101 protein-coding genes, 3 tRNA genes and 1 pseudogene (2 of these 105 running past the window's edge) are annotated in these 115,343 nt (G+C 65.6%); 49 read left to right on the top strand and 56 right to left on the bottom strand.

Annotation, left to right across the window (positions count from 1 at the left end; all coding sequences use genetic code 11):
* The 3 genes in view from LH407_RS07140 to LH407_RS07150 are tightly spaced (at most 17 nt apart) and all read right to left on the bottom strand, a layout consistent with a single transcriptional unit that may run on beyond the window.
* Positions 1-427, bottom strand: partial view of an alpha-ketoacid dehydrogenase subunit beta gene (locus LH407_RS07140; protein WP_322134956.1) — the beginning only. It extends 533 nt beyond the left edge of the window; the window shows 427 of its 960 coding nt (coding positions 1-427); it begins with the start codon at positions 425-427; its stop codon lies off the left edge, out of view.
* Between the two features lie 17 nt (positions 428-444).
* Positions 445-1,563, bottom strand: coding sequence for a thiamine pyrophosphate-dependent dehydrogenase E1 component subunit alpha (locus tag LH407_RS07145; protein WP_322134678.1), 1,119 nt, complete (start codon positions 1,561-1,563; stop codon positions 445-447).
* A gap of 4 nt (positions 1,564-1,567) precedes the next feature.
* A complete protein-coding gene (locus LH407_RS07150) occupies positions 1,568-2,659 on the bottom strand; it encodes a histidinol-phosphate transaminase (protein WP_322134677.1) in 1,092 nt (363 codons plus the stop codon).
* Positions 2,660-2,730: 71 nt separating this feature from the next.
* Here LH407_RS07150 and LH407_RS07155 point away from each other — a divergent pair, with 71 nt between their 5' ends.
* Positions 2,731-3,123: a phage holin family protein gene (locus tag LH407_RS07155; protein WP_322134676.1), complete on the top strand. Its 393-nt coding sequence runs from the start codon at positions 2,731-2,733 to the stop codon at positions 3,121-3,123.
* On the opposite strand, the gene LH407_RS07160 is transcribed toward LH407_RS07155, so the two are convergent.
* Both LH407_RS07160 and LH407_RS07165 read right to left on the bottom strand, forming a co-directional pair.
* Positions 3,107-4,501 (bottom strand): hypothetical protein, encoded by a 1,395-nt coding sequence (locus LH407_RS07160; protein ID WP_322134675.1) that lies wholly within the window; start codon positions 4,499-4,501, stop codon positions 3,107-3,109. The genes LH407_RS07155 and LH407_RS07160 overlap by 17 nt on opposite strands.
* Positions 4,494-4,754, bottom strand: coding sequence for a hypothetical protein (locus LH407_RS07165; RefSeq protein WP_322134674.1), 261 nt, complete (start codon positions 4,752-4,754; stop codon positions 4,494-4,496). The genes LH407_RS07160 and LH407_RS07165 overlap by 8 nt, the downstream gene beginning before the upstream one ends.
* Before the next feature lie 112 nt (positions 4,755-4,866).
* Between LH407_RS07165 and LH407_RS07170 the strand changes: the two genes are divergently transcribed.
* Together LH407_RS07170 and purB are read left to right on the top strand one after the other, a co-directional pair.
* Entirely contained in the window at positions 4,867-5,391 is a 525-nt protein-coding gene (locus LH407_RS07170; protein ID WP_322134673.1) for a low molecular weight protein-tyrosine-phosphatase, read from the top strand.
* Positions 5,388-6,770 carry an adenylosuccinate lyase gene (gene purB, locus LH407_RS07175; protein ID WP_322134672.1) on the top strand — a complete coding sequence of 461 codons (1,383 nt, stop codon included), beginning with the start codon at positions 5,388-5,390 and terminating at the stop codon, positions 6,768-6,770. The genes LH407_RS07170 and purB overlap by 4 nt, the downstream gene beginning before the upstream one ends.
* A gap of 101 nt (positions 6,771-6,871) precedes the next feature.
* Here purB and LH407_RS07180 read toward each other — a convergent pair whose 3' ends face one another.
* Both LH407_RS07180 and LH407_RS07185 read right to left on the bottom strand, forming a co-directional pair.
* Positions 6,872-7,132 carry a hypothetical protein gene (locus tag LH407_RS07180; protein ID WP_322135040.1) on the bottom strand — a complete coding sequence of 87 codons (261 nt, stop codon included), beginning with the start codon at positions 7,130-7,132 and terminating at the stop codon, positions 6,872-6,874.
* Complete coding sequence (locus LH407_RS07185) at positions 7,129-7,713, bottom strand: DUF308 domain-containing protein (RefSeq protein WP_322134670.1); 585 nt, start codon at positions 7,711-7,713, stop codon at positions 7,129-7,131. Before LH407_RS07185 ends, LH407_RS07180 begins: the two co-directional genes overlap by 4 nt.
* A 58-nt stretch (positions 7,714-7,771) precedes the next feature.
* Between LH407_RS07185 and LH407_RS07190 the strand changes: the two genes are divergently transcribed.
* Positions 7,772-8,680, top strand: coding sequence for a hypothetical protein (locus LH407_RS07190; protein ID WP_322134669.1), 909 nt, complete (start codon positions 7,772-7,774; stop codon positions 8,678-8,680).
* Here the strand turns inward: LH407_RS07190 and LH407_RS07195 are convergent.
* Genes LH407_RS07195 through LH407_RS07205 form a run of 3 tightly spaced genes read right to left on the bottom strand, consistent with a single transcriptional unit; the run spans position 8,677 to position 11,435 of the window.
* Positions 8,677-9,678, bottom strand: coding sequence for a MerR family transcriptional regulator (locus tag LH407_RS07195; RefSeq protein WP_322134668.1), 1,002 nt, complete (start codon positions 9,676-9,678; stop codon positions 8,677-8,679). The genes LH407_RS07190 and LH407_RS07195 overlap by 4 nt on opposite strands.
* Positions 9,665-10,339, bottom strand: a complete 675-nt coding sequence (locus LH407_RS07200; RefSeq protein ID WP_322134667.1) for a HEAT repeat domain-containing protein — start codon at positions 10,337-10,339, stop codon at positions 9,665-9,667. The genes LH407_RS07195 and LH407_RS07200 overlap by 14 nt, the downstream gene beginning before the upstream one ends.
* A 58-nt stretch (positions 10,340-10,397) precedes the next feature.
* Positions 10,398-11,435: a DNA glycosylase AlkZ-like family protein gene (locus tag LH407_RS07205; RefSeq protein WP_322134666.1), complete on the bottom strand. Its 1,038-nt coding sequence runs from the start codon at positions 11,433-11,435 to the stop codon at positions 10,398-10,400.
* Positions 11,436-11,680: 245 nt separating this feature from the next.
* On the opposite strand from LH407_RS07205, the gene erm reads away from it, so the two are divergent.
* Entirely contained in the window at positions 11,681-12,457 is a 777-nt protein-coding gene (gene erm, locus LH407_RS07210) for a 23S ribosomal RNA methyltransferase Erm (protein ID WP_322134665.1), read from the top strand.
* A gap of 109 nt (positions 12,458-12,566) precedes the next feature.
* Here erm and LH407_RS07215 read toward each other — a convergent pair whose 3' ends face one another.
* The 7 genes and pseudogenes from LH407_RS07215 to LH407_RS07245 form a co-directional block, all read right to left on the bottom strand.
* Positions 12,567-13,031: a VOC family protein gene (locus LH407_RS07215; RefSeq protein ID WP_322134664.1), complete on the bottom strand. Its 465-nt coding sequence runs from the start codon at positions 13,029-13,031 to the stop codon at positions 12,567-12,569.
* 180 nt (positions 13,032-13,211) lie between these two features.
* Positions 13,212-14,594, bottom strand: coding sequence for a replicative DNA helicase (gene dnaB, locus LH407_RS07220; RefSeq protein WP_322134663.1), 1,383 nt, complete (start codon positions 14,592-14,594; stop codon positions 13,212-13,214).
* A 463-nt stretch (positions 14,595-15,057) separates the two neighbouring features.
* Complete coding sequence (gene rplI, locus LH407_RS07225) at positions 15,058-15,510, bottom strand: 50S ribosomal protein L9 (protein WP_322134662.1); 453 nt, start codon at positions 15,508-15,510, stop codon at positions 15,058-15,060.
* Between the two features lie 11 nt (positions 15,511-15,521).
* Positions 15,522-15,785: a 30S ribosomal protein S18 gene (gene rpsR / locus LH407_RS07230; RefSeq protein WP_322134661.1), complete on the bottom strand. Its 264-nt coding sequence runs from the start codon at positions 15,783-15,785 to the stop codon at positions 15,522-15,524.
* Between the two features lie 48 nt (positions 15,786-15,833).
* Positions 15,834-16,328: a single-stranded DNA-binding protein gene (locus LH407_RS07235; protein ID WP_322134660.1), complete on the bottom strand. Its 495-nt coding sequence runs from the start codon at positions 16,326-16,328 to the stop codon at positions 15,834-15,836.
* 111 nt (positions 16,329-16,439) lie between these two features.
* Positions 16,440-16,772 (bottom strand): annotated as a pseudogene (rpsF, locus tag LH407_RS07240) (30S ribosomal protein S6); the annotation flags it as partial.
* Positions 16,773-16,915: 143 nt separating this feature from the next.
* A complete protein-coding gene (locus LH407_RS07245; RefSeq protein WP_322134659.1) occupies positions 16,916-18,346 on the bottom strand; it encodes a CCA tRNA nucleotidyltransferase in 1,431 nt (476 codons plus the stop codon).
* A gap of 81 nt (positions 18,347-18,427) precedes the next feature.
* Between LH407_RS07245 and LH407_RS07250 the strand changes: the two genes are divergently transcribed.
* The 6 genes from LH407_RS07250 to LH407_RS07275 all read left to right on the top strand — a co-directional run bounded on the left by LH407_RS07250 (position 18,428) and on the right by LH407_RS07275 (position 25,467).
* Positions 18,428-20,092, top strand: a complete 1,665-nt coding sequence (locus LH407_RS07250; RefSeq protein ID WP_322134658.1) for a DUF6049 family protein — start codon at positions 18,428-18,430, stop codon at positions 20,090-20,092.
* Complete coding sequence (murJ, locus tag LH407_RS07255) at positions 20,085-21,725, top strand: murein biosynthesis integral membrane protein MurJ (RefSeq protein WP_322134657.1); 1,641 nt, start codon at positions 20,085-20,087, stop codon at positions 21,723-21,725. The genes LH407_RS07250 and murJ overlap by 8 nt, the downstream gene beginning before the upstream one ends.
* Positions 21,726-21,777: 52 nt before the next feature.
* Positions 21,778-22,728 (top strand): thioredoxin-disulfide reductase, encoded by a 951-nt coding sequence (gene trxB, locus LH407_RS07260; protein WP_322134656.1) that lies wholly within the window; start codon positions 21,778-21,780, stop codon positions 22,726-22,728.
* A gap of 37 nt (positions 22,729-22,765) precedes the next feature.
* Positions 22,766-23,092, top strand: a complete 327-nt coding sequence (trxA, locus tag LH407_RS07265) for a thioredoxin (RefSeq protein WP_322134655.1) — start codon at positions 22,766-22,768, stop codon at positions 23,090-23,092.
* A 113-nt stretch (positions 23,093-23,205) separates the two neighbouring features.
* The gene (locus LH407_RS07270) at positions 23,206-24,510 is read left to right on the top strand and encodes an aminotransferase-like domain-containing protein (protein WP_322134654.1); all 1,305 of its coding nucleotides are present in this window, start codon (positions 23,206-23,208) and stop codon (positions 24,508-24,510) included.
* 6 nt (positions 24,511-24,516) lie between these two features.
* The gene (locus LH407_RS07275) at positions 24,517-25,467 is read left to right on the top strand and encodes a D-alanine--D-alanine ligase family protein (RefSeq protein ID WP_322134653.1); all 951 of its coding nucleotides are present in this window, start codon (positions 24,517-24,519) and stop codon (positions 25,465-25,467) included.
* On the opposite strand, the gene LH407_RS07280 is transcribed toward LH407_RS07275, so the two are convergent.
* The 9 genes from LH407_RS07280 to rpmH all read right to left on the bottom strand — a co-directional run bounded on the left by LH407_RS07280 (position 25,464) and on the right by rpmH (position 30,787).
* The gene (locus LH407_RS07280; RefSeq protein WP_407650543.1) at positions 25,464-25,919 is read right to left on the bottom strand and encodes a GNAT family N-acetyltransferase; all 456 of its coding nucleotides are present in this window, start codon (positions 25,917-25,919) and stop codon (positions 25,464-25,466) included. The two genes, LH407_RS07275 and LH407_RS07280, sit on opposite strands and share 4 nt — an antisense overlap.
* 3 nt (positions 25,920-25,922) lie before the next feature.
* A complete protein-coding gene (locus LH407_RS07285) occupies positions 25,923-26,858 on the bottom strand; it encodes a ParB/RepB/Spo0J family partition protein (RefSeq protein WP_322134652.1) in 936 nt (311 codons plus the stop codon).
* Positions 26,858-27,766 carry a ParA family protein gene (locus LH407_RS07290; protein ID WP_322134651.1) on the bottom strand — a complete coding sequence of 303 codons (909 nt, stop codon included), beginning with the start codon at positions 27,764-27,766 and terminating at the stop codon, positions 26,858-26,860. The genes LH407_RS07285 and LH407_RS07290 overlap by 1 nt, the downstream gene beginning before the upstream one ends.
* Before the next feature lie 50 nt (positions 27,767-27,816).
* Positions 27,817-28,443 carry a 16S rRNA (guanine(527)-N(7))-methyltransferase RsmG gene (rsmG, locus tag LH407_RS07295; RefSeq protein ID WP_322134650.1) on the bottom strand — a complete coding sequence of 209 codons (627 nt, stop codon included), beginning with the start codon at positions 28,441-28,443 and terminating at the stop codon, positions 27,817-27,819.
* A 65-nt stretch (positions 28,444-28,508) separates the two neighbouring features.
* A complete protein-coding gene (locus LH407_RS07300; RefSeq protein ID WP_322134649.1) occupies positions 28,509-29,027 on the bottom strand; it encodes a Jag family protein in 519 nt (172 codons plus the stop codon).
* Between the two features lie 2 nt (positions 29,028-29,029).
* Positions 29,030-29,986: a membrane protein insertase YidC gene (gene yidC / locus LH407_RS07305; RefSeq protein WP_322134648.1), complete on the bottom strand. Its 957-nt coding sequence runs from the start codon at positions 29,984-29,986 to the stop codon at positions 29,030-29,032.
* A gap of 7 nt (positions 29,987-29,993) precedes the next feature.
* Positions 29,994-30,305 (bottom strand): membrane protein insertion efficiency factor YidD, encoded by a 312-nt coding sequence (yidD, locus tag LH407_RS07310; RefSeq protein WP_322134647.1) that lies wholly within the window; start codon positions 30,303-30,305, stop codon positions 29,994-29,996.
* On the bottom strand, positions 30,302-30,640 hold the full coding sequence (gene rnpA, locus LH407_RS07315; RefSeq protein WP_322135009.1) for a ribonuclease P protein component: 339 nt from the start codon (positions 30,638-30,640) through the stop codon (positions 30,302-30,304). Before rnpA ends, yidD begins: the two co-directional genes overlap by 4 nt.
* Positions 30,641-30,649: 9 nt before the next feature.
* On the bottom strand, positions 30,650-30,787 hold the full coding sequence (gene rpmH / locus LH407_RS07320) for a 50S ribosomal protein L34 (RefSeq protein WP_096382907.1): 138 nt from the start codon (positions 30,785-30,787) through the stop codon (positions 30,650-30,652).
* A gap of 271 nt (positions 30,788-31,058) precedes the next feature.
* Here rpmH and dnaA point away from each other — a divergent pair, with 271 nt between their 5' ends.
* The 14 genes from dnaA to LH407_RS07390 all read left to right on the top strand — a co-directional run bounded on the left by dnaA (position 31,059) and on the right by LH407_RS07390 (position 50,383).
* Complete coding sequence (gene dnaA / locus LH407_RS07325; protein WP_322134645.1) at positions 31,059-32,462, top strand: chromosomal replication initiator protein DnaA; 1,404 nt, start codon at positions 31,059-31,061, stop codon at positions 32,460-32,462.
* 328 nt (positions 32,463-32,790) lie between these two features.
* Complete coding sequence (dnaN, locus tag LH407_RS07330; RefSeq protein WP_322134644.1) at positions 32,791-33,936, top strand: DNA polymerase III subunit beta; 1,146 nt, start codon at positions 32,791-32,793, stop codon at positions 33,934-33,936.
* Positions 33,937-33,956: 20 nt separating this feature from the next.
* Complete coding sequence (gene gnd / locus LH407_RS07335; protein ID WP_322134643.1) at positions 33,957-34,841, top strand: phosphogluconate dehydrogenase (NAD(+)-dependent, decarboxylating); 885 nt, start codon at positions 33,957-33,959, stop codon at positions 34,839-34,841.
* Positions 34,842-34,846: 5 nt separating this feature from the next.
* On the top strand, positions 34,847-36,007 hold the full coding sequence (gene recF / locus LH407_RS07340) for a DNA replication/repair protein RecF (protein ID WP_322134642.1): 1,161 nt from the start codon (positions 34,847-34,849) through the stop codon (positions 36,005-36,007).
* Positions 36,004-36,498 carry a DUF721 domain-containing protein gene (locus LH407_RS07345; protein ID WP_322134641.1) on the top strand — a complete coding sequence of 165 codons (495 nt, stop codon included), beginning with the start codon at positions 36,004-36,006 and terminating at the stop codon, positions 36,496-36,498. Before recF ends, LH407_RS07345 begins: the two co-directional genes overlap by 4 nt.
* Before the next feature lie 166 nt (positions 36,499-36,664).
* Complete coding sequence (gyrB, locus tag LH407_RS07350) at positions 36,665-38,653, top strand: DNA topoisomerase (ATP-hydrolyzing) subunit B (RefSeq protein ID WP_322134640.1); 1,989 nt, start codon at positions 36,665-36,667, stop codon at positions 38,651-38,653.
* A gap of 9 nt (positions 38,654-38,662) precedes the next feature.
* A complete protein-coding gene (gene gyrA / locus LH407_RS07355; protein WP_322134639.1) occupies positions 38,663-41,233 on the top strand; it encodes a DNA gyrase subunit A in 2,571 nt (856 codons plus the stop codon).
* Positions 41,226-41,633, top strand: coding sequence for a DUF3566 domain-containing protein (locus LH407_RS07360; protein ID WP_322134638.1), 408 nt, complete (start codon positions 41,226-41,228; stop codon positions 41,631-41,633). The genes gyrA and LH407_RS07360 overlap by 8 nt, the downstream gene beginning before the upstream one ends.
* A gap of 59 nt (positions 41,634-41,692) precedes the next feature.
* Positions 41,693-41,766 (top strand) — tRNA-Ile (locus LH407_RS07365).
* Between the two features lie 170 nt (positions 41,767-41,936).
* Positions 41,937-42,009 (top strand) — tRNA-Ala (locus LH407_RS07370).
* A 288-nt stretch (positions 42,010-42,297) separates the two neighbouring features.
* Positions 42,298-43,125: a hypothetical protein gene (locus LH407_RS07375; RefSeq protein WP_322134637.1), complete on the top strand. Its 828-nt coding sequence runs from the start codon at positions 42,298-42,300 to the stop codon at positions 43,123-43,125.
* 157 nt (positions 43,126-43,282) lie between these two features.
* The gene (locus LH407_RS07380) at positions 43,283-48,304 is read left to right on the top strand and encodes a glycosyl hydrolase family 95 catalytic domain-containing protein (protein ID WP_322134636.1); all 5,022 of its coding nucleotides are present in this window, start codon (positions 43,283-43,285) and stop codon (positions 48,302-48,304) included.
* Between the two features lie 108 nt (positions 48,305-48,412).
* Complete coding sequence (locus LH407_RS07385) at positions 48,413-49,651, top strand: alpha-hydroxy acid oxidase (RefSeq protein WP_322134635.1); 1,239 nt, start codon at positions 48,413-48,415, stop codon at positions 49,649-49,651.
* A 33-nt stretch (positions 49,652-49,684) separates the two neighbouring features.
* A complete protein-coding gene (locus LH407_RS07390) occupies positions 49,685-50,383 on the top strand; it encodes a FadR/GntR family transcriptional regulator (RefSeq protein ID WP_322134634.1) in 699 nt (232 codons plus the stop codon).
* A 34-nt stretch (positions 50,384-50,417) separates the two neighbouring features.
* Here the strand turns inward: LH407_RS07390 and LH407_RS07395 are convergent, their stop codons facing one another.
* From LH407_RS07395 to LH407_RS07420, 6 genes are all read right to left on the bottom strand, one after another.
* Entirely contained in the window at positions 50,418-51,398 is a 981-nt protein-coding gene (locus LH407_RS07395; protein WP_322134633.1) for an ABC transporter substrate-binding protein, read from the bottom strand.
* A gap of 88 nt (positions 51,399-51,486) precedes the next feature.
* The gene (locus tag LH407_RS07400) at positions 51,487-52,473 is read right to left on the bottom strand and encodes an ABC transporter permease (RefSeq protein ID WP_322134632.1); all 987 of its coding nucleotides are present in this window, start codon (positions 52,471-52,473) and stop codon (positions 51,487-51,489) included.
* A complete protein-coding gene (locus tag LH407_RS07405) occupies positions 52,470-54,008 on the bottom strand; it encodes a sugar ABC transporter ATP-binding protein (protein ID WP_322134631.1) in 1,539 nt (512 codons plus the stop codon). Before LH407_RS07405 ends, LH407_RS07400 begins: the two co-directional genes overlap by 4 nt.
* On the bottom strand, positions 54,005-54,859 hold the full coding sequence (locus LH407_RS07410) for an amidohydrolase family protein (RefSeq protein ID WP_322134630.1): 855 nt from the start codon (positions 54,857-54,859) through the stop codon (positions 54,005-54,007). Before LH407_RS07410 ends, LH407_RS07405 begins: the two co-directional genes overlap by 4 nt.
* Positions 54,856-55,812, bottom strand: a complete 957-nt coding sequence (locus LH407_RS07415; protein ID WP_322134629.1) for an aldo/keto reductase — start codon at positions 55,810-55,812, stop codon at positions 54,856-54,858. The genes LH407_RS07410 and LH407_RS07415 overlap by 4 nt, the downstream gene beginning before the upstream one ends.
* Positions 55,805-57,088 (bottom strand): enolase C-terminal domain-like protein, encoded by a 1,284-nt coding sequence (locus tag LH407_RS07420; protein WP_322134628.1) that lies wholly within the window; start codon positions 57,086-57,088, stop codon positions 55,805-55,807. The genes LH407_RS07415 and LH407_RS07420 overlap by 8 nt, the downstream gene beginning before the upstream one ends.
* Before the next feature lie 153 nt (positions 57,089-57,241).
* Between LH407_RS07420 and LH407_RS07425 the strand changes: the two genes are divergently transcribed.
* The 7 genes from LH407_RS07425 (at position 57,242) to LH407_RS07455 (ending at position 75,253) form a co-directional block, all read left to right on the top strand.
* Entirely contained in the window at positions 57,242-58,090 is an 849-nt protein-coding gene (locus LH407_RS07425) for a fumarylacetoacetate hydrolase family protein (protein WP_322134627.1), read from the top strand.
* Positions 58,083-58,841: an SDR family NAD(P)-dependent oxidoreductase gene (locus LH407_RS07430; RefSeq protein ID WP_322134626.1), complete on the top strand. Its 759-nt coding sequence runs from the start codon at positions 58,083-58,085 to the stop codon at positions 58,839-58,841. Before LH407_RS07425 ends, LH407_RS07430 begins: the two co-directional genes overlap by 8 nt.
* 94 nt (positions 58,842-58,935) lie before the next feature.
* Positions 58,936-59,922 carry an ROK family protein gene (locus LH407_RS07435; protein ID WP_322134625.1) on the top strand — a complete coding sequence of 329 codons (987 nt, stop codon included), beginning with the start codon at positions 58,936-58,938 and terminating at the stop codon, positions 59,920-59,922.
* The gene (locus tag LH407_RS07440; RefSeq protein WP_322134624.1) at positions 59,900-60,226 is read left to right on the top strand and encodes an acetate and sugar kinases/Hsc70/actin family protein; all 327 of its coding nucleotides are present in this window, start codon (positions 59,900-59,902) and stop codon (positions 60,224-60,226) included. Before LH407_RS07435 ends, LH407_RS07440 begins: the two co-directional genes overlap by 23 nt.
* Positions 60,227-60,528: 302 nt before the next feature.
* Positions 60,529-66,384, top strand: a complete 5,856-nt coding sequence (locus LH407_RS07445) for a ThuA domain-containing protein (RefSeq protein ID WP_322134623.1) — start codon at positions 60,529-60,531, stop codon at positions 66,382-66,384.
* 244 nt (positions 66,385-66,628) lie between these two features.
* Positions 66,629-70,393, top strand: a complete 3,765-nt coding sequence (locus LH407_RS07450) for a cell wall-binding repeat-containing protein (RefSeq protein ID WP_322134622.1) — start codon at positions 66,629-66,631, stop codon at positions 70,391-70,393.
* A gap of 333 nt (positions 70,394-70,726) precedes the next feature.
* Positions 70,727-75,253: a cell wall-binding repeat-containing protein gene (locus LH407_RS07455; protein WP_322134621.1), complete on the top strand. Its 4,527-nt coding sequence runs from the start codon at positions 70,727-70,729 to the stop codon at positions 75,251-75,253.
* Between the two features lie 81 nt (positions 75,254-75,334).
* On the opposite strand, the gene LH407_RS07460 is transcribed toward LH407_RS07455, so the two are convergent.
* Positions 75,335-75,811, bottom strand: coding sequence for a cupin domain-containing protein (locus tag LH407_RS07460; RefSeq protein ID WP_322134620.1), 477 nt, complete (start codon positions 75,809-75,811; stop codon positions 75,335-75,337).
* Between the two features lie 68 nt (positions 75,812-75,879).
* Between LH407_RS07460 and cofD the strand changes: the two genes are divergently transcribed.
* The gene (gene cofD, locus LH407_RS07465) at positions 75,880-76,848 is read left to right on the top strand and encodes a 2-phospho-L-lactate transferase (RefSeq protein ID WP_322134619.1); all 969 of its coding nucleotides are present in this window, start codon (positions 75,880-75,882) and stop codon (positions 76,846-76,848) included.
* Here the strand turns inward: cofD and LH407_RS07470 are convergent.
* The 4 genes from LH407_RS07470 to LH407_RS07485 form a co-directional block, all read right to left on the bottom strand.
* Complete coding sequence (locus tag LH407_RS07470) at positions 76,845-77,336, bottom strand: MarR family winged helix-turn-helix transcriptional regulator (protein WP_322134618.1); 492 nt, start codon at positions 77,334-77,336, stop codon at positions 76,845-76,847. The two genes, cofD and LH407_RS07470, sit on opposite strands and share 4 nt — an antisense overlap.
* 101 nt (positions 77,337-77,437) lie before the next feature.
* Entirely contained in the window at positions 77,438-79,228 is a 1,791-nt protein-coding gene (locus tag LH407_RS07475; protein ID WP_322134617.1) for a hypothetical protein, read from the bottom strand.
* A complete protein-coding gene (locus LH407_RS07480; protein WP_322134616.1) occupies positions 79,225-81,042 on the bottom strand; it encodes an outer membrane protein assembly factor BamB family protein in 1,818 nt (605 codons plus the stop codon). The genes LH407_RS07475 and LH407_RS07480 overlap by 4 nt, the downstream gene beginning before the upstream one ends.
* Before the next feature lie 7 nt (positions 81,043-81,049).
* Positions 81,050-81,607: a hypothetical protein gene (locus LH407_RS07485; protein ID WP_322134615.1), complete on the bottom strand. Its 558-nt coding sequence runs from the start codon at positions 81,605-81,607 to the stop codon at positions 81,050-81,052.
* Between the two features lie 67 nt (positions 81,608-81,674).
* Between LH407_RS07485 and LH407_RS07490 the strand changes: the two genes are divergently transcribed.
* Both LH407_RS07490 and LH407_RS07495 read left to right on the top strand, forming a co-directional pair.
* Positions 81,675-82,214: a peptidylprolyl isomerase gene (locus tag LH407_RS07490; RefSeq protein ID WP_322134614.1), complete on the top strand. Its 540-nt coding sequence runs from the start codon at positions 81,675-81,677 to the stop codon at positions 82,212-82,214.
* Between the two features lie 60 nt (positions 82,215-82,274).
* Positions 82,275-83,114 (top strand): rhomboid family intramembrane serine protease, encoded by an 840-nt coding sequence (locus LH407_RS07495; protein WP_322134613.1) that lies wholly within the window; start codon positions 82,275-82,277, stop codon positions 83,112-83,114.
* A gap of 85 nt (positions 83,115-83,199) precedes the next feature.
* On the opposite strand, the gene LH407_RS07500 is transcribed toward LH407_RS07495, so the two are convergent.
* The gene (locus LH407_RS07500) at positions 83,200-83,439 is read right to left on the bottom strand and encodes a cell division protein CrgA (protein WP_322134612.1); all 240 of its coding nucleotides are present in this window, start codon (positions 83,437-83,439) and stop codon (positions 83,200-83,202) included.
* Positions 83,440-83,527: 88 nt separating this feature from the next.
* Here LH407_RS07500 and LH407_RS07505 point away from each other — a divergent pair, with 88 nt between their 5' ends.
* The 3 genes from LH407_RS07505 to LH407_RS07515 are packed head-to-tail and all read left to right on the top strand — an operon-like array spanning position 83,528 to position 85,097.
* Positions 83,528-84,301 carry a class E sortase gene (locus LH407_RS07505; RefSeq protein WP_322134611.1) on the top strand — a complete coding sequence of 258 codons (774 nt, stop codon included), beginning with the start codon at positions 83,528-83,530 and terminating at the stop codon, positions 84,299-84,301.
* The gene (locus LH407_RS07510) at positions 84,301-84,465 is read left to right on the top strand and encodes a hypothetical protein (RefSeq protein ID WP_322134610.1); all 165 of its coding nucleotides are present in this window, start codon (positions 84,301-84,303) and stop codon (positions 84,463-84,465) included. The genes LH407_RS07505 and LH407_RS07510 overlap by 1 nt, the downstream gene beginning before the upstream one ends.
* Positions 84,462-85,097 (top strand): anthranilate synthase component II, encoded by a 636-nt coding sequence (locus LH407_RS07515; protein ID WP_322134609.1) that lies wholly within the window; start codon positions 84,462-84,464, stop codon positions 85,095-85,097. Before LH407_RS07510 ends, LH407_RS07515 begins: the two co-directional genes overlap by 4 nt.
* A 52-nt stretch (positions 85,098-85,149) precedes the next feature.
* On the opposite strand, the gene pknB is transcribed toward LH407_RS07515, so the two are convergent.
* The 7 genes from pknB to LH407_RS07550 all read right to left on the bottom strand — a co-directional run bounded on the left by pknB (position 85,150) and on the right by LH407_RS07550 (position 93,928).
* Positions 85,150-86,877, bottom strand: coding sequence for a Stk1 family PASTA domain-containing Ser/Thr kinase (gene pknB, locus LH407_RS07520; protein WP_322134608.1), 1,728 nt, complete (start codon positions 86,875-86,877; stop codon positions 85,150-85,152).
* A 66-nt stretch (positions 86,878-86,943) separates the two neighbouring features.
* Complete coding sequence (locus LH407_RS07525; protein ID WP_322134607.1) at positions 86,944-88,611, bottom strand: protein kinase domain-containing protein; 1,668 nt, start codon at positions 88,609-88,611, stop codon at positions 86,944-86,946.
* Entirely contained in the window at positions 88,608-90,062 is a 1,455-nt protein-coding gene (locus tag LH407_RS07530; RefSeq protein ID WP_322134606.1) for a peptidoglycan D,D-transpeptidase FtsI family protein, read from the bottom strand. Before LH407_RS07530 ends, LH407_RS07525 begins: the two co-directional genes overlap by 4 nt.
* Complete coding sequence (locus LH407_RS07535; RefSeq protein ID WP_322134605.1) at positions 90,059-91,483, bottom strand: FtsW/RodA/SpoVE family cell cycle protein; 1,425 nt, start codon at positions 91,481-91,483, stop codon at positions 90,059-90,061. The genes LH407_RS07530 and LH407_RS07535 overlap by 4 nt, the downstream gene beginning before the upstream one ends.
* Positions 91,464-92,702, bottom strand: a complete 1,239-nt coding sequence (locus LH407_RS07540; protein WP_322134604.1) for a PP2C family protein-serine/threonine phosphatase — start codon at positions 92,700-92,702, stop codon at positions 91,464-91,466. Before LH407_RS07540 ends, LH407_RS07535 begins: the two co-directional genes overlap by 20 nt.
* Before the next feature lie 3 nt (positions 92,703-92,705).
* Complete coding sequence (locus LH407_RS07545) at positions 92,706-93,191, bottom strand: FHA domain-containing protein FhaB/FipA (RefSeq protein ID WP_322134954.1); 486 nt, start codon at positions 93,189-93,191, stop codon at positions 92,706-92,708.
* A gap of 5 nt (positions 93,192-93,196) precedes the next feature.
* Positions 93,197-93,928, bottom strand: a complete 732-nt coding sequence (locus LH407_RS07550) for an FhaA domain-containing protein (protein WP_322134603.1) — start codon at positions 93,926-93,928, stop codon at positions 93,197-93,199.
* A gap of 158 nt (positions 93,929-94,086) precedes the next feature.
* Between LH407_RS07550 and LH407_RS07555 the strand changes: the two genes are divergently transcribed.
* Positions 94,087-94,173, top strand: a tRNA-Leu gene (locus tag LH407_RS07555).
* Between the two features lie 204 nt (positions 94,174-94,377).
* Here the strand turns inward: LH407_RS07555 and LH407_RS07560 are convergent.
* Together LH407_RS07560 and LH407_RS07565 are read right to left on the bottom strand one after the other, a co-directional pair.
* The gene (locus tag LH407_RS07560; RefSeq protein ID WP_322134602.1) at positions 94,378-95,130 is read right to left on the bottom strand and encodes a MerR family transcriptional regulator; all 753 of its coding nucleotides are present in this window, start codon (positions 95,128-95,130) and stop codon (positions 94,378-94,380) included.
* Positions 95,123-96,379 carry an MFS transporter gene (locus LH407_RS07565; protein ID WP_322134601.1) on the bottom strand — a complete coding sequence of 419 codons (1,257 nt, stop codon included), beginning with the start codon at positions 96,377-96,379 and terminating at the stop codon, positions 95,123-95,125. Before LH407_RS07565 ends, LH407_RS07560 begins: the two co-directional genes overlap by 8 nt.
* Positions 96,380-96,536: 157 nt before the next feature.
* Between LH407_RS07565 and LH407_RS07570 the strand changes: the two genes are divergently transcribed.
* Positions 96,537-97,619, top strand: a complete 1,083-nt coding sequence (locus LH407_RS07570) for a hypothetical protein (protein ID WP_322134600.1) — start codon at positions 96,537-96,539, stop codon at positions 97,617-97,619.
* Between the two features lie 91 nt (positions 97,620-97,710).
* Here the strand turns inward: LH407_RS07570 and LH407_RS07575 are convergent, their stop codons facing one another.
* Positions 97,711-98,577: an AraC family transcriptional regulator gene (locus tag LH407_RS07575; RefSeq protein ID WP_322134599.1), complete on the bottom strand. Its 867-nt coding sequence runs from the start codon at positions 98,575-98,577 to the stop codon at positions 97,711-97,713.
* Between the two features lie 112 nt (positions 98,578-98,689).
* Here LH407_RS07575 and LH407_RS07580 point away from each other — a divergent pair, with 112 nt between their 5' ends.
* Positions 98,690-98,914 carry a DUF1232 domain-containing protein gene (locus tag LH407_RS07580; RefSeq protein ID WP_322134598.1) on the top strand — a complete coding sequence of 75 codons (225 nt, stop codon included), beginning with the start codon at positions 98,690-98,692 and terminating at the stop codon, positions 98,912-98,914.
* Positions 98,915-98,928: 14 nt separating this feature from the next.
* Here LH407_RS07580 and LH407_RS07585 read toward each other — a convergent pair whose 3' ends face one another.
* Complete coding sequence (locus LH407_RS07585) at positions 98,929-99,435, bottom strand: septum formation family protein (protein WP_322134597.1); 507 nt, start codon at positions 99,433-99,435, stop codon at positions 98,929-98,931.
* A 91-nt stretch (positions 99,436-99,526) separates the two neighbouring features.
* Between LH407_RS07585 and LH407_RS07590 the strand changes: the two genes are divergently transcribed.
* From LH407_RS07590 to LH407_RS07600, 3 genes are read left to right on the top strand one after another with little or no spacing between them, the layout of a single operon-like run.
* On the top strand, positions 99,527-101,275 hold the full coding sequence (locus LH407_RS07590; protein ID WP_322134596.1) for a dynamin family protein: 1,749 nt from the start codon (positions 99,527-99,529) through the stop codon (positions 101,273-101,275).
* On the top strand, positions 101,272-102,870 hold the full coding sequence (locus tag LH407_RS07595; protein ID WP_322134595.1) for a GTPase: 1,599 nt from the start codon (positions 101,272-101,274) through the stop codon (positions 102,868-102,870). The genes LH407_RS07590 and LH407_RS07595 overlap by 4 nt, the downstream gene beginning before the upstream one ends.
* On the top strand, positions 102,867-105,017 hold the full coding sequence (locus tag LH407_RS07600; RefSeq protein ID WP_322134594.1) for a transglycosylase domain-containing protein: 2,151 nt from the start codon (positions 102,867-102,869) through the stop codon (positions 105,015-105,017). The genes LH407_RS07595 and LH407_RS07600 overlap by 4 nt, the downstream gene beginning before the upstream one ends.
* Before the next feature lie 4 nt (positions 105,018-105,021).
* Here LH407_RS07600 and LH407_RS07605 read toward each other — a convergent pair whose 3' ends face one another.
* Positions 105,022-106,647, bottom strand: coding sequence for a cell wall-binding repeat-containing protein (locus tag LH407_RS07605; RefSeq protein ID WP_322134593.1), 1,626 nt, complete (start codon positions 106,645-106,647; stop codon positions 105,022-105,024).
* A gap of 159 nt (positions 106,648-106,806) precedes the next feature.
* Between LH407_RS07605 and LH407_RS07610 the strand changes: the two genes are divergently transcribed.
* From LH407_RS07610 to LH407_RS07625, 4 genes are read left to right on the top strand one after another with little or no spacing between them, the layout of a single operon-like run.
* Positions 106,807-107,196 carry a hypothetical protein gene (locus LH407_RS07610; protein ID WP_322134592.1) on the top strand — a complete coding sequence of 130 codons (390 nt, stop codon included), beginning with the start codon at positions 106,807-106,809 and terminating at the stop codon, positions 107,194-107,196.
* An 8-nt stretch (positions 107,197-107,204) separates the two neighbouring features.
* Positions 107,205-108,251 carry a type III polyketide synthase gene (locus LH407_RS07615; RefSeq protein ID WP_322134591.1) on the top strand — a complete coding sequence of 349 codons (1,047 nt, stop codon included), beginning with the start codon at positions 107,205-107,207 and terminating at the stop codon, positions 108,249-108,251.
* Entirely contained in the window at positions 108,248-108,769 is a 522-nt protein-coding gene (locus tag LH407_RS07620) for an isoprenylcysteine carboxyl methyltransferase family protein (protein WP_322134590.1), read from the top strand. The genes LH407_RS07615 and LH407_RS07620 overlap by 4 nt, the downstream gene beginning before the upstream one ends.
* Entirely contained in the window at positions 108,766-109,791 is a 1,026-nt protein-coding gene (locus tag LH407_RS07625) for an NAD(P)/FAD-dependent oxidoreductase (protein ID WP_322134589.1), read from the top strand. Before LH407_RS07620 ends, LH407_RS07625 begins: the two co-directional genes overlap by 4 nt.
* A gap of 38 nt (positions 109,792-109,829) precedes the next feature.
* Here LH407_RS07625 and LH407_RS07630 read toward each other — a convergent pair whose 3' ends face one another.
* Both LH407_RS07630 and LH407_RS07635 read right to left on the bottom strand, forming a co-directional pair.
* Positions 109,830-110,729 carry a bile acid:sodium symporter family protein gene (locus tag LH407_RS07630; protein WP_322134588.1) on the bottom strand — a complete coding sequence of 300 codons (900 nt, stop codon included), beginning with the start codon at positions 110,727-110,729 and terminating at the stop codon, positions 109,830-109,832.
* A gap of 33 nt (positions 110,730-110,762) precedes the next feature.
* Positions 110,763-111,200 carry a MarR family winged helix-turn-helix transcriptional regulator gene (locus LH407_RS07635; RefSeq protein ID WP_322134587.1) on the bottom strand — a complete coding sequence of 146 codons (438 nt, stop codon included), beginning with the start codon at positions 111,198-111,200 and terminating at the stop codon, positions 110,763-110,765.
* A gap of 22 nt (positions 111,201-111,222) precedes the next feature.
* Between LH407_RS07635 and LH407_RS07640 the strand changes: the two genes are divergently transcribed.
* Positions 111,223-111,453, top strand: a complete 231-nt coding sequence (locus LH407_RS07640; RefSeq protein ID WP_322134586.1) for a hypothetical protein — start codon at positions 111,223-111,225, stop codon at positions 111,451-111,453.
* A gap of 3 nt (positions 111,454-111,456) precedes the next feature.
* Here LH407_RS07640 and LH407_RS07645 read toward each other — a convergent pair whose 3' ends face one another.
* The 4 genes in view from LH407_RS07645 to LH407_RS07660 are tightly spaced (at most 26 nt apart) and all read right to left on the bottom strand, a layout consistent with a single transcriptional unit that may run on beyond the window.
* Entirely contained in the window at positions 111,457-112,113 is a 657-nt protein-coding gene (locus LH407_RS07645; protein ID WP_322134585.1) for an HAD hydrolase-like protein, read from the bottom strand.
* A 26-nt stretch (positions 112,114-112,139) separates the two neighbouring features.
* Entirely contained in the window at positions 112,140-112,976 is an 837-nt protein-coding gene (locus tag LH407_RS07650; protein ID WP_322134584.1) for a type II secretion system F family protein, read from the bottom strand.
* Positions 112,977-112,978: 2 nt separating this feature from the next.
* Positions 112,979-113,902, bottom strand: coding sequence for a type II secretion system F family protein (locus LH407_RS07655; RefSeq protein WP_322134583.1), 924 nt, complete (start codon positions 113,900-113,902; stop codon positions 112,979-112,981).
* Positions 113,902-115,343: the 3' portion of a CpaF family protein gene (locus tag LH407_RS07660; RefSeq protein ID WP_322134582.1), read on the bottom strand. It continues 229 nt past the right edge of the window; 1,442 of the gene's 1,671 nt are visible here — the last part of the coding sequence; its start codon lies off the right edge, out of view — the gene reads right to left on this strand; the stop codon is at positions 113,902-113,904. The genes LH407_RS07655 and LH407_RS07660 overlap by 1 nt, the downstream gene beginning before the upstream one ends.

The raw sequence follows: 115,343 nt of genomic DNA on the forward strand, positions 1-115,343 counted from the left end.
GGCTCACCACCCGAAGGCCGGGGGTGTGTGCGAAGTACGCCTCCGGGCTTTCCTGGTGGTGCTCGACGGCACCGATGTGCCCGCCGTAGGGAACCCGGATCACGACGGGGAAGCTCTGGCTGCCCTCGTGACGGTAGGTGAGCTTCGCGAGCTGGGAGGTGATCTGGTCGAAGCCGGGGAAGATGAACCCGTCGAACTGGATCTCGCACACCGGGCGGTAGCCGCGCATGGCCATGCCGATGGCCGTACCGACGATGCCCGACTCCGCGAGAGGGGTGTCGAGCACGCGCTTGTCACCGAACTTCGCTTTGAGGCCCTCGGTCACACGGAACACGCCGCCGAGCTCACCGATGTCCTCCCCCATGAGGATGACGTGGGGGTCGTCGGCCATGGCCTTCTCGAGCCCGAGGTTCAGGGCCTTGGCCATGGTCAGAGTTTCGACGCTCACTCGCCGCCCTCCTCGAAGGATGCTTCGTACTGTTCCAACCAGCGCGACTGGGCGTCCATGACGGGGTGCGGGTCGCTGTACACGTTCTCGAAGATCTTGGCGTTCCCGGGTGTGCCGAGCTCGGTCGTGCGGCGGCGCGCGTCGGCGGCGAGGTCCTCGCCCTCCTGGGCGACATCGGCGAAGAACGCCTCACCCTCGCCGCGCGAGCGCAGGTAGAGCTCGTACCGCGAGATCGGGTCGTTGGCCACCCAGAACTCGAGTTCCTTCTCGTCCCGGTACTTCGTCGGGTCGTCGCTCGTCGTGTGCGCACCGATGCGGTAGGTGAGCGCCTCGATGAAGCGCGGCCCCTCTCCCGCTCGAGCGGCGTCGAGGGATGCCCGGGTCACCGCGTAGCTCGCGAGCACATCGTTGCCGTCGACCTGGTAGCCGGGGATACCGAACCCCGAGGAGCGCAGGTACAGCGGCGAGCGCGACTGGCGCTCGACGGGCACCGAAATGGCCCAGCGGTTGTTCTGCAGGAAAAACACCTGCGGCGTCTGGTAGCTCGCCGCGAACACGAGCGCCTCGCTCACGTCACCCTGACTCGACGCGCCATCACCAAAGTAGACGACGACCGCTTCATCCTTCTCCGGGTCGCCCGTAGCGGTCGCGCCGTCGAACTGGATGCCCATCGCGTAGCCCGTGGCGTGCAGCGACTGCGAGCCGATGACCAGTGTGTAGAGGTGGAAGTTGCCGTGATCCTTCGGATCCCAGCCGCCGTGGCTGAGTCCGCGGAGAAGCTCGATGATGCGCATGGGGTCGACACCCCGGATGCGCGCGACAACGTGCTCGCGGTAGGCCGGAAAGATGTGGTCCTGGGCGCGGGCAGCGTAGCCGGAACCCACCTGAGCACCCTCCTGGCCGATGCTCGGGATCCAGAGGGCGAGTTGACCCTGCCGCTGCAGGTTGCCGGCCTCGACATCGAAGCGACGGATGACCGCCATCTGGCGATAGAAATTCTGCAGCTGTTCATCGCTCAGCTGCTCGATGAGGGGAAGGTACTGCTCGGTCACATCGTTCTTGACGATGGTGCCTTCCGCGGACAGGAGTTGGATCGTCGCCGGGGTGTAGGCCATTGCTCTAACCTAACCCGCTGCCGGAACCGTCAGTTCGTTGCATAGAGACAACCTCTTCGGCAGCCTTTAGGAGATTCGCCACAGCCTCGTCCTCCCCGATCGTGACGCGGACCCCCCCACCCAGGGGACGCACAATGATACCGTGCCGCTCAAAAGCGCCGACCGCGTCCATGGTGTGCTCCCCCGTCTCGAGCCACACGAAGTTGCCTTGCGGGGCCGGGATGCTCCACCCCTGAGCGGTGAGACCTGCAACCACTTCGTCGCGAAGAGCAGCCAGCCGCGCCACACGATCGAGCAGATCCGGTTCGTTCTCGAGGGACACCATGGCGGCACGCTGGGCGGGCTCGGTGACCGAGAGGGGAATCGCGACGGCGCGCGCGGCATCCATGATGTACTCCGCGCCGATCGCGTAGCCGATGCGGAGTCCCGCGAGGCCGTACGCCTTGGAGAAGGTGCGCAGAACAACGAGATTCGGGTAGCGGTCGAGAAGCTCCTCACCCCGAACCGCATCCGGATCGGTCACGAACTCCGCGTACGCCTCGTCGAGGAGAACGAGGACCGTGGACGGGACCGCAGCCATGAATCGTTCGAACTCGTCACGCGTGACCGCCGTGCCCGTCGGGTTGTTGGGGCTGCACACGATCGCAACTCGGGTGCGATCCGTCACGGCCGCAGCCATGGCGTCGAGGTCGTGACGGCCGTCGCTCGTGAGCGGCACCTGCACACTCGTGGAGCCCGCGGTCGCCACGAGCAGCGGGTAGGCCTCGAAGCTGCGCCACGCGTAGAGCACCTCGTCCCCCGGCGCGCTCGCGGCCGAGATGAGTTGTGCCAGCACGGCGACCGACCCCGCGCCCACCTGAACCTGCTCGGGTGAGATCCCGAACTTGGCGCCGATCATCCCGCGAACACCCGCAGCCGAGGCCTCGGGATAGCGATTGATGCTGCTCTGGGAGAGTGCAGCCGTGACCGCCGGGAGGGGCGGGTAGGGGTTCTCGTTGGAGGAGAGCTTGAAGGCATCCTCAGCGGCCGTTCTGCCCTGGCGGTACGGCACGATCGATTCGATCTCGGGCCTCAGTCGCACGCGGTGGCTCGTCATCCGACCAGCCTATTCGCGGCGCACCCACCAGCCCGTTGCCACCGGGTGCTCACACGGGCATAGTGGTGGCCATGACCTTCCTGGTGCGCATCCTCATCAACGCCATCGCCCTGTGGCTCACAACCCTCCTTGTCGCGGGGGTCGCGGTGCTGCCCTACGCTCCCAACGACACTCTCGCGACTGTGCTCACGTACCTGCTCGTCGCCCTCATCTTCGGCATCGTCAATGGCGTCGTCGGCAACTTCATCCGTATCGTCGCCTTCCCGATTTACATCCTCACGCTCGGCCTCATCTCCTTCATCGTCAACGGTCTACTCCTCCTCCTTGTCGCGTGGATCTCCTCCCTCCTCGGCTTCGGTCTGGTCGTTGATGGCTTCTGGTGGGGTGTGCTCGGAGCACTCGTGCTCGGTCTCATCAGCTGGCTCATCGGCATCCTGCTCCGTCCGCTCACGAAGGACCGCTGACCTTCTGCTTGAGTTCGGGTGCATCGACCCGAGCCGTCACATAGTCGACCGACGAGACGAGTCGGCCCCCAGCGCTGAACGCCGTAAGGGATGCCGCTGCATCCGTGAGTCGCGTCTGCGTGCTGCCGTCCATGAGCCCCGCCGTCTCCACGTATCCGGGTCGCTGATGCCCTGGCAGGATCGGCGCGTCTGAGAAGTCCGTCTCCGCGGATGCCCAGCGCTCCACAATGACGGCGTGCGTGTTCTCCTGGGCTCCGCCGAGCGCCGCCACGGGATCGTCGGTGTGCTCGACGATCACCGCGTTGACCGTGTCGGGAATGGGGATCTGCCCCGTTGCACCGCCGAAGGTCACGAGACCTTGGGTGTTGAACCCACCAGAGGTCGCGAGATGCGCGGCCGTTGCAGCGCCCTGCGAGTACCCGGTGAACTGCACCTCATCGTCGGGCCGGATGCCCGCCTCCGCCATCGCCGCGAGCACGGCGTCGTACGAGCCACTCCCCGCGCCCATCGCGTTGCTGATGTTGCTCGCCATGTCGAACGGCTCCCCGACCGCGGCCGGATCGAAGTCGACGGTGGCACCGACGTATACCTCGTAGCGCCTCGTGCCGTCGGGCATCTCGTAGGTTTCGATGCGCACCTGTGCACCGTCGTCCTCGCTGGAGATGGGGATGCGCGAGAAGCGATCGGAGAACGTGGCGGGGGTCGCGAGGGGGACGCGCGGGGAGGGTCGGGCATCCGTCACCCGTACCGGACTCTCCTGGAGCAACCCGAGCGGTCTGCCGAACGCGGCGACGGCGGACGCGGCGAACGGAACACCCGTGATGCCGAGACCCTGATCACCGAGGAGCGCGACAAGCCCGGGTGGCACACCGAGTCGCGCCAGGATCGCGTCGTCGGCCCCCATCGTGATCGCGCGGATCGCACGGATGACCGTGGGATTGCTCAGGACGGCATTGCGCTGCTCGGGGCTCGCGAGCAGCAGGGCTCCACCCGCGACGAGAAACGGCCCGGCGATGAGGGGTGCGAGGAGCCCCAACGAGTAGGCCCACCCGTCGACGGCGGCACCGACGGTCCACCGCGCCGCGTCTTCGGCCACCGTGTAGCCGCGGGCCGCGGCCGAAAGCCCGAGGGAGAGAAACCGCGCCTCGGCCTCAACGAGGTGCAGCGCGATTCTTGCGCGCTCGAGCTCCTGCGCGGCGCGCATCGCCGCTGCTGGCGCTCCACTGGGCGAGGTGTCGATCACGGTGGTCGCGAAATCCAGATCGACCCGGATCGCCACGGCCTCATCGGCGAGCACCCACAGTCGGTCGGCGAGCGCGACAAGACTTTCGGTTTCGACCGCGGCGGTGCCACCCGACACGTGCACGACGTCACTCACGAGCGGCCACGATTCGTGAGGCGCTCGCGATGAGGCCCACCGCCGAGTTCATGGCGTCACACGCGGTGCTCGCACTCGAGTGCAACGCGAGCGACGCGGAGTTGTACGCGCCCCGCGCCGGCCCGATCCAGTCCAGCGGCGGTGCAGCAACGAGATCGGCGGTGAGTCGCTCGACTCGGGCCCGGAGCGGGCCGATCGCGCCGAGCTGGAGCTCGAGGGAAGCGAGGAGGAGGGCATCCCGTTCGTTTGTCATCCGTTGAGCATCCCCACCGTGCCGCGGACGCCGGGTTGTACGCCGACATTCGGGGGACAACGAGGGGAAATCGACCCTGGTGGGGAGGGGAGGTCGCGGGGACAATGGGGGGATGTCGTTTGAGCGCGCACTGAGTCAGCCCGCGCTTTTTCGTATCTGCTTCGTCTGCACCGGCAATATCTGCCGGTCTCCGATGGCTGAAACCGTCTTCACCGACCTCGTGCGCAGGGCGGGCCTCGAACGCAGCATCGCCGTGATGTCCGCAGGAACGGGCGATTGGCATGTTGGCGAACCCTCGGATGACCGCACGCTGACGGCCCTCGCGGCGCAGGGTTACAACGGCTCAGGCCACCGTGCCCGCCAGTTCGACCCGGCCTGGTTCGCCGATCTCGACCTCGTGGTGGTCTTCGATCGAAGCCAGGAGCGCATCCTCAAAGCCTGGGCGGGCAACGAGCAGGACCGGTCGAAAGTACAGTTGTTGCTGAGCTTCGACGGCGAGCAGGCCGAGTTGGGTGATGTGCCCGACCCGTACTACTCCGACGCCGCGATGTTCGACAGGGTCCTCGGGATGACCGTGCGAGCCTGTACAGCACTCTTCCGGCAGATCACGCCGGCAATCCGACAGGGAGTTACATGAGCCTGCCCCCCCAGCCCTTGAGTCCTCTCGACGGACGCTACCGCGCCGCGGTCGCCACCCTCGGGGATCACCTGTCGGAGGCCGGGCTGAACCGGGCACGAGTCCGTGTCGAGGTCGAGTGGTTGCTCTACCTCACCGACCATGAGCTCTTCGGTAGTCAGCGTCTCGACCACGAGCAGGCTCGTGTGCTTCGCGAGTTCGCCGCCGAGTTCGGACAGCGGGAGATCGATCGCCTCGCCGAACTCGAGGCAACGACCCGCCACGACGTGAAGGCCGTCGAGTACCTCGTTCGCGAGAAGCTCGCCGAGCTGGGGCTCAACTCGGTGGCCGAGCTCACCCACTTCGCCGCGACGAGCGAAGACATCAACAACCTGTCCTACGCGCTCACCATCGGTGCGGCCGTTCGGGAGGTCTGGCTGCCCGCGTACCGAACCGTCATCGACACCCTTCGCGGTCTCGCCGTCGAGCACCGTGACGCCCCCATGCTCTCGCGCACCCACGGGCAGCCCGCGACCCCCACGACGATGGGCAAGGAACTCGCGGTTGTCGTCTACCGCTTGGAGCGCATCCTCGCGCAAGTCGAGGCGACCGAGTATCTCGGCAAGTTCAGCGGAGCGAGCGGCACGTTCTCGGCGCACCTGTCGGCGGGGCCCGAGTTGGACTGGCCCGCGATCTCACAGGAGTTCGTGACATCCCTCGGCCTCACCTGGAACCCGCTCACCACGCAGATCGAGTCACACGACTGGCAGGCCGAGCTCTACGCGCGCATCTCCCACGCCAATCGTGTGCTGCACAATCTGTGCACGGATGTGTGGACCTACATCTCTCTCGGATACTTCCGGCAGATCCCGCAGGCTGGCGCCACGGGTTCCTCCACGATGCCGCACAAGATCAACCCGATCCGTTTCGAGAACGCCGAGGCCAACCTCGAACTCTCGAGTGCGCTCCTCGACTCGCTCGGAGCGACACTCGTCACAAGCCGCCTGCAGCGCGACCTCACCGACTCGACGACCCAACGCAATGTCGGTGTCGCGCTCGGCCACTCGCTCCTCGCCCTTGACAACATCGCGCGAGGGCTTGGGGAGATCAGCCTCGACCAGGCGGCTCTGGATGCCGACCTCGACTCGAACTGGGAGGTGCTCGCCGAGGCCATCCAGACGGTCATCCGCGCGGAGGTAACGGCGGGGCGCAGCTCGATCGCCGACCCCTACGCGGTGCTCAAGGAGCTCACGCGCGGCCGTCGGGTCGGGCAACCCGAGCTCGTGGAGTTCATCGACGGTCTCGACATCGGGGACGAGGCCAAGGCGCGGCTGCGCGGCCTGACCCCCGCGACCTACGCGGGCCTCGCGTCATCCCTCGTCACCTACATCGAGCACTGATCTCGGTGGACGTCGCTCAGCGTCGTCCCGCTCGCTGAGGTTTGGTTCACGCGGCCCGTAACCTCAGCGGCTAGTGACCGCGGCGGGGCCAGTCAGCGCGGCTAGTGACCGCGGCGGCCGCCCTGCTCGTTGTCTTGCTCGCGGATGTCGAGCTTCTCGTCACCCGTCGGCTGCACGGCGAGCGACAGCATCGCCAACCCGACGAGGGCCACGATGAACGCGATGCCGAGAAAAACGAGCGAGAGGCTCACGTCGCGCGTCGACATGAGCACCACGAGTCCCGCGAAGATGCCAAGAACGGCGGAGAGCCCAACGAGCTCAGCGGGTCGCGTGCGATCACGGCGGGAAGGGGCGGACATCATGCGCTCGTTTCAACGGGTTCTGGGGTGGTGGCGAACTTGAGGGAGAGCCCCGCAATCACGAGGAACACACCGACGATCGCACCGTAGGCCCCCAACAATCCCACGATGATGACGGATGCCGTGAGCTGATACCCGTTGTCGTCGACCGTGTATTCCTGCACAAAGTCCGGGGGCACCACGAGCACCACGATGGCGAGCACAACGGTGAGCGCTCCGAGAAACAGGCGGTCCCGGGATACCGCGCTCCCCCGCGACCGGATGCCGAGGTAAATCTCGAGGAATCCGGTCGTGACCGCCCACGCGCTCACGAGGAACACGAGATACGGGAGACCGCCACCCGGCACGATGAGCGCCGCTGCTCCGAGCAGCACTCCGAGGGCTGCCTGCACGAGGCTCAGGCTGCGCGTTGATCCGGTCTCGTCGCGCAGTGCGAAGGCGCCGATCGCGATTCCGGTGACGACTCCGAAGATGCCGAACACGATGAGTCCGAGTGTTGCGGAGTGGTCGGCCGAGAAGGTGATGGCGATACCGAGGGCGATCGCCGGGACCGCCCTGGCAAGCGGAGCGATCCAGGACTTCACCCCTCCAGTCTAGGTTCCGTGCGGCTGGGCACCGCCCGCGAGCGCCTAGGCTGTCGTGATGCCGTTCGACGCCTCCGCCTACCCGTCCGATCTGCCCGATCTCGGCCTTCTCCTCGATGTCGACGGGCCCATCGCGAGCCCCGTCTCACGGAGCATCGCGATCCCGTCGATCCTCGACGATCTCGTCGCGCTCACGGCCGCGGGTGTGCCCGTCGCGTTCATCACCGGCCGCTCGGATGCCTTCATCCGCGACAACGTTGTCGCGCCCCTCCTCGAGCGCGGACTGGCCGATGCCCTCTCGACTCCCGGCGCCCGCATGTACGGCGTCTTCGAGAAGGGTGGCTCGTGGGCGACGATCGACGCGCACGGCATGGGCGAGGTCGAGGTCGATAGCGCGCTCGCGTTCGGCCCCGACGCCATCGGCGGTGTGCGCGAACTCGTGGAGCACGAGTACTCCGACTCGATGTTCTTCGATGAGACCAAACGCGCCATGATCTCGATCGAACAGCGCACGGATGTTGAGAACGCCGACTACCTCGAGGTGCAGCCGCACTTCGAGCGCGCGGCGTTCGACCTCGTCTCAGGCCTGGGTTACGGGCTCCGCTACCGCGACCGCGAGGCTCCCGACCGTGACGGCGAGCTCCCGTTCCGCATCGACCCCACCATCATCTCGACCGACATCGAGTCCGTACTCCTCGACAAGGACCGGGGAGCCCGCCGTGCGCTCGAGCGCTTCGCCTCGCTCGGCCCACTCCCCCGCCGCTGGGTGAGTATGGGCGACTCGCGCAGCGACTACCTCATGGCCGACTACGTGCACTCCGAAGGCTACGAGGCCACCCATGTCGATGTGCGGCCCTCCGACGGGATGCTCGACCGCCCCTACTCCGTGGTCACCGTCGACGACCTCATCCACGACGAGGCGGGCGCCGCCTACCTCGCGCGCTGCCGCGAACAGCTCGGGGTCTAGCGAGGCTGCGTCGTCTCGGGGGGCTGGGTTACGCGCAGGATGTAGCGCGCGGTGATCGCGACGCGCTCGTCCGGGTCACCGGCGAGCGCCACCGCGAGCGAGCGCGCCGTCTCCGGGGGTAGCTCAGCAAGCGCCTGGGTGAGACGCGTTCGGGAGGAGGCATCCGGTGTCTCGAGGGCGGCGGACACCGCGGCCACAACCTCGGCGCCCCGCTCTTCGTCGTTCGCGAGCAGCCCCAGCATCTCAGCGGCTGGCACATCGTCACGGCCGGCGACGATCATCTCGACGAGAGCGGGCAGCGCGTCAAACCCTCCGCTCCCACCGACGGCGAGCGCGCTCTTGTCGCGCACGACGGAGTCGACGTGGGTGAGCGCGCGTTGCAGGGCATCGATCGCCCCGAGTTTGACGAGTGACTCAACGGCACGTCGGCGCACGGAATCCAACGGGCTCCCCAGCGCCTCCTCGAGCGCCGGCACCGGGTCGCCCTTCGATCGAGCCATCGCCCACGTGAGAGCGCCGGCGACATTCGGATCCTCCTCGGCGAGCGCCGCATCGACGAGGGGCGCGACGGTCGCCCCACCGTGCGAAAGTGCGGCTCGCTGACGGGACGACGGATGCGACGACCCCAACCCCCGCAAGAGTGCAACAAGCCGCGGCACCTCCGTCCACTCCTCCGGCCGAGTGGACCGCACGGCCTCCAGCCGCCGCACGAGCTCCCGGTCCAGTTCGATGCGCTCGCGTGTGCGCGCGATCACCTCGTCGACGATCTGCTGCGGCGAGAGCGCGCCCGGATCGTCGATTGCCGAACGCACCTCGGCGAGCGAGAGCCCGAGCGACCGCAGCGACTCGATCTCGAGGAGGCGCCGAAGGTCCGCGTCGTCGTAGTGCCGGTACCCCGACGACGTTCGGCCGCTCGGCGTGAGGAGTCCGATGTCGTTGTAGTGCCGCAGCATCCGGGCGCTCACGCCAGAGAGGCGCGCGACTTCACCGATGCGCATCGTCGTCCGGTGGCAGGGCCGGTGCAGCCTGCAGCGAGACGGCACGAACCGCCTCGCGGATGAGGTCGTCGAACGTGGCGTCGGGGTCAAGCACAAGCCTCGCGGAGGCGATGGCGTGGGCGCGAGCATCCGCCGTTCCGTGCTTCGCGTGTCGCTCGAGGGTGGGAAGTGATGCGTCGCCGAGGGCGGCGAAGGCACGACTGAGGCTCAAACGCATGGTCGCATCACCGCGCCCGAGCTGGGAGGCGAGCGACTCGGCGAGCACAGCCTCCTCCCCTGGCGGCACGAGAATGGCCGCTGCCCGCCACGCGCTCCGCGCCACTTCGTCGTTTTTGTCGCGCAGAAGTTCGGAGGTGATCGCCCGCCAGCCGCGCTCGTCACCGATCTTGGAGAGTGTGTGGAGCGACTGGCTCCGTGCCTGATCGCCGCCCTCGGCTACTTCGCGCAAAAGGAGCGGCACCGAGACGGATGCGTCGTGCCGCACGATCGCCCACGTGAGCATGTCGCGCACAAAGAAGTCCGGCTCGACGGCGCTCCGGGCCACCAGCACGGTGAGGTACTCGGGCCGCGGGGCTGTGCCGGCGGTCAATGCAGCCTGCAGGCGGTCGGACGATGACTCGCGCTCGAGCGCGGCGGCGAGGGCGGTGGTGTTGGTCGTCATGATGTTCCTCCGACTATCCACCCAAGACCTTCACACCGTGTCAAGGTCAAGTGCAGATTCAGCCGTGCGGCCAAGCGTCGATCGCTGCGGCAACCGCGCGCCGGTCGCGGGGCGACAGATCGCGCACGAGATCCAGCACGGGTTCTGTTGGCTTACCGCGCACGATCGGCACACGCCACGTTCCCACAACAACCCCGTCGGCAAGAACCACGGGTCGGAAGATGCCGTTGCCACCCGGAATCATGGTGGTCATCGCGGCTTCGTCGGCGACAAGCGACCTGTCGGCGTAGCCGAGAATCCACTCGTCGAAACCGGGCAACAGATCGACGCCGGCCGGCCCGGATTCCTCAGCGGGATGCCCGATCATCAGCATCTCCGCACCCTCGACCACCACCCGCTCGAGATCTGGCACCTCCGCGAGCGCGGGACGCAGCACCCCGAGCGGCAGCTTCGTCCACCAGGCGAGATCGGCTTCGCTCATCGGGGCACGCGCGAGGATGACCGACCGCACGACCTCGGGGAGGGCATCCGTCACCGGCTGCCGAGCATTGGTCGCGACGAGCAACTGCTCCTCGCCGTCGAACGGACCCCAGTGGATGAGCCCCGCGAGGGCAAGGTGAACGATGAGGTGGTACCCGCGACCGGCGCTCGTGTCGATACCCGCCGCCTGCCACACCGTCATGGCGTCTGCCCTGCTCTGCGGGCGTTCGGCGAGGGCGGCGAGGAGCAAGCCTCGAGCACGCTCGATCACGGCATCGTCGAGACCGAGGTCGCCTCGCCGCTTGATCATCGATCGGTGCATCCGTTCGCCCGTGTGGGAGAGGAGGAACGCCAGGTGCTCGGGGGTTGTGGCGAAGAGTGTGCCGCGCAGCGGCCAGGAACGCACGAGACGTCCCTCGTCGAAGGCGGCGACAACATCGGCGACCGTGGTGCCCGGCGCCGACCGGATCGCGATCGCTCGCAGAACCGCGCGGAGGTCCTGACCCTGGAAAGCAACGGCGCGATCGACCACCTCGGTCGGTGTGAGCGTGGACCCGTCGAGGAGCTGAGACTGCCGCCGGAGGCGCCGAGCCTGGGGGCCCGCAAGGTGCTGCATCGGGAGAACGTATCGTTTCCGCGGCGCCGGCGCGAGCATCCGTTACCCTGAACGCATGGGAACTTTGTGCGCCGCACCCATGACGGGGTGCTTCTTCTTCCGCGACCGCCGCTCCTGACGGCGCGATCGCTCTAGCGCGTAGCGCGCCGTCCTCGAGATGTCCTCGGCACCTCGGGCGGGTACCTTCCCTTTTCGCGAGCCTTCGTCGCGCCCGGGGTGCTCCCTTCTCTCATCGGAGCGCACCCATGCCTCGTTCATCCCACATGCCTCGTTCCTCCCACGGGGGCCGTCACGAGCTCGGCCAGAACTTCCTGCACCACCAGCCGACCATTCGGCACCTCGTCTCCCTCGTCGACCCGGCACTCGGGCCGATCCTCGAGATCGGCGCCGGCTCCGGCGCGATCACCCGGATGCTCGCCACCCTCGGCCCGCCCGTCACCGCCCTCGAACTCGACGAGCATCGTGCCCGCGCCCTGCGTCACGCCCTGCCGTCGGTGACGGTGCTCCATGCGGACGCGATGCGACACCCCCTCCACGCGGCCACCCTCGTGAGCAACGTGCCCTTCCACCTCACGACTCCCTTGCTGCGGAGGGTCCTCACCTCACGAGGATGGTCGCGCTGCGTGCTGCTCACCCAGTGGGAGGTGGCGCGCAAACGCGCGAGTGTTGGCGGCGGAACCCTCCTGTCCGCGCAAAGCGCGCCCTGGTACGAGTTCGAGCTGCATGGTCGGGTGCCGTCGCGACACTTCGCACCCGCGCCGAGCGTGGATGGCGGCATCCTGAGCATCAGCCGCCGCGCGAAGCCGCTCGTGCCAGTCGCCCAACGTGCCTCCTACGAGGCGTTCGCGCGGGAGGTCTTCGTCGGTGGCCGTTCCCTCGCGCACGCCGTCGGTAGTGGCGCGCGCCGCGACACGGGTGCGGCGGCTCGGGCACTGCGTGAGGTTGGCATCGCCCGGGATGCTCGCGCCCGCGACATCCGCCCCGAACAGTGGTCGGCGCTGTGGAGCGCGCTCCGCCGCTGACCGCGCGCCCCATCCCAAATGCAGGAGATGCTGCTTGGGAGAGCTCGGGTCACGCATGAACCGGGCATCCCGGGGTGAATCTCCTGTATTTGGGATGCCCGGCGCGGGGTTACGGTGCGCGCTGGTCGTCCGTGGTGAAACCGTCGCGAGCTTGCCGTTGCTCGAGAGTCTCGAGCTCCTGGAAGAAGGTGACCTGCCATCCGGCAGGTCCCTGAACGCGCGCGTTGATGGTGCGGAACGGGGTTTCGACGGGTGGCGCGATGAGCTCAGCGCCGGCATCCGTGCTGGCCTCGACCGCCGCTGCCGTGTCGTCGACTTCGAGGGCGATGCGAAGGGTTGGACCCGTCGAAGCCGGTGCGCCTTCGATGGTGTCGATGTTGCGCGCGTGGGTGGGCGAGGCGATCTCGATGCTCGCCGAGTCGACTCGAAGGATGGCAACCCGGTCGTCACCCTCGGTGGCGAAGGCCGCCTGTTCCGGCATGCCGAGCACATCGCGGAAGTAGTGGACGGCGGCGGCGAAGTCACTCGCTTCGATGATGAGTCGCAGCTGACGTGGCGGTGTGGTGAGGGTCATGGCGTCACGCTACCTCGCCTAACCGAAATGCAGGAGTCAGCGTCGAATCCCGCGCTGCTTCGGCCTGGGAACTCAACAGAATCCGAAATCTCCTGCATTTGGGATCCAGCTCGGAGCGCTTCTGATCCGGCAGCTCGTCACTCTAGCTCGGAGCGCTTTTGATCCGGCAGCCAGTAACTTCTAGCTCGGAGCCATGTCCCCGAACCGCGAGAAGTGTCCCGTGAACGCCACGGTAATGGTGCGGGTCGGTCCGTTGCGGTGCTTGGCGACGATGAGGTCCGCTTCTCCGGCGCGCGCATTGTCGGCCTCGTACGCGCTCTCACGGTGGAGCAGGATCACCATGTCGGCGTCCTGCTCGATCGAGCCGGACTCGCGGAGGTCGGAGAGTGCGGGCTTCTTGTCGGCTCGCTGTTCCGGTCCACGATTCAGCTGCGAGATCGCGATGACGGGCACCTCGAGCTCCTTCGCGAGCAGCTTGAGCGCACGCGAGAACTCGGACACCTCTTGCTGGCGCGATTCGACTTTCTTGCCGCTCGTCATGAGCTGCAGGTAGTCGATGATGACCATCTTGAGCCCGATGCGCTGCTTGAGGCGGCGGCACTTCGCGCGGATCTCGACGAGGGTCATGTTGGGGCTGTCGTCGATGTACAGGGGCGCGTCGTTGATGCGCCCACGCGTCTGGGCGATGGTCGTCCAGTCGTTCTGGTGCACGGTTCCTTTACGCATGTGCTGCAGGGGAACGGATGCCTCGGCCGACAGCAGTCGCATGGCGATCTCACTGCGACCCATCTCGAGGGAGAACACGATCGTCGGCATGTTGTGCTTGATCGCGGCGGCGCGGGCAATGTCGAGGCCGAGGGTCGACTTACCGATGGCGGGACGTGCCGCGATGATGATCATCTGCCCGGGGTGGAGTCCGTTGGTGAGCTCGTCGAGTTCACTGAATCCGGTCGGCACACCGATCATCTGGCCGTCGCGACCGCGCGCAGCCTCGATCTCGTCGATGGCGCTCGTGACGGCGTCGGTAAGCGGAACGTAGTCTTCGCTCTCGACCCCGCCGGTGACGCCGTAGATTTCGGCTTGGGCATTGTTGACGAGGTCGACGACCTCGCCTTCGCTCGCGTAGCCCATCTGCACGATGCGGGTGCCCGCCTCGACGAGTCGGCGCAGCACGGCCTTCTCGGCAACGATCGACGCGTAGAAGCCGGCGTTGGCCGCCGTAGGGACGAGGGCGGTGAGGGTGTGAAGGTACTCAGCGCCGCCCGCACGACCGAGGAGACCGGTCTTGGTGAGTTCGTCGGTGACCGCGATGACGTCGGTCGGTTCACCGTGCGAGTACAGGGTGAGGATCGCGTCGAAGATCGTCTCGTGCTTGGGAAGGTAGAAGTCTGCTCCGCGCACGGACTCGACGGCGTCGGCCACGGCATCCTTGCTGAGAAGCATTCCGCCGATGGTGCTCTGTTCGGCAAGGAGATCGTGGGGTGGAACACGGTCGGTGCGAGCGCCGGGAGCATCCTGCGCAGGACGCTGATCCCCCGCCAGACCCAAGTGCGCGATCGACAATGTCGCCCCTTTCTGTTCTCGACGGTACCCGTCAGTTGTAGCCCCGGCCGCTGACACTCCGGACCCGTCGAACGATGAGGTTCTGACTTCCGGTGGGAGCGACTGCACCACGATAGGGAGGGCGCGCTGGGCCAACAACAGCCCCTGTGGACGACGCTGTGGAGAAAGTGCGAGAAACGCCGCGCGCGGTGTGGGGAAGATGTGGAAACTGGTGGGGATAAGCTACGTTTTCTGCACCAGATTCATCGTCTAACCAGCACTTTTCTTATCCACGGGATGTGTGTAGAAACATGTTTAGACTGCCGGTTGAGGGTTGCTCTAAAAACATTCGTCCTGTGCATAGTTCGGGGGAAAACTGCCTCTCGAATGGGGTACACCAACCCGTCTACGTGTCTTGACACGACCCCTTAACTGCGACAGGGCGGCAGGCCATCTGGCCCACCGCCCTGTCGGCGAAATGCTGCTACTTGGCAGCGACCACCTGGAGGGTGATCGTTGCGACGATGTCGTCACGGAGACGAACGGTCGCCTCGTGCTCACCGACCGACTTGATCGCGCTCGTGATCTCGATCTTGCGCTTGTCGATCTCGCCGAGACCGGCAGCGGCAACGGCCTCTGCCACGTCGACGGGCTTGACCGAACCGAACAGGCGGCCACCGGTTCCCACGCGAACGGGGAGGGTGATGGCGGCAGCCTGGATGCGCGCCTTGAGGTCCTGGGCCTCTTCGAGCGTTGCGTGCTCGCGAGCGGCACGAGCCGACTTGATCTGCTCGATCTGCTTCTCGCCACCACGGGTCCACGCCACGGCGAAGCCCTGCGGGATGAGGTAGTTGCGTGCGTAGCCGTTCTTGACGTCGACGACGTCGCCGGGGGCACCGAGGCCGGTGACCTCGTGCGTGAGGATCAACTTAGACATATCGGTACTCCTTAACGGCCCGAGCCGGCGTACGGGAGAAGGGCCATCTCGCGGGCGTTCTTGACGGCCGTCGCGATGAGGCGCTGCTCCTGCACGGAGACACCGGTGATGCGGCGAGCGCGGATCTTTCCACGCTCGGAGATGAACTTACGAAGTGTCGCGACATCCTTGTAGTCGATGACGCCGACCTTGATCGCCTTGGCCGGGGCGGCGTTCTTGCCGTCCTTGCCCTTGCGGATGGGCTTGCGGCGGTCGCCGCTGCTCTTTCCTGCCATGAGTTGTGCGTTTCCTTTAGAAGTTGTCGGCCCGGGGGCCGAGAAGTATTAGAACGGAGTCTCGTCGGGGTAGTTGCCCGGGGTGTTCCACGAATCGCTCGACGATCCGGGGGCACTGGCTGCCCACGGCTCTTCGGCGACCTGGCCACCACCGCGCGGAGCACCACCGTCACGAGATGACGCGGCGCGAGTGACCTGTGCGGTCGCGTAGCGCAGGCTCGGGCCGATTTCGTCGACCTCGAGCTCGATGCTCGTACGCTTCTCGCCTTCCTTCGTCTCGTAGGAGCGCTGCTTCAGGCGACCGGTCGCGATGACGCGGCTGCCCTTCGTGAGCGATCCGGCGACGTGCTCGGCGAACTCACGCCAGCAGGACGCGCGGAGGAACAGTGCCTCGCCGTCCTTCCAGTCGTTGCTCGCGCGATCGAACGTGCGCGGGGTCGAGGCGATGGTGAAGTTGGCGACCGCAAGCCCGGACTGCGTGTACCGCAGCTCGGGGTCAGCCGTGAGGTTACCCACAACGGTGATGATGGTCTCGCCGGCCATGGGTTACTCGGCGTCCGCAGCGGCCGCGGGCTCCGCGGCATCCGTCGACTCGGCCTTGGGAGCCTCGACCTTGGCGGGTGCCTCGGCCTTGGCGGGTGGCTCGGCGGCAGGCTTGGCGCTCTTGCGCGCAGCCTTCTCGTCGGCGAGCTTCTTGGCGGCGGCGACCTGGGCGAAGCCCTCCTCGGCGCGCAGCACCTTGGTGCGCATGACGGCCTCGGACAGCTTCAGCTGACGGTCGAGCTCGACCGATGCAGCCGACGTCGACGTGTAGTTGACGACGGCGTAGATGCCTTCGCTCTTCTTGTTGATCTCGTAGGCCAGGCGACGACGGCCCCAGATGTCGACGTTGTCGATGGATCCCCCATCGGTACGAATGACATTGAGGAACTTGTCGAGGCTCGGGGCCACGGTGCGCTCATCGATCTCGGGATCGAGGATCACCATGAGTTCATACTGGTGCGTCACAAACCCACCTCCTTCGGACTAGAACGGCTACAGACGGTCTGTAGCAGGAGGGTGTAGACGGATGCCCGCACGCATGTGACGGCGGACAACCTGTCTAGTGTACGCACCCCGTCGACTTGGCGCTAGTTTCCGCGGGTTCGGTACCACTCCACGAGGCGTCGTTCGGCTTCGTCCGGCCCGAGCGGCCCCTCGTCGAGCCGCAGGTCGAGAAGGAACTTGTACGCCTCCCCCACCTCGCGCCCGGGCGTGAGCCCCAGGATGCGCATGATCTCGTCACCGTTGAGATCTGGCCGCACGGCGGCGATACCTTCGGCCTCCTGAATGGCGGCGATGCGCTCTTCGAGGTCGTCGTAGGCGAAGGAGAGCCGGTCGGCCTTGCGCACGTTGCGTGTGGTGACGTCGGCGCGCGTGAGGATGTGGAGTCGTTCGAGCTGGTCGCCGGCGTCGCGGACGTAGCGACGCACGGCAGAGTCGGTCCATGCGCCGTCGGTGTACCCGAAGAATCGCAGGTGGAGTTCGACGAGGCGAGCGACCGAGGAGATCGTGTCGCTCGGCATCCTGAGTGCCTTGAGTCGCTTCGATGCGAGTTTGGCGCCAACGACGTCGTGGTGGTGGAAGGTCACGACGCCGCCGGATTCGATGCGCCGGGTTGCGGGCTTCCCGATGTCGTGCAGGAGCGCCGCCCACCGCAGCACGAGGTCGGGGGACTCGATGCCCGGCCGAGCTTTCTCGAGCTCGATCGCCTGACGCACCACGGTGAGGGTGTGCTCGTAGACGTCTTTGTGGTGTGCATGCTCGTCGCGTTCGAGCCGCAGGGCAGGAACTTCGGGCAGCACGAGCTGGGCGAGCCCCGTGTCGACAAGCAACCGGATGCCCGGCACCGGGTCATCGGTGAGCATGAGCTTCGACAGCTCATCGCTCACACGCTCCACACTCACGATCTCGATGCGCGGAGCGAGCTCCGCCATCGCACGCTGCGTGTCCGGGGCTACCGTGAAACCGAGCTGCGACGTGAATCGGGCTGCGCGCATCATGCGCAGCGGGTCATCGCCGAAGGAGATCTCGGGTGCTCCGGGTGTGGCGATGGTGCCCTCGAGTAGGTGCTCGACTCCACCCCACGGGTCAACGAGTTTGCGCGCCGGGAGGGCCAGAGCCATCGCGTTGACGGTGAAGTCGCGTCGTTCGAGGTCGGCCTCGAGGCTGTCGCCGAACTCGACACTGGGTTTGCGGGTTGTTCCGTCGTAGGAGTCCGCCCGGTAAGTGGTGATCTCGACGGACTGACCGTGCACACGCGCCGCGATGGTGCCGAAGTCGCGGCCGACGTCCCATACGGCGTCGGCGAGCGGGGCGACGATCGCGAGGATGTCGTCGGGGCGGGCATCCGTTGTGAAGTCGAGATCCCCGGAGCTTCGGCCGAGGAACGCGTCGCGCACCGAACCGCCCACGAGAGCGAGCTCGTGACCTGCGGCGGAGAACGCCTCGGCCAGACGCGCTACCGGGGTCGAGTCGGCGATCGCGTCGAGGCGCTGGATCGCGGCGGCGACACTCTGCATGATGCTCAAGCTTGGCACACACGCTGCGCGGGCGAACGGTGATCCCGGGCCTCTCAGAATGGAACGAATAGACTTTCCGCCATGGTGGGCGCGCGGATCATCCGGGGTGCCGCGGTTCTTCTCCTCGCCCTCGGGGTCAGTGCCGTGGGCCTGCCCGCGACGACGGCGCACGCAGCGGAAGGTGATCCGGTTCCGCTCGCGGTCATCGTTCCGATCGTGGCACCCGCGAGCGAAACCGGACTCATCGATGCCGAACGCCTCGAGGAGTACACGAGCGTCGGCGGTGAGCTTTCCCGTCAGCTCGATGCGGCGATTGGCCGCCCGGTGACCTTGGCGATCGACCCGCGTGTTCTCGTGTCGATCCGCGTGCTCGGAACATCGGCACCGGCGTCGGCCACCCAATGGCTCGACCGTCTCCGAGGTGCCGTCAACGAGAGCTTCCTCCTCACCTACGCGGACTCCGACGTGACACTCGGCACCCAGTCCGGCAGCCCCGTTGTGCTCGAGCCGCAGAACTTCGACTTCGCCATCGACTCCGCGCTGTTCGGCCCGGCGAATCCATCGCCGACCGGCACACCGACACCCGAACCCACGGACGCGCCGACTCCCGCGCTGCCCACCACCGCCGAACTGCTCGCGTGGGACAGCGACTTCCCCGGTCTGATCTGGCCACGCGCCGGAACGGTCGCCGCCTCAGACCTCGCTGCCTTCACCGCGAGCGGATACAACACCGCAATGCTGTCGTCGGGTCAGGTCGCCCGGCCCGAGGCGACGGGGCCCTCGGTCCTCGTCGGGGACCTCCCCGCGATCGTCACCGACGACGCCGTGAGCGCGGCACTGGCCACCGCCGCCAACACGTCCACCCCGGCGGGACTGCAGCCCGCGATATCCAGCCTCGACGCGGCCATCGCCGCGGCGGGAAGCCCCAGCACGGGCCCCGTGAGTGTTGTCGCCTCGTTCGAGCGGAGTGTGCCGAGAGCGGGGACGAACACGTCGAGCACCCTCGCGGCACTCCAGTCGGCGGCATCCGTGCGGCTTGTTCCGCTCAGTGTCGCTCTCGAGGGCGAGCCCCGGCAGGCCGATCTCATCGAGGGAGCTCAGGATGCCGAGCGTCTCGCCGAGGGAGAGCGACTGTTGCTCGCCGAGGGTGCGGAGGCGCGCTTCGCGACCATCGTCGAGGACTCGACGTCGGTCACCGCACCCCGGCGGCTCCGTGTGCTCGCGCTCATGTCGAACGCGTGGATCACGAACACCCCGGAGTGGTCGGATGCCGTACTGAACTACCTGTCGAGCTCGGAGGATCTTCGCGCCGCCGTCGGGATCGTCACGACGAGTCCGTTCACGCTCGTCGCCGATAACGGGGCGCTCCCCATCCCCGTGAGCAATTCGCTGAGCGTGCCCGTTCGTGTGTTTCTCACCGTCAGGCCACTCACGGCGCAGCTCGCCGTCTCGGAGTCTCTCGTCGAGGTGGTCATCGAGCCCAATGCCCAGGGCCTCGCGCGGGTGCCCGTCCAGGCGATCTCGAACGGGAGCGTGCAGGTCGTCATGACGCTGAGCAGTGCATCCGGCGCACAGATCGGCCAGCCCGCGACCACGGAGATCAACGTTCAGGCGGGTTGGGAGACCCCGATCGTGATTGTCATCGCGGTCATCGTTGTGCTCGTGTTCGCCGGCGGCATTGTGCGCAACATCGTGCGCCGGCGTCGCGGTCACACCTCGACGGACGAAACCGCTACCGATGACTGAGGCTGGGCGCGGAGGCATCGGTAGGGCGAGTGCTCTACTCGCGTCGGGCACGATCGTCTCCAGGATCCTCGGCTTCGTCAACGCCATCGTGCTCGCGGGGGCGATCGGGTACATCGGCGCAGCAGCCGACGGCTTCACGCTGGCCACCCAAATCCCCAACAGCATCTACGCCCTCATCGCCGGTGGTCTCCTGAGTGCTGTGCTCGTGCCGCAAGTGGTGCGCGCGGCGACCCACGAAGATGGCGGGCAACTCTTCATCAACCGACTCGTCACCCTCGGTGTTGTCGTTTTTCTCCTGGTCACCATCGCGGCAACCCTGTCAGCGCCGCTCCTCGTGAGCCTGTACGCGCAGTCCGGCGAACGCGGATTCAGCGGCGCCGGGATGCAGTTGGCCATCGCTCTCGCGTACTGGTGTCTGCCGCAGATCTTCTTCTATTCGCTCTACAGCCTGCTCGGGCAGGTACTCAACGCTCGGGGAATCTTCGGGCCGTTCACGTGGGCGCCCGCCCTCAACAACGTCATCGCGATCGCGGGCATCGCACTGTTCATCGTGCTGTTCGGACCGGACCCAGCCCATCGCGACGCCTCCGTGTGGACACCGACAATGATCGCGGTGCTCGGTGGTACGGCGACCCTCGGCATCGCAGCCCAAGCGCTCGTGTTGACCCTGTTCTGGCGCAGGGCCGGCCTACGCTACCGCCCCAACTTCCGTTGGCGGGGGGTGGGGCTGGGTCGCACGGGCGCGGCCGCGGCGTGGGTCTTCGGCATGATCCTCATCACACAGCTCGCGGCGATCGTCGAAACCCGAGTGGCCACGCTTGCCACCGGCAGCGCATCCCTCGGCGCGCTCAAATACGCGTGGCTGATCTTTATGCTCCCGCATTCGATCGTGACCGTCTCCATCGCCACCGCCTACTTCACACGCATGAGCGGTCACGCGCGCGACGGGCGGATCGACGAGGTCCGCAGCGACCTGTCCTCTGCGCTGCGCGTCATCCTGCTCATCATGGTGTTCGCGGCCGTGGCACTGGCCGCCGTCTCGGTGCCGTTCGCGGCCGTCTTCGGCGGAGACTTCGAGGATGTCAGCGCTCTCGGCCTCGTCATCGTGGCCTACCTCGTTGGGCTGATCCCCTTCACCGTGCTTTTCCTCCTCCAGCGCGTCTATTACTCGCTCGACGACACCCGCACCGTGTTTTTCCTCCAGGTGCTGCAGTCCGCTCTGTTTGTTGTTGGCGTGCTGGCCGTTGCCGCCGCACCGACCTCGCTCATCGCCATCGGTATCGCCCTCGTCATGAGCGGCGCGAACGCGATTCAGACCGTCGTCGCATGGATGCTGCTGCGCAAGCGACTCGGAGGCCTCGACGGTCGTCGCATCATCCTGCGTGGGCTCCAGTACCTCGTCGCCGCCCTCGTGTCCGGCGGAATCGGCGCCCTCCTGGTACTCGCGCTCGGCGGCTACACGGAGGGTGGGTTCGGATCGTCGAGTCGGCTCGGTGGCATCCTCACCATGGCCGGCGCCGGCGCCGCGATGGCGTTGGTGTACCTCGGCATCCTGTGGGTGATCCGCAATCCCGAGCTGAGGTCTCTCGTGCAACCCATCCGTTCCCGTTTCGGTCGCGAATCCCAGGAATAGCCAGTCACTACGATGTGTTGTACCGGTCGAACCAACTGAGGAGTCGCACGTCATGCGCCAACTGATCATCATCGGATCGGGCCCCGCCGGGTACACCGCGGCGATCTACGCTGCCCGCGCAAACATGAACCCGCTCGTCATCGCGAGCTCGGTCGAGGCCGGCGGCGAACTGATGAAGACGACCGAGGTCGAGAACTTCCCCGGCTTCCCCGAGGGTATCCAGGGCCCCGAGCTCATGTCCAAGATGCTTGCTCAGGCCGAGAAGTTCGGCACAGACGTCATCTACGACGACGTGGTGAAGCTCGAGCTGGATGGCGAGGTCAAGCGTGTTCACCTCGGCAACGGCGACGTGGTCGAGGCGTTGGCCGTGATCTTCGCGACCGGCTCGGCCTACCGCAAGCTCGGAATCGAGGACGAAGCGCGACTGAGCGGCCTCGGAGTCTCGTGGTGCGCCACGTGTGACGGATTCTTCTTCCGCCAGAAGACGATCGCGGTCGTCGGCGGCGGTGACTCGGCGATGGAGGAGGCGACCTTCCTCACCAAGTTCGCCGACAAGGTCTACGTCGTCCACCGTAAGGACACCCTGCGCGCCTCCAAGACGATGCAGGACCGTGCCTTCGCCAACCCGAAGATCGAGTTCCTCTGGAACAAGGAGGTCAAGCACATCTACGGTGACCAGCTCGTCACCGGTGTTGGCCTCGTCGACACGCAGGATGGCTCGGAGACCACCATCGACCTGAGCGGACTGTTCGTCGCCATCGGCGCCGACCCGCGCACGCACCTCGTGCACGGCCAGCTCGATCTCAACCCGGACGGAACGATCGCGGTGCACGGGCGCTCGTCGCGCACGAACATCCCGGGCGTCTTCGCTGCGGGGGATGTGATCGACCCGACGTACCGCCAGGCGGTCACCGCCGCGGCATCCGGAACGGTCGCCGCCCTCGATGCCGAGCACTACATCGCCGCTCTGCCCACCGACAAGCTCGCCCTCGCTGCCGTCTAGGCCGAGCCAGAAACCTCTCAAGAAAAGGAAGAACACAATGTCCAACGCCAAGGATGTCACCGACGCGACTTTCGCGGACGAGGTGCTCAACTCATCCGACACGATCATGGTCGACTTCTGGGCTGAGTGGTGTGGCCCGTGTCGCGCCGTCTCGCCGATCCTCGACCAGATCGCCGCGGAGAACCCCGACAAGCTCAAGATCGTCAAGCTCAACGTCGACGACAACCCGCAGATGGCGATGAAGTACCAGATCACCTCGATTCCCGCGATGAAGGTCTTCCGCGGTGGAGAGGTCGTCAAGACCGTCATCGGCGCAAAGCCGAAGCCGGCCCTCGAGGCCGACCTCGCGGAGTTCCTGGCGTAAGCCTCCGTTTCTCGCGAGCCAATCTTCAAGCACTGGCCCCGTCTCTCCCCGGAGAGGCGGGGTTTTGTGTTTTCCCTGGATATCCTTGAATCTTCGCGACTGAAGGACAGCGCATGAGCACTCAGGGCAACAACCTCGACCCGTGGTACACCCACTACGCGGACCGCACAGCCGGCCTCGCCGCCTCCGAGGTCCGTGCACTGTTTGCCGTCGCCTCGCGCCCCGAGGTCGTCTCCCTCGCGGGAGGTATGCCGTTCGTCTCGGCACTTCCACAAGAGCTCATCGCCGGCGCGTTCGAGCGCACGATGCGCGACTATGGCCCAACTGCACTCCAGTACGGATCAGGCCAGGGGATGCCCGCCCTCCGCGAGCACATCCTCGAGGTCATGGCACTCGAAGGCATCCGCGGTGGCGTCGACGACGTCGTTGTGACCACCGGCTCGCAGCACGCGCTCGAGCTGGTCACCAAACTTTTCATCAACCCGGGTGATGTCGTCATCGCCGAAGCGCCGAGTTATGTGACGGCGCTGACGGTCTTTAAATCGTTCCAGGCGCACGTGAATCATGTGGTGACCGACGAGCACGGACTCATCCCCGAGGCACTTGAGGAGGCCATCGCCGCGCTTCGCGCCGAGGGTCGCACCATCAAGTTCCTGTACACGGTTCCCACCTTCGGCAACCCGTCCGGTGTCACGATGTCGTGGGAGCGCCGCCTCCGGGTGCTCGAGATCTGCCGGGCCAACAACATCCTGGTTCTCGAGGACAATCCCTACGGGCTCCTGTACTTTGGTGCGCCTGCCCCGCACGCCATGCGGTCGGTGGAAGAAGACGGGGTGATCTACCTCGGCACCTTCTCCAAGACCCTGGCACCCGGGTTCCGCCTCGGATGGGTGCTCGCGCCCCACGCTATTCGAGAAAAGCTCATTCTTGCGAACGAGGCGGCGGTGCTCTCCCCCAGTTCCTTCACGCAGCACGTCGTGAGCGAATACCTCGACGAGGCCGACTGGAAGGGCCAGATCGACACCTTCCGCGGCGTCTACCGCGAGCGACGGGATGCCATGCTCCTCGCTCTCGACGACTACCTGCCCGATCTGTCCTGGACCCACCCGGACGGCGGTTTCTACGTCTGGGTGACGTTGCCCGACAACCTGGACTCCAAGTCGATGCTCCCCCGCGCGGTCAAAGAACTTGTCGCTTACACCCCGGGTACGGCTTTTTACGCCGACGGAAACGGGCGCACGAACATCCGGTTGTCGTTCTGCTACCCCACCCCGGAGTTCATCAGGGAGGGCATCCGCCGGCTCTCCACCGTCATCAACGGCGAACTCGAGCTGCTCACGACGTTTTCGCAGACCGCGCCGCTCAGCGTGAGCCTGCCCGACGACACCATCATCAGTCCGCCCGCCAACCTCGGCTAAGGTCCCATGTCCCCACGCATTCTTGTTCTCGCCGGCGGTATCTCCCACGAAAGGGACGTTTCGCTTCGCTCCGGGCGCCGCGTAGCTGACAGCCTCGCCGAACACGGCCTGAGCGTTGAGCTCCGCGATCCCGATGCCACCCTTCTCCACTACTTGCGCGAGACGCGACCCGACGTCGTGTGGCCCGCTCTGCACGGTGCCAGCGGTGAGGATGGCGCGCTCCGAGGGCTCCTGGATTTCATCGGTATTCCGTACGTGGGTTCGCGCGCCGACGCCGCGCGGCTGGCGTGGGATAAACCGACCGCCAAGACACTCGTCGCGCGCGCCGGAGTGCGCACACCCGCCTCGATCGCGTTGTCGCGGGATGCTTTCCGTGAACTGGGAGCGCACAGCATCCTCGAAGAGATCTCCGACGAGTTCTCGGGACCGCTCGTCGTCAAGCCCGCTCAGGGCGGTTCGGCGCAGGGTGTGACGATGGTGGAGGACCGATCGCTACTCCCCCGCGCGATGGTCGACGCCTACACCTATTGCGACGTTGCGCTCATCGAACAGAAGATTTCGGGCACCGAGATCGCTGTCGGAGTCATCGATAACGGAGCGGGCCCCGTCGCTCTTCCCGCGGTCGAGATCGAACCGCTCTCCGGTGTGTACAGCTTCGAGGCGCGGTACAACGCCGGTGAGACGCGCTTCTATGTTCCGGCGCGCATCTCCGAGGATGTCGCGGCCCGAGCCATCGAGGCCGCCCTCGCCGCTCACGGGGCACTTGGCCTACGGCACATCTCTCGTGTTGATCTCATCATCGACGGCGCTGGAACCCCGTGGTTTCTCGAAGCCAACGTTCTTCCCGGCCTTACCGAAACGTCGATCCTCCCCCAAGCTCTCGAGGCGGCGGGACACGATCTCGGTTGGGTGTATCACGCACTCGCAGAAGCGGCGATCGCCGAGTCGAAGGGTTAGAGCGCGAGAGTGTAGTAGACCGAGTTCGGGTCGTCGGTGTACTCCGCAAAAGGGCCAGTCACGGTGAACCCGTGCCGCTCGTAGAGGCGACGAGCGGGTGCGAAGAAGTCCTCAGCGCCCGTCTCCAGGCTCACGCGCTCGTATCCCCGTTCTCGGGCGACGGTAATGAGGTGTGTGAGCAGCGCCGACGCATATCCTTTACCCCTCGCGCTTTCGATGAGTCGCATTGACTTGAGTTCTCCGTGGGCGGGACTCAGCTCGCTCATGGCACCGCACCCCACCACAACACCCTCGTCCCGCACCGAAAAGAAGGTCACGTGAGGGTCAGCGAGCTTTTCGGGAGGCAGAGCATGCACACTCTCGGGTGGCGACGTGGCAAACATGTCCCGAAGGTGGTCCTCGAGTAGCTGACGCACCGCCGGCGAGGTGGGGCTGTCGACAACGATCTCCACGATCTATCGGGTGAAGCCGGGTTGACCGAGCTCCCCCAGGATCCGGTTGAGGTCAGCGACGGTCGCGAAGTCGATAACGATCTGCCCTTTGCTCGAACCGAGGGTGACCTTCACACGGGTGTTGAGCCGGTCCTCGAGCCCCTGAGCAATCTCATCGAGCTGACCTTGACGTCCGCCGGCCGTGGGTTTTGTTTTGGCAGGTTTCGGCGAGGCCGTCGCGACGATCGCCTCGGCTGCGCGAACGGAGAGCTCTTCGTTGACGATCTTGTCGGCGAGACGCTCCATGGCCGCGGGGTCCCCGGCAGCCAGGATGGCGCGAGCATGTCCCGCGCTCAGCACACCAGCGGCGACGCGATTGCGGATGGGCTCCGGCAGCTTCAGAAGTCGCAGGGTGTTGGTGATCTGCGGGCGAGACCGGCCGATGCGCTGCGCGAGCTCGTCCTGCGTCACCCCGAAGTCTGCGAGAAGCTGCTGATAGGCGGATGCCTCGTCGATGGCGTTGAGGTTCGCGCGGTGGATGTTCTCGAGGAGGGCATCCCGCAACATGTCCTCGTCTGCGGTGTTCTTGATGACCGCGGGGATCGTTCTGGTTCCGACCTGTTTACTGGCGCGGAGGCGGCGCTCCCCCATGATGAGCTCATACTGGGGTCCGCCCGGTTGGGCGTCCGCGAGTGGACGAACAACGATGGGCTGGAGCACCCCGAATTCACGGATCGACACAACGAGCTCTGCAAGTTCCTCCTCCCGGAACTCCTTGCGCGGCTGCTGCGGGTTCGGCACGATCTCATTCAGCGCGATGTTCGCGAGCCGCAGCCCCGGCACCGCAGCCAGACCCTCGGCGCCAGGGAAGAAGACGTCAACCGGTCGGGCCGAGTCATCACCGCTCGGGATCAGCGCGCCTATCCCTCGACCCAGCCCGGTTCTCTTTGGTGCTGCCATTACTGGGGTGCTCCTCGTCGTGCGATCTCGGCCGCCGCCTCGAGGTACGAGAGCGACCCGGGCGAATTGGCGTCGTAGCTCACGACGCTTTGACCGTAGCTCGGCGCCTCGGAGATGCGTACCGAGCGCGGGATGACCGTATCGAGAACCTGATCGGGGAAGTGATCCCGTACGTCCTGCACCACCTGGTTGGCGAGATTGGTGCGCGAGTCGTACATCGTCAGGAGGATTGTGGAGACGGTCAACGCTGGGTTCAAGTGACGCTCGATGAGCTGGATGTTGCTGAGGAGCTGGCTCAGACCCTCGAGTGCGTAGTACTCACACTGGATGGGGATGAGCACTTCCTGGGCTGCAACAAATGCGTTGATCGTCAGCAGTCCGAGCGACGGTGGGCAGTCGATGAAGACGTAGTGGAAGGTGTTCTCTGCCAGGTAGGCGTCGAGGGGCGTGCGCAGGCGCTGCTCGCGAGCGACGAGCGAGACCAACTCGATCTCTGCGCCGGCGAGGTGAATGGTGGCGGGTACGCAGTACAGGTGGTCGAACTCCGGGCTCTTCTGCACCACATCGCTCATTGAGGCATCCCCCACGAGAACGTCGTACACACTCGCGGTTTCGGCACGGTGCTCCACGCCGAGTGCCGTCGATGCGTTGCCCTGTGGATCCAAGTCGATGACCAGAACGTTCGCCCCGGCTCGAGCGAGCGCTGCGGCGAGGTTCACGGCGGTAGTCGTTTTTCCGACTCCGCCCTTCTGGTTAGCAACGGTGAAGATTCGCGGTGCGGGTGGCAGGGGAAGCTGGTCGGCGGCTATCGCCAGACGGCGTCGAGTGAGGTCAGCGACTTCCCGCGCGAGCGGGGTGGAGTCGTCGAATGCCGGTGCTTCGGCGCTCAGTCCATCGGATTGTTTCACGTGAAACCTTCGAAACGAGGGGCGAAAGCCCCGGAGAGTATGGTCTGGAGTCAGTCCACTGTAGCCCGAAAGACCCGAGTGGCTTCCGGTGTTATCCCCTCGCCAAGGGTTACCACCGAGACGTCCCGCAGGCGGAATTTACGGATGACCTTTGTCGCCGCATCCACCTCCTGGTTCACTCGCTCGCCCTTCATAAAAACGAGCTCGCCACCCGATCGAACGAGCGGGACGGTGATGGGGATGAGTTTCGAGAGCGCGGTCACCGCGCGCGCGGTGACCTGATCTAGGGGCTGAGCGAGCCGAGCTTCCTCCGCGCGCGCCCGGACGACAGTGACATTGTCGAGTTCGAGACGCTCGGACTCCGCCAACAACCATTCGGTTCGGCGTTCCATCGGCTCGATCAACACCATGTGAACATCGGGGCGGGCAATAGCGAGGACGAGACCGGGTAACCCTGCGCCGCTGCCGACATCCCCCACGAAGCCAGGAGAGAGAAGCGGGGCGGGTAGGACGCAGTTCACGAGGTGACGGGTCCATAAACGCGGAAGCTCCAGCGGGCCGATGAGCCCGAGCTCCTCGCCCCACCGCTCGAGATCTGCGGCGTACTGCCGTGCCCGATCGATCCGGGTGCCGAAGAGTTCCTTAGCTACGTCTGGTTCGGACTCGAGCATCGACATGGGTCTCCCTGTGGACGGATGTTTCACGTGAAACAACGGAGCGTATGTTTCACGTGAAACATCAACTAGCGCTTGATGACCGTGTGGCGGTCTCGCCCCTCGCCCTCAGACTCGGAGGTGAAGCCGCGCTCGGCCACGATGTCGTGCACAAGCTTGCGTTCATAGGACGACATAGGGGGCAGTGCTGCCGACTCTGCTCCCTCTTCGAGACGCTCGACCGCACGGTCCACCAGCGCCGAGAGTTCAGCTGCCCGAGCATCCCGCGAGCCACCAACGTCAAGAATGAGTCGGGAGAACCGTCCAGTCCGGGCCTGCACCGCAATACGCGTGAGCTCCTGCAAGGCGCCCACCGTCTCCGGCTTCGACAGCACACGGAGACTCTCCGACTCGGATGCAGTTACCGAAAGGTAGGAGCGACCTCCCCGCGCTTCGATCTCGATGTCCCCATCAAGGTCGGCGATGTCGAGGAGTTCCTCAATGTAGTCCGCCGCGATGTCGCCCTCTTCTTCGAGTTCATCAACGCTCGGCGCGTCCTGATCTTTCAGAACTTCGTCGTGGGCCTGGATGTCGGTCACGTCACTCATCTCTATTTCTTCTTCTTTTTAGCGCGGTTCTTACTCACCGGCTGCTGTCGTTGCGGCTTCTTCGGCTCCTCGACCACCACGGTTCCCTCCGCGGATTCATCGACGATCCCCTTGCGCTGGTTGCGCTTGGCGAGGCGTGCCTCACGAGCGAGGGCTGCCTCGCTACCAGGAGTCGGCATGTTGCGGATGACGAGGAATTGCTGGCCCATCGTCCAGAAGTTCGACACGAGCCAGTAGGTCATAACACCAAGCGGGAACGTGAAGCCGGAGAAAGCGAAGACGAGCGGAAGCAAGTAGAGGAGGATTCTCTGCTGGCGATACATCGGGCTCGCCTTCATTTCCTCCGACTGGTTCTTCGACATGATCTGGAGTTGAGTGATGAACTGCGACGCCGTCATGAGAACGACCATCACCGCCGCGATAACGATGACGGCCACGTTGCCGTCTGCCGTGCTGATCGCGAGGCGTAGAGGGGCGCCGAAGATCTCGGCGTTCGCGAAGGATGCCGAGAGATCGGCGTCGAGAAGGCCCACACCAGACTTGTTGTGCTGCGCATCATTGAGGACGGAGAACAGGCCGAAGAAGATCGGCATCTGAAGTAGAAGAGGAAGGCACGAACTCAGCGGATTCGTTCCGGTGCGCTTGTAGAGCTCCATCGTCTCGCGAGACATGGCCTCGCGGGAGAACTGATCCTTCTTGCCCTTGTACTTGTCCTGGATTTTCTTGAGCTGCGGTGCAACCTCGAGCATCCGTCGCTGGCTCTTGATCTGGCGAACGAAGATCGGAATGAGCGCCGCACGAACCACGAGCACCAGACCGACGATGGACAGCACCCACGTCACACCGGCGTTGTAGTCGAGACCGATTGCCGTGAGACCGGTGTGGAACGCAACGAGGATTGCCTCGATGACCCACTTGATCGGCCACAACAAGCTGCCGAAGAAACTCAGAATGTCCATTGCGGTGTTAGCCCCTTCCGTGGCTTGACGCGACGACGAACCCGGAACGGGTTACCCGGAACCGTTCGTGGCGACGCTCGGGAACGTCATCGATCCCGCCTTCCGCCCACGGGTGGCATCGAGCGATACGACGAGTACCGAGCCACACTCCTCGCACGACGCCATGATGTTGGATGGCGCCGAGCGTGTAGTGCGAGCACGACGGGTAATAACGACAGACGTCGCCATAGAGCGGAGAGATGACCGCGCGATAGGCAGTGAGAATCGCTACGCAGATGTTTCTGGGTACGAGGAGAAGGAACGTGATGACGTTCTTCATGATCTCCTCGCGATCGAACCGAGACCCCGGGCGATCTCGGATTGAAGGGTAGACCACTCAGCCTCGGCAGAAGCTGGCAGTGCTCTGATCACGACATCGTTCCCCACACCGAGTGCGGGGAGGAGCGAATAGCAGGCGGCTCGCAGACGACGACGTACCCTGTTACGCACAACGGCCCCGCCCACAGCCTTGGTCACGATAAAACCGAAGCGAGATGGAGCGGAGCCTGTGCTCACGACGTGCAGAATGGTGTGCTCGTTCGACACCCGCCGGCCCTTGCGTGAGATCGCTCGAAAGTCACGGGCATCCGTCACCCTGTTCGATCTAGCAAGCACCGGAGAGGATCAGGCGGAGAGTTCGGAGCGACCCTTGCGACGACGGGCAGCCAGGATGGCGCGGCCGGCGCGGGTGCGCATACGAAGTCGGAAGCCGTGCACCTTGGCGCGGCGCCGGTTGTTCGGCTGGAAAGTTCTCTTGCTCATAAGTCATGTCTCCAATGCGCGCCGAAGCCCGCGAGAATTGTGGCCGATTAGGCCCGAAGTCAACTGATTAAAGGTACGGGGTTAAACCACACCGGTCAAACGGCCACAGGCTATCCACATCGGGATAACTCGGGTTAGATAGTTGGGCCTGTGGAGAACTAAGGTAAAGCCAGCCCTCGACGCGTACTTATCTCGGCCAATTGCCGGGAGTTTCAGCGGCGCTGGCGGTGGATAAAGGTGTGAGTAAATTCGCGAGGATGTGGGCATAAGAATGTCGGACAGCACTGACCCGACTCGAGAGATCTGGGCAACGGTCCTCTCTCGCCTGACCTCAGACGAGCGCATCACCCCTCAACTACTCGGTTTCGTCAACCTCGTCGAACCCAAGGGTGTGATGGCCGGCACCCTCTATCTCGAGGTACCGAACGAGCTCACACGCGGGATGCTCGAGCAGCGCATCCGCATCCCGCTCTTGAACTCGATCGCCGAGTTGGACGACACCTACGAGGTGTCCAACTTCGCGATCGTCGTGAACCCCGAGATCCAACTCGACGCCCTCGACCAAACCCACGATTCACCGGAACCTGCCGCGTACATCGAACCGACAACGGTGATCGATACACCTCAGACTCGTCGAACCGATTCACGACTCAACCCGAAGTACAGCTTCGACAACTTCGTCATCGGCGGGTCCAACCGTTTCGCCCACGCCGCCGCAGTCGCCGTGGCCGAGGCGCCGGCCAAGGCCTATAACCCTCTCTTCATCTACGGGGAGTCCGGCCTGGGTAAGACACACCTTCTCCACGCGATCGGGCACTACGCGGAGAGTCTGTATCCGGGCATCCGGGTTCGCTACGTCAGCTCCGAAGAGTTCACCAACGACTTCATCAACTCGATCGCCAACAACCGAGCGTCGATGTTCCAGTCGCGTTATCGCGAGATCGACATTCTCTTGATCGACGACATCCAGTTCCTTCAGGGAAAGGACTCCACGCAGGAGGCCTTCTTCCACACGTTCAACACACTCCACGACCACAACAAGCAAGTCGTCATTACGAGTGACCTTCCTCCCAAACACCTCACGGGGTTCGAGGACCGGATGCGGTCACGCTTCGAGTGGGGTCTCATCACCGACGTTCAGGCGCCCGATCTCGAGACACGTATCGCGATCCTTCGTAAGAAGGCGCAGAGCGAGAAACTCCAGGTCTCCCCCGACATCCTCGAATACATGGCATCGAAGGTGTCGTCGAACATCCGGGAACTCGAGGGAACACTCATCCGCGTAACCGCGTTCGCCAACCTCAATCGTCAACCGGTCGATATGGCACTCGTGCAGACAGTGCTCAAGGACCTCATCACGCTCGACGAAGACAACGTCATCGCGCCGGTCGACATCATCAACCACACGGCTGACTACTTCAAACTCACCGTGGACGACCTTTACGGATCATCCCGTTCGCAGGCGGTCGCGACTGCCCGGCAGATCGCCATGTATCTGTGCCGGGAGATGACGAATCTGTCGCTTCCCAAGATCGGACAGCTCTTCGGCAACCGCGATCACACCACTGTGATGTACGCCAACAAGAAGATCACGGAGCTCATGAAGGAGCGGCGCTCGATCTACAACCAGGTCACCGAACTGACCAGTCGGATCAAGCAGAACAATCGCGCCTAATTCTTCACACTGTGGAAAACGTGTGAATAACTGTGGAGACACGCGGGACGCCCTGTTGATGGGAATCTGACTATCTGTGGAAAACGAGTTGGGTTCATTCTTTTGACTGAATCTGTCCCCACCGTCACTCACGGCTCGTCAACAACTTACGCGGTTGTAGTTTCCAGACCTGGCGCGCATTAACCGCCGTTATCCACACCATCCACAACGGTTAAGAATCTTGTCCTTTGTTCTTCAAGGATTTTTGGGGGATAACCCTGAGGGGTCCGCCGCTAACCGGCTGTGCCAGTATTAACGCCCAGAGCGTCGATCGGGTGAGGGGTGTTTCGTGAAGTTCCAGGTCAATCGCGACGTGTTCAGTGAGGCCGTCTCCTTCGCTGTCAAACTCCTGCCGCAACGCACAACTCTGCCGATCCTGAGCGGTGTGCTCATCGAGGCTGAGGGTGATGGCATCACACTGTCGTCATTCGACTACGAAGTCTCGGCGCGCACGCAGGTCACAGCGAACGTCGACGAACCCGGCACGGCCCTCGTCTCAGGGCGACTCCTCGCGGAAATTGCCAGCAGGCTTCCCGCAGCGCCCGTCACCTTCACCACGGAAGACGGTCGGATTCTCGTTACCTGTGGTTCGGCATCCTTCACGCTGCTGAGCATGCCCGTCGAGGAGTACCCCACGTTGCCCGAAGTTTCGGACAAGGCAGGCCTCCTCAAGGGCGAGGATTTCGCCGCAGCCATCTCCCAAGTTGCGGTCGCGGCATCGCGAGACGATGTAACACCGGTGATCACCGGAGTTCAGCTCGAGGTCTCAGACAACAGCGTCTCCCTCGTAGCGACCGACCGCTACCGCGTCGCGGTGAGAGAGATCGAGTGGGATTCCGGCGCATCCGGGATCGACCAGGCGACCGCTCTCGTGCCGGCGCGGACCTTGACGGAGATCGGCAAGACCTTCGGTCACAGCGCGACGATCTCGGTTGCCATCACGAGCACCGATGATCGCGAGCTCATCGCCTTCCGTGCCGACAACAAGATCGTCACCTCGTTGCTGATCAAGGGAAACTTCCCGCCTGTCAGGCGTCTGTTCCCGGACGAGGTCGACAACTACGCGGTGCTCAATACGGCGGAGCTCATCGAGTCCGTTCGACGTGTCGCGCTTGTTCTCGAGCGCGAAGCTGCCCTTCGATTTACCTTCACGGTTGATGGGCTGACGCTCGAGGCGATCGGATCCGAGCAAGCTCAAGCGTCGGAGACGGTCGACGCCTTCCTCACCGGGGACGAGACGGTCGTCTCCCTCAAGCCGCAGTTCCTCCTCGACGGCCTCGCATCCGTGCATTCGGAGTTCGTGCGGATCTCGTTCACGAAGACGGAGAATCCGAACAAGCCGGGACCGGTTCTCATCACAAGCCAGTCCTCGAAAGACCAGCCGGGCGCCGATAACTACAAGTACCTCCTGCAGCCAAACCTTCTGCTGCGCTGACCACGATCAAGGACTCGCTGATGCACATTGGAATCATTGGGCTCGGCAAGATGGGCAACAACATGCGTGCCCGCTTGCGCAAAAACGGCGTCGAGGTAACGGGCTACGACCCGAACGCCGAGGTGTCGGATGTCGCGGACCTCGCCGCGCTCGCCGAAGCCCTGCCCGCTCCCCGACTCGTCTGGGTGATGGTGCCGTCGGGAAAGATCACGGATGACGTGATCACTCAGGTCTCGGAGGTACTGAGCCCCGGCGACCTCGTGATCGACGGTGGCAACTCGCGGTTCACCGACGACGCTGTGCACTCCGAGTTTCTGGCGGCAAAGGGCATCCGGTTCGTCGATGTCGGCGTCTCGGGCGGAATCTGGGGACTCGAGAACGGCTACGGACTCATGGCCGGCGGCGATGCGGCCGACATCGAGTTCGCGATGCCGGTCTTCGATGCGCTGCGCCCGGACGGTCCGCGCGACGAGGGTTTTGTGCACGCCGGCAAGGTGGGTGCTGGGCACTACGTGAAGATGGTGCACAACGGTATCGAGTACGCGCTCATGCAGGCGTGGGCCGAGGGTTATGAACTCCTGGAAAGCCGCGACGATCTCGTCCACGATGTGACCGGAACGTTCAAGGCGTGGAAGCGTGGAACGGTCGTTCGTTCCTGGCTGCTCGACCTCCTGGTGAACGCGCTCGAGGAGGACCCAGACTTCGAGCAGATCGCCGGCTACGTCGAGGATTCCGGCGAGGGTCGCTGGACGGTGCACGATGCGCTCGACCGGGCGGTTCCGGTTCCGACGATCAGCGCCGCGATCTTCGCGCGCTTCGTCTCACGCCAGAAGGACTCCCCCGCGATGAAGGCCGTGGCAGCTCTCCGCAATCAGTTCGGTGGGCACGCGGTCCGCAAGAACTGACGCGCGTGATCGTCACGCACCTGACCCTCTCGGATTTTCGTAATTACGAATCTCTCGACGTCGATCTCGCGCCCGGCGCGAACCTCTTTGTCGGCAGTAACGGTCAGGGAAAGACGAACCTCGTCGAGTCGTTGGGTTACCTGAGCACACTCGGGTCGCATCGAGTGTCGAGTGATCAAGCAATGATTCGACAGGGTCGTGACACGGCGATCATCCGGGCTCGACTTGCTCACGGCGAACGCGAGCTGCTTGCCGAGGTCGAGTTGAATCGCTCCTCCCCCAATCGGGCACAGGTAAACCGGTCCGCGATCAAGACTCGAGAGCTTCCGAGGTACTTCTCGAGTGTGTTGTTCGCGCCGGAAGATCTCGCTCTCGTGCGAGGTGAGCCATCGGGGCGCCGCCGATTCCTCGACGAGCTTCTCGTTCTTCGCGCACCACGAATGAGCGGCGTCATCGGTGACTACGAGCGTGTCCTGCGACAGCGCAACACGCTCCTGAAATCCGCGAGGGCTTCTGGCGTGAAACCCGACCAACTCGGCACGCTCGACATTTGGGACGAGAGACTCGTCGCCCTCGGCAGTGAACTGATTCTGGCCCGCGCGAACCTCACGGCTGAGTTGCGACCCGAGGTGACCAGGGCGTACGAGACGATTGCGGGCGCCGATCATGCGGCGACGATCGACGGGCGGTTGAGCATCCGTTCCACCGACCCGGATTCCGATTCCGATACGGATGCAACGGCAACCCTTCACGACGTGCCGACGTTTGACGAGATTTCCGCTGAATTCTCGCGCGCGCTCGCGCGCCTTCGGCGCGCAGAACTCGATCGTGGGGTGAGCCTTGTCGGCCCCCATCGCGACGATCTCCTTCTCGGTCTCAACGGGATGCCCGCACGAGGGTATGCCAGTCACGGCGAGTCCTGGTCGTTCGCGCTCGCCCTGAAACTCGCCTCCGCCGAGGTGTTGAGGCGCGAATCCTCGACTGGCGACCCCGTATTGATTCTCGACGACGTCTTCGCCGAGCTCGACGAGTCTCGCCGAGATCGGTTGGGTGCCGCGGTGTCGTCCTTCGAACAGGTGCTCATCACAGCTGCGGTTTTCGACGACGTACCCGCGGAACTCGCCTCCCACGTAGTGCGAATCAAGGCAGGGGCGGTGGTGGAGTGACCGAACCCAATGAGCCAGAGCATGTCGCGGTCTATTTGCGATTTCGACGGATATTCGGTGACCCCGCCGTGCGATCTGCCACGGCACGCAAGAGGCGTCAGCGTGTCGAGGGGTCGAGCGTTCCGTTCGGGGACGACCGAGACCCCCACGGCATCTCCGATGTGCTCGACGGCCTCACGACGAAGATGGGGTGGACCTCGCCGCTCGCGCGTTCTGAGTTACTCGCGTCGTGGTCGGAGATCGTCGGTGACGAGATTGCGGCCCACACCTCGCCGACCTCGATCGAGAATGGGGTACTGACCGTGTCGTGCGACTCCACGGCGTGGGCCACACAATTGAGGCTCATGCGGTCGACGGTGACCACGACGATCGCCTCGCGTTACCCGGACGCGGGCGTCGAATCGGTGCGGTTCGAGGGGCCGGGTGTTCCTTCCTGGAAACGCGGCCCTAGATCAATTCCAGGCCGTGGTCCTCGCGATACTTACGGCTGAGTGGTCAAATCTGGTCAACCCGGCGTCGAAATGTCCTCAGCGGGGCGCCACGCGCCGATCCGGCACCGTGAATTTGATAGAATTGTCACGTCGTCGGGTCTCCCTCCACGTGGAGCTATCCGCCCCGGATGACACGTAGTTCAACACGGGCAGGAGCCTTCTACCTATGACCGACATTTCCCCTGAGAACCTGCCTGAGTCGGGCATCTCCAGCAGCCACGTCGACAGTGATTACGGCGCCGATCAGATCCAGATTCTCGAAGGACTCGAGGCAGTCCGGAAGCGCCCCGGCATGTACATCGGTTCCACAGGACCGCGCGGCCTTCACCACCTTGTGTACGAAGTTGTGGACAACTCGGTCGACGAGGCACTCGCCGGGTACTGCGACACGATCGCCGTCACACTGTTGCGCGACGGCGGGGTTCGGGTCCAAGACAACGGCCGCGGCATCCCCGTCGGTCTCAACAAGCAGGAGAACAAGTCGACCGTCGAGGTCGTCATGACGATCCTCCACGCCGGTGGAAAATTCGGCGGCGGCGGATACGCCGTCTCCGGTGGGCTCCACGGCGTCGGCATCTCGGTCGTGAATGCACTCTCGCGACACGTGGACACCGAAGTCCGCCGCGAGGGATACGTCTGGCGCATGAGCTTCGAGAACGGAGTGCCCCGCGCTCCCCTCGCTCAGGGCGAAGCATCCACCGAAACCGGAACTACCCAGACGTTCTGGGCAAACCCCGACATCTTCGAAACCGTCGAGTTCGACTTCGAGACCCTCCGCGCGCGATTCCAGCAAATGGCCTTCCTCAACAAGGGACTGCGCATCACCCTCACGGATGAGCGCGGCGAGGAGGAAACCTCGGTCAGCTACATGTACGAGCAGGGCCTCGTCGACTACGTCGAGTACCTCAACAAGTCGAAGAAGAACGACCTCATTCATCCGGATGTCATCGCCTTCGAGGCCGAGGACACCGAGCGCCACATCTCGCTCGAGGTCGCGATGCAGTGGACGAGCGGCTACACCGAGAGTGTCCACACCTACGCGAACACGATCAACACCCACGAGGGTGGAACACACGAGGAAGGCTTCCGCGCCGCCCTCACCACACTCGTCAATCGTTACGCGCGCGAGAAGAACATCATCAAGGAGAAGGACGAGAACCTCTCCGGCGACGACGTGCGCGAGGGTCTCACCGCGGTCATCTCCGTCAAACTCGGTGAGCCGCAGTTCGAAGGTCAGACAAAAACGAAGCTCGGCAACACCGAGGCGAAAGCCTTTGTGCAAAGGGTCGCCGGTCAACAGCTCGCCGACTGGTTCGATCGCAATCCCACCCAGGCGCGCGATGTGATCCGCAAGGCGATGCAGGCGGCCGCCGCGCGAATCGCTGCTCGCAAGGCGCGCGAGCAGACCCGACGTAAGGGTCTTCTCGAGTCTGGCGGGATGCCCGGCAAGCTTCGCGACTGCTCGAGCAAGGATCCGTCGCTCTCCGAGATCTTCCTCGTCGAGGGTGACTCCGCAGGCGGTTCGGCCGTGCAGGGACGAAATCCTGAGTTCCAGGCGATCCTGCCGCTGCGCGGCAAGATCCTCAACGTCGAAAAGGCGCGACTGGATCGGGCCCTCGCCAACAACGAGGTGCAGGCGATGATCACCGCATTCGGTGCGGGCATCGGTGAGGACTTCGACCCCGACAAGGCCAGGTATCACAAGATCGTGCTCATGGCCGATGCCGACGTCGACGGCCAGCACATCACGACGCTGCTCCTGACCCTCCTGTTCCGTTACATGCGTCCGCTCATCGAGCGCGGATACGTCTACCTCGCACAGCCTCCGCTCTACCGGTTGAAGTGGACAAACGCGGATCACGAGTACGTCTTCAGCGACCGTGAGCGGGATGCCCTACTCGCCGACGGGATCGCGGCAGGAAAGCGCATCCCGAAAGAGAACGGCATCCAGCGCTACAAGGGTCTCGGCGAGATGGACTACTCCGAGTTGTGGGAGACCACCATGGACCCGGCAACGCGCACCCTTCTCCAGGTGACGCTGGATGACGCGGCCGCCGCCGACGAGACCTTCTCCACCCTCATGGGTGAGGACGTCGAGTCGCGACGCAGCTTCATCCAGAAGAACGCCAAAGACATTCGCTTCCTCGACATCTAAGGAGTCACCATGGCTGACGACGAGACTCCCGAAGAGTTCACCGTAGACCCCGCGATCGTGCAGACCGATCGCATCGACCAGGTCGATCTCCAGCTGGAGATGCAGCGGTCATACCTCGACTACGCGATGAGTGTGATCGTCGGTCGCGCCCTCCCCGAGGTGCGCGACGGACTCAAGCCCGTCCACCGTCGTGTCATCTACGCGATGTACGACGGCGGGTACCGTCCCGACAAGGGATTCAACAAGTGCACTCGCGTTGTCGGCGAGGTCATGGGTCAGTTCCACCCGCACGGTGACGCCCCCATCTACGACGCGCTCGTTCGACTGGTGCAGCCGTGGAGCCTGCGTTACCCGCTCGCGCTCGGTCAGGGCAACTTCGGTTCGCCAGGCAACGACGGTGCGGCCGCGCCCCGATACACCGAGACCAAGATGGCGCCGCTGGCCATGGAGATGGTCCGCGACATCGACGAGGAGACCGTCGACTTCCAGGACAACTACGACGGAAAAACGCAGGAGCCGAAGGTTCTGCCCGCGCGTTTCCCGAACCTCCTCGTCAACGGTTCCGTCGGTATCGCGGTCGGCATGGCGACCAACATCCCTCCGCACAACCTGCGCGAGGTTGCGGCCGGCGCCCTGTGGGCGCTCGAGAATCCGGATGCCTCGCGCGAGGAGCTGCTCGAGGCTCTCATCCAGCGCATCAAGGGCCCCGACTTCCCGACCGGTGCGCAGATTCTCGGAATCAAGGGCATCCAGGACGCCTACCGCACGGGTCGCGGCTCGATCACGATGCGCGCCGTCGTCAGCGTCGAGGAGCTGCAGGGTCGCACGTGCCTCGTGGTCACCGAGCTGCCGTACCAGGTGAACCCCGACAACCTCGCGCTGAAGATCGCCGAGCTCGTCAAGGAGGGCAAGGTCGGCGGTATCGCCGACATCCGTGACGAGACCTCGGGTCGCACCGGTCAGCGACTTGTCATCGTGCTCAAGCGCGATGCGGTCGCGAAGGTCGTGCTCAACAACCTGTACAAGCACACCCAACTGCAGGACAACTTCGGTGCCAACATGCTCGCGATCGTCGACGGCGTGCCGCGCACGCTCGCTCTCGACGGGTTCATCTCGTACTGGATCGAGCACCAGATCGAGGTCATCGTGCGGCGCACGACCTTCCGCCTGCGCAAGGCGGAGGAGCGCGCCCACATTCTGCGCGGATACCTCAAGGCGCTGGATGCTCTCGACGAGGTGATCGCGTTGATCCGGGCATCCTCCACCGTCGACGACGCTCGCGAGGGCATCATGACGCTGCTCGATGTCGACGATCTGCAGGCTCGCGCGATCCTCGACATGCAGCTGCGTCGTCTCGCCGCTCTCGAGCGCCAGAAGATCATCGAAGAGCACGACGAACTCGAGCGACTCATCGCAGAGTACGAAAGAATTATCGCGACACCCGCCGAACAGCGTCGTCTCGTGACGGAGGAACTCACGGAGATCACCGACCGCTTCGGGGACGACCGCCGCACCGAGATTCTCATGGGTTACGACGGCGACATGAGTGTCGAAGACCTCATCCCCGAGGAAGAGATGGTCGTCACCGTCACGCGCGGTGGGTACATCAAGCGCACCCGCAGCGACAACTACCGTTCGCAGCACCGCGGTGGCAAGGGAGTCAAGGGCGCGCAGTTGCGGGCGGATGATGTCGTCGATCACTTCTTCGTGACGACCACGCACCACTGGCTCCTCTTCTTCACCAACACCGGTCGCGTCTACCGTGCGAAGGCGTACGAGATCCAGGAAGCGGGTCGCGACGCGAAGGGTCAGCACGTCGCCAACCTGCTCGCGATGCAGCCTGGTGAGGAGATCGCGCAGATTCTCGACATCCGCGACTATGCGGCTGCGAAATACCTTGTGCTCGCCACGCGCGGCGGTCTCGTGAAGAAGACGGCGCTCACCGAGTACGACACCAACCGCTCCGGCGGCATCATCGCCCTGAACCTCCGCGAGGAGGACGAGCTCATCTCGGCGATGCTCGTCGACGAAGACCAGGATGTGCTGCTCGTCTCGCGCAAGGGCATGTCGATCCGATTCAAGGCGACTGATTCTGCGATGCGTCCGATGGGCCGCAACACCTCCGGCGTGAAGGGGATGGACTTCCGGGCCGGCGACTCGTTGCTCGCGGCATCCGTCGTCTCCGACGAAGGGTTCGTGTTCGTCGTCACGGAGGGCGGGTACGCCAAGCGCACGTCGGCCGACCAGTACCGAGTGCAGGGTCGAGGCGGTCTCGGCATCAAGGTCGCCAAGCTGAGTGACGATCGGGGAGACCTCGCGGGGGCTCTCATCGTGAGCGAAGAGGACGAGGTGCTTGTGGTTCTTGCCAGCGGCAAGGTGGTACGCTCGTCTGTCGCTGAGGTTCCGGCCAAGGGCCGTGACACTATGGGCGTCGTATTCGCTCGATTCGCCGACGAAGACAGAATCATCGCGATTGCTCGCAACAGCGAGCGGAATCTGGACAATCAGGACGCGGATGACCCGGCCGACACCGGTCAGGCAGCCGAAGCCACTGGGAAGGACGAATCAGTAGATGAGTAGTGTCGCGGAGAAGCTGCAACGCAAGTCGCAGCGCACGGTGGCCACCAAGCAGGTGCGTCTCAAACTCGTGTACATCGACTTCTGGTCGGCAGTGAAGTTCTCGTTCCTCGTGGCGGTCTGCCTCGGCATCATCTTTGTTGTCGCGACGGTGCTGCTGTGGATCGTGCTGAACTCGACCGGCATCTTCAGCTCGCTCAACGACATTTTTGTCGACGTGCTCGGTGACCCCGAGTTCAACATCGCGTCGGACTTCTCGCTGCCGCAGGTCGCGCTGTTTGCTTTTGTGGTTGCTTTGCTCAACACGGTGGTGGGTACCGCGCTCGGAGCGGTCGCCGCGGTGCTGTACAACTTCAGCGTTCGACTCACGGGCGGTTTGCTCGTGGGCTTCACGAACAGCTGAGTCGCTCCCTCGCGATTAGAGGAAACGGGGTTGGTGCGATACTCTCGTATCTGCCTTTCGGGGGTATAGCTCAGGCGGTTAGAGCGCTTCACTGATAATGAAGAGGTCCCAGGTTCAAGTCCTGGTACCCCCACTGGAATCTCCACAAGGGATTCCTTCACTCATAAGTACACATGCTGGATGACGCGACAGGGGCGGGCTTTCCCACTCCAATCGCTTCGGGCCGAAAGGTTGGGCCGGGCGCTCGCGCGCGGCCGGACCAACCCCCGTGCGCCGCAGAGGCGGCGGCGCACCAGCTAGCGCGGGGCCTTAGCTCAATTGGTAGAGCGCCTGCTTTGCAAGCAGGAGGTCAGGAGTTCGATTCTCCTAGGCTCCACAAATGCAATGAACCCCGCCGCAGGTGGGGTTCATTGCATTTAATCGTGAACTGCGAATCGAGTGGTACCTCCGAGTAGCCCGTCACTCGACCTCTTCTCCGGAGCATCCCGAATCGCACCCGCGTGACTCCGCGGATGTTGGTGTGGCGGAAGTGACTCGAACCCAAAAGCTCCGGAAAAGAGCTCGATGGAAGTGGTCGGTGCGCGGGGCATTCGAGCGAGAACAGAGGTGACCCGCTCTCGCGTGCGCCGCTATTCTGATGCCAACGCCGGAAGGGAGCCCGAGAATGGCCGAGCGTAAGAAGACCACAAAGAGGGTCGTTCGTGTCGAACCGACGACGAGCCGTGGGGGTTCCGGTGGTTCGGATGCTTCGGAGCCGGCATCCGGCTGGAAGCCGACACCGGAAGCGAAGAGCAAGGCTCTCACCTACCGCATCATCGCGATCGTGCTCTGGGTACTCGCTATCGGCGGTGAAGCTTTCGAGATTTTCTGGGTGCTTCGGCAGTCGCCGCCGAACATGTGGATCCTCATCGGTGGGCTCGTGGTGATTGCGGGCCTCGCGATCGGTGGGTCGCTGTTGTGGAAGCAGGCCAATCGTTTGGACCCGGCATCCCGTCAGGACTCCGTGCGGTTCTTCATTCAGAACCAGCTCGGGGCGATCATCACCGTTGTTGCGTTCCTTCCCCTCATCATTCTGATTTTCCTGAACAAGGACATGAGTGGGTCGCAGAAGGGAATCGCCGGCGGTATCGCGATCGCACTCCTGCTGGTCGCCGGCTTCCTCGGCACGTCCATCAATCCCCCGTCGACGGAGCAGTATGACGCGGAGACGAACCAGGTGATCGAGATCACGGGCGAGAATCTCGTGTTCTGGACGAAATCCGGCAAGGTGTTCCACCTGTGCGAGGACGCATCGGCCGTGAACCTCGAGTCCGCGGACAACACGATCTATTCCGGCACGGTGGCGGACGCGCACGCGGCGGGCAAGGACCGCTTGACGCTGCAGGTCGATCAGGAGATTAGACAGTGTGGGTTCGAGGCACCCGAGGATGATCCTGCCACCGTCGACTCCGATGTCGAGGAGCCCGCGCTCGAGGAGACGCCCGCCCCGTAACACCACTTTCGGGGCATGTAACCGCTCACATCGGATGAATTGCGGTGTCTGAGGCCTCTTTTCTTGACAAACCGGTGAATACCTAGTTTTCTGGCTAGAAATCATCGGAGGTTTAGCCTCCGTCCCCGCATGCCCTCACCGTGGAGGTCCCTCGACAATGACGTCACCCCGCTCACTGGCGCGACTAGCGGTCGCGCTCACCGTTTCTGCCGCTCTCGTCTCCACAGGGGCGATTTCTGCAACGGCCGCGCCTGCCGCGGTCGCACTCGATGCCGCTGCAATTCCTGAGATCGGAGGTGACACCTCGACCATCTGGTTCGATGAACCCCTCAACACGAGCGCCGGTGATCTCCAGCGCGAATGGGAGGACCGAGCCCTACCGATCGGTAACGGGGCGCTCGGCGCGACGGTCTTCGGCACGGTCGCGACCGAGCAGATCCAGTTCAACGAGAAGACCCTGTGGACCGGCGGCCCCGGCGCCCAGGGCGGGTACAACTACGGCATCAACGGCAACAAGGAGCAGGCGATCGCGGATCTGCAGGAGCAGATCTGGCAGACCGGTGCCGTGACTCCCTCCGCTGCCGCGGCCGCACTGGGTGCCCCCAAGCAGAACTTTGGTTCGTACCAGACCTTCGGTGACCTGATGCTGGAGACCGGCGCATCCGGAACCCCCACCGACTACCGGCGGGTTCTCGATCTCGACACCGCCAAGGTGACCACGAGCTACACGCTGGGTGGTGTCCACTATGTTCGCGAGTACTTCGTGAGTGCAGCGGACAACACCCTCGTCGTGCGCCTCACCGCCGACCAGGCCGGTGCGATCGATGTGACCGCGCGTGTCCAGGTTCCCGGCGGTCGGAGCAATGTCGTGCAGACCTCCTCGAACGGACGCATGACCACGAGCGGAACGCTCAGCAACAACGGACTGCGCTGGGAGACCCAGGTGCAGGTGCTCAACGAGGGCGGCTCTCGCTCCGACATCTCGAACGGTCGCGTTCAGGTGCAAGATGCAGATTCCGTCGTCTTCGTGTTGGGTGCGGCGACGGATTACGCGGGCGACTTCGCGAACGACTATCGCAGCGGCGTCAACCCCGCCACGATCGTCACCCCGACGGTGACGGATGCCGCGGCTAAGAGCTTCGACGAGTTGTACGAGAACCACCTCGCCGACTACTCGGCGCTCTTCGACCGCGTCGACCTGGACCTCGACGCGACTCTCCCGTCGGTTCCGACCGATGTCCTTCTCGACGGCTACAAGGCCCGCTCCTTGAGCGCGGCCGAGGAGCGCGGGCTCGAGCAGCTGTACTTCGAGTACGGCCGCTACCTGCTCATCTCCTCGTCGCGCGGCGGATCGCTCCCGGCCAACCTGCAGGGTGTGTGGAACCGGAGCAACAACCCGCCGTGGGATGCCGACTACCACGTGAACATCAACCTGCAGATGAACTACTGGCCGGCCGAGAGCACGAACCTCTCCGAGACTACCGAGCCGCTCTTCGACTACGTCGACTCGATGGTTCCCGCTGGCGAGCTCGCGGCGACCGAGATCTTCGGCAACGACGGATGGGTCGTCGGTAACGAGACCAACCCGTACGGCTTCAACGGTCTGCACAACTACGCGGAGTCCTTCTGGATGCCCGACGCGGCAGCGTGGCTGGCGCTCCACTACTGGGAGCATTACCTGTTCACGGGTGACGAGGAGTTCTTGCGCGAGCGTGCGTACCCGATGTTCCAGTCGATCGCCGAGTTCTGGTTCGACGAGCTCGTGGAGCGCCCCGGCACGGACGAACTCGTCGTATCGCCGAGCTTCTCGCCCGAGCAGGGACCGTTCACGGCAGGCACGGCCATGTCGCAGCAGATCGTGACGCAGCTCTTCCAGATGACGAAGGAGGCGAGCACGATCCTCGGTGACGAGGACCAGGCGTTTGTCGCCCAGGTGGACTCGGTTCTCGCGAACCTCGAGCCGGGGCTCAACGTGGGTAGTTGGGGCCAGATCATGGAGTGGACCCCTGAACAGCCGCTCGACAACCCGAACAACACCCACCGTCACGTGAGTCAGTTGTTCGCGCTGTTCCCCGCCGATGACATCAGCGCCACGAGTTCACCGGAGCTTGCGGCGGCCGCTGAGACGAGCCTCAACGCTCGCGGCGACGGCGGCACCGGGTGGAGCAAGGCGTGGAAGATCAACTTCTGGGCTCGCCTCCTCGACGGCGACCGCTCGCACAAGCTGCTCGAGGAGTTGCTGCGCGGCAGCACACTCGACAACCTGTGGGACGACCACCCTCCGTTCCAGATCGACGGCAACTTCGGTGCGACCTCCGGTATCGCCGAGATGCTGCTCCAGAGCCAGGACGGAATTGTCGACGTGCTCCCCGCGCTTCCGACGGCGTGGCCGAACGGTTCGTACACGGGCCTGAAGGCTCGCGGCAACGTCGAAGTTTCGGCGACATGGGAGGCGGGAAGCGCCCAGTCGATCCAGGTGACGCCGGCGGAGAGTGGCGAGCTGCGTGTTCGCAGCGCCAGCCTCGCGCCCGGGCTGTTCGGACTGGTCGACGGCGACGGCACCCCGGTGGAGTTCGAGATCGACGCCGACGGCGCTGTGGTCTTCGACGCGATTGGCGGAGAGACGTACACGGCGGCGGCGGATGTTTTCCTCGAAGTCAGCGCTCCGGCTCAGGCTGCAACGGGTGACGACATCGAGGTGGACGTGACCGTGCGTGCCATCGGAGCACCCGTGGAGGGGGCATCCGTTTCGATCGCTGTTCCCACGCTCCAGGTGGACGGGCTGGACAACTGGTCGGCGTCACCCGCGACGTTCGCGGTACCCGCGCTCGCCGTCGGGCAGTCGCACACCGAGACGATCGCCGTACATGTCGGTCCGGGTGGCGAGTCACGCCAGTCGGAGATTTCGGCGACACTCACCTCCGGTGAGACAGTTCTGTCGAAGTCCACGATCGTGAACGTGCGCCCACCGAGCCTGTGCACACCGGCTTCGGGCACCGCGCCGCTGCTCGCGTGGGACCTCGGCAACACAACCGACAACGATTCGGGCTGGCCCTATGAGGTCACCGGCACGGGCGGAAGTGTCGCAGCCGACGGACCCAGCGGCTCGTCCCAGCGTCTCGAAAACACCGCGTTCGTGCGTACCGCGCAGAATGTCGAGGTTGGTTGGCTCTACGAGTCGACGTGGGCCATCGAGTTCAAGTCCGATACTGCGCGCACGGGTTACAGCCGACTGTTCGACGCACGACCCCCGGGAGGCGGCGGTGACGCCGATGGCCTCGTCATCGACATCGCGGCGAACAATACGTTGCGCATCATCACGGCCGGTCAGAACTCCGGCACCGACATCCAGCTCCCCGCGAACACGTGGCACAACCTCGTTGTGAGCTACGCGGAGAACGGTGTGGTGACGGTGTACCTCAACGGTCAACTGCGGGCGACACTGTCGTTCTCGGATTCCGGCATCAACGGATGTGGCGAGACCAGGGTCCGTGTCGGCGCCAATAACGCCGGGGGCGAAAGACTGCTCGGCTGGGTGGACCGCGTTGCGGTGTTCCCGTACGCGCTGACCCCGGCCGAAATCGCCGACTGGCAGACGGTTGCGGGACTCGTGTCGGATGAACCGCCGACCTGTCCCGCCCTTGAGGGCGACTCCGCGCTCTTCGCGTGGGACCTCGGCACGAACCCCATCGCAGATGCGTCTGGCAACGGCCTCGTACCGACCCTGTCGGGACCGGGGGGAACGACTCCTGGAGTAAGCGGCGACGCTCAGCGCTTCGACGGCAACACGCAAGTGCGGATGCCAACGACAGTGCAGTGGGGTACCGGCGACGAGTTCTCGGTCGCGGCCGAGGTCTACATCGAGCCGGGTCAGTCGTCGTACCGTCGCATCCTCCAGGTGCGGCCGACAACGGAATCCGACTCGCTCGGTCTCGTGGTCGACCTGAACCCGTCGGGCAACCTGCGAGTTCTGGGCGCCGGAGCCGGACACACAACCTCTGCGACCATGCCGTCAGGCGAATGGTTCGATTTGGTTGTTGTCTTCGGCGCGGGCGGCACCGTATCGGTGAGTGTCAACGGCGCCGTGGTTTCGACGCTCTCCGTGCCCGCAGCGCTCGACTTCTGCGACCCGCAGACGATCATCGTCGGCGCGAACCTCGGTGGTGGTGAGCGTCTTGTCGGCGCCATCGATCGCATCGCGGTCTTCCCCTTCTCTCTCACACCGGAGGAGGTCACGAGCTGGCAGGACCTCGTGTTCGAGCCGGTGGAGCCGGGAGTTGAGGTCGATCGGGTTGCCGGTGCCGACCGCTACGAGGTCGCCGTGAACATCTCGCAGGGCGCCTACCCCGAGACCGCTCCTGTGGTGTACGTCGCCAGCGGACTCAACTACCCGGATGCTCTATCGGCCGGTCCGGCCGCAGCCCACGAGGGCGGCCCGCTGCTGCTCGTGCGTCAGGATGAGGTCCCCGGCGTGATCGCCAGCGAGATCGCACGACTGGATCCGGCGAAGATCGTGATCGTCGGTGGAACCGCATCGGTGTCGGAGGGTGTGTTCAACTCCCTCTCGGCGATGGCGGACGAAACGGTTCGAATCGCGGGTGCGAACCGGTACGAGGCATCCCGTAATGTCGCCGAATATGCGTTCGGAGATGCGGACGTGCCGCTCGTCTACGTCGCGACCGGCGAGAAGTTCCCGGACGCGTTGGCCGCAGGCGGTGCCGCTGGATCGAAGGATGCCCCAGTTGTGCTCGTGCGCGGATCGGATACACAACTCGATGGCGCTACCGAGGCACTGCTCGAGTCGTTCGGAACAACCGACACGCGAGTGCTGGGTGGTGAGGCGTCGGTGACGCCCGCGCTGTTCGCCGACATCAACTCGATGACGACAGCCGTGCGGTTGGGTGGACCCGACCGGTACGAGGCGGCACGGGCGATCAACGCCGACGCGTTCGACAGCGCCGACCGCGCCTTCATCGCGACGGGGCTGAACTTCCCCGACGCGCTGGCGGGCTCGGCGTGGGCGGCTGCGGCCGGAGCGCCGATGTACGTTGTGCCCGGCACGTGCATCACGCAGGGCATCCTCTCGGATCTCGACTCGCTCGGGGTCTCGCAGGTCACCCTGCTCGGAGGGGAGGCATCTCTGAGCCCGAACGTGTTCGCGCTCACGCCCTGCCCGTAGGAGCACATCGCACCATCAGGCCGCCGCGGCCGTCGCACACCACGACGACCGCGGCGGTCGCCGGTGTTCGCGCCACCGCAACAACCGAGATTGACACAGGATAGGTAGATGGTCACCAGACAGTTCCCCCAGCCGAAGGCGCTTTTGGAACTCATGCAGTTCAAGAAACCGACGCTCGACGCCCGGAAGCGCAGGCTCGACGCGGCGCTGACCATCTACGACCTTCGGGCTATCGCCGCCCGTCGAACCCCGCGCGCGGCGTTCGACTACACCGATGGCGCCGCGGAGGGGGAACTCTCGCTGGCGCGGGCGCGCCAGGCGTTCGAGGACATCGAGTTTCACCCGGACATCCTTCGCGACGTGAGCGAACTCGACACCACGACCACCGTGCTGGGCGGCACGTCGACGCTGCCGTTCGGTATCGCGCCGACCGGATTCACACGACTCATGCAGACGGAGGGGGAGATCGCCGGCGCAGGCGCGGCGGCAGCGGCGGGCATCCCCTTCACACTCTCCACGCTCGGCACGACATCGATCGAGGCCGTCAGGGCGGCCAATCCGCACGGGCGCAACTGGTTTCAGCTCTACGTCATGCGCCAGCGGGAAATCTCGTACGGTCTCGTCGAGCGCGCGGCCGCCGCGGGCTTCGACACCCTCATGTTCACGGTCGACACCCCCGTTGCCGGGGCTCGACTGCGAGACAAACGCAACGGATTCTCGATCCCCCCGGCCTTGACGATGGGCACGATCGTCAATGCGATCCCCCGCCCCTGGTGGTGGTTCGACTTCCTCACCACCCCGCCACTCGAGTTCGCCTCGCTCTCCTCGACGGGGGGAACCGTCGGGGAACTACTCGACTCCGCGATGGACCCGTCGATCAACTTCACCGACCTCGAGATCATCCGCGACATGTGGCCGGGCAAGATTGTGGTCAAGGGAGTACAGAACGTCGCCGATTCCGTCGAGCTCGCTCGCCGCGGTGTGGACGGCATCCTCCTGTCCAACCACGGCGGTCGACAGCTGGACAGGGCTCCGATTCCGTTCCACCTGCTGCCCGAGGTAGTTCGCGAGGTCGGGAGCGACGTCGAGGTCATGGTGGACACGGGCATCATGAACGGCGCGGATGTTGTGGCATCCATCGCGCTCGGCGCGAAATTCACCCTTATCGGGCGCGCTTACCTCTACGGGCTCATGGCCGGTGGACGACCGGGGGTGGATCGTGCCATCCAGATCCTCGCCGTCGAGGTCGCGCGCACGATGAAGCTCCTCGGTGTTCGCTCCGTCGAAGAGCTCGAGCCTCGTCACGTCACCCAGCTGCAGAGATTGATCCCCCGCGAGGCGCGCTGAACCGCGTGTTAGCGCTAAAGATATGATGTTCTTATGGCGGTTACCGACGAGGCGATCCTCAAGATCAAGGGGATGATCATCCGCGGCGAGCTCGGTCCGGGCGACCGTCTCCCGCCAGAGAAGGAGCTCAGCGAGCACCTCGGCCTCTCCCGAAGTTCGCTGCGCGAAGCCGTCAAAGCACTCGAGGTCATCAAGGTGCTGGACGTGCGGCGTGGCGACGGTACCTACGTTACGAGCCTCGACCCGCGCCTCCTCCTCGAAGCGATCTCGTTCGTTGTGGATCTCCACGATGACAACTCGATCCTTGAACTTTTTGCCGTGCGTCGAATCCTCGAGCCTGCCGCTGCGGCGCTCGCCGCGACCCGAATGTCTCCGGAGGCCGTCGAGGGTCTGCGTGAACAGATCGGATCCGTGGACAGTCACACCGACGTCGAGGGGCTTGTCGCCCACGACATCGAGTTTCACGCCGCCATCGCGGCACTCTCCGGCAACGGCTATCTCGCCACCCTCATCGAATCGCTTTCCGGTGGAACCATTCGGGCTCGAGTGTGGCGAGGCCTCACCCAGGAAAACGCCATCGAGAGAACCCTCGCCGAGCACCGTTCGATCGTCGAGGCGCTGGCGATCGGGGATGCCCGACTCGCGGAGTCGCTCAGCATCGTGCACGTCTCCGGTGTGGAGAACTGGCTTCGCGCATGGAGCGACGAAAAGGCGGACATCCCCTCCGTGTAGAGGGAATGTCCGCCCTGTGTCGAGCTGACGAGCCTTACTCGTAGAGCACGGCCGCGATGGTCGGGTCGTCGATGTTGGTCGAGTCGTACCAGTAGAAGCCCGTGTCGATCGTCGCGGGCAGCGTCTCGCCGTTGATCGCCTCGACGGCCGCCTTCACGGTCTCGTACCCGATGCCGACGGGGTTCTGCGTGATCGCACCGAGCATGAGGCCGTCACGAATCGCGTCGAGCTGCGCCTTGCCGGAGTCGAAGCCGACGACCGCGAGAGCATCGGGCGAAAGACCCAGCTCCTTGACGGCCTGGACAACACCGATCGCCGAACCCTCGTTGGTGCCGTAGATGCCCTTGAGGTCGGGGTTGGCCGAGATGATCGCCTTGGCGAGGTCGGCCGACTTCGCCTGGTCGCCACCGCCGTACTGCACGTCGACGATCTCGACGTTCGGGGCGTTCTCCTCGATGTACTCGACGAAGCCGTCGCGACGCTGCTGACCGGTGAGCGAGGTCTGGTCGTGTGCGACGACGGCGATCTTGCCCTCCTCGCCGATGGCCTCGACCATGTGCTTGGCGGCCTCAGCGGCAGCGGCAAGGTTGTCGGTCGATGCAGTGGTCACCGGGATGTCACTGTCGACACCCGAGTCGAAGGCGACGACCGGGATGCCGGAATCGGAGGCCTGCTGCAGGAGGGGACCTGCGGCCTGGCTGTCGAGAGCCGCGAAGCCGATGGCGGCGGGGTTCTTGTCGAGCGCCGTCTGCAGCATCTGGATCTGCTGGTCGACGTCGGCCTCGGTGTCGGGGCCCTCGAAGGTGATCTCAACATCGAACTCCTCCGCAGCCTGCTCGGCCCCGGCGCGTACGGCCTGCCAGAACTGGTGCTGGAAGCCCTTCGAGATGATGGCGATGTACGGCTTCTCGCCGTCGCCGCCACCGGCTTCGGGGGTCGCGCCTCCAGCGCAACCCGTGATCAATGCAGCGGTCGCGGCCATTGCGATCGCCGCGCCAAACAGTCGTTTCTTCATTGATAACTCCCTGTGATTGGTGTGGTGCTTTTCTGGGGGTACGGGGCCGACGGGCGGCCCGCACGTCTGGGGTACCGCGCTGGTTCGCCTAGGCGGACCTCCTGCGCAGCATGTCGAGGTAGACGGCGATGAGGATGACGCAGCCCACCGCGACGGACTGCCATTCCTGCGGCACCGAGATGATGCGAAGGCCGTTGGTGAGCACGGCCATAATGAGGGCACCGATGACGGTTCCGACGATGGAACCCTTGCCGCCCTGCAGCGAAGTACCGCCGATGACGACGGCCGCGATGGCCTCGAGCTCGAGTCCCATGCCGCCCGTGGGCTGTGCGGAGCTCAGCCGCGATGCCGACAGGACGCCAGCGAGCCCGACGAAGAGTCCCGACAACGTGTAGATGATGATCTTCCACTTGCGAACGTTGACGCCGGACAACTCGGTTGCGGCCTCGTTGCTCCCGATGGAGAACGCGTACCGGCCGACGATCGTCTTCGACAGAATGATCGCCGAGACGATGATCACCGCGATAAACACCGCGACACCGAGCGGGAACCGTGTTCCGGGCAGGATCGAGAGGTTCATGATCGACTGGAAGTCGGGGTGGTTCGGAAAGTAGATGGGCTTCGTGCCGGAGATGACGAGCGAGAGACCCGAAGCGATCAGCATCATGCCGAGGGTCGCGATAAACGGTGGGATGCCGAGGATCGACACATTGAATCCGTTGATGAACCCGATGATGCCGCCGAAGATGACGGCTCCGAGAACACCCGCCCACAACGGCCAACCCCAGTAGGTGAGGAAGACGCCCGTCATAACGCCGCACAGAATCATCCCGGTGCCGATCGAGAGGTCGATGCCACCCGTGATGATCACAAACGTCGTGCCGAGAGCGAGGATGCCCGTCACTGTCGCCGCGGTGAGCACACTCACGATGTTGTTGGCGGTGAAGAAGTGCGGGCTCAGGATCGAGAAGACGATCACGATCGCGATGAGACTCGCGAAGGCGAGCAGCTGTTGGAGCGAGTTACGAGCCAGCGAGAACAGACTCGAGGTGCGGGCGGGGGCGGGCGTGCTCATTGCTGTACCGTTTCGTCGGCGCTGAAGCGCGTGGCGTAGTCCATGATGTTTTCTTGCGTGGCCTCGGCGTTGTCGAGGACGGCCGTCAATCGCCCCTCGCACATCACGGCGATGCGATGGGACATCCTGAGCACTTCTGGTAGCTCGGAGGAGATCATGATGATCGACTTGCCCTGGGCGGCGAGCTCTCGCAGAAGCGCGTAGATCTCGTCCTTCGCCCCGACGTCGATGCCTCGCGTCGGCTCATCGAAGATGAGGACGTCGCAATCCTTGGCGAGCCACTTGGCGATGACAACTTTCTGTTGGTTGCCGCCCGAGAGGTTCTTGACCATGGCCGTCGTCGACGGCGTCTTGATTCGGAGCTTCGACACGTACTCTCGGCCGGTCTGTTCGATGCGCTTGCTGTCGATCCATCCGAGGGCTCGCACGTAGTCGGCGAGCGATGACAGAACGACGTTCTCCCGTACGTTGCGTTCGAGCAGCACGCCGAGCTTCTTGCGATCCTCCGAGAGGTAACCGATCCCGCGCGCGGCCGCGTCGGCGGGGCTGGAGATCGATACGTCGCGACCGTTCAGGGTGATGGTGCCCGCCGTGATGCGATCCGCTCCGACGATCGCACGTGCGACCTCGGTTCGTCCCGCGCCCATGAGGCCGGCGAATCCGAGGATCTCGCCGCGTCGCAGGTCGAACGTGACGTCCCGGAGCAGGTGTTTGGTGCCGAGACCCCGAACCGAGAGGATCGCCTCGGTGGACGCATCCGGGTCGGCGGCTGGTCGATCTTCACCGACGATGGTGCGTCCGACCATGAGGGAGATCACCTCGGCGGGAGGTGTGCTCTCCGTGTCCACCGTCGCGACGTACTCTCCATCCCGCAACACGGTGATGCGGTCGCTGATCTCCTTGAGCTCGTGCATGCGGTGGGAGATGTAGATGACGCCCGTCTCAGGGGTCGTGAACCGGCGGATGAGGGCGAAGAGTGCATCTACCTCGGCATCGTTGAGCGCGGCGGTCGGTTCATCCATGATGAGCACTCGTGCGTCGTAGCTCAGGGCCTTGGCAATCTCGACCATCTGTTGTTTGGCCACGGTGAGTTCGCTTACACGTTCGTTCGGATCGAGCGCGAGACCCAGTCGGTCGAGCAGTTCCTTCGCCGTGCGTTCGAGTGCACGTCCGCGCAGGAACACCCCGCCGCTGCGCGGTTCGCGACCAATGAAGAGGTTCTGTGCGATCGTGAGATCCGGCATGAGGTTGAACTCTTGATGGATGATGCTGATGCCGAGCTCCTGCGCCTGCTTGGGCGCGCTGAACTCCACACGCTCGCCGTCGAGGAAAAACTCGCCGGCATCCGGTGTGTAGATTCCGGACAGCAGCTTCATGAGCGTGGATTTGCCCGCGCCGTTCTCGCCGACGAGGGCGAGCACTTCACCGTGACGCAGGTCGAAGTCGACACCGCTGAGCGCCTTCACACCCGGGAAGGTTTTGGTCGCTCCCACAACCTGCAGAAGTGGTGGCCTGCCAGTGCCGTTCGCGGTCATCGTGCGACCTCCAAGGTGCCGTAGACGTTCGCCGCGGTTCCGCCGAGCACGGCCGCGCGCTCCGAGTCCGACAGGGTGACCACAAGGGTGAGGATCGGCTCGATGATCTCGGCATAGGTGCGGCCACTCACGGGCCAATCGCTCCCCCACATCAGTCGCGACGGGCCGAAGAGCTCGAGCGCGTCGTTCCACAGGGGTAGGAGGGTGGCCGCGCTGTAGCCAGCGGCGACCGCCGATCTCAGGCCCGAGAACTTCGCCACGGTGTTGGGGCGAGCGGCGACGGCGGCGAGGCTCCGACGCCACGACTGCCGCGCGGCCCAATCCGTTGGCGGTTTCGCGAGATGGTCGATAACGACGGTGAGGTCGTCGATGTCGCTCGCGAGTTCCGCAGCGGCGTCGAGGTGATGGGGCCAGGCATCCGGCACATCGAAGGTGAGGCCGCGGGCGGCGACCGAGCGAAGGCTCGCCCGCACGGCGGGGAGTCGAAGGAAATCGGCTCGGGGGTCGTCGTGGACGAGGTGACGGATGCCCCGCAGCACGTGCGCGTCGGCGAGGGCATCCAGTTGCCCCACCGCGACGGACTCGTCGTCGAGCTGAACCCACCCGACAACACCCGCGACCCAGTCGTGTGCGGCGGCCACCTCGAGGAGATATGCGGTGTCCGCCGGGGAGTCGGCGGCTTGTACGAGGATCACCCCGTCGATGTGCTGATCGACTAGCGCGCCTTCGATCCGCTCGGGCGGGAAGCTCGAGTAAAGGTCGCCCGACTCTGGACGAAGCCACGTGTACACCTCGGGATCGAGATCCCAGAGGTGCAGGTGCGCGTCGATGCGCGGGGTGGTGAGGCTCATGCTGCCACGAGCTCCTCAGATTTGAGGGCCGCCCACAGGTCATCGGGCACCGGTTCGTGGAGCCGCGCGACACTCTGGAGAAGCTGTTCGGGTGTGCTTCCGCCCACCACAACCGAGCGGACCGAGGCGGAGCGGAGCGGGAAGTGCAGGGCGGCGGTGGGAAGGCTCACGCCGAAGTCGCGGCACGTCGCGGCAATCCTCTGCACCCGGTCCAGTCGCTCGGGGGAGACCGGCTCATAGTCGAAAAAGGACTCCGTCGACGGGTTGTCGCGTGCGGTGAGCCCGCCGTTAAAGATGGCAGCCGCGACGATGCCGACCCCGTTCTGCTCGCACGCGGGGAGGAGGTCCTCCGCGGAGGCGTCGTCGGCGATCGTGTAACGTCCGGCGACCATGTGGACGTCGGCAAGCCCCGTCTCGGTCGCGGCGATGAGCGATTCGGTGACCATCGACCCGAAGCCGACGGCATCCACCATTCCTTCGTCACGCAGCCGCGCCGCTGCCGGCAGAGCCTCGCGGATGCCCTGCCCGAGGTCGTGGCGCTCGGGATCGTGCACGTACAGAATGTCCACGCGATCCAGGCCGAGCCTCTCGAGGGACTCCTCGAGGCTCACGCGCACGCCGTCGGCCGTCAGATCCCACACTCGATGCACGTCGGCCGGCACGTGGAAGTCGTTGTCGAGGTCGAGTTCGCCGGAGAAATGGGGTGAGGGCCGCAACAGCCGGCCCACCTTGGTCGACACGATGTACTCGTCTCGGGGGCGAGTGGCCAGGAAGGCGCCGAGACGGCGTTCCGACAGGCCGAGCCCGTAGTGCGGGGCGGTGTCGAAGTACCGGATGCCCGCATCCCACGCCGCGTCGAGGATCGCCCATGCTTCCTCGTCGCTCAGGGGGCGGCGCAGGTTCCCCAGGTTCGCTGCGCCGTAGCCGAGCGAATCGATCGAGACCTCAACCATGACTCAACGCAAACTCGAGACGGCTCGCGTCGAGCATCTCGGCTCCAGAGCCGGCGACCGTCGGCGCCCAGTAGCGGCCCGCCCGGACATCGACGGGTGTCACGAAGTGCTCGTGCAGGTGATCGACGAACTCGATCATGCGTCCCTCAGTCGAGCCGGACACGGCGACGAAGTCGAAGTAGGAGAGGTGCTGCACCATTTCGCACAGACCGACACCGCCAGCGTGGGGGCACACCGGAACACCGAATCGCGCCGCGAGAAGGAGGATGGCGATGTTTTCGTTGACACCTGCGACTCGGGTTGCGTCGATCTGTGCAACCTGAAGCGCCTGCGACTGCAGGAACTGCTTGAACATGACGCGATTGGCCATGTGTTCTCCGGTCGCGACACGAATCGGCGAGATCGCGCGTGAGATCGCGGCATGCGCCACAACGTCATCGGGATTGGTGGGTTCCTCGACCCAGGCCAGGTCGTAGGCCGCCAGCTGAGAGATCCATCCGATCGCCTCGCTGACCTCCCAGCGCTGGTTGGCATCCACGGCGATTCCTATGTCGGGGCCTACGGTCTCTCGCGCCAGTGCGAGTCGCCGAACATCGTCATCGAGACTAGCGCCGACCTTGAGCTTGATTTGCTGAAACCCGTCCGCGACGGCCTCACGCGCGAGACGCACGAGCTTGTCGTCGTCGTAACCGAGCCAACCGGGGGTTGTCGTGTAGGCGGGGTACCCCGTGCCGAGGAGCTCCGCCTGGCGTTCGGCGCGCCCTGCTTCGGCACGGCGAAGTATGTCGAGCGCGTCTTCGCGAGTGAGGGCATCCGTCAGATATCGGAAGTCGACGAGGTCGACGATCTCTTCCGGTGACATTCCGGACAGGAGCTGCCACAGAGGTAGCCCCGCGCGCTTGGCTTTGAGATCCCACAGCGCGTTGATCACGGCTCCGATCGCCATGTGCATGACGCCCTTTTCGGGTCCGAGCCATCGCAACTGCGAGTCGTAGACGAGCCAGCGCCAGGTCTCTCCCATGGAGCCGAGCAGGTCTTCGACGTTGCGCCCGAGCAGGTAGGGCTCGAGGGCGCGAATCGCTGCTTCCTGCACGTCGTTGCCGCGACCGATGGTGAAGACGAAGCCGTGACCGCTGAGGCCGTCGGGGGAGTCGGTGCGGATCCGCACGTACGCCGCTGAATAGTCTGGATCCGGGTTCATCGCGTCCGAGCCGTCCAGCATGGTCGAGGTGGGAAACCTGACATCACTGGTATCGATCGCGATGATTGTGCTCACGGGTGCCTCCTTTGGCGCACGGTCAGCATAGACATCGGATGTATCGAGTGTCAACGTCGCGATCGTTCTCGTATTTTGCCCAGATCGCTCGCGGTCATCCGCTATATAGTCGGATGTTATCTCACGGCCGCCGTCACTCTCGAAGGAAACCACATGAAGCTCGTCCACCTCGGTCCCGTCGGTCAGGAGAAGCCCGCGCTCGCCGTGGACAACACGTACTTCGACCTCTCGGAACTCACGTCCGCTATCGACGGGGCGTTCCTCGCGGCGGACGGGGTCCAGCGCGCCGCCGAGGCCCACGCCGCTGGCACACTCCCCGTCATCGCTGACGCGGCGCAATTGCGCATCGGGTCGCCGATCTCGCGGCCGGGTTCCATCGTCTGTATCGGGATGAACTACGCGGCCCATGCCGCCGAATCGGGGTCCGCCCCTCCCTCCGTGCCCATCATCTTCCTCAAGACGGCGAACACCGTGGCGGGACCGAACGACACGGTCGCCATCCCGCGTCGCAGCGTGAAGACCGACTGGGAGGTGGAGCTCGGCGTCGTGATCGGAAAGCGCGCGTCGTACCTCGATGACCCGACACAGAGCATCGACCACATCGCGGGCTTTGTCACGGCGAATGATCTCTCCGAGCGCACCTTCCAGCTCGAGGAGTCGGGTGGTCAGTGGTCGAAGGGCAAGAGCGCTGCAGGCTTCAGTCCCCTCGGGCCCTGGCTCGTCACGCCCGACGAGTTCGACTACCGCTCGGCGCGACTGCGGTCATGGGTCAACGGGGAGCCCCGACAGGATTCCACGGCGGCCGACCTCATCTTCGATGTCGACTTCCTCGTTTGGCACCTCAGCCAGTACATGGTGCTCGACCCGGGAGACGTCATCCTCACGGGAACCCCCGAGGGTGTCGCCCTCTCTGGCCGTTTCCCCTACCTGAAGGCCGGGGATGTGTGCGAGATCGAGATCGACGGACTCGGTCGCCAACGACAGGAGTTCATCGATGCCTGACGCCACCGAATTCGAGGGGCTTGTCGCCATTGTCACGGGAGGAGCCCAGGGCATCGGCGCGGCCATCGCCGATCGACTCGCCGCTGGCGGCGCCCGGGTCGCGATCCTCGACCTGAATCCCGGCAGCGCCGATCATGTCTGGGTCGAGGCGGATCTCGGCAACGAAGAGTCGGTCTCCTCCGCGGTGTCGACGGTCGTCGAAACCCTCGGTCGTCTGGACATCGTTGTCAACAACGCGGCGATCAGCGCGGCCGGCACCATCGAAGACAACGACGATGAGACCTGGGCGCGCGTGTTGAGCGTCAACGTGACGGGGATTGCCCGGACGGCCAGAGCCGCCCTCCCCCACCTCCGCCAGTCTCCGTCCGCGGCAATCGTCAACCTCGGTTCGATCGTCGCGACTGCGGGGCTGCCCCAGCGCGCGCTTTATACGGCTGCCAAGGGAGCGGTGCTCGCACTCACGCGCGCCATGGCGGCTGACCACATTCAGGATGGTGTTCGCGTGAACTGCGTGAATCCCGGCACGGCAGACACCCCCTGGGTGGCCCGTCTCGTTGCGGCGGCGGAGGACCCCGTGGCGGAACGCACAGCGCTCGAGGCCCGTCAGCCGCACGGGCGGCTGGTGGCGCCGACCGAGATCGCCGACGCGGTTGCGTACCTCGCGAGCCCTCGCTCGGGTTCCACGAACGGCACGGCCCTCGCGGTCGACGGTGGGATGCAGGACCTGCGCCTGAGGCCGCGTTCTTCGTAAGACATCAGATCCATTGGGCCGTCTGGGGGCTAGACGGGCCGCCATGTTCCCGGTTTCATTGTAAACATCCGACTTCTGGGTTAGCATCCTCGCCATGCCCGAGCAGACAAGCGCCAGAGTCGGCCTTGCCCCTGCGCGCGGGAAAAATCTCGACGAACTTCGCCGTAGCAATCTCTCTCTCGCCCTCGGCCTGATTCATCGGCGCGGTCGTCTCGCGCGGTCGGAGCTCACGCGAGAGCTTGGGCTGAACCGCTCCACGATCGCGGCGCTCGTCACCGAACTCGTCGCGAGGGGCCTCGCGGTCGAGAGTATGCCGACCGCCACCGGGCACGTGGGCAGACCAAGCCTCACCATCACACCCAGCCAGTCCATCGCCGCCATCGCCGTGCGACCCGAGGTCGATGCCGTCACGATAGCGCTCGTCGGATTGGGTGGTCGCGTCGTACGAGAGGTGCGTTACGACACGTCGGGGGTGCCGAGCGCTCGCGAGGTGGCCACGATCGTGCGGGCCATCGTCGAAGGAATGGCCATCACAGAGTCGATGAGCTACGACATCCACGGGGTTGGCCTGGCGATCCCGGGCCTCGTTCGCGCATCCGACGGACTTGTCGTCTTCGCACCCCACCTCGGTTGGCGAGATGAACCGCTCGCGCGAAAGCTCGCCGAACAGACCGGCTTCGAGGTCAGTGCCGCCAACGACGCCCTGTGCGGGGCCATCGCCGAGTTCACCTTCGGGGCCGGGCAGGGCGCGACCGACATGGTGTACCTCCACGGCGGGCCGAGCGGAATCGGGGGAGGGATCGTCGTGGACGGTTCGCTCGTGTCCGGTGCCCACGGCTACGCGGGTGAGCTCGGCCACACCCTCGTGAACAGCCTCGGTGCTCTCTGTCACTGCGGGGCGACCGGATGCCTCGAGGCCGAGGTGCGCCGAGAGCCTCTCCTCACGGCGGTCGGTCTCGACGGTGCTCACGCCGATTCGCTGCGACCGGCCCTGCAGGCGGCGCTTGACGCCGGTACCAGGCCGGATGTTCGCGGCTCTCGTCCGCGAACAGGCGACCATGCTCGCGATCGCCCTGCGTAACGCCGTCAACGCGTTCAATACGCGCAGGGTTGTGCTCGGCGGTTTCCTCGGCGATCTGTTTGCCCTCGACCCGGAGCCCTTCGAATCTCTGCGGTCCGGTACCCACCTCCTCGGTGCCCAGATGGGGATCGAGATCGTCGAAGCACAACTGGGTCACTCCGGGGCGCTTCTCGGTGCGGCGGAACTGGTGTTCCGGCCGCTGCTCGACGACCCGACGATGATCGGCACGGCCGAGCGCCGGGGTGCAGCGGTCAGCGAGGTGGTCCGTCTGCGCCGGCACGAGGAGTCCGAGCTCGCAGTGTGATTGCCCAGAAGGATTGGCCCGATCATTGCGAGGAGTCGCGCCCGACTTTTCGCGGAATGGAGGTTCGCTCGGCGGTCTGAAACCGCTATTTGTCGTTGACAACAACATGAGGCGGACGTACTATCTGCCGAAATCATCCGATCATTGGCGATCGAATGCGCATGCACCGGAGCGCCAGTGACCACCACCCTTCCCAACCACGGAGGTCCCGTTCCATGACCCGCACAGCGCTCGCTTCCCCCCGGGGGGCGCATTCGCCACGGCGGAGAGCTCTCGCTCTCGCCACGGGCGCGATGATGGCATTGAGCCTTGCAGTACCCCTCTCCCTTTCCGCGTCGGCGGCTCCGGCAGAAGCTGCCGTCGATTTCCGCGTTCTCGTCTTCTCCAAGACCGCGGGGTTCCGCCACGGATCCATCGAAACCGGCAACGCAGCCATCGAGGCCCTCGGCGAGGCCAACAATTTTGAGGTCGAGGTCAGCGAGGACGCGACCCTCTTCGACGCCGTCAACGCCGACGGCCTTGCCACCTACGACGCAATCGTCTTCAACTCCACCACGGGTGACTTCTTCACACCGGAGCAGCAGGAGACCTTCGAGAACTACATCCGTAACGGTGGCGGCTTCGCCGGCATCCACGCGGCCTCCGACGCGGAGTACGACTGGCCGTGGTGGAACCAGCTCGTCGGAGCGTACTTCAACGGGCATCCGGTCGATCAGACGGCGACCATCAAGATCAACGATCGAGTGAACCCGTCGACCGAGCACCTCACCGGCGACTCGTGGCAGCGACTCGACGAGTGGTACAACTTCCGCAACTTCCAGACGGACAAGGTGCACGTGCTCCTGTCGCTCGTGGAGTCCAGCTACACGGGAGGCACCAACGGCGTCGAGCACCCGATCTCCTGGTGCCAGGAGATCGAGGGAGGGCGCTCGTGGTACACGGGCATGGGCCACACGAACGCATCGTTCAGTGAGCAGAACTTCCTGCAGCACATCCTCGGCGGCATCAAGATCGCGGCGGGTGTTGTGCCGTCGGGATGCTCCGCTTCGCAGAGCGAGAACTACGAAAAGGTCGTGCTCGACGAGAACACCGACAACCCCATGGCGCTCGACATCGTGCAGGCCGGCGACGAAAGCGGAACGGTCTTCTTCATCGAGCGCAACGGTCGCGTTCAGCGGCTCGAGGCCGGCTCCCACGCGAAGTCGACCGCGCTTACCCTGAGCGTGACGCAGGGCAACGAGGACGGCCTTCTCGGCATCGTGCTCGACCCCGACTTCGACGAGAACGGGTGGGGTTACTTCTACTACTCGCCGAACACGGTGTCGCAGCAGGATGGCCCCCACAACCGCATCTCGCGTTTCACCTACAACTTCGCGACCAAGGTCTTCGATCCGGCATCCGAAGTCGCGGTCCTCAAGGTTCCGACACAGCGAAACACGTGCTGCCACGCGGGTGGCGACATGCTCTTCGACAACGACGGCAACCTCATCCTCGCGACCGGAGACAACACGAACCCGTTCGAGTCCGACGGTTACGCGCCGATCGACGAGCGTGCTGGACGCCAGGACTACGACGCTCAGCGCACGTCGGGCAACACAAACGACCTGCGCGGAAAGATCATCCGCATCACCCCCACCGATGAAGGTGGATACACGATCCCCTCGGGCAACCTGTTCGATGAGAACGCGGACACCGAGGGCAAGACCCGTCCCGAGATTTACGCGATGGGCTTCCGCAACCCGTTCCGCATCGGTGTCGACCCGAAGACGAACAACTACCTCGTTGGCGAGTACGGACCGGACGCTGGCGCGCCGAGCGCCACTCGCGGGCCGGCAGGAACTGTCGAGTGGAACATCGTCGATGAGCCTGGCAACTACGGCTGGCCTTACGTCGTCGGCGTGAAGCCCTACCGGGACTACAACTTCGCGACCTCGGCGTCCGGACCGGCGTTCAGTCTCACGGGCCCCACCAACAACAGCCCGAACAACACCGGTCTCACCACTCTGCCGCCCGTCATAGCACCGGAGCTGTGGATGGAGAACGGCCTCAACCCGACGAACGTGCCCGAGATCGGTGGAAGCGGTGCGCCCATGGGCGGACCCGCCTACGATTTCGACCCCGACCTCGAGTCCGACATCAAGTGGCCGGAATACTGGGACGGACGCGCACTGTTCGGCGAGTGGAACCAGGGCAAGATGTACTCGTTCCAGCTCAACCGGGACGCACCGGGCGACGTTGGCAGCCGCGTGGTCGACATCGACCGCACGATGCCGGGCATCTTTGACCCGAGCCTGCCGGTGGACCAGCGGTGGAACCGTTCGATGGACTTCGAGTTCGGCCCTGACGGTGCGCTGTACATCATTGACTGGGGTTCGGAGTTCGGCGGGTCGACCGGTGACTCTGGTGTGTACCGGATCGACTACATCCAGGGCAGCCCGTCGCCGATCGCGCGTGCTGGGTCCGACATCTCCAACGGACCGACCGCTCCGCTGACGGTGCAGTTCAACAGCGATGGCACGCGTCATCCGCTGGCCAAAGACTTCACCATCGAGTGGGACTTCGGAGACGGTTCGCCGACCTCGACCGTCGAGGATCCGATCCACACCTACATGTCGATCGGTACCTTCCAGGCGACCCTCACGGTCACGGACGAGGAGGGCAAGGTCGCCGTCGCGACGGTGCCGATCATCGTCGGAAACGCCATGCCCGAGGTGACCATCACCTTCCCGCAGAGCGGCGGCGTGTTCGAGTGGGGCGACCAGATCGCCTACGAGGTGACGGTCAACGACCCTGACGCCAGCGGTCCGATCGATTGCTCTCGCGTTCGTGTGCTTCCCGCACTCGGACACGATTCGCACAACCACGATTTCGGTGAGCAATTCGGATGCCAGGGCAGCTTCCAGACCGCACGTGACGCCGGTCACGGTCTCGAGGCCAACCTCTTCTGGGTGGTCAACGTGAGTTACGTGGACGACGGCGGTCTCGCGGGAACCCCGCTCACGGGCTTCGCTCAGACGGTGCTCAACCCCTCGCTCATGCAGGCCGAGTACTTCGACGAGACCGGCCGAGTGAACGGCACGGGTGGCGCCGACGACGGCGTTCGTGTCGAGACAACGAGCGACTCCGCGGGAGGTGGCCAGAACCTCGGATTCATCGAGGTCGGTGACTGGTTCTCGTTCGAGCCGTTCAACCTCCAGGGTCTCGACTCGGTGTCGATGCGTCTGGCCAAGGGATTCCCCGGAGCAGGCAACTTCGACGTCCGGTGGAACTCGCCAACGGGGCCGACGATCGCGAGTGTGCCATTCGGGCCGAGTGGTGATGGCAGCCAATGGCAGGTCTACTCCGACTTTGAGGCCGACTTCATCGAGGATTTGCCACAGGGCACCGGCACGATTTACTTCGTCCTCACCGAGGGCGGGGCGAACGTGAACTGGATCGAGTACATCGGCGACGGTCTGCCGAGCAACGAGCGACCCGTCATCGACTTCGAGGTTGACACCACGTCGGGTGAAGCACCGCTCACGGTCAACGCGACCGTATCGGCGACCGACCCCGACGCGCAGGAGGGTGACGGGCCGGTGACGTTCCAGTGGAACTCGGGCACGGGCTCCGGATTCGTTCCGGGCGACGCATCCGAGTCCTTCGTCTACGACACCGCTGGGCAGTACCAGCTCACGGTGCGGGCGACGGATGCCCGGGGCGCGTACACCGAGGAGTCGAGGGTGATCACGGTCACTGACGCACTCTCCGGCATGTGCTTTGCGGGACGCTCCGACGGCTTCGACGGCACCACTCTGGACACGGCCCGGTGGAACTCCATCGTGCGACCGAACCAGAACCTCGTAGTCGATGACGGCGTTCTGACCATCCCGGCAGCCCGTTCGGACATCCACGGTGGTGGCGGCAACACGCCGAACATCGTGTTGCAGGACGCTCCGGATGGCAGTTGGAGTGCAACGGCGAAGATCAACTTCCCCGCGCGCACGCAGTGGCAGCAGTCGGGCATCGTGCTCTACGAGAACGACGACAACTACATGAAGCTCGTCATGATCTCCATGAGCGCCGATGGCAACGCGGCCAACCGTGTCTTCCAGTTCCTCAAGGAGGACGACGCGACACCGGTCGAGCAGAACTCGCCGAACCTGGGCGCCGAGTTCCCGGACGACTACTTCGTTCGTCTGGTGAGCGACGGAACGACCATGACGGCGTGGTACTCCACCGATGGGGAGAACTACACGCAGGTTGGCAATGGATTCGCGCTCTCGGGCATCGAGAACCCGCGGATCGGTCTGCTGACGCTCGGGTCGACCTCGTCCCAGACGGAGTCGCTGCCGATCATCGATGCGAAGTACGACTGGTTCTACATCACTCCGGATGACACCATCCCGGCGGCCGACCCGAACGACGAGTTCGACGGCACGGCCCTCAACTCCTGCCGCTGGTCGGTAGTGAGGGAGGACCCGGCTGGTTACCGAGTGCAGAACGGTGCGTTGCAGATCGATACCACCGCGAACGACATCTACGGGGGTGAGCAGGGTGTGCCGAACTTCATCCTGCAGCCGCAACCGGGTGATGACTGGGTGGTAGAGACGAGGCTCGATGGGTCGGACTTCGATCGCCAGTACCACCAGGGCGGAATCATCCTCTACACCGATGATGACAACTACGTGAAGCTCGACCTCGTCTCCACCAACCAGGGTGGCTCGCCTGTCGCGCGCAACCTGGAGATGCGGAGCGAGATCGGTGGTGTGGTCCAGGAGCCGCAGCCGTCGGCGTCGGCACCGTCCAACGGAATCGTGTACCTGCGGTTGGAGAAGGCCGGTACGACCTTCACCGCGTACTCGAGCCCCGATGGTGTGACGTGGACTCCGTTCACGCAGCAGGTGAGCAACACGGCAGTCGCGAACGCTCGCGTCGGCCTGTACGCCCTCGGCAACGCGACGCAGGGCCAGGTTTCGGCGACGGCGTACTTCGACTACTTCCGCCTCGTTGGGCAGGAGCCGGTCGATGAGACGGCGCCGACCGTATCCGGTTCGGCGAGCGGTCGCACGGTGACGCTCACGGCGCAGGACGCCGGAAGCGGTGTCGCGTCGATCGAATACCAGTTGCCGGGCGAGTCCGCATGGACGACCTACTCCGCGCCGTTCGCGGTGCCGGGTACGGCCGAGGTGATCGTCTCGATTCGCGCGACGGATGTTGCGGGCAACGTGAGCACGGTCGGAACGGTCACGGTCGCGGCGACCGAGAATCCGAACCCGGATGTCACGGTCGACCGTATCGCCGGAGCCAACCGGTACGAGGTCGCGGTGAACATCTCGCAGAACGCCTACCCGGAGACGGCACCCGTCGTCTACGTCGCCAGCGGCGCGAATTACCCGGATGCGCTCTCGGCAGGCCCTGCCGCCGCGCACGAGGGTGGCCCGCTCCTGCTGGTGCAGCCGAACGCCATTCCGGCGGTCGTGAGCGCGGAGATCCAGCGACTCAGCCCCGACAAGATCGTGGTGGTCGGTGGTACTGCGTCGGTAACCGCTGATGCGTTCTACTCGCTCTCGCTCCTGGCGGACGAGTCGGTGCGCATCGCAGGGGCCAACCGCTACGAGGCGTCTCGCAATGTCGCCGAGTACGCGTTCGGCTCGGCCGAGTTCGCCTACCTCGCGACGGGTGAGAAGTTCCCCGACGCCCTGAGCGCCGGTGGCGCAGCGGGTGTCAAGGATGCCCCGGTGATCCTCGTTCAGGGATCGGCTACCGACCTCGACGCGGCCACCGGTGCTCTGCTGGAGGCTCTCGGAACGACGGAAACGCGTGTTCTCGGAGGCGAGGCATCCGTGTCCGCCGGGGTGTTCGACGACATCGCGGCCATCACGACGGCGACACGTCTGGGTGGATCCGACCGGTACGAGGCGGCGCGAAACATCAACGCCGACGCGTTCGACACGGCGGAGCGGGCCTTCATTGCCACGGGGCTGAACTTCCCCGACGCACTCGCCGGCTCGGCGTGGGCCGCCTCCCTCGGCGCTCCGCTCTACGTCGCGCCGGGAACGTGTGTCACGGCGGGTGTTCTGTCGGATCTCGATTCGCTCGGTGTCACTCACGTGACGCTGTTGGGCGGGGAGGCGTCGCTGACTCCGGCGGTGTTCTCGCTCACTCCGTGCGCGTGAGGTAGCCGTCTAACGTACTGAGGCCGTCGCGGTCGCTCCTTCGGGGGTGATCGCGACGGCCTCAGGCATGTGTGCCACCCCCGGTCGGGGGATAGAACCCTTGCGGCGACTATTCGTCACTCGTATGATGTCTGACAAGGGCCTGCCAGGGGCCCGCGGGACCCCGCTCCACGATGTTGTGGGCACGAGACCAATGACGGTCGTGTGAGGGGGCGATCCCTCTCGTCAACACAAGGGACCACCAATGAAGCTAGGTTCACAGAGAGTCGCGCTGCTCACCGCCGCAGCAGTAGTCGCGACCACCGCCATGGTGGCGGCGCCGGCATACGCCGACACCACCACCATCTACGCCGCGCCGGGAGGGTCGGGCGAGGCGTGCACCGTTTCCGCACCGTGCTCCATCGAGGGTGCACAAGAGTTCGTGCGGGACTTCCAAGAAGCCCCGACGGGCGACATCACCGTCGAGCTTGCCGACGGCCGCTACGAGATCGCCGAGCCGCTCGAGTTCCGCGCGGAGGACGGCGGCCGCGACGGCAGTACGGTTCGCTGGACGGCCGCAAGCGGCGCCAACCCCGTCATCAGCGGTGCATCCCCCGTCACCGGGTGGACGCTCCACGACGCCGAAAAGAACATCTACGTCGCCGACACTCCCGTAGGCCTCGACAGCCGCAACCTCTACGTCAACGGCGTGACGGCGCAGAAGGCGACCTACGCCATCACCAACAACGCGCACATCACGATCACCGAGACGGGTGTCCAACTCAATGACCCGTCTCTGGCGTTCCTCAACAACCTTCCCGACCAGGACCGCATCGAGTTCGAGAGCAAGGGTGACTTCACCAACCGCTTCTCACCGGTCGTCAGCATCTCGGGCAACGTCGCGACGATGAAGCAGCCCGCGTGGAACAACAACACGTGGGGTTGGGACACCGTTCAGTATTCGCTTCTGGCACCGTCGCACTACTGGTTCAACAACGCGTACGAGTTCATCAACGAGGTCGGCGAGTGGTACCTGCAGCCCGATGACGGCAAGCTCTACTACAAGCCCGCCGCTGACGTCGACCCCAACAACCTCGACATCCAGCTCCCCCGCATCGAGCTCATCGCGAGCGTGGGTGGAACCTATGACGAGCCCGTGCAGAACCTCGAGTTCAGCGGAATCACCTTTACGGGATCATCGTGGCTCGAGCCGACCTCCGAGGGTTACGCGACCCAGCAGAACGGCTCCTACATCAAGGGTGTCTACGAGTACCGTCCCGCTGACGCGTTCACGAGTTGCCGCCGAGGCTGCGAGCTCTTCGAGCGCGCACGCACCGGGTGGTACCAGCAGCCGGCCGCCGTCCAGGTCTCGGCAGCGCAGGGAGTCGTCTTCGACTCCAACACGTTCGTCAACCTGGGTTCCGCAGCGCTCGGAGTCGGTAACGACACCAACGCCGCGTACTCGGGCGTTGGGCTCGGCGCGAGTGACATCACCGTCAACGGCAACCTCTTCAACGAGGTCAGCGGCCAAGGCATCTTCGTCGGTGGAAACCGACCGGATGCCCACCACCCGAGCGACGTTCGGATGACGAATAAGGACATCTACATCACCAACAACACGGTCAACCGTGTCGCGGTGGACTTCAAGGACAACTCGGGAATCCTCTCGACCTACGTGACCAACGCGCAGATCGTGAACAACGAGGTCTCCAACGTCTCCTACGACGGCATCGACACCGGGTACGGCTGGGGCATGAACGACGAGGGTGGCTCGGGCGAGTACACCAACCGCGGTTACTACAACTGGAACACGCGGTACACGACGCCCACCACACTCAAGGACAACCGCGTCGCGGCCAACATCGTGCATCACGCCAAGGGTCGCTTCAGTGACGGTGGTTCGATCTACAACCTCTCGGCGACCCCGGGATCGTTCATCGAGCGCAACTACGTCTACAACAACCCGGGTGTCGGCCTGTACGCCGATGAGGGAACGCGATACGCGACGTACCGCCAGAACGTGCTGCAGAACAACAGCCCGTGGTACTTCAACAACTCGTACGGCGCGACCAACACGAGCAACAACACGATCACCGGCAACTGGTACAACCAGGGTGGTGTCTCGATCCCCAACCAGGGATCGAACAGCATCACGCTGACCGGCAACGTCCAGGTGAGCGGCACGAACTGGCCGGCTGGCGCACAGCAGGTCATCTGTGAAGCCGGTGTCGCCGGCGAGTACCGCACCCACTTCAACGCCAACCTCTTCACGGAGAACTCGGCATGTGGTGGTCAGGGTGGTCCCGTCCAGGCGCCGTACCAGACCAGTGGTGTGTCTGCGACGAGCTCGTTCTTCGCCCAGGACGGCGACAGCTTCGGCATCCGTGCCGCAGGTGCTGACGTGTGGGGTGCCGGTGGTCAGACCGACGACGACTTCGGTGCGATCTTCAAGGCCGACTCGGTCGGTGCGAACTCGTTCGTGTCGGCACGTGTCGACTCGCTCAACGACACCAACGCGTGGGCAAAGTCCGGTGTGATGATCCGCAACGACATCACCCAGCCCGACACCTCGCCGGGTTACGCGATTCTCGCTGTCACGCGCAGCAACGGTGTCGTGTTCCAGTGGGACTCGAACGGTGACGGTCGTGTCGACCAGGCGTCGAGTGCGAGCGCGGACCTGTATCGCGCGATCTGGCTCAAGATCCAGCGTGCGAACGGTCAGTACACGGCTCACTACTCGTACGACGGTGTGAACTACGCGCAGATCGGTGCGGCGGTGACGCTTCCGGGCGCAGCCGCGGTGCAGGACGGCGGAATCTTCAGCACGTCGCACCACGTGTCGCAGTCCGCGATCAACGTGTTCAGCGATCTGACGATCGCCGATGCGGTGGACGAGACCGCACCGACCGTGTCGGCATCCGTCTCGGGTCGCACCGTGACGCTCGACGCTGAGGATGCCGGAAGCGGCGTCGCCTCGATCGAGTACCAGTTGCCCGGCGGCGAGTGGACGGCTTACACCGAGCCGTTCGTTGTGCCCGGAACGGACACCGTCACGGTGTCGTACCGCGCGACGGACAACGACGGCAATGTGAGCGAGGTCGCGACGATTGACGTGATCCCCGCTCCGGACGCCGAGGTCGACCGCATCGCGGGAGCCAACCGCTACGAGGTTGCCGTCAACATCTCGCAGGCCGCGTACCCTGACACGGCCCCCGTCGTGTACATCGCCAACGGGCAGAACTACCCGGACGCGCTGTCGGCGGGACCCGCCGCGGCATTCGAGGGTGGTCCGCTGCTGCTCGTCCAGCCGGATGTTGTGCCCGACTCGGTCAAGGCCGAGATCGAGCGGCTGAACCCGTCGAAGATCGTTGTGGTCGGCGGCATCCTGTCGGTCACGGAGGGGTCGTTCAACGAGCTCGCGGCTCTGACCGACGAGACGGTGCGTGTCGCCGGTGCCAACCGCTACGAAGTGTCGCGCAACCTCGCGGAGTACGCCTTCGACGACGAGGTGCCGTTCGTGTACATCGCGACCGGGGAGAAGTTCCCCGACGCGCTCGCCGCTGGTGGCGCCGCCGGTACACGCAACGCTCCCGTGGTGCTCGTGCCCGGCTCGGCCGCGACCCTCGACGCCGCGACGTCGGCACTGCTCACGGAGCTCGGCACCACGGACACGCGAGTGCTCGGTGGCGAGGCTTCCGTGACCGCGGGAGTGTTCGCGGGTGTCGACGCGCTCACCACGGCGGTTCGACTCGGTGGCGCCGACCGCTACCAGGCGGCGCGCACCATCAACGCGGACGCGTTCGACTCAGCCGAGCATGCCCTCATCGCGACGGGAATGAACTTCCCCGACGCGCTTGCGGGTTCCGCGTGGGCTGCCGCCGCCGGCGCTCCGCTCTTTGTGGCGCCGGGTTCGTGCATCCCGTCGGGAGTGCTCGCCGATCTCGCCGACCTGGGGGTCACTCACCTGACCCTTCTCGGTGGCGAGATGTCCCTCACCCCGGAGGTGGCGTCGCTCACGCCGTGTGCGTGATCCCCTGAAATAACGATGGCCGCCGCGGCCGTCGAGCGGATGCCCGGCATCCCCTCGGCCCGCGGCGGCCATCGTCGTTCCCGGCCCCCGTTATCAACTCGTTATCGGTGAGCAACGATCACTAAGGTGCCCCGTGCCCTGTGGCCGCCTGAAAGAGCTTCTGCGCCTCGCGGAGGCTCGGTCGAGAAAATCACACGCGCGAAACATGGCGAAACGAACTCGAAACGTCTGACCCCTAATTTCAGCCACGAAGTATCTCTTTCCGTGGTGGAAGTACCTTCGTCGACCCCGGATACGTCCCCTCTCTATCCGTCAGCGAACCCAGGAGTCCTCGTGACCGCAACTGGCTTAGCACGCGCCCGCGTGCTCGCCCTCGTCCCCCTGGTTGCCGCATCCCTGCTACTACCCGTCGCAGCGACCACGGCAACCGCAGCACCGCTCGATGTCGAACCCGACCTGACATCCCTACCCGATCCCATGGATCGGGGTGACTACACTCCCGCCGTCATCCAGGAGACCAAGCTCGGTCTCGTCGACCTGCAGGAGCCCAACTCGAGCGGCACCGCGCCGGGCACCGGCCAGGTCCAGTCCGCCGAGCAGATGCAGATCCGCGGACAGCTCTACTACCCGGCCGACCGCACCGAGCCCTCCCCCGTGCTCATCCTCGTACACGGAAACCACGGCTCGTGTGACGTCAACGGCAACACCGCCGTCCTCAGCTGCAACGAGTTCAAGCGCAACGAGGCCGGCTACGCCTACCTCGCCGAGAACCTTGCAACGTGGGGATACACGACCTTCTCGGTCTCCCAGGACCAGATGATGATGCGCCAGGACAACGCGAAGGGTAAGGGCATGCACCAGCGTCGCCTGCTCATCGCAGCTGCTCTCGACGCGCTCAGCGCCGCGAACGCCGAGGGTGGTCTGCCCGTCGACGCCAACACCACCATCGGCACGACCCTCGTCGGCAAGCTCGACATGACCCGTATCGGTCTCATGGGCCACTCGCGCGGTGGCGACGGCGTCACGAGCTTCATCGACTACAACCGCATGCGCACGGACGGCCCGCGCTACCCGCTGCGCGGTGTTATCTCGCTCGCGCCCGTCGACTACGAGCGCAAGGCGCCGTACGGTGTGCCGTACATGTCGATCCTCCCCTGGTGTGACGGCGACGTCTCCAACCTCCAGGGCGCCCGGTTCTTCGAGCGCGCGCAGTACGTCAACGGCGACAATGCGTTCCCGGTGATCCAGTCCTCGCAGCTCGGTGCCAACCACAACTGGTACAACACCGTGTGGTTCGCCGACGGTCAGGACGGCGGCAACGTGGCGGATGCCGCGTGTGGAAACTCGCAGCCGACGAACTCGACCAACGTGCAGCCCAACAACCTGCGCTTGAGCGGGGCTTCGAGCTACGACACCCCGTGGCCGTACGTGATCAACAACACCGACACGTACAACCCCCTCGTCAACACCAAGATCTCGGGTGACCCCGAGAAGATGGGCGACCAGGAGAAGATCGGTCTCGCGACCATGGCGGCCTTCTTCCGTCGCTACGTCGGTGGTGAAGGCGCGTTCGAGCCGTACATGACCGGTGAGCTGTCGACCACGGAGAACCACTACCAAATCCCCGAGTCGGCCTGTCCCACGAGTGAGTCCGGCATCCGCATCGACTGCGCCGAGCGTGTGTCGACGAGCTACTTCCCGCCGGCGTCCGAGCGTGTTGACCTCATCCGCCCGGAGATCGAGAACCCGCTCACGCTCAACGCCCTGGGTGGCACCCTGAGTGGCACCGGCTTCGCGTACCCGTACCTCGACAACGGCGGCGTCACGCTGCCGGCGCCGACGGCACAGGGATTCGACTGGTGCAACCCGGAGCCCGACCACTTCGCTCCGTCGCAGCTCGGCATCTCAACCCAGCCGACCGGCGCCAAGGCGTGCCCGCTCCCGGGCAAGGCCGAGCTCGGTGGCCAGAACGGCACACGCGAAAACTCGCCGGTCAACCACTCCTACGGTCGCCAGCTGGCGCTCGCGTGGGAGGCCGGAACCGCGGCGACCCTCACGGCGGACATCCCCGCCGCGTCGAGTGACATGAGCGGACTCAAGGCACTGGCCATGGGCGCCGACGTGAACTTCTTCGACACGCGCAACCCCGGCACGACGCGCACGGAGAACGGAGTCAACCTCCCCGTCACGTACAACCCGGAGGCGACGACGCAGGACTTCGTCATCGCGCTCATCGACAGCGAGGGCAACGAGGCGACGGTCAACGCCGGCGACGAGCGCTGGGGCAACGCCCTGCACATGTCGACGGGTACCACGACGGCGCGCACGCACATCGTGCTCGACCAGATCCGCGTGCCGCTCGCCGCATTCGAGGGTGTCGACCTGACGTCCCTCGACCGCCTCGAGCTGCGCTTCGGTGTCGAGGGAACCCCGTCGTCCGGCTCGATCCAGCTGGCCGATGTGCGTTTCCAGGAGGCTGTGACGGATGCCCCCCTCATCCTCTCGGACGGCACCGAGCCCGACCAGGGCGCTGGATACGGGGCTCCGGCCACCGGTCCGGACCCGGCCGACTACCTCTTCGCCTACGACGCCACCCCCGGTGAACTCATCCTCGAGGACACGACGGGTAACCCCGCGTCGAACTCCACCTGGGTGGTCGACGACGACATGGCGCAGTGCCCCAGCGCGAACTTCACGTCGATCCAGGCAGCGGTGAACTTCGCCGCTCCGTGGGACACGATCGTGGTCTGCGAGGGAACCTACGTCGAGAGCACCACTCCGACCACCAACGGCGGCAGCCCCGCGCAGTCCGGTTCGAAGAACGGTCTCCACATCACCAAGCCGCTGCGCATCAAGGGTGCCGGTGCTGACAAGGTGACGATCATGCCCGACCAGAGCCTCACCACTCTCGCCGGTACGGCTCCGTACCTGCGTGACGGCGGCGGCAACGTGATCTCGGTCACGCGCCAGTCGCTCGGCTCGACCGACACGAACGAGCTGTTCCTCGACCTCTCCGGTGTGACGGTGACGTCGGGAACGGTCGAAGCCGAAGCGGGCATCGCCTTCTTCAACGCGGCGGGTCGTGTCTCCGACTCGGTCATCGGTGTCGGCTCCAACCCGATGGGCTGGGGCATCGTCAAGACGGGTTCCATCCGCGGTGCGGGTCCTGGAACCGTCGAGAGTGAGGTGACCGTCCACGGTTCGGTCGTCACCGGCTTCCGCTTCGGCGGCATCCTGTTCGACGGCGGCCTCGGCGCCGACGGTGCCGCAGGCAACCTGGAGCGCTCCGGCATCATCCAGCACGGTTACGTGAGCGACACTGTCGTCACGGGTGCGGGATCGCTCGGAGTCAGGTACACCAACGGTGTCGACGGGTTCATCAAGAACAGCCGCATCACGGGTAACGAGTACGGCGTGCTGTTGAGCGATGCCAAGACGGAGACGGACGACGTCGCCATTTCGGGCAGCGTAATCACGGGCAACACCTACTCGGTGTACAACGCGAACGCGGCGACCACCGCGGTGCGCGAGGGTGCCCCGGTCACGGTCACCGGCAGCTACCTGGCTTCGGACCCCGTGTCGCCCGTCGACACGCAGTCGAACCCCACGGTGATTGTCGAGAGCCCCGCGGCCGGTGACATCGAGGGTGTTCCGACGGGTGTCGGTTCCTTCGAGGATGCCGCGCCGACGGCGAAACTCGTCGACCCGGCCGACGGTGAGATCGTGAACGTCGGCCAGACGATCACGCCCATCGCGAAGGCGCTGGACGACTTCGCCGTGAGCTCGGCGACCCTCGTGGTCAACGGCACCCCGTTCGCGACGGGAACGGTCTCGCCGTTCACGTTCACGTGGGCGCCCGGAGCTGAGCTCCGCGGAACCGATGTCACCCTCACGACGATCGTGACCGACTCGGCCGGTCAGCAGACCGAGTCGAGCCCGATCACGATCACCGTGCCAGACATCACCGTCGACCGCATCGCTGGCGCCACCCGTTACGACGTGGCTGTCGGAATCTCGCAGCAGGCCTACCCGAGCACGGCACCCGTCGTGTACGTGGCCAGTGGCGCGAACTACCCCGACGCCCTGTCGGCCGGTCCCGCCGCCGCATACGAGGGTGGTCCGCTGCTGCTCGTGGGGCCCGACGAGGTCCCTGCCGCGGTGAGCGCCGAGATCGCACGACTGGATCCGGCGAAGATCGTGGTCGTGGGTGGCACCGCCTCGGTCACCGAGGGAGCGTTCAACACGCTGTCGGCCCTCGCTGACGAGACGGTCCGCATCGCGGGCGCGAACCGCTACGAGGTCTCGCGCAGCATCGCGGAGTACGCCTTCCCCGACGAGGTTCCGTTGGTCTACATCGCCACCGGCGAGAAGTTCCCGGACGCACTCGCCGCTGGTGGCGCCGCAGGTTCGAAGGATGCCCCGGTGCTTCTCGTCAGGGGATCGGCTACCGACCTCGACGACGCCTCGGCGGCGCTCCTGGAGAGCCTCGGAACGACGCAGACACGTGTTCTCGGTGGCGAAGCATCCGTGACGCCGGGTGTCTTCGACGACGTCGATGCGATCGCCACGGCGACCCGCCTCGGCGGAGCGGACCGGTACGAGGCTGCTCGCACCATCAACGCTGACGCATTCGTCACCGCGGAGCGGGCGTTCCTGGCCACCGGCCTGAACTTCCCCGACGCGCTGGCGGGCTCCGCGTGGGCCGCTTCCGCTGGTGCACCGCTCTACGTCGCACCGGGAACGTGTGTGACGGCGGGTGTTCTGGCAGACCTCCAGGCCCTGGGTGTGACCTCCGTCACACTCCTCGGTGGAGAGGCCTCGCTCACACCGGAGGTGTTCGCGCTCACGCCCTGTGCGTAAGTCAGCCTGATCGCGACGGCCGTCGCGGTGGTCGGTGGATGCCCAGCATCCCCGCCATCGCGGCGGCCGTTGCCGTTCGTCCTAGTCGTCTACCTCGCACAGGCTCAGGTCGGTTTGGGCGAGGGGCTGACCCTTCTCGATGAGGTAGGTCACCAGAAGAACAACGTCAACGTCGCCCTCGTTGACCCCTTGGTGGATGTAGTCGGCACCTTCGACGATCGACTCGCCCGTCTCGTAGACCCGCACCCCGCCCGGATGCACGGGCGCGTAGTGGGTGAGCGCACCCTGCTCGACGACGGCGATGAGTTGGCCGGCGTGACAGTGCTCTCCGGTTCCCGCCCCGGGAGCGATCGTGATGCGACGGAATGCGACGTCGGTTGGGCCATCGACGTCAACGTCGAGTGAGTCGGTCTGGCTGCCAGCGCCGAGCTCCTCCACCGCGACGGGAGCCTCGGTGACAGCAGGAGTCGGAGTGGGTGTCGGCGACGGCAGTGACCCGGCCGAGCATCCGGTGAGAGCGAGGGTGACCATGGCAACAGTAAGGATGCGTCGATGCATGCCTCCCATAGTGCTGGGCCGCGGTGGTGTGAGTAAGTCCCCACGCGCGACCGTGTGAGAATCGGCAGATGGCCTCACCAAGGATCACCGTTATCGGCGGCGGGGTTGGCAACGCCCGCTTTCTGCTCGGACTCCGTGCGCACGCCGCGACACTGCCGGAGCCACCGGACCTCACCGCCGTTGTGAACGTCGGCGACGACATGTGGCTCGCGGGCCTGCGCATCACTCCAGACCTCGACACGGTCATGTACGCGCTCGCCGGCGTCAACGACGTGGAACGCGGTTGGGGTAGGGCCGGCGACACGGAACGGGTGTCGGCCGAACTCGCCGCGTGGGGTGTCGGATGGCCGTGGTTCACCCTCGGGGATCTCGATGTCGGCGCCCACGTGACCCGCACCTCCCTCCTGCGTGACGGCCTACCACTTTCCGCGGTCGTCGAGCGGATGACCGCGAGGTGGCCGCTCGGTGTTCGCCTTCTGCCGTCCACCGATCACGAGGTCGAAACTTACGTGCGCACGTCGCAGGGCGACCTGCACTTCCAGGAGTGGTGGACGCGCCACCGCGCCGCCGTGAGTGCGGAGGGCTTCGACTTCAGGGGAGCACAGGACGCGACGCCCGCCCCGGGAGTGCTTGACGCGATCGAGTCGGCGGATGTCGTGATCCTGGCACCGTCGAACCCCATCGTCTCCCTCGACCCGGTGCTCGCCATCCCCGGTATCCGTGCCGCGCTGGAGCGGGCATCCGCGCCCGTCGTCGGAGTCTCACCGATCATCGGCGGCGCGGTCGTGCGCGGCATGGCGGACCAATGCCTCACAGCGGTGGGGGTGGAGACGAGTGCGCTCGCGGTCGCCCGCTACTTGGGTGCGCGTTCGAATGGCGGGATCCTCGACGCGTGGCTCGTCGACGAGGTCGACGCCGCATCGGTCTCCGCTCTCCGCGACGCGGGAATTCGAGCCGAGGCGGTGCCGCTATGGCTGCGCGACGAGGAGTCGAGCGCGGCGGTCGCGAGAGCCGCTCTCACGCTCGTTGCCCGTTAGCGGCGGTCGGAGAGCATCGCGTCGGCGAGACGCGAGAGAAGACTTGTCAGCGCGATGCGATCGTGGGGCTGCCAGTCGGCGAGGAGGGCATCCATCATGATGTCTCCCTTGCTGAAGATGTCGGCTCCCGCCTTGGCACCTTCGGCGGTGAGGGCGACGAGACTCGCCCTCGAGTCATCGGGGTCGGCGATACGACGCACGAGCCCGGCGCAGGAGAGTTTTTCGACGAGCCGGCTCGCGGTGGGGGCCGAAACGTGGAGCTTGGTGGCCAACACACCGGGGCGGAGCGACCCCGCCGTGGCGAGCGCGTAGATCGCCGAAAACGCATTCGGGTCGTCGGGGATCACCGAGTCGCCGACGATTTTGCGCTGAAACTCCAGCGAATTCAAGAGTCCAGAGATCCGCACGAGATCGGCGAGGGCTTCCGACTCGTAAGGGAGGAGCACTGTCGCGGGTGCCGCGGGTGCTTCGTCGAGCTTGCGGACCATGGTGGGACCTTCTTCCTGCTACGAGGACAGCGACATCGGGCGGTGCTGGCTCGCGGTGACGCAAGCATAAGGCCACAAAGCAGAGAAATCCCCGCATATGTCTAAGAAAGTTCAGCTCCGCGGATGCTCGCTCTGAATGCGACGAGTAGCGAGGCCGCAATGAGCGCATCTCCGAAGCCCTGCGCACCGTATTCGGCGAAGCGCGCGAGGTTCACCGTCGAGTCGGGGTCACGCGCGAGCGACGTGTAGGCGAGAACGGTCGCGCCGAACAGCGCGTTGCCGAGCACCAGCATGACGCGAGCGGGGCGAGGGTAGGCAGCACTCGTCTCGTTGGCGACACCCGTTCCCGTGAGTAGTGCCCACACGAAACCGAGGAGCACTGCCGCGGTCGCCGTGGATCCGATGAGTGCGGCGAGCGGGTCGGCAAGCACATCGCGATGCGTGAACAGGGCTGCGATGAGGAGGGCCGCGGCAATGGCCGCGAGACCCGGGGTCGTCACACGCCTCGCCACGAGCATCCATACGAGAAGGCCCAGGGCACCCAGAGTCGCAACGGATGCCAGGGAATCGGCCGACCACACAAGCGCGATGCCGAGCATCCCGCACACACCGGCGGCGGCGTTGGCGAGACCGAGGGAGACGAGCAGTTCGGGAAGCACGGCTCGACCACGACGGGCGATCACGATGGCGATCACGATGAGGGCGACACCCGCGGCGAAACGTGTGCCGCCGATGACCAGTGGGTTCACCGAGAGCGCGGAGGCGACCCCGATGAATGGCTCGACCCACGACCCGGCACCGAAGGAGCGCACCACGAGGCCCGCGAGCTGAACAAACGACGCGGGAATCGTGAGCGTGAGGAATGCGGCGACGAGGAGCGATACTCCCGCGAGCAGCGTGATCATGCCCGACGTTGTGGTCTCCTCGGATGCCCTCCCCCGCAGTCGCGCGATGAGCACCCACACCGCCGCCAGGACGACAAGGAACACGAGTGCACCAACGAGGGTGACCGCCTCGAACGCGGGGTCGGTGATGAGGTTTCGGGCGGTGGGGGCGAGGTCAACGATCCGCCAGATGACGATCGCGACGAGGAGCACGATGACGGCGGTCCGGCCGAGGCGGTCGCGGGTCACCCCCGCCGCCCAGACGGCGGAGGACACGGCGAGCTCGGCCACGGCCGCACCCGAGGCGATCGCTGCGGGGATCGCCAATTGCCCGATCGTAATGAGAACGAGGGACACCATGATGGGCACGAAGTCGAACCCGAGGGGGCGGCTTGCGGCGGAGATGACCGCGATGCTCGTCACGATGCTGCCGAAGACGACTCCCGAGATGACAACGAACTCCCACCAGGCGAATGCTCGTCGTCCCCGCACGGCTACGAGGACAACGATCGCGATCGATGCGGCGACGGCGACGATCCGACCGACGGGAATCGCGGCGAGATCGGGAACGCTGGCCAGCAACAGCACAAGAACTGTGAAGGCCGTCACGAGCCAGCGCGCCCACGCTCGAGCGTGGAGGGCGCCGGCCCGGCCGAGGGCAAGAGCGAGAGCCGTGAGCGACATCGTGACCCACATCACCGAGCGCGGGAGGGGTGTTGCGTCGCCCGACTGAAGGAAGAGATCGCTGCCCGCGCGGATGAGGGAGGAACCGAGCACGAGAGCCACCGCCACGGCGTAGCCCACGAGCGCGACAAACACGATCGGTCTCAACCCACGCGGCCACCCGACGTCACGGAGGCGACCCTCCCGCACGGGTTCGACGATCACGTGCCGGATGAAGAGCACGACGGTGTCGCGCGCCGCGATGAGCGCGCGACGCCCACCGTTCGGCCGAGGGCCGGTCGACGTCTCCTCTGCGGGAGGGGACTGCTCTGAGGTGACGGTCATGGCGCACCCACTTCCGTGACGCTGAAGTCATTCGAGAGCAACCACACACCGTCATTCGACGGCAGCAGAGTTCTCGCGCGACCCGCGTCTGCCTCTCCGACGTTCCATCGCTCCCGTACGGTACCCGCCTCGTCCACGAGGAGCACTTCGTCGGAATCGAGCAGCAGCACGGCATCCGCCGTGGGAATCAGTCCCGCGGATGCCGGGATGCTCCACTCGATGTCGCCCTGCAGGCTGTACGCGGTGGTGCCGTCGGCACCTTGCACAACGAGCGTCGAACCGATGATCGCCGAGGACACCGGTGAGCCGTCGAACGCCGACGTCCACCGCGGCTCTCCCGTCTCGGCATCCCACGCGAGCGTGTTGCCGTCGTCGGTGGTGACGAACACACGTTCCTCGTCCGCCGTGATCAGGGCGCCACGTTCCAGCTCGGTCTCCCACAGCGGCGAGCCGTCGTCGAGAGCGAACGCCCGCAGAACCCCGGAGCGGTCGGCCGTGAACACCCGCCCGTCGGCTACCGCCGGAGCGGCGTCGGCATCGCCGGAAAGCTTCACCGACCAACGCTCGTCACCATCCTCGAGGTCCACGCGGCGAACCTCGCCGTCGAGACCGACGAGCAGAACACCGCCCTCGCCATCCGCGACGGGTGGCGCCTGAACGATATCCGCGAAGGTGGCGCGCCAACCCCTCCGACCGCGGTCGTCGTACGCCTGGACGATGCGGTCGGTCGTCGACACGAGCACAACATCGCCGAAAGCGCCGAGCCGCACAATCTCGCCGCCCGGATGGGCGATCCATTCGCGGACGCTCTCCCCCTCGCCCTGGCGGTACGCGACGATCTCCGGCCCGGTGTTGATGACTGCGACGCCCGATGCGGTCATAACACTGCGGGAATCCGTCGCGCCGTGAATGGTCGACTCACCGAAGAGGGGATCACGAATGACGAGGGGCATCTCGCTCACGGTCCAGTCCTCGGCGTCCGCGATGTCGAGGTTCGGTGTTTCCGTCGCCGCGTCGAGAGGCTCCGGCTCGGTGAGCGGGACCGAGACCGCGCCACCGTCAGTCGTCTCGCCGCCGCTCACAGACGTGTACTCGGAGTCGACGCCTCCCCGACCTGGGCACCACGTCGTGCGATCGACAGTCTCGAGCACGGTCGCATCGGCCTGGGCGGGGTCACGGTGATCCATCGTGAGCGTCACGAGCAGGCATCCATCGTCGGCGGCTTCGGCGCTTCCGGTCGAGGTGTAGGTGATGAGCCCGCCGGGCAACGAGTCGCCTTCGCTCGACCAGGTCGACCCCGGTTGAATGTCGGATGGCAGCACGAGCACGCCGGGCGAAAAGCTGAAGCCGTTCTGTCCGCCCGTGATGGTCAACTGACGCACGCCGTCGTCGGCCAGCTCGTAGAGCTCGACCAGTTGGCCGCGCTGTCGGGCGTGGTCCGTCCACGTCTGGCGCCAGAACCTCGTCTGACCGGCGTCCTGGCCAGCGGCGTCGAGGCGAGAACTCTGGTGACCGCCAGCACCGTTCGGCTGCTGCAGGAGAAAGGGCAGACCCGTCGAATACGCGGACTCGATGGTCCACTCCGACCCGTCGGCGTAGGTGAGCACACTCGCGCTGCCGTCGGGCGGCAAGAGTGCCTCCGCGGCCGAGCGGGCTCCGTCATCCGGTGGAACGTCCACGGCGGCAACGAGACCGACACCTGCGGCAACGGTCGCGAGCACGACGATCCACGCGACTCGGCGCGCGGGAGTGTCTTGTGTCGAGCCTGCCGGTGGATCGGGGTGGGCGGCCAGGTCTTCGGGTTGCTCGGCCAACGAAGGGTTATGCGGGTTCGGGCTCGGTGCTCTCCGGCTCGTCGTCGATCCACAGGTCGTCGTCTGCGCGGAGGGTCTGCCAGGCGACGTAGGCGACAGCGGCCACGGTCACGACGCCGAAGCCGATGAGGATGTACTTGCCGGGGCCAGACTTCTTGGGCGGCTCGATGAACCCGACCTTCTGGCCGACCTCGGTGCCGAAGCGGGATGCCCGGCTGATTGCCTCACGCACCTGCTTGTTCTTGGCGACCTCGATGGCCGCGAGAGCGGTACCGAGAGCGGAGGACATCGCGGGCAGCACGTCATCGACGAGCCGGTCGCGCGTGGTCTGTGCGGCGCTCTTGGCGCTGGCACCGACCGCACCCACGGCGGGGCGCACCTTGTCCTGGTAGGTGTCGCGCACTCGCGGTGCTACCTCTTCGCGGGTGTAGTTGGCGGCCTGGCGGCTCGCCTCGCGAACGACTCTGGAGGCGTGGTCGAGGATCTCCTTCTGGTCTTCCCAGAGCGTTTCGGCATCCCCCTTGAGACGCTTGAGTTCCTTGCGACGCTTGCGTGACAGTGCCATGGCGAACCTCCGTGGTCGTTTCCAGTCGTCAGTAACCATCCTGTCACGTCATGTAAGAATTGGCCCTATGTCTTCTCCCACCGCAGTAGCCACGATCGTCACCAACTACGGCACGATCCGCGTGAATCTTCTCGGCAACCACGCTCCCAAGACCGTGGACAACTTCGTCGGGCTCGCAACGGGCACCAAGGAGTGGACGCACCCCGCGACCGGTGTCACCTCGACCGAGCCGCTGTACAACGGTGTGATCTTCCACCGCATCATCAAGGACTTCATGCTCCAGGCTGGCGACCCGCTCGGCCAGGGCATTGGTGGCCCGGGTTACGAGTTCGACGACGAGATCCACCCCGAGCTTTCGTTCGGTGAGCCCTACGTTCTCGCGATGGCCAATGCGGGCATCCGTTTCGGCAAGGGAACCAACGGATCGCAGTTCTTCATCACCACCGTCCCCACCCCGTGGCTTCAGGGCAAGCACACGATCTTCGGTTTTGTGGCCGACGAGGAGTCCAAGCGTGTCGTCGACGCCATCGAGGCCGTTGAGACGGATGCCCGCGACAAGCCACTCAAGGACGTCGTCATCGAGAGCGTCAGTGTCGACAAGGTCTAGCTCGACAACGACCCGGTCGACTACATCCGAGTTGTCCGTCGGGCATCAGGTCGTAGCGCGGTGAGCGACTCAGCGGGCACGTCGAGCAACGTCTGCTACCGGCATCCGAACCGTCAGAGCTACGTGCTCTGCCAGCGCTGCGGCCGCACCATCTGCCCGGAGTGCCAGACCCAGGCTGCGGTCGGGGTGCAGTGCCCAGAGTGTGTTCGCGAGGGTCGCGCGAGTGTTCCCCGCACCAAGTCCCCGCTCCGCGCGGCGTTCAGTCGGGGCAGCACCAAACCCGTCGTCACGTGGTCGATCATCGCGATCTGCGTTGTGCTTTTTGTACTGCAGAACATTCCCGTCATCGGCAACTACGTTGTGTCCTTCGGCGCCTACCGCCCGGTCTTTACGGCGATTTTGCCGTGGACGTTGATCACCTCGGCGTTCCTGCACGGGTCGATCTTCCACATCCTGCTCAATATGTACTCGCTCTTCATCATCGGGCCGGTACTGGAGCGGATGCTCGGCAGGGGTCGCTTCCTCGCCCTCTACCTACTGAGTGCCCTGGGCGGCTCGGTTGCCGTTCTCCTTCTCGCGCCCGCGTCCCTCGTCGTCGGTGCATCCGGAGCCATCTTCGGTCTCCTCGGAGCCTTCTTCGTGATTCAGCGGCGGCTGGGCGGCACCAACGTCCAGTTGCTCGTGATCGTGGGATTGAACCTCGTGATCGGGTTTGTGCCCGGCTTGAACATTGCGTGGCAGGCACATATTGGTGGCCTCGTCGCGGGTGCCGCGGTTGCACTCGTTTTTGTTCGCACGCGGCGCGCGGATCAGCGCACCACGCAGATCCTGTTCGTATCGCTCATCGCGGTCGCGCTCGTGGCGATCACGATTGCCCGGTTGGTGCTACCCGTTAGTTGAATGGGCAGGCGGCTGCGCGGTTATCCACAGCTGTTTCCACAGTGGGTATAACTACAGCGGTGTAATTCGGAAGAGTGTCGCGGCGTCAGCGCCAGCGCGTCGTCATCAGGAAGCCGATGAAGGCAATTCCGAAGCCGATGACGAGGTTGAATCCACCGATCGAGGGGATCGGGAGGGTCGAGTCACTCACGTAGAACGTGATGATCCAGAGAAGGCCGAGCAGCATGAAGCCGAACATCACCGGCTTGAACCAGACGGGGTTCGGTGCCGGCTCGCCGGAGGTTGCGGGGCTCTCGGGCTTGGTTCGCGCATTCGTACGGGCCATGCGGGAGATTCTAGCCGATGACGGCGAGAAGCCCACCCCGAGCGGTTCTCACGGAGTCCATCCAGCCCGATGACCTTACAATCGAGCCATGGTTCTCGTTGACGGTCGTGTTGCGCGCCGCAAAGCCGAGCGCGCAGCCCGAAATCGCGTGACCGTCGTTGGTGTCCTCGGCGAGGTACTCATCACGGGCGGTGTGCTCGTCCTCGGGTTCCTCGGTTGGCAGATCTGGATCAACGACATCATCGAGGGCGACCACCAGACCCACCAGGCCACCGAACTCAGCGCGAGCTGGGACAAGGGTGAGGCCACCGTTGCCGCCCCTGCCGATCGCCCCGACCCGGGGCCTCCGCAGGTCGATGTGGCCCCCGGCAACGCTGAGCGGTTCGCGAACCTCATCGTTCCCCGTTTCGGCGCGGACTACACGCGACCGATCGCCGAAGGTATCGGCGTCGACGATGTCCTCGCCTATGGAATCGGGCATTACCCCGACACCGCCATGCCCGGTGATGTCGGCAACTTCGCGGTCGCCGGCCACCGCACCGGGTGGGGCGCACCGCTCGCCGACATCGTCAACCTGCAGGTCGGTGACAGCATCTACATTGAGACCGAGGCCGGCTGGTACCGCTACATCTTCCGTTCGTCTGAGTACGTCATGCCGACCGGAGTCGAAGTCCTCGAGCCCGTTCCGCAGATCATCGGCCAGGACCCGACCGACCGACTCATCACGCTCACGAGCTGCAACCCGCCCCTCACGGCCGCCGAGCGCGTCATCGCCTACGGCGTCTACGACACGTGGTACCCGCGTGCTGGCGGACCACCGCCGGAGATCGCCGCAATCGCGCAGACCGTGGCGGCCGGCTGATGTACGCCGCGCTCTGGAGAGTGCTACCCGGCCCGTGGTGGGTCAAGCTCATCATCGTCCTCGTTCTCGCCGCGGCCGTCGTGTACGCTCTCATCTTCTGGGTGTTCCCGTGGGTCAATAGCCTGATCCCGACATCCGATGTGACCGTGGAGGGCCAAGGATGACGCGTGTGCTCGTCGTGGACAACTACGACAGCTTCGTTTACACGCTCGGCGGCTACCTGCTGCAGTTGGGCGCCGAGACGACGGTCGTGCGCAACGACGACTTCACGGCATCCGATGCCCCGGCAGTGATCGCCGACTACGACGCCGTGCTGCTATCGCCCGGCCCCGGCACTCCGGCCGACGCCGGCGTGAGCATCCCGATCGTCAAGGCGGCCCTCGAGTCGGGGCAACCCCTCCTCGGGGTGTGCCTCGGCCATCAGGCCATCGCCGAGGCCATGGGCGCAACGGTCACCCACGCCGAAGAACTCATGCACGGCAAGACCTCGCTCATCACCCACAATGACAGCGCGTTCTACGACGGTGTACCGCAGCCCTTCACAGCGACGCGTTATCACTCGCTCGCCGTTGTCGATGACACCGTGCCAAGCGATCTCGTTGTGACATCCCGCACCGAGGGCGGCATCATCATGGGTTTGCAGCACGAGCAACTGCCCATCTACGGTGTGCAGTTCCACCCAGAATCGGTGCTCACCGAGGGTGGCTACCGGATGCTCGGCAACTGGCTCGCGACAGCGGGACTGCCCGAGGCTGCCGAGACCGCACGCGGCCTCACCCCTCTCGTCAAGGCCTAGCCGCTCGTCCCGCGGCGCGCGCTAGCGCCGCTCGGTGCTCGCGAACGCGTGGCTAGGAGCCGCCGCAGACGCGGAGAGTGATTTCGGATCGTTGCGGGTTCTCGCCCACAATCGATTGCGCTGCCACCGTGTTGCCGCTGCAGCTCAGATCCACTTGCACGGTGATCGAGAGCTTGAGGGCGGTGAGGGTTGCGTTCGCCTCCGCGGTGGGCTGACCCGTGACATCCGGAATCTGCACCACCCCGTTCGAGACGAAGATGTTGACGACATCACCCTTGCGAATGATCGAACCGTCCGGTCGACGCTCGGCGTCGCCCTCGGGGTCGGTGCGAATCACGATGCCCGCGGCGACATCGGCCGAGAACTCCTGTGTTGTGGTCCCGTACACGAGACCCGCCGCTTCGATCGCGGCGATCGCATCGGCCTCTGGCACGTTGTTCAGATTCGGCATACGTACGGGCGTCTCACCGAGCGAGACGTACACCTTGATCTGGAAGCCGGGGTTCACCGTGATGCCGGGCTCGGGATCCGTGCGGATGATGGCACCCTCCGGCACCGTCGAGCTCGTCTCCGTGAACTTCTGCGGTACGAGGTTGGCCTCCTCGAGGGCGGTCGCGCCGTCCTCGTAGGACTGACCGATGATCTCCGGCACCGTGGTCGAGAGATTCGGGGCGAGCTGCGTGGGCGCGAGGTTGAGCGTCCAGAAGATCACGGCCGCGATGATCACAACGATCGCGACGATTCCCGCCCAGATCCACGCCACGGGCGGCCGGTTCTGCGTGTTGCGCAACCGGCTGTCGTTGTCCACGGTCAGCTGGCGCATCGTCGCCTCGGAGCCTGCGACGGATGTCGGGTTCACACCGAACAGCGTGGAGTTGAAGTCCGTCGGCGCGAGCTGCTTGCGGGCGGGGACCTGGCCTGCGGCGGCTCGCTCGAGGTCCTCACGGAACTCCGCAGCGCTCTGGTAACGCTCGAAGCGATCTTTCGCGAGGGCTCGCAGAACAACGGCGTCGACCGCGGGAGAAACCTTGGGGTTGAGGGAACTCGGAGGCACGGCGGCCGAGTTCACGTGCTGGTAGGCGACCGAAACGGGGTTCTCGCCGCGGAACGGAGCACGCCCGGTGAGGAGCTCGAAGAGCACGATGCCCGTCGAGTACAGGTCGGATCGGGCATCCACCGTCTCACCGCGGGCCTGCTCGGGGGAGAAGTACTGGGCGGTGCCCACGATCGCGCTCGTCTCGGCGATCGTCGCGGAGGAATCGGAGATCGCACGCGCGATACCGAAGTCCATGACCTTCACCTGACCGCTCGAGGTGACCATGATGTTGCCCGGCTTGATGTCGCGGTGCACAACGCCGGCCCGATGTGAGTACTCGAGGGCGGTCAGGACCTGCTCGACGATGCGCGCGGCCTCCGCGGGGTCGACCGGCCCGTCGGCGATGACATCGCGCAGGAGAATGCCGTCGACGTACTCCATGACGATGAAGGGGAGCAGGCTTTCGTGGCCGTTGCTTTCGCGCACGACCTCCTCGCCCGCGTCGAAGATGCGCACGATCGTGGGGTGCGCCATCTTCGCAGCATCCTGCGCCTCACGACGGAACCGCGTGCGAAAGGCGGGATCGGTGGCGAGGGTGGGCTTGAGGAGCTTGACCGCCACACGGCGGCCGAGGCGGGTGTCCATTCCGACGTGGACGTCAGACATGCCGCCGCGCCCGATCAGGTCGCCCAGTTCGTAACGCCCGGCGAGCAGACGTACGCCCTGTGCAACGCCCTCAGTCACGTGATAACTCCTCGTGGCAACCCGATATCTTCAGTCAGTGTAGCCGTCCCCCTTACGGCGGACCTGCTAGGAGACCGGGATCGTTATCTGGTCGGAAACGGGCGACTCGAAGTCGGTGCACATCGCGGTGTAGGCCACCGTGACCGACCCGCCCGAGGCAGCCGTGATAACGAGGTCCACAGCGGTTGCCGAGGGCGAGAGCGGGTTGCCGGAGCCGGCAAAGTCGGCTCCCGTGACCTGGAAGTTGAAACCACTCAACGCGTGGCCGCTCGGGCATCCGGAGTACGCAGGCCACGAGACCGTCAGGGCGTCACCGGTCTCATATGTGTCCGCCGGGAAGGTAGGCGCACCCGGCTTGGTGGCCTCGGGCGGCGGAATGGGTGTGTAGAACGTCACGACGATGACCTCGCCGATACGCACGTTTCCGCGCGGATTGACGGTGGCCGCCAGCCCCACCTGGTCCTCGCTCGGAGCCTGAGTGCCGTCGCGAGCCTCGAGAGTAAGCCCCTTGGCCTCGAGGATGCCGCGCACTTCGTCTTCGTTCTTGCCGAGGATCTCTGCCTCGTCGAGGAAGACGCGATCGCTCTGAGTCTGCGTCGGGGTGGGTGTCGGAGTGCGTGACGGAGTGTTCGAGTTGCTCGGAGTGTTCGTGGGGCTCCCGCCGCCACCCGCTGGAGCCAGGATGGCGATCAGAATGCCAACGAGCACGACCGCCAGCAGGGAGACCAACGCGATGAGCACCCACGTCCACGGGTTGCGCTTCTTCGGCTCTTCGTCTGTTTCCGCCGGGTCGGCACCCGGGGCCGTCGCGAGCACTCGAGTTGCCTCGGTCGCCTGACCGAGCACCTGCGTCGCGGGGGCGGTACGCATAGTGCCGCCGAGCACACCGGGCACTGCCGCGGCTGCTGCCGCGACATCCCCCCGCCGCAGGGCCTGCGCGGCGCGCGCGAGGTGCGCTGCCGATGCCGGGCGGTCTGCAGGGTTCTTGGCGATGCACGCGTAAACGAGATTGCGCACCGGCTCGGGAACCGTCGCCGGGAGCTCCGGCGGCGTCTCGTTGATCTGCGCCATCGCGATCGCCACTTGCGATTCACCCGTGAACGGACGCTTACCCGCGAGGGCTTCGTACGCGACGATGCCGAGCGAGTAGATGTCGGTCGACGGGGATGCCGGATGCCCGCTCGCCTGCTCTGGCGAGAGATACTGCACCGTGCCCATGACCTGACCGGTGGCCGTCAGCGGAACCTGGTCCGCGATACGCGCGATGCCGAAGTCGGTGATCTTGACCCGGCCGTCGGGCGTGATGAGCAGGTTGCCCGGCTTGATGTCGCGGTGCACGAGACCAGCGGCGTGCGCGGCCTGAAGTGCGAGTGCCGTCTGCGCGACGATATCGAGCACGCGGTCGGTCGGGAGCACACGCTCGCGCTCGAGGATCGAGCTTAGAGCCTCACCCGGCACGAGCTCCATAACGAGGAAGGCGCTGCCGTCCTCCTCGCCGTAATCGAAGACGTTGGCGATGCCCTCGTGGTTGACGAGAGCCGCGTGACGGGCTTCGGCGCGGAAGCGCTCGAGGAAGCCCGGGTCGCCCAGGTATTCGTCCTTGAGGATCTTGATGGCGACAGTGCGCCCGATCACGAGGTCGGTTGCCTGCCAGACCTCGCCCATGCCGCCGATGGCGACGCGACTGGAGAGCTGGTATCGGCCCCCAAAGGTGAGCCCGCTGCTGGGTCTCATCTGAATAGCACCGCCTCAAGTACTCTTTGTGCGATTGGTGCGGCGATCTGGTTTCCGGAGCCGGACTGACCCAGTCCGCCACCGTTCTCCACGACCACCGCAACGGCAACCTGTGGGTCGTTCGCCGGAGCGAAACCGGTGAACCAGAGTGTGTACGGTTCGTCAGAACCGTTCTCCGCTGTACCCGTCTTACCCGCGACGTCGACTCCATCTATTCTGGCATTACTGGCCGCGCCGTTCGCGACAGAGTCGACCATCATTTGCGTAACGGACGCCGCCGTCTGCTCGCTCGTCGAACGACGGAACTCCTCGGGCTCGAACTGCTCGATCACCCGAAGGTCCGGCGCGACGATTCGCTCGACGAGGTTCGGCCGCATGAGCGATCCGCCGTTGGCGATCGCCGAGGAGACCATCGCCATCTGGAGCGGAGAGGCGCGGACATCCGACTGTCCGAACGCCGACAGCATCGTCTGCGGATCGTCCAGGGCGCGAGGGTAGGTGCTCGCCGCCGCGACCAGCGGGGTCGCGATCTCCTCGTTGAATCCGAACTTGTTGGCCTGGTCGCGGATGACCTGCCCGTCGAGCTCCAGGCCGAGTTCGGCGAACGGGATGTTGCAGGAGAGGCTCAGCGCACGGGCCAGCGAAACGGTTGCAGTGCCACCGCACACATCACCCCCCGAGTTGGTGATGACGTTCGAACTCTGCGGGAGCTGCAGCTGTGCCGGGTTGGGGAACTCCGACTCCGGCGTGAAGCGGCCGGATTCGAGGGCGGCAGCGGCAACCACGAGCTTGAAGGTCGATCCCGGTGGGTTCAGGTCGCCCGAGATCGTGCGGTTGAAGAGGGGGCCGGCCGGGTCAGCGAGGAGGGCCTCGTAGGTGGCGATCACGCCCTCACTGTTATGAACCGCGAGCAGGTTCGGGTCATACGTTGGCTTGGAGACCATCGCGATGATCTCACCGGTCTTCGGGCGCATGGCGATCACGGCGCCCGTTTGGTCGCCGAGGGCATCCCACGCGGCCTGCTGGACGGCGCCATCGATCGTGAGCTCGACAGAGGCACCCTTGGGGTTCTGACCGGTGAGGATGGCGTTGATCTGGTCGAGGAACTGCGAGTTCGACGTGCCGGAGAGGTAGTCGTTGAGCGCGCCCTCGATTCCGGTGTTGCCCTGGTTGAGGGTGAAGTACCCGGTGACGGGCGCGTACAGCAACGGGTTCGTGTACGTGCGCTGGAACTTGTACTCGTCATCGGTTGGCACCGAAACCGCGATGGGTTGGCCGTCGACCAGGATCGGACCACGCTCGGCCGAATAACTGTCGTAGAGAGTGCGGCTGTTGCGGTCATCCGCCCGCAGGGAATCCGACGTGATGACCTGAATGAGCATCGTCGACGTGAACAGGGCGAGGAACATCGCGAGGACAACAATGCTGACGCGCTTGAGTTCTTTGTTCATCGTGCCACCACCACACTGTTCTCGGCCGGCTGGTCGATCACGAGGAGGGGCTGATTACGCACGGAATCCGACAGTCGCAGCAGGAGGGCTGCGATCAGCCAGTTGGCCACGAGCGAGGACCCACCCGCCGCGAGGAAGGGCGTCGTGAGTCCCGTGAGGGGGATGACACGAGTGACGCCACCGATGACAACAAAAACCTGAAGCGCGATGACGAAGGCGAGCCCGACACCCAGGAGACGGCCGAAGTCATCCTGCCCGGCGAACCCGATCCGGAAGCCGCGTGCAACGAACAGCAGGTACAGCGCGAGGATCGCGAAGAGACCGATGAGACCCAACTCCTCGCCGAGGGCGGCAATGATGTAGTCGCTCTCCGCGAGGGGTGTGATGTCGGGTCGGCCGCGACCGAGACCCGTGCCGAGGAGTCCGCCGTTGGCGAGCCCGAAGAGGCCCTGAACGAGCTGATAGCTGCCGCCGATTGCATCGAAGTTCTCGGGGTTGAAGGGGTCGAGCCACGCGTCAACGCGACCGCCGACGTAACTCAGCGTGCGACTGGCGACGAAAGCGCCGAGCGCGAAGAGCGAGAGGCCCAACACGATCCAACTCGAGCGGCCCGTTGCCACGTAGAGCATGACGAGGAAGAGACCGAAATACAGGAGGGCCGTTCCGAGGTCGCGCTGGACCACGAGCACAACCATCGACGCCGCGAAAACCACAAGGATCGGCCCGAGGTCGCGCGGCCGCGGGAGCTGCATACCGAGGAACTTGCGGCCCACCATCGACAGCGAATCCCGCGCCGTCACCAGGTAGCCCGCGAAGAAGATCGCCAGCGCCACCTTGCCAAGCTCACCCGGCTGGAAGGAGAACGGACCGATCTCGATCCACAGTCGCGCTCCATTGCGCTCGTCGCCGATGACCGGAAGCATCGGCAGAAGCAGCAGCACGATGCCGCTGAACATGGCGATGAAGCGGTAGCGCTGCAGCACGCGGTGGTTGCGGATGATCACGAGGGCGGCTCCCGCAACAACGATCGCAATCGCCGTCCACACGATCTGACGGATGCCCGCGCTATCCCACCCCGAATAGCCCTCCGCGATGTCGAGCCGGTAGATCATCGCGATACCGAGACCGTTGAGCACGGTGATGATCGGGAGGATGAGCGGATCAGCGTCACGCGCGACGATCCGCAACGTCACGTGCACACCCAGGATGAGCACCGCGAGCACGGCGACGAGGCTCAGGATGCTCGGATCGATGGTGCCGAGGGCCCCGAGCTGCACGAGAACGACCGCGCCGAACACGATGGCGAGAGCCACCACGAGGATGAGTAGCTCGATGTTCCTCAATCGCGCCGGCTCGCGGAGCTTCAGGCGGATCGAGGTCGTGAACGGCGTGCGCTCCGTGTCAGGGCTCTGTGCGGGCATCCGCAAGCTCCTCGACGATGCGCTTGGCGTCCAACAGGTCGGAGGCGTTCATGGTCGACTCGACCTGGCTGCGCAGGTAAGGGGGAAGGGTGTCGAGTTCGATGGTGGTCTGCTCGTAGATGTGGGAGAGCTGGATCGGACCGATGTCCTGCTGCACCCCCTGGTAGATCGCGACGCGACCGTCGGACTCGCCGACGAAGAAGTGGCGCTGAGTGAACTGGTAACCCGCGAGCGCCGAGAACACGATCGCGGCGATCGCTACCACCAAGAACACCAACCACGTCACGCGGCGTCGACGCGCGCGCTTGCGATCCTCCTGAATGAGGGCCTGGAGGTAGTCGTCTGACTCCGGTTCGAAGTGGCTGTCGTCGGGCGGTGTCGCCTTGAGCGGGTGAAGGAGCAGGCTCGGCAGGCGCATGGCGCGACGCTCGATCTCCCCGCCGAACGACAGGGGGAGGGCGGCCGAACCGACGGTCGTCGGCGGCTCGAAGGAGTCGTCACCGGAATCGTCGACATCGACGACAACGATCGTGACGTTGTCGGGGGCGCCCTGATCGAGGCTCTCCTTGACGAGACGGTCGGCGGCCTCACGTGCGGACGGCACCGTGCGCAGAATCGCCGCGATCTTCTCCTCACCGACGAAGCTCGAGAGCCCGTCGGAGCACAGGAGCCAACGATCGCCGGGACGAGTGTCGAGTACGGAGGTGTCGATCTCGGGTGAGGCATCCACGTCGCCGAGAACACGCATGAGCACGGAGCGGCGAGGATGCACGGCCGCCTCGTCTGGCGTGATGCGTCCGCTATCGACGAGCCGCTGCACAAACGTGTGGTCTGTCGTTACCTGCTCGAGGTCGCCATCGCGGAAACGGTACACACGAGAGTCGCCGATGTGGGCGATCGCGACCTTGTCGCCGACGCGGAGCATGCCGCTCACCGTTGTGCCCATGCCCGTGAGCTCGCTGTGCTCGAACACGGTCTCGGCGAGGAGCGAGTTCGCCGAGAGCAGGGCCGACTTGAGCGCGTACTCTGCGTCGTGCGGCGACGTGTACGCCTGGTCGGTTTCGGCAATGCGCTTGACAGCGATGGCCGAGGCAACGTCGCCACCGGCGTGACCACCCATGCCATCGGCCACAACAAACAGGTAGCGGCCAGCGTAGGCGCTGTCCTGGTTGTTGGAGCGGACCTTTCCGACGTGGGAGACCGCTGCGGTGCGCGACATCCGTTACCGCCGAAGCTCGAAGCTCGTTGTGCCGATGCGCACCGTGGCGCCGAGCGGGATGAGGGTCGGAACGAGCACACGCGTGCCGTCGAGGAACGTGCCGTTGGTGGAGTCCAGATCCTGGATGACCCAGCCGTCGGGCCACCGCAGCAGTCGCGCGTGGTGGGTCGAGGTGTAGTCGTCGCGGATGACGAGGCCCGACTCGTTGGAGCGGCCGATCGTGAGTTGCTCCTCCGGGAGCGGAATCTCGAGACCCTCCTTGGCGCCCGAGGTGATGACCAGACGTGACGCGAAGACGGGACCTTGCGGTGCGGAGGGCCTCGGGGCGGGGGCCGGCGCCGGGGAAGCTGCGGGGGTCGCTGAGGCGGGCATCCGGCGCGCCTTCTGACCGAAGAGGTCGCTTCGCAGCGCGTAGACGATCGCGAAAACGAAACCCCAGAGGATCGCGAGGAACGCGATGCGCAGAACGAGGAGCGTCAGCTCGCTGATCTCCGTCACTGGAGTCCGCCCAGCCAGCTGGTCTCGTCGCTCACGGGCGGGCGGCGGGCCGGTTCGGCGTCGGAGGACTGTGCGAGCACCCGGAACACGATACGCGTTCGACCGATGTCGATGACCGAGTCGGGCGAGAGGAGCGACTGACTGAGCGGTGCGCCGTTGAGCTTCGAACCGTTGGTCGAGCCGAGGTCGTTGGCTTGGGCGCGGGCGCCGTCCCACAGGATTTCGACGTGTTTGCGGGAGATTCCGGTGTCGTCGACGGTGATGTCGGCGTCGCTGCCTCGACCGATGATGGTTCGCGATCGGGTGATCGGATGCCGTACGCCGTTGATCTCGAGAACGGGCTTCCAGCTCACACCGCTCGTGGTGCCCTCTGACTGGATCTCGATCATGCCCTGCCCGAGTCGCGTTTCTTGTGCGAGCCGAACCGAGATGCCGCCGACGAAGGAGTAACGCTGCGCTGTGGCGTGGCGCTGCACGAGGTCGACGAGTTCGTCGATGAGTGCGGGGCCGAGCCCGGACATCCGCTCGAAGTCGACGGGGCTCAGGCGCACCGTGAACTTGTTGGGCACGAGGATGCGGTCGCGTGCGACGACGGCCGCTTTCGTGTCGAGTTCGCGGCGCAGGGCCGCAGTGATCTCGACCGGCTGCAGACCGCTTTTGAAGGTCTTCGCGAACGCACCATTAACGGCGCGTTCGAGACCCCTCTCGAAGCTGTCCAGAAGTCCCAAGGCTCTCCCCGTGATCGCCGGTACCGGTCACTAGATGTTAGCCGTTGCCCCGCCAGTCAGGCTGTGAGCCCTCTCTGCCCCTCGAAATCCCCCGAGTTGCGCGAAAAGTGTGGCCCGTGTGGGGAGGGTGTGTGCTCTGGTACAGTCGGTGTTTGCGCGCGCGAGTGGCGAAATTGGCAGACGCGCACGGTTCAGGTCCGTGTGCCCGTGAGGGCATGGGGGTTCAAGTCCCCCCTCGCGCACCAAAAGAAAAAGGTCGTCCCGTCAGGGGCGGCCTTTTTCTTTTGCTGGTGAGGGGGCTGCGCGAACCTCTCGTGGGCCCCCGCTGAGCAGTCCGCGGCGTTGCGTAGCAACGTCGTGGCGGCTCAGTAGGGGAGTCAAGTCCCCCCTCGCGCACCGCGCGCTACTCACACCCGGCGCACCTCACCCCCTCGCGCCCCCGGCGCACCTCACTCCTCCCGCGCGCTGCTCATCCGTCGATCGAGCTCATCAAGGGCACCGCGTTGCTGTTCGTTGAGCATCCCCGTCGCGTAGTCGGTGACGAGGCTGACGGAGGAGAGGTTCATGGCCGCCTCAACGTCGGCGAACTCGTCTATGACCGTTGAGAAGGTGGCCATGAAGGTTTCGATGAAATCGTCGACGTCCTCCTGACGGCTTTCCGGTCCCAGGCGCTCGAACCGCTCGGCAACATCCACAACCGCGGGAACCAACTCCGGGTCGCTCACGCGTTCGTAGAAGCGCGCGAGGTGGGGCATCCCTTCTTCCCCTGCGAGGTGGGCGAGGAGTACCGATTGCTCTCGGTCCATTCTGATGAGCTCCGGCGAGACCCCAGATGCTCCGAAGGCGGCGAGATACGGGGCCAGTTCCGGCGGCAGGTCTGGTGCAGCATCCATGGCGCGCAGGCGTGCGATGAGGTTCCGCTGCGCGGTGAGTCGATCGATCTGGGCGGCGAGTTCCGCATCCAATTCGTCGAGGAGGTCGTGGGCCGTATCCGGGTTGTCGAGGAGTTCGGGCATCCGTTCAAGCGAAATGCCGAGAGCGGCGAGTCGTTTGATGCGCAAAACCCGGATCAGGTCGTGGACGTCGTAGTCGCGGTAGCCGTTGCTGCGACGTTCTGGCTCGGCGAGCACACCCACGTGGTGGTAGTGGCGCAGCGCGCGGACGCTCACTCCCGCGAGGCGCGCTAGCTCTCCGCTATGCATGGCTGATCACCGCCGCATCGTCGTCAGTGGCCCGGGTCGGGTCTGGTTCCAGGTTACGCAGCGACCGGGACGCGAGCCCGAGCGCGAGCGCGATGAGCCACAGGCTCGTAACGGTGAGAGCTGCGACGCCGACTCCGGCGTATTCGGTGAGTACGGCCGCCGCGACGATCCCGATCGCGGGTGCCGCGGTCATGATCGCGTTTTGTGTCCCCATGATCCTTCCTCTCATCTGTTCGGGGATGCGTTCGATCATGAGCACCCCGATGAGGCTGCCGAACAGTCCACTGGACAACCCAACAACGAACGCTCCCGCGAACACGACCCACACCGAGGGAAGCGCGGCGATGACGCCGAAGCCGACAGTCGTGCCGACGAGACCTGTCAGGAACCACGCACGCCGCCGACCTCGTGCCCCCGCGATGGCGTAGACGAGACCGCCGACGAGGGTGCCACCCGCTAGCGCGGTGAGCACAAATCCGAGCATCCCGGGCTGCTCCTCAAGCGTGAAGTACACGGGCAAGAGCAGGCCTTGAAGCGCAGCGAGGACAACCACGGAGATCAGGCTGAGCGCGGTTGTGACGACAAGGAAGCGGCTCGTGAACAGGGCGCGCCAGCCGTCACGAAGCTGCGACCAGCCGTTGCCTGTGGTGATCGCCGCTGCGCCGTCGGAGGTCACGATCTGACCCACCCTGCCTGGGATGAGCAGGGTGGTGAGCGCCGCCGCGAACGAGGTGGCTGCGGTGATCCACAGCACGGTGGATCCGTCGAAGAGGACCATGAGCGTGCCTGCCGCCGCCGGCCCCACGAGCATCGCTACCGCTCCGAGGGCCTCCCGAATGCCGACCAGGCGCTCCGATGTGATGTCGCCGTGACGAACAATCGCCGGGAGCAGTGCCTCGCGTGCGGTCATCCCCGGCACGTCGCCAAGCGAGCCGATGATCCCGAAGAGGATGAACCAGCCAAGGTTGAGCCCTGAGAGCAGGTCGATGAGCGGCAACGCCGCCACGGATGCCGCGGACACGAGGTCGGTGACAAAGGACGACGTGCGTCGGTTGATGCGGTCGATCACCACCCCCATGAGCAGCCCGGCGATCACGGCGGGGATGGCGGTTGCCGCGGCCACGACACCCGCGCCCAGAGCGCTGCCCGTTGTCTGGAGAACGATCAGGGGGAACGCGATCGCTGCGATCGAGTTTCCGAGGAGCGACAGCACGTACGACGTGAGGTAGGCGACGGGAATGAGCTTCATGCATCCAGTCGAAACTATGACGCTGCGGCAGGGTCAAGCGCGGCGCTGCAATATTGCTGCGGGGAACGTTGCACCGTGATTGCGTCGCTCGTGAACACGTATGGCGGTGCTGTCGGATTTCTAGTCTCGCTTCGATCCATTCGAGAACGAGGAGACCATGTCCACTGCACTTACTTCCACCCGCGGCATCCGTCGCGTGACGATGCTCGTAACCGCTGGCGCGCTTGCCGCGACGCTCGCGGTGTCGAGCGCCGCGCTCGCCGAGGAGCTGCCCGTCGATCCCACCGCACCCGCGGAGGCACTCGTGGAGGAGCCGACTCCGCCCGCTGACGCCGAAGGGGATGTGCCCTCCGAGGAGCCTGCGCCCCACCAGGAGCCGATCCCTTCTGCAACGGTGCCTGCTACAACGGTGCCGCAGCCCGAACCGGGGCCGATCGAGTCGCCGGAGACTCCCACAGAGCCATCAGCCGATGTAACGCCCCCCACGATCACCGCCGACTGGATGCCCAGGTGGGACGAGTGGAGCAATCGCGAGAGTGTCACGTTCCGTGCCACTGATGCAGACAGCGGTATCGCCGAGCTCTACGTGGACGACGGGGAGATCGCCCGTACTGCCGGTGAATCCTTCACGTACCGGCTCGAGGAGGGCAGCTACAGCGTTTCGGCCTGGGCCGTAGATGCCCAAGGGAACGCAAGCGCACCCCTCACCATCCAGGTCAACATCGACCGCGTTGCGCCCACGCTGACAATCGAGCCGGTCGGACGCGTCGCGGCCGACGGCGCCTGGGAGCTCGAGGTGGGCGAGGTGGCAATCTTCCGCTACACCGCGGCCGACGACCGGGCTGGTTTGCATCAGAGCGGCTCGTCACACTGGCCGGACTATGCGGTCGACACGACGGAGGCCTCTGAGTTCGAGTTCTTTGTGAGCGCGCTCGACCGCGCCGGCAACTCTTCGGAGCTACATCAGCGGGTGCGGGTCGTGGCGCCGGGACCCACGGAGCCTGCGCCGACGGAGCCAACGCCGACCGACCCCGCACCCACCGACCCCGCACCGACGGAACCGCAACCCACGGAGCCCGGGCAGCCAGTGAGTCCATCGTCTCCCGCGCTGGGCGTCGCACAGCGTGACTCGCTTGCCTTCACCGGACATTCGCCCGCGACAGCACTCGGTTCGGCTGCCGCTCTGTTTGCTCTCCTGGGCGCGGTGTTGCTCACCGTCCGCGCGAGGCGACGGGCGTGAGGTCCGGCCCGGCTGCCGAGAGTGCAGTTCGGGCCAGTGGATGCCGCGGCGACGAGTCACACGTGCGTACTCGTCGCCGCGGCATCCGTGCTCAGGCTGGCTCGACCGGGAGCCACAGCTCCGTGGTGGCCGTGCTGAAGTCGTCGGCGCGATCGAGCACCGCCACGAGGGAGGGGCCAGGGCGCAGTCGCCACGGATTCGATGGGAACCACTCCGAGGCGGTGGCCGCCCACGTCGACTGCAACGCCGCGGGGTAGGCCCCGGATGCCCGGAACACCGCCCACGCGCCCGCGGGTACCTCGATCACGTCGAGATCGTCCGCTACCCGCGCATCGGCGGGCACGGCCACCCCGTGAAGGTAGGTGAGCTCCGTGCCTTCGACGTAGTCGGGGTCGACGGAGTCGCTCACCTGCAGTAGCCCGCCCGGTTCGGCGGCGGAGAGTGACTTCAGGCGCTCGTGCTCGGATGCGGGGAGGGAGGCGATGAACTCCTGGATGTGCGGGTTGGGTCCCTCGTGGATGAGGGGTACGCGGGTGCTGTGCCCCACGAGGCGCAAAGCCGGGTGGTCAACGATTCGGGTGTGCATGGTGGTGGTCCCTTCGACGGTCAGGCGAAACCTGATGACGGATTGTGATCGAAGGGGGCCGCCGTGGTCGCGCACGTGAGCGGGGCTGACGCCGTGCACCTGGTGGAACGCCCGGGCAAAGGCCTCGGTGGACCCGTAGCCGTGTGCTACCGCGACGTCGAGCATCCGCCCGCCCGCGACGAGTTCCGCGGCCGCGAGTGTCATCCTGCGTCGACGGATGTAGTCGCTCAGTGACATGCCGGCGAGTGAGGCGAACATCCTCCTCAGGTGGTACTCGGTGCTGCCGACCTGACGGGCGACGGACGCAACGTCGATGTCGTCGTGCAGGTTCGCTTCGACGACGTCGACGAGGGTGTTGAGCGCTGCGATCACGATGGCTCCCTTCGCTCACGAGCCTCGCCCGTCAGTGAGAGCGGCACCCGATCTTTCGTGCCCGATGCGATCGACCGTAGCCGCCCCCAGGGTCGGAGCGTAGGCTCGGGTCATGTCTCGGGGCCGTCAGATCGTCGCAGCCGTGCTGGTCGCTGCGGCCGCACTCGTATACGGCATCTCACCCATCGACGTGATTCCGGAGTTGCTCACGGGGCCACTCGGTTTCGCCGACGACCTCGCAGTGTTTGCCGGGGCCGGGTTCGCGATCTGGAAGATTCTGACCGGTAATCGCGGTCAGCAGCCGGGGAGCGGCACGGCACCGCCCCCCGCCGCATGAGCTGATCGCGCGATCTAGTAGGCGGCGCCTTCGAGGGTGCCGGTCACCTGGCCTGCGGGGTCCCACACAGTGCACTGGATGAGGCGGTCGCCTTCCGCCCAGCTACCCTCGGTCGGCCGTAGCGCGAAGTACGCGAGGGTGGAGTCCTCGTAGTTGATGCCCACGAAGTCGTTGAACGGTTGCAGGCAGCCCTCCTCGCCTTCTGCACTGATCGCCTCGTCGCCCGGGAAGTCGCCCTCCGGCAACTCGAACTCGTAGAAGATTTCGTTGTCGTGCGGCTCGGAGCACGGAACGATCGGAACCGACTGGATCTCTTCTGCGGAGTCGGACTCGTCGTTGAAGCAGTCGCCGACAGTGACGGAGAAGACGTCCACGTCGCCGGACTCTGTAACCTCGCCCTGGTCGTCGCGGACGGCGTCGGATGGCCCGACGAGGTTGTTGATGAGCGAGCATCCGCTGAGGGCCGTTGTCGCCACGAGCGCGAGCGCGGCGGCCGTGGTGACGAGTCGAATGGTGTGCATGCTGTGTACCCCCCGAAATGGTGACTGGACGGCATTTACCCTAGCGAAAATTCGCACCCCGCCCCCAGCATTGGTGAGGCATTCTTAGGGGATGACCTCGGCCTCCGGCGCTCTCGCGCGGCTTGATGCCGTACGGACGACGCTGGAGGGTGTTTCGCTCCCCCTTCCCCTGGAGGGCGCACTCGAGGGACGGGCAGCGGCTGCTGCCGCCGTGAGGCAGATCGACGACTACATCCGACCTCGCCTCACCGACCTGGACGCGCCGCTCCTGGCGGTTGTCGGTGGCTCGACGGGCGCCGGGAAGTCGACGATCGTGAACGCACTCGTCGGGTCGCCCGTGACACGGGCGGGTGTCATCCGGCCCACCACACGTCAACCGATCCTCGTGCACGCGCCGAGCGATGCCGGTTGGTTCGCGACCGACCGCATCCTGCCCGGCCTCGCGAGGGTTCGCGGGCGGCTCGCTGAACCCGGGGAGACCGCCGAGACCGCCGGGGAGACCCCGGATGCTTCGCGCATCGGCGAACTCGTGCTGCTCCCGCACGAGCGCGTTCCGGCATCCCTCGCGATCTTGGACGCACCGGACATCGATTCGATCGCCGACGAGAATCGCGCGCTCGCCGCACAGTTGCTCGCCGCCGCGGACCTGTGGCTCTTCGTGACGACGGCTAGTCGCTACGCGGATGCCGTGCCGTGGAGACTGCTGGATGACGCGGCCAGCCGCTCCATCACGGTCGGTGTTGTGCTCAACCGGGTGCCTCCCGGCGCGGAGGCCGACGTGCGCGAGGACCTCGGCAGGATGCTCGAGTCGCGCGGTCTCTCTGGCGCTCGCGTTTTTACTCTCACCGAGCAGGCGCTCACGGCCGAGGGCATGCTCCCGCAGGCCGCGGTGGCGGAGGTGCGCGAGTGGCTCGAGGCGATCTCCGGGGATCACGCGGAGCGCTCCCGTATCGCCGCCGCGACCCTCGCCGGTGCGGTCACCGATCTCGCGCACCGCGTCGACCGCATCGCGACGGCGCGTGCCGCGCAGCTCGCGTGGGTCGACGAGGCCGAGGCCGCCGTTCGGCTCGAGTACTCGAGTGCCGATGCTGGCATTGATGCGGCGACCCAGGACGGCGCGCTCCTGCGCGGCGAGGTCCTCTCGCGGTGGCAGGATTTTGTCGGCACCTCCGATGTGTTCCGCACGGTCGAGTCGTGGTTCTCGCGCACCCGCGATTCGGTGACGGCATGGTTCCGCGGGGTTCCAGCCCCCGTCACGGAGGTCGAAACCACGATCGAGCACGGTTTACACGCCGTCATCGTCGACCAGGCGGCACGGGCGGCCGCGGGAGCCTGGCGGGAGTTGCAGCGCAGCGCTGCCGGCCGCGAACTTGTTGCCGGGCATCCGTCGCTTTCCGCGCCGAGTGCGGGGTTCGAGCGGGCGGCGTCCGCGATGATCCGGGAGTGGCAGGGTGCTGTTCTGCAACTCGTGAGCGACAACGTCGGGTCGAAACGTACGAGAGCTCGAGTGCTCTCCCTGGGTCTCAACGCCGTGACGGTGGCACTCATGGTGGTTGTCTTCGCGTCCACCGGTGGTCTCACCGGCGGAGAACTGGTGATCGCGGGTGGGTCGGCGGTTGTCGGGCAGAAACTCCTGGAGACGATCTTCGGCGAGGATGCCGTGCGCCGACTCGCGAAGTCGGCACGCGACGATCTCGGTCACCGTGTCGACGACCTGCTCGCCGCGGAGGCGCGACGTTTTGAGGATCTGCTCGCCGCTGTACGTCGCGGCTCAACACCTGACGGACTTCGCACCGCGGCCGCCGATCTCGTGGCGGCCGTCGAGGAGGAGCGCGCATGAGCGGTCGCACTCTCGATGCGCGGCTGGCGGCACTGCGCGAGCTTCGCGCCCTCGGTGATGGCAGGCTCCAGCCGGAGTTGATGAAGAGCCTCGATGCGCTCCTCGATCGTGCCGAGAGCCGCCGATCGCTCTCGGGCGACCACACGGTGGTCGGGCTCTTCGGTGCCACCGGGTCCGGCAAGTCGAGCCTCATCAACGCCCTTGTGGGTGAGGAGGTGGCAACCACGCACATGCGTCGCCCGACGACGTCCGAGCCGCTCGCGGTCATCTGGGGTGTCGAGGGATCGGCCGCGCTCCTCGACTGGCTCGACGTGCGCACTCGTCATCCCGCGTCGGGGATCTTTGGAGGTGCCGAGCACCTGATCCTGCTCGATCTGCCCGATTTCGACTCGATCGAATCACACCATCGCGCAATCGCCGAACGGTTGGCGGCCCAGGTCGATGTGCTCGTCTGGGTCGTCGACCCGCAGAAGTACGCCGACGCGGTCGTCCATGTTGACTTCCTCGCCCCCCACGCTCGGCACGGCGCGGTCACGCTGGTTGTTCTCAATCAGATCGACAGGCTCGCCGAGCGTGACGTGCCCGCGGTGGTCGCGTCCCTCACCACTCTCCTCGACCACGACGGTGTGCGGGCGAAAGTCCTCACGACGAGTGCCGTCACGGGCGACGGCATCCCGGAACTCCGAAACGCGATCGCGGCCCTCGCGGCCGATCGCGCCGCCATCACCGCACGGCTCGAGGCGGATGTGTCGTCCCTCGCCGACACCATTCCCGCTCCGCAGACGACAACCCCGCGCCCCGTGGCCTCCGGCGACCTCGTGGACCAGCTCGCGATCGCGGCGGGTGTCGATGTGGTGGCCTCCGCGGTCGCCGCGTCGTACCGCAAGCGAACCGGCCAGGTCACCGGGTGGCCCATCGTGTCGTGGTTGCTTCGGTTCAGGCCCGACCCGCTGCGCCGCCTCGGGTTGCGTCCGAACCGAGGGTCTGACCCCGAGCTGCACCGCACAAGCCTCCCTGCCATGAGCGCGGGGTCGGCCGCCAGGGTGTCTCTCGCGGTGCGCAGTTACGCGGATGCCGCGGCCGAACCGTTCACGGAGAGCTGGCGGGCGGGCATCCGGCTCACCGCGCAGCAGTCACTCGACACCCTCCCGCCCGAGCTGGACCTCGCCGTGGCGAGAGCACCGCTTCCCTCCGGGGCGTCGTGGTGGTGGGTTCCGTTCGCAGTTCTCCAGTGGCTCGCGATCGCCTCGGCGCTCGTCGGGGTCGGCTGGATTTTCGCTCGATCGGCTTTGCCGATGATCGTTCCCGCTGTGCCAGAAGTCACAGGATGGCCCGTCACAACGCTCCTTATACTGGGAGGCATCCTGCTGGGCATTCTGCTCGGAGTCGCGGGTGCTGCTCTCGGAGCCGTGGTCGGGCGATTTCGGAGAAGGCTCGCTCGACGGTCCGTCATCGCTGAGGTCGACCGCGTGGCTACCGCTCGCGTGATCGAACCCATCGCGGCGGCTCGGGAGAGGGCCGCCGAATTCTCGGCAGCGCTCGCGATCGCGCGGGACACCACATCCACGACCAAGAGCAGGGGGGTGCTGACATGACGAGAGACACTCGTCCCTGGTATCTGCGGCACCATCCGGCCGAGCGGGCCCCGGAGAACGGCCTCGTCCGTTTTCTCAAGGGTCTGTCGGGCCTGCTCGCCTTCAGTCTTCTCGGCGGTCTTCTTCTCGCCATTGGCGCCGCGCCCGTTGTCGGTGTGACGGGTGTCATCGCGGCGAGCACCACGGGAATCTTTGAGGAGCTTCCCGAGTACCTCGTCGTTGATCGGCCCAACGAGCGCAACACGATCTGGGCGCAGTACACGGGCGAGGGCAACACGAACGGCTACTTCCCGGTCGCGACCGTTTACCTCCAGAACCGCCAAGCGGTCACCTTCGACGAGATCTCGCCGTTCGCCATCAACGCCGCTATCGACGGCGAGGATCACCGCTTCTACGAGCACAACGGTGTCGACACCGCATCCGTCATGCGTGCCGTGCTCGGCAACCTCGGCTCGCAGGGCATCGACAGTGGTGCGTCCACCATCACCATGCAGCTCGTCAAGAACCTCTTCGTTCAGCGTGCTCTCGAGCAGCCGACGGAGGCAGCGCGAGACGCCGCCTACGAGGAGGCGACGGCGCAGAGCTTCTCCCGCAAGCTCGCGGAGATGAAGTACGCGATCGGCCTGGAGAAGCGGTACACCAAACAAGAGATCATCACGGCGTACCTAAACATCTCGTTCTTCGGGGACAACACCTACGGCATCGAGGCTGCGGCGCAGCGTTACTACGGTCGTGCCGCGAAAGATCTCACCCTCGAGCAGGCGGCGAGCCTCATCGCTATCGTGCAGTACCCGGGCGAGCGCGGACTCGACAATCCCGACAACTTCGCGGAGAACCAGAAGCGTCGCGACACGATCCTCTACGCGATGGAGGATGTCGGGAGCATCACCAAGGACCAGCTCAACGAGGCCCTCGCAATCCCCGTGGATGCCTCGACGCTTGCGCCCGTGGAGGGCGGCAGCGGTTGCATCAATGCCATGGTCGAGGCTCGTTGGTTCTGTGACTTCGTGGTCAAGAACATCGAGAACTTCGAGGGTCTCGGTGCGACGCCGGTCGAGCGGCGGGCCAACTGGGAGCAGGGCGGCTACGACCTCTACACAACCCTCGATCTCGACGTCCAGGGCAATGCGCACAACCAGACAACGTTCTGGGCGCCGCCGAACGAACCAGCGTTCGGCTTGGGCGCGGCGACCGTGTCCGTCGAGGTCGGCACCGGTCGTGTGCTCACGATGGCGGAGAACAAACGCTTCGACGACAGCATCACCGGTGGTGGTGGCGACACCTCGGCCGTGAACTACAACACGTCGGCGGAGTACGGCGGATCCTCCGGCTTCCAGTCCGGATCGACCTACAAACTCTTCACTCTCATCGCCTGGCTCCAGGCAGGCCATTCGCTGTCGGACTCGGTGGACGGCACGGCGAGAACCGTGCAGCAGTCGCAGTTCGTCGACACGTGCGCCGACAGCCGCGGCCCGTGGGGCGGTCCGTATCCGTTCAAGAACGACTCGGGGGGCGGCGGCTCGATGTCGGTGCTGTCGGCAACCTCGGGCTCGGTCAACGGCGCGTTCATCTCGATGGCACTCAAGCTCGATCTCTGCGCCATTCGTAACGTCGCCGAATCGCTCGGTGTCGAGCGTGCCGACGGTGACAAGCTCTGGACCAACCCCTCGTCGGTGCTCGGTACCAACCAGGTGACCCCGATCAGCATGGCCGGTGCGTACGCCGCGATCGCGGCGGGTGGTGTCTACTGCAAGCCGATCATCCTCGACAAGATCGTCGGTCCGGACGGGCAGGACCTTCCCGGCCAGAAGCCGGAGTGCCGGCAGGCGATTTCGCCGGACATCGCGGCCCAGGCATCCGTCGCCCTGCGCGCGGTGATGACCGGCGGTACCGGTTCGGCATCGAACCCGGGTGACGGTGTGCCGATCCTCGGCAAGACGGGAACCACGGATGACTCGATCCAGACCTGGATCGTCACGTCCACCACTCGCGTGGCAACCGCCGTATGGGTTGGCAACAGCGTCGGCTTCTACCCGCTGAGCCGCTACGGTGTCGCGGATGCCTCGGGCAGCCAGCTACGTCACCGCATCATGAACGCCACGATGGCCGTCATCAACGGCAAGTACGGCGGAGGGCCGCTGCCTTAAGCACTCACGGGCAGTGGGTGAAGGAGGCGACCGCCGGGCTGAGGGTCGCCGTGCCGCCGAGGAGGGTGACCGACCGGATGCCCGCCGCCGTCATTCCGCGCGAGGTCGAGACGGGTACACAGTTCGCCGCACTGAGGTAGAGCGGCACACTCTGGTAACCCGCCAGGGCCGCGCCGGCGAGAGCATCCGGAAAGTTCTGACCCGACGCGAGGTACCCCGACGATGCCGACCCGAAGGCCTGTGCGTTGATCGCCTGTGCGACCTCGTAGCGGTTGGCGCCAGAACGGCGGTCGACTGTGAAGCCGACGGAGGACAGGGACGCGCGAATGCCGTCGCTCACCGAGAGGGATCCGCCCGCGATCCTGATGCTGGACGTACCGAGCGACCTCAGCAGCGCGAGTGTTGCCGGATCGATGCTCGACGCGGTGCCGTCCACGAGGATCACGGGGGCGTCGAGGTGTCCGGCGGCGGCGCCCGCGGTGAGGGCATCCGGATACGTTTTTCCGGTCGCGAGGTAGACGAGCGGTGCGCTCTCAAAGGCGTCGTCGACCACCGCTCGCGATACCTCGTAGCGTGTCGCCCCCGAGAGGCGGGTGACGGGTGCGATGGACTGCAATTGGGTGACGACCGCTTCGCTCACCGAGACCGGTCCGCCCGTCACGACGATGCGCGCGGGGGCGAGCCGTCGTAGTTCTGCATCAACGGCGGGCGAGAGTGTCGTGGGGTGGGTCAGGAGCAGGGGTCCACCGGAGTGGACCGCTGCCGGTGCCGCACTCAGGGCATCCGGGAAGTCGATTCCGGACGCGACGAACGCGACAGGGGCACCCCCGGCAAAACCCGCTCTGGACATGTTGGCCGACGCTTCATAGCGGTTGGCCCCCGCAATACGCGTCGAACTTGCGCCGTTGCTCACCGTCGCGGAGGGGGCGGACACGGTCGTTGCGGGATAGTAGCCGGACTTGGATCCCGTCACGCTCACGGTCAGCTTGCGACCTCCGTCGGTGATGGTCGGCGTGTAGGTCTGGCTGGTTGCGCCGGGGATCGTGACGCCGCCGGATGCCCAGCTCCAGCTGAGTGTTGTGCCCGACGGCCACCCGCTCGTCGACGCGGTGAGCGACCCGCCGACCGTCGCCGACCCGGAGATCACGGGAGTCGACCCGGGTGTGACGCGCGGTGCGCTGCCCGCAAAGATCTGAACCCAGTAGTGGCCGTACGGTCCGCCACTCACGTACCCGATGCCCACGCCGACGTAGCTGCCGTTCAGGATGTTGGCGCGGTGCCCGGATGAATTCATCCACGCGTTCATCACGGTCGATGAGCTCGGGTACCCGGCCGCGATGTTCTCGCCCGAGAACGTCCAGCCCGCGCCCGAGATCATGTCGCTGCGCCACGACGAGGAGCTGTGAATGAATTGCCCCGTGGATGCGAGGTACTGTGCCCACGTCGCTGCCGCGTGGTCGAGCGTGGGATCCGAGACGAGGGCGGGCAGGCCCTGGGAGGCCCGCTGCTGGTTGACGAGCGTGAAGACTTCGCCGGCCATGCCGGTCGCGGCGTTCGCGGGCGTCACGAGTCCGAACGTCACCAGGGCACCCACAACGAGTGCGACCGCCGCGCGAGAAAGACGTGCCACCGCCGAGATCCCCCTCCCGTGACGCGACCCCCACCCCGGGTACTCGTGTCGACTTCCACGCTACCCGCGCGCCCGGGGCCGCTCTAGACCGCTTTTTGGGGGACCGCAAGTGTGTGTTGCACGCTTGAAACCCACAGGTTGGAGCAACATACTTGCCCGATGAAGTCTCTCCGTGTGCTCGCAGCAGCCGTCGTCGTCTCCGCAGCCATCGGCCTCTCGGCCTGTGCCCCCGCCAATCCCGAAACCCCTGTCATCGCTCCCGTCACGGTCGACGTGAACGAGCTGCAGGGCAAAAACGTCACGATCGTCATCGGTCAGACCATCAACGTGACGACGGGTGATCTTCCCGTCGACAGCTACACCGCCGAGGTCTCCGACGAGTCGGTACTCGCCTACACTCCGGGCCGCATCGAGGAGACCGCTGAGTTCAACCCGGGCTTCACGGGAGTTCGTGTTGGGCAGAGCGATGTCATCATGCGCAACATTCAGGGGGGCATCCAGCCGCTCGAGTTCTCCGTCACGGTCAACGCGGACGATTCGGCAGAGTAATCCCGGCCATGAGCCGGATCGCCGCAGTCGCACCCGTCCTGCCGGATAACGTCTCGACGCAAGCCGAGATCACCGCGGAGCTCGCACCGCTCATCTCGGCCGTGCCGTCCAAGCGTGCCGTGCTCGAACGGATGCACGCGGCCTCCGGCATCGGTACGCGCCACACGGCTCTGCCGCTCGAGCAGTACCGCACCCTCGGATCCTTCCGTGAGTCGAACGATCTCTTCATCGCGTGTGCGACCGATCTCGCCGAACGCGCGCTGCGGGAGGCGCTCACTGCGGCGGGACTCGAGCCTCCGGATGTCGACTTCGTGATGTTCACGTCGGTGACAGGAATCTCCGCCCCCTCCGTTGACGCGCTGCTGGTTCAACGTTTGGGCCTGCGGTCCGACGTCAAGCGACTCCCGTCGTTCGGCCTCGGTTGTGTCGGCGGCGCGGCAGGGATCGCCCGAGTCAACGACTACCTCGCGGGCCATCCCGGCGAGGTCGGCGTGCTCCTGAGTGTCGAGCTGTGCTCCCTGACCCTGCAACGCGACGACGAGACGATCGCGAATTTTGTCGCGACCGGGTTGTTCGGGGACGGGGCTGCGGCCGTCGTTCTCGTCGGCGACGATCGACCGGAGCCGGGCATCCGTGTGGTCGATACCCGGAGCTCCTTCTACCCGGACTCGACGGGGGTGATCGGCTGGAACGTGGGCGGCACCGGGTTCGAGATCGTGTTGACGGCGGGCGTCGCCGACGTGATCGACAGGCACTTCTCGACGGAGGTTGCCGCCTTCCTCGGCGACAAGGGACTCGCCGTCGACGACATCTCAACATGGGTCGCCCACCCGGGCGGACCGCGCGTGCTCGAGGCGTTCGCTCGCTCGTTGGATCTCGAGCCCGGCGACTTCGCACTCAGCTGGGCCTCCCTCGACCGCGTCGGAAACCTCTCGTCCTCGTCCGTCCTGCACGTGCTCGCCGACACCATCGAGGCGGGCGCGCGCGGGCCCGGCCTGCTGTTTGCACTCGGCCCCGGGGTGAGCGCCGAGTTTGTGCTCCTGGAGTTTCCGTGAGTGTCGCGCTGTACGTCGCTTTTGTGCTCGCCACGGGTGCCGAGCGCATCTTCGAGCTCGTCGTGTCGCGTCGCAATGCGGCGGCGGCGTTCGCGCGTGGGGGTGTCGAATACGGTCAGCGGCACTTTCCGTGGATGGTGGCCCTCCACACCGGGCTCCTCCTCGCGTGCATCGCCGAGGTAATCCTCCTCGACCGCCCGTTCCTGCCGTGGCTCGGCTGGCCGATGCTCGTGATCGCGGTCGCCTGTCAGGTGGCCCGGTACTGGATCATCCGTTCGCTCGGCCAGCAGTGGAACACCCGTGTGATCGTGGTTCCCGGCGCCGGTCGTGTCGCCGATCGCGGGCTGTACCGCTGGTTCACGCACCCCAACTACGTTGTTGTCGCCGTCGAAGGCATCGCGCTGCCTCTCATCCACACCGCGTGGATCACGGCGATCGCCTTCACCGTGCTCAACGCGATCCTGCTGCTCGGCTTCCGTATTCCGACCGAGAATCGAGCGCTTCGGGAACTCGGATGAGTTACCGCGATGCTGACGTCATCGTTGCGGGGGGCGGCCCCGTGGGACTCGCCGCTGCCATCGAGGCTCGATTGGCGGGGCTCAGCGTCATCGTCGTTGAGCCGCGGGAGGGACCCGTCGACAAGGCGTGTGGCGAGGGCCTCATGCCGGGGGCGTTGCCGCTGCTCGCTCGGCTCGGTGTCGACCCCGACGGCATGCCGCTCGCCGGAGTGAGTTATCGCGACGGCGCGAGGCGCGTCGACCACCTCTTCGAGACCGGCCCGGGGCGCGGGGTGCGCCGCACGGCGTTGCACTCCGCACTCGCAGCGCGCGCGGTCGAGGCAGGAGTCACGGTGCTCGAGCGGCGCGTCGAGTCCGTCGAGCAGGATGCCACGGGCGTGTCGACCGCGGACCTCCGGGGTTCCTGGTTGCTCGGCTGCGATGGCCTCCACTCGACGGTGCGAAGCGCGGCCGGGATGGCGCGGGGTGCACCCGAGCGGCTACGACGGTACGGCATCCGTCGCCATGCCGAGATGGAGCCGTGGGGTGATCTCGTCGAGGTGTACTGGACCCCGCGAGCCGAGGTCTACATCACACCCGTCGCGCCGCGACTGGTCGGGGTTGCGGTTCTCGGCCCGGCCGGGACCGATTTCGACGCGGCGATCGCCAGTGTTCCTGAGCTCGCTCGTCGACTGGACGGTGTGACGTGGGCGACCGCGAGACGCGGTGCAGGGCCGTTTCGACAACGCGCTCGCCGCGTGCGCGATGGCCGGGTGCTCCTGATCGGCGACGCGTCGGGTTATGTCGACGCGATCACGGGAGAGGGGTTGCGTTTGGGGTTCGACCATGCGCGCGCGGCCGTCGCGAGTCTCGTCGGTGACGTCGACTACGAGCGGGAGTGGCGGCGCGTGAGCCGGGACTTCCGTTCGCTCACGTCGGGCCTCGTGACCGCGGCATCCGGCCCCCTGCGCGCGGGAATTGTGCCGCTGGCCGCGCGCGCCCCGCGACTGTTCGGGGCGATCGTGGAGCGACTCGCGCGCTGAGAGTGACAGCGCGATGGAGAGTGACAGTGCACTTGTGACTAGTCGTCTCGCGCCCCACTAGGCGCAACAGCGCTTTCGGAACCCTGCGGGCCGCGACCCCGGATGGCGAACCCGAACGCGGCCGCGATGAAGAACATGAGCACGCCGTAGACGGCTCCGGGGAGACTCATCTCGAAGTTACCCAGAACGGTCTGCGCGATCACGATCGCGAGTGTCGCATTGTGGATGCCGATCTCGAACGAACTCGCGACGGCCTGCTCGCGACTGACGCGAAACGCGCGTGGCACGAGGAATCCCAGGGTGAGGCTCAGCAGGCAGAACAACACCGTGACTCCCGCGAGGGCCGCGATGTTGTCCAACAGTGGCTGCAGGTTCGCGACCACGGCTCCCGCGATCACGATGACGAGGATGACGACGGAGGCGACGCGCACCGGACGATCCATCCTCGCGGCGAATGTCGGCCGCCACCAGCGCACGAGCATCCCGATCGCGACCGGTAGCAGCACGATGGCGAATACCTCGAGCGCCTTGGCGAACTGGAAGCCGACGGAGCCGTCGCCCGGCTGGAAGTACGCGATCGACAGGTTCACGATCACCGGCAGTGTGACGACGGCGATGATCGAGTTGAGCGCGGTGAGAGAGATGTTGAGCGCGATGTCGCCACGGAAGAGGTGGCTGTAGAGGTTGGCCGTTGTACCGCCGGGCGACGCCGCGAGCAGCATCATGCCGACAGCGAGCACGGGTGGCAGGGCGAAGACGATCACGAGCCCGAAGGCAACGAGGGGCAGCAGTACGAGCTGGCACACGAGCGCGATGATGACGGCTTTCGGGTGCCGCGCGATTCGCGTGAAGTCGCGCGGGGTGAGGCTTAGCCCGAGGCCCAGCATGATGATTCCGAGCGCGATCGGAAGCGCGATGGTGGTCAACGCTGATCCCATGACCCCATTCAACCGCGAGAGACCTCCGCGCGGCTACACCTGAGCGACGCGACCAAGCAGAGCGGTGAGCGAATCCCGGATGCCCTCCAACTCGCTCACGGAGACCCCGAGTCGTTCGACCACGTGCCCGGGCACGGCCTGCGCCCGTGCCCGCAGTGCTCGCCCTTCGTCGGTGAGGGATACATCGAGCGCTCGTTCGTCGTTGGCGTTCCGGCCGCGCGTGACGAGTCCGGCTTCTTCGAGTCGTTTGAGCAGGGGGGAGAGGGTTGCGGGCTCCAGGTAGAGCGTGGTGGCGAGGTCGCGAACGGTGCGGGGGCTGCGCTCCCACAACGCGAGCATGACGAGGTACTGGGGGTGGGTGAGCCCGAGGGGTTCCAGCACGGGGCGATACAGCCCGATGACCGCTCGCGAGGTCGCGGCGAGGGCGAAACACACTTGGCGGTCGAGGGCGAGCGGGTCGACATCCGTCATTTAATTAGTATACTAACTATTTGTGTCCTCAGTAAATCCCGAGAAGCAACGACTGGCCTGGTGGCAGCGTTTGAACCGTGCGTTGTTCCCGTTCATGGGGCCGGCGCAACTCGGCCCGTTCGGGGAAGAACCGCTGCCGTCGGTAGCGGAGAAGCCGTGCCCGCTGTGCGGCAACGCCATGTCGCAGCACACCTTCGAGCGTTCACAGGATCGCACCGCGACACGGATGCACTGCCCGCCAGCCGCGAACTGAGCCTCAGCCCAGAAGCAACGGGATGAGTTCGCTCGGCGAGGCGACCGTCGCGATCGCACCCTCGCTCTCGGCGGACGAGCCGTAGCCCCACTCGACGAAGATCGTCGGGATCCCGTGGACCGCCGCACCCTCGACGTCGTAGTCTCGGTCGCCGACCATGATCGGGCGTGAAACGTCGACACCGACCATCCGGAACCGGGTGATCGCCTCGGCGATGACGTCCTTCTTCGCGGACCGGATTTCGTCGATCGACGCGCCCGAGAGCACACGGAAGAGCTGGGTGAGGTTGCCGTGATCGAGGATGACGGATGCCGGGAACTCGGGCTTCGACGTTGCGAGCGCCAGCGGCACCCCGGCGTCGTGGATCGCGTGCAAAACCGCGGGGATGCCATCGAAGATGGGGCTCGACTTGGTGCCGCGTGAGATGTAGTGCTCGCGGTAGATCGCGAGCGCAACCGCGGATTCTTCTGGGGTCATCCCGGCGCGATCGCGGAACGCGTCGAGCAGGGGAGGGCCGACCCATTCGCGCAGCTCGGGTTGGCTCGGAACGGGCAGTCCGAGCTTCTCGAAGACGTAACCGAGCGACGCGGTGATGCCGGGCGCGGAATCGGCGATGGTTCCATCGAGATCGAACAGGATGCAGGTGTACGGGCTTGTCATGGCCTATCGAGCCTACGCTGCGCGCATCACAGCGCGGCGAACGACGAGAGCAGGTTGGCGACAGCGGGCGCGAGCACAACGATGAAGAGCACCGGCAGGATGCAGAACATAAGCGGGAAGAGCACCTGTACGGGAACCCGCATCGCCTTCTCCTCGGCGCGCTGACGGCGCTTGGCACGCAGGTCCTTGGCCTGCGTGCGCACGACGTTGCCGATCGACACCCCGTATTCGTCCGCCTGCATGATCGCTCGCGCGAAGCGCTGCAGGTCGACAACCTCGGTGCGCGCGGCGAGCGCCGAGTACGCCTCGCGGCGGGATGCCCCCACCCGCATGTCTTGTACGGTGCGCGCGAGCTCGGCGGCGAGCGGCCCGCGACCGTGCCGCCCGGCGCGCTCGATGGCGGTTTCAAGACCGAGACCCGCCTCGACCGAGATGAGGATCTGATCGAGGGTGTCAGCGAGTTCGAGCTGAATGGTGTCCTGCCGCTCGCGAGCCCGCCCCCACACGATGAGGTCGGGCACGAAGTAGGAGACGATGACAACGATGACCGCCACGAGGATGATCGTCGCGGTCGGCATCCACAGCACGAGGAGCGTCGCGACCACCAGCGCGACGGCCAGCAGCACGAGCTTCGCGATGACGAGCGTGCGCAGCGACCACTGCGTTGCGAGCCCCGCGAGCTGGAGGTTACGTTCCATGCGCTCGATGAGGGCGCGCGGTGCGAAGGGCGGCGGAGTCGTTTTGGCCGGCCGGTAGGCCGCGAGACGCGAGGGCCGGCCGCCACTCGGGAGCACGGCGAGCACCACCAGGGGAACGGCGGCCACGAGGAGGAGCGGGCCGAGGAAGGGCAGGATGACGTCCACGATCAGAACCTGATCCTCGTGATGGACCGCAGCCACAGGCTGCCGACGATGAACAGGATGAGGCAGAGCCCGAGGAGGGCGAAGCCGAGGGGTGTCGTCACGAAGAGGCTCAGGTATCCGGGTGACACCACGCTGAGCAGCAGCGCGACACCCACGGGCAGCACCATGAGCACGATCGCCGACACGCGTCCCTCCGAGCTGAGGGTTGCCACCTGCCGGCGAATCTGCTGGCGCTCCCGAATGGTGTCGGCGACGTGGTCGAGCACCTCACTGAGATTTCCGCCGACCTCGCGGTGGATGGCCACCGCTTGTGCCGTCCAGGCGAGGTCATCGCTTTTCATTCGTTCCGCGACACCGAGGAACGCATCGCTGAGGGGGCGTCCGAGGCGATGCTCGTTGATGACTCGCGTGAACTCTTCGGCGGTCGGGCTCGCCGAATCCGTGCTCACCGAGTCGACGGCGCGCTGCAGACTGTGGCCGGCACGCAGACCACTGGCGAGCAGCTGGAGTGTGCCCTCGAGCTGCTCGCTGAAGGCTGCCCGTCGCCGGTCGATCCGGTAGTCGAGGAACAACCGAACGCCGACCACCACGACGGCCGGGAGCACGACGGGAAGAACCCAAGCCACGAACGAGGGCCGCGCGAGAGCGATCACGATACCCAGGACGACGGCGCCCGCAGCCGCGGTCGCGGCGAGCAACACCACCGCTCCCGCGCTCACGTGGAGACCGGACAGCTCGACACGTTCGACGATGCCGAGGCCGCGACGCCGCACCGCGTCATCCGTTCGCTCGGATGCCGTGCGGCCCCACTGGCGCAGGCGTTCCGCCGCGTATCCGGGTGCCTGGGACCGCGGCCGCGCCACGAGCAGGATGACGATGGCGGCGGCGACGAAGAGCAACAGGAGCCCTGCGAGCAGTGGGGTCATCACCACTCCCGACGTTCGTCGAACGCACGATCCTCGCCGAGGAACGCCGAAGAAGCGAAGGGCACACCCAACTCGTCGAAACGGGAGAGGAAGCGGGGTCGGATGCCCGTGCTCTTCGGTACACCGAGGAACCGGCCCGACGCATCCACCCCCGCCGAGAAGTCGAAGGTGAAGACATCCTGCAGGGTAATGATGTCGTTCTCCATGCCGAGCACCTCGGTGACGTGTGTCACCCTCCTGGTGCCGTCGCGGAGGCGCGTGATGTGGATGACGAGGTCGACGGCCGACGCGATCTGCTCGCGGATGGCGCGGTGCGGCAACTCCATGCCGGCCATGAGCGCGAGGGTCTCGAGTCGCGAGATGGCGTCGCGCGGCGAGTTGGCGTGGATCGTCGAGAGCGAGCCGTCGTGCCCGGTATTCATCGCCTGGAGCATGTCGAGCGCTTCGCCGCCGCGGCATTCGCCAACGACGATACGGTCGGGGCGCATACGCAGTGAGTTGCGCACGAGGTCGCGAATCGTGACCTCGCCGCGGTTCTCCAGGTTGGCCGGCCGCGACTCGAGGCGCACGACGTGGTCCTGTTGCAGTTGCAGTTCGACGGAATCCTCGATCGTCACGATGCGCTCATCGCTGGGGATGAACGACGAGAGCACGTTGAGGAGTGTCGTCTTACCCGTTCCGGTGCCACCTGAGATGACCACATTGAGGCGAGCGCGCACACACGCACTGAGCAGGTCGACCATGTCGGTGTTGAGGGTGCCGAGGCTCACGAGGTCGCCGGCGGTGAACGGTTCCTCGGCGAACTTGCGGATCGTCAGCGACGGTCCGCCCACCGCGAGCGGCGGGATGATCGCGTTCACGCGCGAGCCGTCGGGCAGTCGGGCGTCGACGAGCGGCGACGATTCGTCAATGCGACGGCCGACGCGGGACACGATTCGTTCGATGACACGGCGTAATCGGTCCTCGCTGCGGAAGGCGACGGGAACGCGGTGGAGTCGCCCGCGTCGTTCCACGTAGACGTGATCGTGGCCGTTGACCATGATCTCGCTCACGGTGGGGTCATCGAGGAGCGCCTGGAGGGGTCCGAGCCCCAGCGCTTCGTCGGCGAGTTCCCGGATGAGGCGCAGTCGCTCGCTTTCACCGAGCCACGCTCCGCGCTCATCGATGATCGACGCGAGTTCGCGACGCACGGCCGCGTCCAGCTCCGACTCGCTCAGTCGCGCATCGTTGATGCGTGTGCCGATGCGATCGGTGAGGATGTCGGAGATCTGCTGGCGTAATTCCACGTACTCGCGTGATTCCTCGGGCTCGGCCGTCGGCGGCGTGGCAACCGGGGTGGCAGCAACCGGCGGTGCGGGAGGTGCCGAGGGCGGTGCGGTGAAGGCAGGGATGGACGTCACCGGCGGCGGTACGTCCTCGTGGGGCGACTCGGACTCGCCAG

The sequence above is a fragment of the Antiquaquibacter oligotrophicus genome, assembly GCF_020535405.1.
GTDB classification, from domain to species: domain Bacteria; phylum Actinomycetota; class Actinomycetes; order Actinomycetales; family Microbacteriaceae; genus Rhodoglobus; species Rhodoglobus oligotrophicus.

Excerpts from the sequence above, each read along its gene's own strand:
- LH407_RS07145 (WP_322134678.1), bottom strand. The coding sequence starts at position 1,563 with ATGGCCTACACCCCGGCGACGATCCAACTCCTGTCCGCGGAAGGCACC.
- LH407_RS07150 (WP_322134677.1), bottom strand. The coding sequence starts at position 2,659 with ATGACGAGCCACCGCGTGCGACTGAGGCCCGAGATCGAATCGATCGTG.
- LH407_RS07155 (WP_322134676.1), top strand. The coding sequence starts at position 2,731 with ATGACCTTCCTGGTGCGCATCCTCATCAACGCCATCGCCCTGTGGCTC.
- LH407_RS07165 (WP_322134674.1), bottom strand. The coding sequence starts at position 4,754 with ATGACAAACGAACGGGATGCCCTCCTCCTCGCTTCCCTCGAGCTCCAG.
- LH407_RS07170 (WP_322134673.1), top strand. The coding sequence starts at position 4,867 with ATGTCGTTTGAGCGCGCACTGAGTCAGCCCGCGCTTTTTCGTATCTGC.
- purB (WP_322134672.1), top strand. The coding sequence starts at position 5,388 with ATGAGCCTGCCCCCCCAGCCCTTGAGTCCTCTCGACGGACGCTACCGC.
- LH407_RS07180 (WP_322135040.1), bottom strand. The coding sequence starts at position 7,132 with ATGATGTCCGCCCCTTCCCGCCGTGATCGCACGCGACCCGCTGAGCTC.
- LH407_RS07190 (WP_322134669.1), top strand. The coding sequence starts at position 7,772 with ATGCCGTTCGACGCCTCCGCCTACCCGTCCGATCTGCCCGATCTCGGC.
- LH407_RS07195 (WP_322134668.1), bottom strand. The coding sequence starts at position 9,678 with ATGCGCATCGGTGAAGTCGCGCGCCTCTCTGGCGTGAGCGCCCGGATG.
- LH407_RS07200 (WP_322134667.1), bottom strand. The coding sequence starts at position 10,339 with ATGACGACCAACACCACCGCCCTCGCCGCCGCGCTCGAGCGCGAGTCA.
- LH407_RS07205 (WP_322134666.1), bottom strand. The coding sequence starts at position 11,435 with ATGCAGCACCTTGCGGGCCCCCAGGCTCGGCGCCTCCGGCGGCAGTCT.
- erm (WP_322134665.1), top strand. The coding sequence starts at position 11,681 with ATGCCTCGTTCATCCCACATGCCTCGTTCCTCCCACGGGGGCCGTCAC.
- LH407_RS07215 (WP_322134664.1), bottom strand. The coding sequence starts at position 13,031 with ATGACCCTCACCACACCGCCACGTCAGCTGCGACTCATCATCGAAGCG.
- rplI (WP_322134662.1), bottom strand. The coding sequence starts at position 15,510 with ATGTCTAAGTTGATCCTCACGCACGAGGTCACCGGCCTCGGTGCCCCC.
- rpsR (WP_322134661.1), bottom strand. The coding sequence starts at position 15,785 with ATGGCAGGAAAGAGCAGCGGCGACCGCCGCAAGCCCATCCGCAAGGGC.
- LH407_RS07235 (WP_322134660.1), bottom strand. The coding sequence starts at position 16,328 with ATGGCCGGCGAGACCATCATCACCGTTGTGGGTAACCTCACGGCTGAC.
- LH407_RS07245 (WP_322134659.1), bottom strand. The coding sequence starts at position 18,346 with ATGCAGAGTGTCGCCGCCGCGATCCAGCGCCTCGACGCGATCGCCGAC.
- LH407_RS07250 (WP_322134658.1), top strand. The coding sequence starts at position 18,428 with ATGGTGGGCGCGCGGATCATCCGGGGTGCCGCGGTTCTTCTCCTCGCC.
- murJ (WP_322134657.1), top strand. The coding sequence starts at position 20,085 with ATGACTGAGGCTGGGCGCGGAGGCATCGGTAGGGCGAGTGCTCTACTC.
- trxB (WP_322134656.1), top strand. The coding sequence starts at position 21,778 with ATGCGCCAACTGATCATCATCGGATCGGGCCCCGCCGGGTACACCGCG.
- trxA (WP_322134655.1), top strand. The coding sequence starts at position 22,766 with ATGTCCAACGCCAAGGATGTCACCGACGCGACTTTCGCGGACGAGGTG.
- LH407_RS07270 (WP_322134654.1), top strand. The coding sequence starts at position 23,206 with ATGAGCACTCAGGGCAACAACCTCGACCCGTGGTACACCCACTACGCG.
- LH407_RS07275 (WP_322134653.1), top strand. The coding sequence starts at position 24,517 with ATGTCCCCACGCATTCTTGTTCTCGCCGGCGGTATCTCCCACGAAAGG.
- LH407_RS07285 (WP_322134652.1), bottom strand. The coding sequence starts at position 26,858 with ATGGCAGCACCAAAGAGAACCGGGCTGGGTCGAGGGATAGGCGCGCTG.
- rsmG (WP_322134650.1), bottom strand. The coding sequence starts at position 28,443 with ATGTCGATGCTCGAGTCCGAACCAGACGTAGCTAAGGAACTCTTCGGC.
- LH407_RS07300 (WP_322134649.1), bottom strand. The coding sequence starts at position 29,027 with ATGAGTGACGTGACCGACATCCAGGCCCACGACGAAGTTCTGAAAGAT.
- yidC (WP_322134648.1), bottom strand. The coding sequence starts at position 29,986 with ATGGACATTCTGAGTTTCTTCGGCAGCTTGTTGTGGCCGATCAAGTGG.
- yidD (WP_322134647.1), bottom strand. The coding sequence starts at position 30,305 with ATGAAGAACGTCATCACGTTCCTTCTCCTCGTACCCAGAAACATCTGC.
- rpmH (WP_096382907.1), bottom strand. The coding sequence starts at position 30,787 with ATGAGCAAGAGAACTTTCCAGCCGAACAACCGGCGCCGCGCCAAGGTG.
- dnaA (WP_322134645.1), top strand. The coding sequence starts at position 31,059 with ATGTCGGACAGCACTGACCCGACTCGAGAGATCTGGGCAACGGTCCTC.
- gnd (WP_322134643.1), top strand. The coding sequence starts at position 33,957 with ATGCACATTGGAATCATTGGGCTCGGCAAGATGGGCAACAACATGCGT.
- gyrB (WP_322134640.1), top strand. The coding sequence starts at position 36,665 with ATGACCGACATTTCCCCTGAGAACCTGCCTGAGTCGGGCATCTCCAGC.
- gyrA (WP_322134639.1), top strand. The coding sequence starts at position 38,663 with ATGGCTGACGACGAGACTCCCGAAGAGTTCACCGTAGACCCCGCGATC.
- LH407_RS07360 (WP_322134638.1), top strand. The coding sequence starts at position 41,226 with ATGAGTAGTGTCGCGGAGAAGCTGCAACGCAAGTCGCAGCGCACGGTG.
- LH407_RS07375 (WP_322134637.1), top strand. The coding sequence starts at position 42,298 with ATGGCCGAGCGTAAGAAGACCACAAAGAGGGTCGTTCGTGTCGAACCG.
- LH407_RS07380 (WP_322134636.1), top strand. The coding sequence starts at position 43,283 with ATGACGTCACCCCGCTCACTGGCGCGACTAGCGGTCGCGCTCACCGTT.
- LH407_RS07385 (WP_322134635.1), top strand. The coding sequence starts at position 48,413 with ATGGTCACCAGACAGTTCCCCCAGCCGAAGGCGCTTTTGGAACTCATG.
- LH407_RS07390 (WP_322134634.1), top strand. The coding sequence starts at position 49,685 with ATGGCGGTTACCGACGAGGCGATCCTCAAGATCAAGGGGATGATCATC.
- LH407_RS07395 (WP_322134633.1), bottom strand. The coding sequence starts at position 51,398 with ATGAAGAAACGACTGTTTGGCGCGGCGATCGCAATGGCCGCGACCGCT.
- LH407_RS07400 (WP_322134632.1), bottom strand. The coding sequence starts at position 52,473 with ATGAGCACGCCCGCCCCCGCCCGCACCTCGAGTCTGTTCTCGCTGGCT.
- LH407_RS07405 (WP_322134631.1), bottom strand. The coding sequence starts at position 54,008 with ATGACCGCGAACGGCACTGGCAGGCCACCACTTCTGCAGGTTGTGGGA.
- LH407_RS07410 (WP_322134630.1), bottom strand. The coding sequence starts at position 54,859 with ATGAGCCTCACCACCCCGCGCATCGACGCGCACCTGCACCTCTGGGAT.
- LH407_RS07415 (WP_322134629.1), bottom strand. The coding sequence starts at position 55,812 with ATGGTTGAGGTCTCGATCGATTCGCTCGGCTACGGCGCAGCGAACCTG.
- LH407_RS07425 (WP_322134627.1), top strand. The coding sequence starts at position 57,242 with ATGAAGCTCGTCCACCTCGGTCCCGTCGGTCAGGAGAAGCCCGCGCTC.
- LH407_RS07430 (WP_322134626.1), top strand. The coding sequence starts at position 58,083 with ATGCCTGACGCCACCGAATTCGAGGGGCTTGTCGCCATTGTCACGGGA.
- LH407_RS07435 (WP_322134625.1), top strand. The coding sequence starts at position 58,936 with ATGCCCGAGCAGACAAGCGCCAGAGTCGGCCTTGCCCCTGCGCGCGGG.
- LH407_RS07440 (WP_322134624.1), top strand. The coding sequence starts at position 59,900 with ATGCTCGCGATCGCCCTGCGTAACGCCGTCAACGCGTTCAATACGCGC.
- LH407_RS07450 (WP_322134622.1), top strand. The coding sequence starts at position 66,629 with ATGAAGCTAGGTTCACAGAGAGTCGCGCTGCTCACCGCCGCAGCAGTA.
- LH407_RS07460 (WP_322134620.1), bottom strand. The coding sequence starts at position 75,811 with ATGCATCGACGCATCCTTACTGTTGCCATGGTCACCCTCGCTCTCACC.
- cofD (WP_322134619.1), top strand. The coding sequence starts at position 75,880 with ATGGCCTCACCAAGGATCACCGTTATCGGCGGCGGGGTTGGCAACGCC.
- LH407_RS07470 (WP_322134618.1), bottom strand. The coding sequence starts at position 77,336 with ATGGTCCGCAAGCTCGACGAAGCACCCGCGGCACCCGCGACAGTGCTC.
- LH407_RS07475 (WP_322134617.1), bottom strand. The coding sequence starts at position 79,228 with ATGACCGTCACCTCAGAGCAGTCCCCTCCCGCAGAGGAGACGTCGACC.
- LH407_RS07485 (WP_322134615.1), bottom strand. The coding sequence starts at position 81,607 with ATGGCACTGTCACGCAAGCGTCGCAAGGAACTCAAGCGTCTCAAGGGG.
- LH407_RS07490 (WP_322134614.1), top strand. The coding sequence starts at position 81,675 with ATGTCTTCTCCCACCGCAGTAGCCACGATCGTCACCAACTACGGCACG.
- LH407_RS07500 (WP_322134612.1), bottom strand. The coding sequence starts at position 83,439 with ATGGCCCGTACGAATGCGCGAACCAAGCCCGAGAGCCCCGCAACCTCC.
- LH407_RS07505 (WP_322134611.1), top strand. The coding sequence starts at position 83,528 with ATGGTTCTCGTTGACGGTCGTGTTGCGCGCCGCAAAGCCGAGCGCGCA.
- LH407_RS07510 (WP_322134610.1), top strand. The coding sequence starts at position 84,301 with ATGTACGCCGCGCTCTGGAGAGTGCTACCCGGCCCGTGGTGGGTCAAG.
- LH407_RS07515 (WP_322134609.1), top strand. The coding sequence starts at position 84,462 with ATGACGCGTGTGCTCGTCGTGGACAACTACGACAGCTTCGTTTACACG.
- LH407_RS07525 (WP_322134607.1), bottom strand. The coding sequence starts at position 88,611 with ATGAGACCCAGCAGCGGGCTCACCTTTGGGGGCCGATACCAGCTCTCC.
- LH407_RS07530 (WP_322134606.1), bottom strand. The coding sequence starts at position 90,062 with ATGAACAAAGAACTCAAGCGCGTCAGCATTGTTGTCCTCGCGATGTTC.
- LH407_RS07535 (WP_322134605.1), bottom strand. The coding sequence starts at position 91,483 with ATGCCCGCACAGAGCCCTGACACGGAGCGCACGCCGTTCACGACCTCG.
- LH407_RS07540 (WP_322134604.1), bottom strand. The coding sequence starts at position 92,702 with ATGTCGCGCACCGCAGCGGTCTCCCACGTCGGAAAGGTCCGCTCCAAC.
- LH407_RS07560 (WP_322134602.1), bottom strand. The coding sequence starts at position 95,130 with ATGCATAGCGGAGAGCTAGCGCGCCTCGCGGGAGTGAGCGTCCGCGCG.
- LH407_RS07565 (WP_322134601.1), bottom strand. The coding sequence starts at position 96,379 with ATGAAGCTCATTCCCGTCGCCTACCTCACGTCGTACGTGCTGTCGCTC.
- LH407_RS07570 (WP_322134600.1), top strand. The coding sequence starts at position 96,537 with ATGTCCACTGCACTTACTTCCACCCGCGGCATCCGTCGCGTGACGATG.
- LH407_RS07580 (WP_322134598.1), top strand. The coding sequence starts at position 98,690 with ATGTCTCGGGGCCGTCAGATCGTCGCAGCCGTGCTGGTCGCTGCGGCC.
- LH407_RS07585 (WP_322134597.1), bottom strand. The coding sequence starts at position 99,435 with ATGCACACCATTCGACTCGTCACCACGGCCGCCGCGCTCGCGCTCGTG.
- LH407_RS07590 (WP_322134596.1), top strand. The coding sequence starts at position 99,527 with ATGACCTCGGCCTCCGGCGCTCTCGCGCGGCTTGATGCCGTACGGACG.
- LH407_RS07595 (WP_322134595.1), top strand. The coding sequence starts at position 101,272 with ATGAGCGGTCGCACTCTCGATGCGCGGCTGGCGGCACTGCGCGAGCTT.
- LH407_RS07600 (WP_322134594.1), top strand. The coding sequence starts at position 102,867 with ATGACGAGAGACACTCGTCCCTGGTATCTGCGGCACCATCCGGCCGAG.
- LH407_RS07610 (WP_322134592.1), top strand. The coding sequence starts at position 106,807 with ATGAAGTCTCTCCGTGTGCTCGCAGCAGCCGTCGTCGTCTCCGCAGCC.
- LH407_RS07615 (WP_322134591.1), top strand. The coding sequence starts at position 107,205 with ATGAGCCGGATCGCCGCAGTCGCACCCGTCCTGCCGGATAACGTCTCG.
- LH407_RS07625 (WP_322134589.1), top strand. The coding sequence starts at position 108,766 with ATGAGTTACCGCGATGCTGACGTCATCGTTGCGGGGGGCGGCCCCGTG.
- LH407_RS07630 (WP_322134588.1), bottom strand. The coding sequence starts at position 110,729 with ATGGGATCAGCGTTGACCACCATCGCGCTTCCGATCGCGCTCGGAATC.
- LH407_RS07635 (WP_322134587.1), bottom strand. The coding sequence starts at position 111,200 with ATGACGGATGTCGACCCGCTCGCCCTCGACCGCCAAGTGTGTTTCGCC.
- LH407_RS07645 (WP_322134585.1), bottom strand. The coding sequence starts at position 112,113 with ATGACAAGCCCGTACACCTGCATCCTGTTCGATCTCGATGGAACCATC.
- LH407_RS07655 (WP_322134583.1), bottom strand. The coding sequence starts at position 113,902 with ATGACCCCACTGCTCGCAGGGCTCCTGTTGCTCTTCGTCGCCGCCGCC.